General features: G+C 63.2%; 99 protein-coding genes, 1 tRNA gene and 1 other RNA gene. 49 read left to right on the top strand and 52 right to left on the bottom strand.

What is annotated here, in order from left to right; translation table 11 throughout:
- Positions 1–869 (top strand): ACP S-malonyltransferase (gene fabD, locus ACY3GB_RS02275; RefSeq protein ID WP_463087294.1); only part of this gene is annotated, 869 nt, incomplete at its 5' end.
- A 664-nt stretch (positions 870–1533) separates the two neighbouring features.
- Here fabD and ACY3GB_RS02270 read toward each other — a convergent pair.
- Positions 1534–2619: a response regulator gene (locus ACY3GB_RS02270; RefSeq protein WP_463087293.1), complete on the bottom strand. Its 1086-nt coding sequence runs from the start codon at positions 2617–2619 to the stop codon at positions 1534–1536.
- A gap of 172 nt (positions 2620–2791) precedes the next feature.
- Here ACY3GB_RS02270 and ACY3GB_RS02265 point away from each other — a divergent pair, with 172 nt between their 5' ends.
- The 4 genes from ACY3GB_RS02265 (at position 2792) to ACY3GB_RS02250 (ending at position 7474) form a co-directional block, all read left to right on the top strand.
- Positions 2792–3556, top strand: coding sequence for a response regulator (locus ACY3GB_RS02265; protein ID WP_463087292.1), 765 nt, complete (start codon positions 2792–2794; stop codon positions 3554–3556).
- Positions 3557–4209: 653 nt separating this feature from the next.
- Entirely contained in the window at positions 4210–5007 is a 798-nt protein-coding gene (gene map, locus ACY3GB_RS02260) for a type I methionyl aminopeptidase (RefSeq protein WP_463087291.1), read from the top strand.
- Between the two features lie 41 nt (positions 5008–5048).
- On the top strand, positions 5049–6137 hold the full coding sequence (locus ACY3GB_RS02255) for a tyrosine-type recombinase/integrase (RefSeq protein WP_463087290.1): 1089 nt from the start codon (positions 5049–5051) through the stop codon (positions 6135–6137).
- A gap of 71 nt (positions 6138–6208) precedes the next feature.
- Complete coding sequence (locus tag ACY3GB_RS02250; RefSeq protein ID WP_463087289.1) at positions 6209–7474, top strand: Hsp70 family protein; 1266 nt, start codon at positions 6209–6211, stop codon at positions 7472–7474.
- A 64-nt stretch (positions 7475–7538) separates the two neighbouring features.
- Here the strand turns inward: ACY3GB_RS02250 and ACY3GB_RS02245 are convergent, their stop codons facing one another.
- From ACY3GB_RS02245 to ACY3GB_RS02205, 9 genes are all read right to left on the bottom strand, one after another.
- Positions 7539–10448: a DNA translocase FtsK gene (locus ACY3GB_RS02245; RefSeq protein ID WP_463087288.1), complete on the bottom strand. Its 2910-nt coding sequence runs from the start codon at positions 10446–10448 to the stop codon at positions 7539–7541.
- Between the two features lie 132 nt (positions 10449–10580).
- On the bottom strand, positions 10581–11087 hold the full coding sequence (locus tag ACY3GB_RS02240; RefSeq protein WP_463087287.1) for a phosphatidylglycerophosphatase A family protein: 507 nt from the start codon (positions 11085–11087) through the stop codon (positions 10581–10583).
- Positions 11071–12018 carry a thiamine-phosphate kinase gene (gene thiL, locus ACY3GB_RS02235; protein WP_463087286.1) on the bottom strand — a complete coding sequence of 316 codons (948 nt, stop codon included), beginning with the start codon at positions 12016–12018 and terminating at the stop codon, positions 11071–11073. The genes ACY3GB_RS02240 and thiL overlap by 17 nt, the downstream gene beginning before the upstream one ends.
- Before the next feature lie 70 nt (positions 12019–12088).
- Entirely contained in the window at positions 12089–12538 is a 450-nt protein-coding gene (nusB, locus tag ACY3GB_RS02230) for a transcription antitermination factor NusB (protein WP_463087285.1), read from the bottom strand.
- A 76-nt stretch (positions 12539–12614) separates the two neighbouring features.
- Positions 12615–13082: a 6,7-dimethyl-8-ribityllumazine synthase gene (gene ribH / locus ACY3GB_RS02225; protein ID WP_463087284.1), complete on the bottom strand. Its 468-nt coding sequence runs from the start codon at positions 13080–13082 to the stop codon at positions 12615–12617.
- Positions 13083–13142: 60 nt separating this feature from the next.
- Positions 13143–14267 (bottom strand): bifunctional 3,4-dihydroxy-2-butanone-4-phosphate synthase/GTP cyclohydrolase II, encoded by a 1125-nt coding sequence (ribBA, locus tag ACY3GB_RS02220; protein WP_463087283.1) that lies wholly within the window; start codon positions 14265–14267, stop codon positions 13143–13145.
- A 29-nt stretch (positions 14268–14296) separates the two neighbouring features.
- Positions 14297–14959, bottom strand: coding sequence for a Dph6-related ATP pyrophosphatase (locus ACY3GB_RS02215; RefSeq protein WP_463087282.1), 663 nt, complete (start codon positions 14957–14959; stop codon positions 14297–14299).
- Entirely contained in the window at positions 14956–15570 is a 615-nt protein-coding gene (locus tag ACY3GB_RS02210) for a riboflavin synthase subunit alpha (protein ID WP_463087281.1), read from the bottom strand. Before ACY3GB_RS02210 ends, ACY3GB_RS02215 begins: the two co-directional genes overlap by 4 nt.
- A 123-nt stretch (positions 15571–15693) precedes the next feature.
- Positions 15694–17919: a TonB-dependent receptor domain-containing protein gene (locus tag ACY3GB_RS02205; protein ID WP_463087280.1), complete on the bottom strand. Its 2226-nt coding sequence runs from the start codon at positions 17917–17919 to the stop codon at positions 15694–15696.
- Between the two features lie 109 nt (positions 17920–18028).
- On the opposite strand from ACY3GB_RS02205, the gene ACY3GB_RS02200 reads away from it, so the two are divergent.
- The 3 genes from ACY3GB_RS02200 (at position 18029) to ACY3GB_RS02190 (ending at position 21206) form a co-directional block, all read left to right on the top strand.
- On the top strand, positions 18029–19639 hold the full coding sequence (locus ACY3GB_RS02200) for a peptide chain release factor 3 (protein WP_046166663.1): 1611 nt from the start codon (positions 18029–18031) through the stop codon (positions 19637–19639).
- Positions 19640–19646: 7 nt separating this feature from the next.
- Positions 19647–20495 carry a mechanosensitive ion channel domain-containing protein gene (locus ACY3GB_RS02195; RefSeq protein ID WP_463087279.1) on the top strand — a complete coding sequence of 283 codons (849 nt, stop codon included), beginning with the start codon at positions 19647–19649 and terminating at the stop codon, positions 20493–20495.
- 66 nt (positions 20496–20561) lie between these two features.
- The gene (locus tag ACY3GB_RS02190; RefSeq protein ID WP_021476213.1) at positions 20562–21206 is read left to right on the top strand and encodes a TetR/AcrR family transcriptional regulator; all 645 of its coding nucleotides are present in this window, start codon (positions 20562–20564) and stop codon (positions 21204–21206) included.
- A 70-nt stretch (positions 21207–21276) separates the two neighbouring features.
- On the opposite strand, the gene ACY3GB_RS02185 is transcribed toward ACY3GB_RS02190, so the two are convergent.
- Positions 21277–21630: a hypothetical protein gene (locus ACY3GB_RS02185; protein ID WP_463087278.1), complete on the bottom strand. Its 354-nt coding sequence runs from the start codon at positions 21628–21630 to the stop codon at positions 21277–21279.
- Positions 21631–21976: 346 nt separating this feature from the next.
- The gene (locus ACY3GB_RS02180) at positions 21977–23185 is read right to left on the bottom strand and encodes an amino acid aminotransferase (RefSeq protein WP_463087277.1); all 1209 of its coding nucleotides are present in this window, start codon (positions 23183–23185) and stop codon (positions 21977–21979) included.
- Between the two features lie 245 nt (positions 23186–23430).
- Between ACY3GB_RS02180 and ACY3GB_RS02175 the strand changes: the two genes are divergently transcribed.
- Positions 23431–23709, top strand: a complete 279-nt coding sequence (locus ACY3GB_RS02175; RefSeq protein WP_021476216.1) for a hypothetical protein — start codon at positions 23431–23433, stop codon at positions 23707–23709.
- A gap of 50 nt (positions 23710–23759) precedes the next feature.
- On the opposite strand, the gene ACY3GB_RS02170 is transcribed toward ACY3GB_RS02175, so the two are convergent.
- Entirely contained in the window at positions 23760–25142 is a 1383-nt protein-coding gene (locus ACY3GB_RS02170) for a sodium-dependent transporter (protein ID WP_463087276.1), read from the bottom strand.
- 123 nt (positions 25143–25265) lie between these two features.
- The gene (gene argE, locus ACY3GB_RS02165) at positions 25266–26429 is read right to left on the bottom strand and encodes an acetylornithine deacetylase (RefSeq protein ID WP_463087275.1); all 1164 of its coding nucleotides are present in this window, start codon (positions 26427–26429) and stop codon (positions 25266–25268) included.
- A gap of 164 nt (positions 26430–26593) precedes the next feature.
- Here argE and ffs point away from each other — a divergent pair.
- Together ffs and ACY3GB_RS02155 are read left to right on the top strand one after the other, a co-directional pair.
- Positions 26594–26692, top strand: an RNA gene (ffs, locus tag ACY3GB_RS02160) — signal recognition particle sRNA small type.
- A gap of 264 nt (positions 26693–26956) precedes the next feature.
- Complete coding sequence (locus ACY3GB_RS02155; RefSeq protein ID WP_021476219.1) at positions 26957–27280, top strand: helix-turn-helix domain-containing protein; 324 nt, start codon at positions 26957–26959, stop codon at positions 27278–27280.
- A gap of 110 nt (positions 27281–27390) precedes the next feature.
- On the opposite strand, the gene ACY3GB_RS02150 is transcribed toward ACY3GB_RS02155, so the two are convergent.
- Positions 27391–27840 (bottom strand): universal stress protein, encoded by a 450-nt coding sequence (locus ACY3GB_RS02150; protein WP_463087274.1) that lies wholly within the window; start codon positions 27838–27840, stop codon positions 27391–27393.
- A gap of 129 nt (positions 27841–27969) precedes the next feature.
- Between ACY3GB_RS02150 and ACY3GB_RS02145 the strand changes: the two genes are divergently transcribed.
- The 4 genes from ACY3GB_RS02145 to xerC all read left to right on the top strand — a co-directional run bounded on the left by ACY3GB_RS02145 (position 27970) and on the right by xerC (position 30645).
- Positions 27970–28398, top strand: coding sequence for a thioesterase family protein (locus ACY3GB_RS02145; protein WP_463087273.1), 429 nt, complete (start codon positions 27970–27972; stop codon positions 28396–28398).
- Positions 28399–28416: 18 nt separating this feature from the next.
- Entirely contained in the window at positions 28417–28830 is a 414-nt protein-coding gene (locus ACY3GB_RS02140; RefSeq protein WP_463087272.1) for a TerB family tellurite resistance protein, read from the top strand.
- Positions 28831–28892: 62 nt separating this feature from the next.
- A complete protein-coding gene (locus ACY3GB_RS02135) occupies positions 28893–29744 on the top strand; it encodes an AAA family ATPase (RefSeq protein ID WP_463087271.1) in 852 nt (283 codons plus the stop codon).
- A 1-nt stretch (position 29745) separates the two neighbouring features.
- On the top strand, positions 29746–30645 hold the full coding sequence (xerC, locus tag ACY3GB_RS02130) for a tyrosine recombinase XerC (protein ID WP_463087270.1): 900 nt from the start codon (positions 29746–29748) through the stop codon (positions 30643–30645).
- Positions 30646–30668: 23 nt separating this feature from the next.
- Here xerC and ACY3GB_RS02125 read toward each other — a convergent pair whose 3' ends face one another.
- The 4 genes from ACY3GB_RS02125 to orn all read right to left on the bottom strand — a co-directional run bounded on the left by ACY3GB_RS02125 (position 30669) and on the right by orn (position 34189).
- Complete coding sequence (locus ACY3GB_RS02125) at positions 30669–31400, bottom strand: sterol desaturase family protein (protein ID WP_463087269.1); 732 nt, start codon at positions 31398–31400, stop codon at positions 30669–30671.
- Between the two features lie 28 nt (positions 31401–31428).
- A complete protein-coding gene (locus ACY3GB_RS02120) occupies positions 31429–31929 on the bottom strand; it encodes a CinA family protein (RefSeq protein ID WP_463087268.1) in 501 nt (166 codons plus the stop codon).
- Positions 31919–33571, bottom strand: coding sequence for a glucose-6-phosphate isomerase (gene pgi, locus ACY3GB_RS02115; protein WP_463087267.1), 1653 nt, complete (start codon positions 33569–33571; stop codon positions 31919–31921). Before pgi ends, ACY3GB_RS02120 begins: the two co-directional genes overlap by 11 nt.
- A 72-nt stretch (positions 33572–33643) precedes the next feature.
- Positions 33644–34189, bottom strand: coding sequence for an oligoribonuclease (gene orn / locus ACY3GB_RS02110; RefSeq protein WP_463087266.1), 546 nt, complete (start codon positions 34187–34189; stop codon positions 33644–33646).
- Positions 34190–34262: 73 nt separating this feature from the next.
- On the opposite strand from orn, the gene ACY3GB_RS02105 reads away from it, so the two are divergent.
- The 5 genes from ACY3GB_RS02105 (at position 34263) to ACY3GB_RS02085 (ending at position 38168) form a co-directional block, all read left to right on the top strand.
- Complete coding sequence (locus tag ACY3GB_RS02105; RefSeq protein WP_463087265.1) at positions 34263–35510, top strand: M48 family metallopeptidase; 1248 nt, start codon at positions 34263–34265, stop codon at positions 35508–35510.
- Complete coding sequence (locus ACY3GB_RS02100) at positions 35507–35833, top strand: 4a-hydroxytetrahydrobiopterin dehydratase (RefSeq protein WP_011135913.1); 327 nt, start codon at positions 35507–35509, stop codon at positions 35831–35833. The genes ACY3GB_RS02105 and ACY3GB_RS02100 overlap by 4 nt, the downstream gene beginning before the upstream one ends.
- Positions 35830–36693, top strand: coding sequence for a ribosome small subunit-dependent GTPase A (gene rsgA / locus ACY3GB_RS02095; RefSeq protein ID WP_463087264.1), 864 nt, complete (start codon positions 35830–35832; stop codon positions 36691–36693). The genes ACY3GB_RS02100 and rsgA overlap by 4 nt, the downstream gene beginning before the upstream one ends.
- A gap of 124 nt (positions 36694–36817) precedes the next feature.
- Positions 36818–37558, top strand: a complete 741-nt coding sequence (gene phbB, locus ACY3GB_RS02090; RefSeq protein WP_463087263.1) for an acetoacetyl-CoA reductase — start codon at positions 36818–36820, stop codon at positions 37556–37558.
- Positions 37559–37673: 115 nt separating this feature from the next.
- Positions 37674–38168, top strand: coding sequence for a GAF domain-containing protein (locus tag ACY3GB_RS02085; RefSeq protein ID WP_463087262.1), 495 nt, complete (start codon positions 37674–37676; stop codon positions 38166–38168).
- A 65-nt stretch (positions 38169–38233) separates the two neighbouring features.
- Here ACY3GB_RS02085 and ACY3GB_RS02080 read toward each other — a convergent pair whose 3' ends face one another.
- From ACY3GB_RS02080 to ACY3GB_RS02040, 9 genes are all read right to left on the bottom strand, one after another.
- Positions 38234–38641 (bottom strand): FKBP-type peptidyl-prolyl cis-trans isomerase, encoded by a 408-nt coding sequence (locus ACY3GB_RS02080; RefSeq protein ID WP_463087261.1) that lies wholly within the window; start codon positions 38639–38641, stop codon positions 38234–38236.
- 46 nt (positions 38642–38687) lie between these two features.
- The gene (gene folE / locus ACY3GB_RS02075; protein WP_463087260.1) at positions 38688–39386 is read right to left on the bottom strand and encodes a GTP cyclohydrolase I; all 699 of its coding nucleotides are present in this window, start codon (positions 39384–39386) and stop codon (positions 38688–38690) included.
- A gap of 309 nt (positions 39387–39695) precedes the next feature.
- Entirely contained in the window at positions 39696–40964 is a 1269-nt protein-coding gene (locus ACY3GB_RS02070; protein WP_463087259.1) for a nitronate monooxygenase, read from the bottom strand.
- A 102-nt stretch (positions 40965–41066) separates the two neighbouring features.
- On the bottom strand, positions 41067–41648 hold the full coding sequence (locus ACY3GB_RS02065; RefSeq protein WP_463087258.1) for a uracil-DNA glycosylase family protein: 582 nt from the start codon (positions 41646–41648) through the stop codon (positions 41067–41069).
- A complete protein-coding gene (locus ACY3GB_RS02060) occupies positions 41645–42592 on the bottom strand; it encodes a 3-deoxy-7-phosphoheptulonate synthase (protein ID WP_463087257.1) in 948 nt (315 codons plus the stop codon). The genes ACY3GB_RS02065 and ACY3GB_RS02060 overlap by 4 nt, the downstream gene beginning before the upstream one ends.
- Positions 42589–43191 (bottom strand): hypothetical protein, encoded by a 603-nt coding sequence (locus ACY3GB_RS02055; protein ID WP_463087256.1) that lies wholly within the window; start codon positions 43189–43191, stop codon positions 42589–42591. Before ACY3GB_RS02055 ends, ACY3GB_RS02060 begins: the two co-directional genes overlap by 4 nt.
- 9 nt (positions 43192–43200) lie before the next feature.
- Positions 43201–43782, bottom strand: a complete 582-nt coding sequence (locus tag ACY3GB_RS02050; RefSeq protein ID WP_463087255.1) for an LOG family protein — start codon at positions 43780–43782, stop codon at positions 43201–43203.
- Positions 43783–43850: 68 nt separating this feature from the next.
- Positions 43851–44924, bottom strand: a complete 1074-nt coding sequence (gene pheA / locus ACY3GB_RS02045; RefSeq protein WP_463087254.1) for a prephenate dehydratase — start codon at positions 44922–44924, stop codon at positions 43851–43853.
- Positions 44925–45058: 134 nt separating this feature from the next.
- Positions 45059–45862, bottom strand: a complete 804-nt coding sequence (locus ACY3GB_RS02040) for an alpha/beta fold hydrolase (protein ID WP_463087253.1) — start codon at positions 45860–45862, stop codon at positions 45059–45061.
- A gap of 221 nt (positions 45863–46083) precedes the next feature.
- Between ACY3GB_RS02040 and ACY3GB_RS02035 the strand changes: the two genes are divergently transcribed.
- A complete protein-coding gene (locus tag ACY3GB_RS02035) occupies positions 46084–47874 on the top strand; it encodes a protein-disulfide reductase DsbD (protein WP_463087252.1) in 1791 nt (596 codons plus the stop codon).
- A 63-nt stretch (positions 47875–47937) separates the two neighbouring features.
- A complete protein-coding gene (locus ACY3GB_RS02030) occupies positions 47938–49032 on the top strand; it encodes an AI-2E family transporter (RefSeq protein ID WP_011135899.1) in 1095 nt (364 codons plus the stop codon).
- Between the two features lie 65 nt (positions 49033–49097).
- Here the strand turns inward: ACY3GB_RS02030 and ACY3GB_RS02025 are convergent, their stop codons facing one another.
- From ACY3GB_RS02025 to ACY3GB_RS01995, 7 genes are all read right to left on the bottom strand, one after another.
- The gene (locus ACY3GB_RS02025; RefSeq protein ID WP_463087251.1) at positions 49098–49472 is read right to left on the bottom strand and encodes a hypothetical protein; all 375 of its coding nucleotides are present in this window, start codon (positions 49470–49472) and stop codon (positions 49098–49100) included.
- Positions 49473–49520: 48 nt separating this feature from the next.
- Positions 49521–49859 carry a 2Fe-2S iron-sulfur cluster-binding protein gene (locus ACY3GB_RS02020; protein WP_463087250.1) on the bottom strand — a complete coding sequence of 113 codons (339 nt, stop codon included), beginning with the start codon at positions 49857–49859 and terminating at the stop codon, positions 49521–49523.
- Positions 49856–51031, bottom strand: a complete 1176-nt coding sequence (locus ACY3GB_RS02015; protein ID WP_463087249.1) for a molybdopterin molybdotransferase MoeA — start codon at positions 51029–51031, stop codon at positions 49856–49858. Before ACY3GB_RS02015 ends, ACY3GB_RS02020 begins: the two co-directional genes overlap by 4 nt.
- Positions 51032–51160: 129 nt before the next feature.
- Positions 51161–52126, bottom strand: coding sequence for an ABC transporter permease (locus ACY3GB_RS02010; protein ID WP_021476816.1), 966 nt, complete (start codon positions 52124–52126; stop codon positions 51161–51163).
- A gap of 1 nt (position 52127) precedes the next feature.
- Complete coding sequence (locus ACY3GB_RS02005; protein WP_463087248.1) at positions 52128–53219, bottom strand: ABC transporter permease; 1092 nt, start codon at positions 53217–53219, stop codon at positions 52128–52130.
- Positions 53216–54745: an ABC transporter ATP-binding protein gene (locus ACY3GB_RS02000; RefSeq protein ID WP_463087247.1), complete on the bottom strand. Its 1530-nt coding sequence runs from the start codon at positions 54743–54745 to the stop codon at positions 53216–53218. The genes ACY3GB_RS02005 and ACY3GB_RS02000 overlap by 4 nt, the downstream gene beginning before the upstream one ends.
- A 112-nt stretch (positions 54746–54857) precedes the next feature.
- Positions 54858–55862, bottom strand: coding sequence for a BMP family lipoprotein (locus ACY3GB_RS01995; protein WP_021476813.1), 1005 nt, complete (start codon positions 55860–55862; stop codon positions 54858–54860).
- 466 nt (positions 55863–56328) lie between these two features.
- On the opposite strand from ACY3GB_RS01995, the gene ACY3GB_RS01990 reads away from it, so the two are divergent.
- From ACY3GB_RS01990 to ACY3GB_RS01980, 3 genes are all read left to right on the top strand, one after another.
- Positions 56329–57078, top strand: coding sequence for a tRNA pseudouridine(65) synthase TruC (locus tag ACY3GB_RS01990; protein WP_463087246.1), 750 nt, complete (start codon positions 56329–56331; stop codon positions 57076–57078).
- A gap of 12 nt (positions 57079–57090) precedes the next feature.
- Positions 57091–57939: a 23S rRNA (adenine(2030)-N(6))-methyltransferase RlmJ gene (locus ACY3GB_RS01985; protein WP_463087245.1), complete on the top strand. Its 849-nt coding sequence runs from the start codon at positions 57091–57093 to the stop codon at positions 57937–57939.
- A 316-nt stretch (positions 57940–58255) separates the two neighbouring features.
- A complete protein-coding gene (locus ACY3GB_RS01980; RefSeq protein ID WP_463087244.1) occupies positions 58256–58945 on the top strand; it encodes a nitroreductase family protein in 690 nt (229 codons plus the stop codon).
- Between the two features lie 65 nt (positions 58946–59010).
- On the opposite strand, the gene ACY3GB_RS01975 is transcribed toward ACY3GB_RS01980, so the two are convergent.
- Positions 59011–60039 (bottom strand): dienelactone hydrolase family protein, encoded by a 1029-nt coding sequence (locus ACY3GB_RS01975; protein WP_463087243.1) that lies wholly within the window; start codon positions 60037–60039, stop codon positions 59011–59013.
- 256 nt (positions 60040–60295) lie between these two features.
- On the opposite strand from ACY3GB_RS01975, the gene ACY3GB_RS01970 reads away from it, so the two are divergent.
- On the top strand, positions 60296–60850 hold the full coding sequence (locus ACY3GB_RS01970) for a thymidine kinase (RefSeq protein WP_463087242.1): 555 nt from the start codon (positions 60296–60298) through the stop codon (positions 60848–60850).
- Positions 60851–60898: 48 nt separating this feature from the next.
- Here ACY3GB_RS01970 and ACY3GB_RS01965 read toward each other — a convergent pair whose 3' ends face one another.
- Entirely contained in the window at positions 60899–61267 is a 369-nt protein-coding gene (locus tag ACY3GB_RS01965; RefSeq protein WP_463087241.1) for a VOC family protein, read from the bottom strand.
- A 520-nt stretch (positions 61268–61787) separates the two neighbouring features.
- On the opposite strand from ACY3GB_RS01965, the gene ACY3GB_RS01960 reads away from it, so the two are divergent.
- The 4 genes from ACY3GB_RS01960 (at position 61788) to ACY3GB_RS01945 (ending at position 63868) form a co-directional block, all read left to right on the top strand.
- Positions 61788–62156 (top strand): GNAT family N-acetyltransferase, encoded by a 369-nt coding sequence (locus ACY3GB_RS01960; RefSeq protein WP_463087240.1) that lies wholly within the window; start codon positions 61788–61790, stop codon positions 62154–62156.
- Between the two features lie 9 nt (positions 62157–62165).
- A complete protein-coding gene (locus tag ACY3GB_RS01955) occupies positions 62166–62591 on the top strand; it encodes a GNAT family N-acetyltransferase (protein WP_463087239.1) in 426 nt (141 codons plus the stop codon).
- Positions 62584–63147, top strand: a complete 564-nt coding sequence (locus tag ACY3GB_RS01950) for a GrpB family protein (protein WP_463087238.1) — start codon at positions 62584–62586, stop codon at positions 63145–63147. Before ACY3GB_RS01955 ends, ACY3GB_RS01950 begins: the two co-directional genes overlap by 8 nt.
- Before the next feature lie 151 nt (positions 63148–63298).
- The gene (locus tag ACY3GB_RS01945) at positions 63299–63868 is read left to right on the top strand and encodes a type 1 glutamine amidotransferase family protein (RefSeq protein WP_463087237.1); all 570 of its coding nucleotides are present in this window, start codon (positions 63299–63301) and stop codon (positions 63866–63868) included.
- 10 nt (positions 63869–63878) lie between these two features.
- On the opposite strand, the gene ACY3GB_RS01940 is transcribed toward ACY3GB_RS01945, so the two are convergent.
- From ACY3GB_RS01940 to ACY3GB_RS01930, 3 genes are read right to left on the bottom strand one after another with little or no spacing between them, the layout of a single operon-like run.
- Positions 63879–64571, bottom strand: a complete 693-nt coding sequence (locus ACY3GB_RS01940) for a helix-turn-helix transcriptional regulator (RefSeq protein WP_463087236.1) — start codon at positions 64569–64571, stop codon at positions 63879–63881.
- 3 nt (positions 64572–64574) lie between these two features.
- Positions 64575–65366 (bottom strand): type I methionyl aminopeptidase, encoded by a 792-nt coding sequence (map, locus tag ACY3GB_RS01935; RefSeq protein WP_463087235.1) that lies wholly within the window; start codon positions 65364–65366, stop codon positions 64575–64577.
- Entirely contained in the window at positions 65363–65587 is a 225-nt protein-coding gene (locus ACY3GB_RS01930) for a ParD-like family protein (RefSeq protein ID WP_463087234.1), read from the bottom strand. Before ACY3GB_RS01930 ends, map (ACY3GB_RS01935) begins: the two co-directional genes overlap by 4 nt.
- Positions 65588–65856: 269 nt before the next feature.
- Here ACY3GB_RS01930 and ACY3GB_RS01925 point away from each other — a divergent pair, with 269 nt between their 5' ends.
- Both ACY3GB_RS01925 and ACY3GB_RS01920 read left to right on the top strand, forming a co-directional pair.
- The gene (locus ACY3GB_RS01925) at positions 65857–66453 is read left to right on the top strand and encodes a LexA family protein (RefSeq protein WP_463087233.1); all 597 of its coding nucleotides are present in this window, start codon (positions 65857–65859) and stop codon (positions 66451–66453) included.
- A gap of 16 nt (positions 66454–66469) precedes the next feature.
- Positions 66470–66616 carry a hypothetical protein gene (locus tag ACY3GB_RS01920; RefSeq protein WP_463087232.1) on the top strand — a complete coding sequence of 49 codons (147 nt, stop codon included), beginning with the start codon at positions 66470–66472 and terminating at the stop codon, positions 66614–66616.
- Positions 66617–66841: 225 nt separating this feature from the next.
- On the opposite strand, the gene ACY3GB_RS01915 is transcribed toward ACY3GB_RS01920, so the two are convergent.
- Together ACY3GB_RS01915 and ACY3GB_RS01910 are read right to left on the bottom strand one after the other, a co-directional pair.
- Positions 66842–68236, bottom strand: a complete 1395-nt coding sequence (locus ACY3GB_RS01915) for a cyclic nucleotide-binding domain-containing protein (RefSeq protein ID WP_463087231.1) — start codon at positions 68234–68236, stop codon at positions 66842–66844.
- 341 nt (positions 68237–68577) lie between these two features.
- Positions 68578–69525, bottom strand: a complete 948-nt coding sequence (locus ACY3GB_RS01910) for a tRNA dihydrouridine synthase (RefSeq protein ID WP_463087230.1) — start codon at positions 69523–69525, stop codon at positions 68578–68580.
- Between the two features lie 66 nt (positions 69526–69591).
- On the opposite strand from ACY3GB_RS01910, the gene ACY3GB_RS01905 reads away from it, so the two are divergent.
- The 11 genes from ACY3GB_RS01905 (at position 69592) to ACY3GB_RS01855 (ending at position 80541) form a co-directional block, all read left to right on the top strand.
- Positions 69592–70047: an N-acetyltransferase family protein gene (locus tag ACY3GB_RS01905; protein ID WP_463087229.1), complete on the top strand. Its 456-nt coding sequence runs from the start codon at positions 69592–69594 to the stop codon at positions 70045–70047.
- 61 nt (positions 70048–70108) lie between these two features.
- Positions 70109–70324, top strand: a complete 216-nt coding sequence (locus tag ACY3GB_RS01900; protein WP_021476789.1) for a DUF1653 domain-containing protein — start codon at positions 70109–70111, stop codon at positions 70322–70324.
- 9 nt (positions 70325–70333) lie between these two features.
- A complete protein-coding gene (locus ACY3GB_RS01895; protein WP_463087228.1) occupies positions 70334–71242 on the top strand; it encodes a histone deacetylase family protein in 909 nt (302 codons plus the stop codon).
- A 101-nt stretch (positions 71243–71343) separates the two neighbouring features.
- Complete coding sequence (gene msrA, locus ACY3GB_RS01890; protein ID WP_463087227.1) at positions 71344–71874, top strand: peptide-methionine (S)-S-oxide reductase MsrA; 531 nt, start codon at positions 71344–71346, stop codon at positions 71872–71874.
- 83 nt (positions 71875–71957) lie between these two features.
- Positions 71958–74246, top strand: a complete 2289-nt coding sequence (locus tag ACY3GB_RS01885) for an ATP-binding protein (RefSeq protein ID WP_463087226.1) — start codon at positions 71958–71960, stop codon at positions 74244–74246.
- Positions 74246–74920 carry a response regulator transcription factor gene (locus tag ACY3GB_RS01880; protein WP_046156464.1) on the top strand — a complete coding sequence of 225 codons (675 nt, stop codon included), beginning with the start codon at positions 74246–74248 and terminating at the stop codon, positions 74918–74920. The genes ACY3GB_RS01885 and ACY3GB_RS01880 overlap by 1 nt, the downstream gene beginning before the upstream one ends.
- A gap of 9 nt (positions 74921–74929) precedes the next feature.
- Entirely contained in the window at positions 74930–75805 is an 876-nt protein-coding gene (locus ACY3GB_RS01875) for an NAD kinase (protein ID WP_463087225.1), read from the top strand.
- A gap of 19 nt (positions 75806–75824) precedes the next feature.
- Complete coding sequence (recN, locus tag ACY3GB_RS01870) at positions 75825–77495, top strand: DNA repair protein RecN (protein WP_463087224.1); 1671 nt, start codon at positions 75825–75827, stop codon at positions 77493–77495.
- 46 nt (positions 77496–77541) lie between these two features.
- Positions 77542–77631 (top strand) — tRNA-Ser (locus tag ACY3GB_RS01865).
- Positions 77632–77795: 164 nt separating this feature from the next.
- Positions 77796–78149: a hypothetical protein gene (locus tag ACY3GB_RS01860; protein ID WP_463087223.1), complete on the top strand. Its 354-nt coding sequence runs from the start codon at positions 77796–77798 to the stop codon at positions 78147–78149.
- Positions 78150–78420: 271 nt separating this feature from the next.
- Complete coding sequence (locus ACY3GB_RS01855; protein ID WP_463087222.1) at positions 78421–80541, top strand: putative bifunctional diguanylate cyclase/phosphodiesterase; 2121 nt, start codon at positions 78421–78423, stop codon at positions 80539–80541.
- A gap of 61 nt (positions 80542–80602) precedes the next feature.
- On the opposite strand, the gene cysN is transcribed toward ACY3GB_RS01855, so the two are convergent.
- Together cysN and cysD are read right to left on the bottom strand one after the other, a co-directional pair.
- A complete protein-coding gene (cysN, locus tag ACY3GB_RS01850) occupies positions 80603–82036 on the bottom strand; it encodes a sulfate adenylyltransferase subunit CysN (protein WP_463087221.1) in 1434 nt (477 codons plus the stop codon).
- On the bottom strand, positions 82036–82962 hold the full coding sequence (cysD, locus tag ACY3GB_RS01845; RefSeq protein WP_463087220.1) for a sulfate adenylyltransferase subunit CysD: 927 nt from the start codon (positions 82960–82962) through the stop codon (positions 82036–82038). The genes cysN and cysD overlap by 1 nt, the downstream gene beginning before the upstream one ends.
- 339 nt (positions 82963–83301) lie before the next feature.
- On the opposite strand from cysD, the gene fliD reads away from it, so the two are divergent.
- The 4 genes from fliD (at position 83302) to ACY3GB_RS01825 (ending at position 89145) form a co-directional block, all read left to right on the top strand.
- Positions 83302–84684 (top strand): flagellar filament capping protein FliD, encoded by a 1383-nt coding sequence (fliD, locus tag ACY3GB_RS01840; protein ID WP_463087219.1) that lies wholly within the window; start codon positions 83302–83304, stop codon positions 84682–84684.
- A gap of 127 nt (positions 84685–84811) precedes the next feature.
- A complete protein-coding gene (locus tag ACY3GB_RS01835) occupies positions 84812–85885 on the top strand; it encodes an LD-carboxypeptidase (RefSeq protein ID WP_463087218.1) in 1074 nt (357 codons plus the stop codon).
- A gap of 86 nt (positions 85886–85971) precedes the next feature.
- The gene (locus ACY3GB_RS01830) at positions 85972–88416 is read left to right on the top strand and encodes a S9 family peptidase (protein ID WP_463087217.1); all 2445 of its coding nucleotides are present in this window, start codon (positions 85972–85974) and stop codon (positions 88414–88416) included.
- A 321-nt stretch (positions 88417–88737) separates the two neighbouring features.
- Entirely contained in the window at positions 88738–89145 is a 408-nt protein-coding gene (locus ACY3GB_RS01825; RefSeq protein WP_463087216.1) for a hypothetical protein, read from the top strand.
- A gap of 219 nt (positions 89146–89364) precedes the next feature.
- Here ACY3GB_RS01825 and serC read toward each other — a convergent pair whose 3' ends face one another.
- The 8 genes from serC to ACY3GB_RS01785 all read right to left on the bottom strand — a co-directional run bounded on the left by serC (position 89365) and on the right by ACY3GB_RS01785 (position 97687).
- Entirely contained in the window at positions 89365–90453 is a 1089-nt protein-coding gene (gene serC / locus ACY3GB_RS01820) for a 3-phosphoserine/phosphohydroxythreonine transaminase (RefSeq protein ID WP_463087215.1), read from the bottom strand.
- A gap of 130 nt (positions 90454–90583) precedes the next feature.
- Complete coding sequence (locus ACY3GB_RS01815) at positions 90584–91024, bottom strand: PaaI family thioesterase (RefSeq protein ID WP_463087214.1); 441 nt, start codon at positions 91022–91024, stop codon at positions 90584–90586.
- Entirely contained in the window at positions 91021–91488 is a 468-nt protein-coding gene (locus ACY3GB_RS01810) for a PaaI family thioesterase (RefSeq protein ID WP_463087213.1), read from the bottom strand. The genes ACY3GB_RS01815 and ACY3GB_RS01810 overlap by 4 nt, the downstream gene beginning before the upstream one ends.
- Positions 91488–94094 carry a DNA gyrase subunit A gene (gene gyrA, locus ACY3GB_RS01805; RefSeq protein WP_463087212.1) on the bottom strand — a complete coding sequence of 869 codons (2607 nt, stop codon included), beginning with the start codon at positions 94092–94094 and terminating at the stop codon, positions 91488–91490. Before gyrA ends, ACY3GB_RS01810 begins: the two co-directional genes overlap by 1 nt.
- Before the next feature lie 278 nt (positions 94095–94372).
- Positions 94373–95182 (bottom strand): MetQ/NlpA family ABC transporter substrate-binding protein, encoded by an 810-nt coding sequence (locus ACY3GB_RS01800; RefSeq protein WP_463087211.1) that lies wholly within the window; start codon positions 95180–95182, stop codon positions 94373–94375.
- 24 nt (positions 95183–95206) lie between these two features.
- A complete protein-coding gene (locus tag ACY3GB_RS01795; protein WP_463087210.1) occupies positions 95207–95893 on the bottom strand; it encodes a methionine ABC transporter permease in 687 nt (228 codons plus the stop codon).
- Entirely contained in the window at positions 95894–96631 is a 738-nt protein-coding gene (locus ACY3GB_RS01790) for a methionine ABC transporter ATP-binding protein (protein WP_463087209.1), read from the bottom strand.
- 306 nt (positions 96632–96937) lie between these two features.
- Complete coding sequence (locus tag ACY3GB_RS01785; RefSeq protein ID WP_463087208.1) at positions 96938–97687, bottom strand: endonuclease/exonuclease/phosphatase family protein; 750 nt, start codon at positions 97685–97687, stop codon at positions 96938–96940.
- Between the two features lie 319 nt (positions 97688–98006).
- On the opposite strand from ACY3GB_RS01785, the gene ACY3GB_RS01780 reads away from it, so the two are divergent.
- Both ACY3GB_RS01780 and ACY3GB_RS01775 read left to right on the top strand, forming a co-directional pair.
- Positions 98007–98432 carry a LexA family protein gene (locus tag ACY3GB_RS01780; RefSeq protein ID WP_463087207.1) on the top strand — a complete coding sequence of 142 codons (426 nt, stop codon included), beginning with the start codon at positions 98007–98009 and terminating at the stop codon, positions 98430–98432.
- Complete coding sequence (locus ACY3GB_RS01775; protein ID WP_463087206.1) at positions 98429–99691, top strand: Y-family DNA polymerase; 1263 nt, start codon at positions 98429–98431, stop codon at positions 99689–99691. The genes ACY3GB_RS01780 and ACY3GB_RS01775 overlap by 4 nt, the downstream gene beginning before the upstream one ends.
- Positions 99692–99776 lie beyond the last annotated feature (85 nt).

Here is a 99776-nt window from a genome sequence, read left to right as displayed (position 1 = left end):
CCCCCATGCCCACCCGCTCCGGTCCCATGCACGTCTGCCTGTTTCCCGGCCAGGGCTCGCAGCGCGTGGGCATGGGGGAGCATGTGTTCGACCGCTTCCCGGAGCATCTGGCCCAGGCCGACGCAATTCTCGGCTATTCGCTGAAAACACTGTGCCTGGAGGATCCCGACCGGCAGTTATCCGATACCCGCTACACTCAGCCAGCGCTCTACACGGTCGGCGCATTGACCTTCCTGGATCGGCAACGACGGGACGCCCGGCCTCCAGACTTCGTCGCCGGCCATAGCTTGGGTGAGTACTGCGCGCTGTTCGCCGCCGGTGCCTTTTCTTTCGAGACCGGCCTCAAGCTGGTCAAAAAGCGCGGCGAACTGATGGCTCGTTCCAGCGGCGGCGGCATGGCGGCCGTCCTAGGCCACAATCCGGATGAAATCCGCTCGCTGCTGTCCCGGCACGGGCTGGAGGCACTGGACGTCGCCAACTACAACTCGCACATCCAGACCGTGCTCTCCGGCCCGACAGCAACGCTCAGCGATGCCAGAGAAATCTTTCTGCAACAGGGCATCACCTTCATTCCGCTGCCTGTCAGCGCGCCTTTCCATTCCCGCTACATGGGGGACGCGATGAAAGAATTCGGGGATTACCTCCGGCAGTTCGACTACTCCCCGCTGCGCATCCCGGTCATATCCAACGTTCATGCCGAGCCCTACCGCGACGAGCAGTTGATCGACAATCTCTCCCGCCAGATCTGCGGTTCGGTGCATTGGCTGGACACGGTTCGCTACCTGATGCGCCAGGGCGCATTCGAGTATGAAGAACTCGGTCCGGGCAATGTGCTAAGCAAACTTGTCGACAGCATTCTAAATGCATGAAATGTCGTACCACTGTTGAAGTGGCGTACTGCGAGCTACTGCAATGCCAAGTAACGATTGTTATGGGTGATATACGGTTGCGCATCTGCGGCAGAGGTTACCATTCCCACAGTGGTTGCCTTTGATTGATCAACTAGGTAGTGTTGTTCTCAGGTACCTAGCCAACTATTGACCATGATGTACAAACTCATGTAAACCCATGAGTGTTCTAGATTAGATGTCGGTTTTCATGAGGAGATGCAGTATGCCCTCATGAACGCATAATATTCAAAATGAATATTTGTATAGCTATATTCTTAGCTATGTGTCTGGGGAACCGGGGGGACGTCGATCAAGTTGTAAAATGTGAGAAAATTACTTCTGCGCGCTACCACTAGCAGGCGGCTGGTTTTTTTTGGGGGGGCACATATGCAGACTGACCAAGCCGGCTCCGGCAATTGCGAGACCGGCCTTCTCGAAGCCCTGCGGCAACCAATCTGAAGCCCGTTTGCAATTGGGCTGTAGCGCCACCCATACGGAGTGGAGGTCTTGCCAGACAGGTGCAGCCAAAAAAACTATACGCCGCCGCGCCGCGCAACGTGCTGCGCCGGCGGTTTTTGACTCGGACGCGCAAAGGGAGGGAGGACGGCGGCGGCGTGGGCAGGCTGCGCAGGAAATCCAAGCGCTACTCTCGCAGCGCGACACCTCGCAGCCGCCGCCCAAGCGACTCGAGCTCTCTCATTTGCCGGAGCTGAAGCTTGCCCAGCGAGTCTTGCGCCTCGTCCACCAAACTCAACAAAAGCGCCGCCCGAGGCTCGCCGCCCAGCATGTCTTCCATGCGGGCTCGCATCGCATCCAGCAGCGCGCGCGCATCGGCCTGCCCCGCGCGTTGACTTTCCATCATGGCGGCCAGCGCGGCGCCCGCCTGATCCTGTCCGGCCTCGGCGCTGTCCTGAATCATGACTTCCGCCCGCTCCGCGGCGCCCTCCGCCATCAACGCCAGATAATCCTTAAGCTTGCCGCAGCGCTCAATGTCGTCCACCGGCATGTTGTTGACCAGCAAGGACACCGGTCCGTAGTTGAATGCGCAACGGCTGTCGTAGCAGACGATGCGCTGCCGCTCCGCCGACAGATCCTGCAGCAATAGCGATTCCAGCTGGCTGCTGCCTGATTCGGAGCTCAGGGTTTTCACCTCGCCGTTGTCGCGGAACTGCACCGATGCGGCCAGCCCGAACTCCCCCAGCGCGTCCAGCGTGGCGCGCATCAACTGGCTGGAGTCGACTACCTGGAATAGCCGGCGGAAATACTGCAGGCAAACGCCCAAAGCGCTGCTGTCGGTCATCGCCGACATGGCGACCGACATCGCGCCCCGGGCCTGGCTTTTCAGTTCGTGTATCTCGCGTCGGTAGCGCAAAGCTTGCTCCACCTTGCGGACCAGCTCTTCAGGTTGCAGCGGTTTGCTGACGAAATCTTCGCCGCCGACGCTGTATGCGGCCAGCCGCTTCACCGGATCGCTATGCGCCGACACGAATATGACGTAAGGCTGAAACGGCAGGTTCAGCTGGCGGATGCGCCGGCAGGCCTCATATCCATCCATGCCTTCCATTTCGATATCCAGCAGCACGATCTCCGGCTTTTCTTCCACCACAGCCTCCAAGCCTTCTTCGCCGGTTACTTTGCAGGTCAGTTGCAGCTCCGACTCGAACAGCATCCGCATGACTTGGCTCACGATGGGGTCGTCATCGACCACCAGCATTCTGTGTTTTTCCATTTCGCCCGCCCTTTCGCTTGTCTAAGCTTTAACTGATCGCGTTCACGGCTCCCGGCCGCTGCTTTATCCCGGTATTACAGCTATAGCTCTTCCTCTGGCTTGTGGCACCGGCGTCTGAATGATGCGGACGGCATTTCATCGAAAATGTAGCGCACACTCCCCTGGAGGGTTTATGGAACAAGAGCATTCCGCTGGCGCCGAACTCGCCAAGCTGCATGTTCTGCTGGTGGATGACAGTCAGATCAACCAGCTGTTCGTTTCCAGCCTGGCTGAGGATTTGGGCATTTCGCTCGATTGCGCGAACAATGGCGCCGAAGCCCTGCAGCGGCTCCGTGAGGGCAGCCGGCGTTACCAACTGGTGCTGATGGACTTGCAGATGCCCGTGCTGGATGGATTGGGAGCAACCCGCGCGATCCGCGAGGAGCTGAAGCTGAAGCTGCCCATCATCGCGTTGACCGCCAGCGCCGAGCCGGATCATCAGGAGAGTTGCCGCCTGGCCGGCATGAATGGCTTCCTGCGCAAGCCGGTGGATGGAGAGGCCCTGCTGCGGTTGATTAACCACTATCGCGTTCGCAGCCGAGCCGGCGAAGAATACGGCAAGCTGAAACTGGATACGTTGAAGTTGCTGCACCGCGCTTCGGCGATCCGGCTGCGCAGCACGCTGCAGGAAGCCATCGACACCTGCCGGCGGGATTTTGATCAGGCTTGCCTGCAATGGCGGCAGGGCGACTCCGAGACCGCCGCGCGGCTGATACACCGTTACCGCGGCTCTCTGGGCACGTTTGCCTACGAAGATTTCGTGCGGCTGACGCTGGATCTGGAGCATGCCGTTCGCGGGGGAGAAGAGAATCTAGAGCCTCGCCTCGATGTTTTTCGCGCGGAGTTGGACGAACTACTCTGTCAGCTTCAGCGGTGGATGGAAAACCACGGAAACTGATGGCGTCTCCCGCGACAGTCAATCGCTTCCTTCGATCTGAAACGCTGGGCTGAAGAAAGAATTATGCGGGGCTGCGCGGATTGCCCAAACCGGAGCGCTCACGTGCGTGGACGCCCATCCCAGTCATCGTCGGCCTTCGTCTTTAATGCGATGCCGGCGCACAATACGGTCAGCCCCGTCAGCATGCCGCCAAAGCCTGTCGCGAAAGCGACATAATCGAGCGTCCCCATCATCAGGACTGTATGGACGGCGCCCCAGATGAATGTGGGATGCCGCTGTCGGCAGAGCCATGCCTGCGATCCGGAACGGGCAGTAGCTGACGCCATCATTCTCGGTCAGGCAGTCCTTGAGGCATTTCGTCAGGATGGCCTGCGGCATCGCACAGCCTCTTTGCCGAGGTGTCTTCGACGCAGGCGGCGAACTCGTGGAATCAGGAACGAGTCGTCATCGCGGCCGTGAAATTCGACGCGCCGCCAGGCCCGATGCGCAGAAGTTGGGGCGGCTCATTGGGTCGGGCGCTGGACAACTAGTGTAGAATGGAAGAATACCAATCATTAGCAATCAGGGCTGGCTTGAAAGTTGTTGGATTTTTTCTGGAAATCGCAAGCCGGACTGATGTAAACAACTAAAAATAAATAGGCTTCATAAAGAAAATGGCTATTCAGATCAAAGACGCGCAAGATATCGAGAAAATGCGCATCGCCGGCCGCCTGGCGTCGGAAGTTTTGGATTTCATCACCCCGCACATCAAGCCCGGCATCACCACCGAGGCCATCGACAAGCTGTGCCACGACTACATGGTCAATGAGCAGGGCACCATCCCCGCCCCGCTGAACTACGCGCCGGATGGCCACAATCCTTACCCCAAGTCGGTTTGCACTTCGGTCAACCATGTGATCTGCCACGGCATCCCCAATGACAAGCCGCTGAAAAACGGCGACATCATGAATCTGGACATCACCGTGATCAAGGATGGCTACCATGGCGATACCAGCCGCATGTTCTTCGTCGGCGACGTGAGCCCGCATGCCAAGCGCCTGAGCAAGATCACCTATGAAGCCATGTGGAAAGGTATCGAGAAAGTGAAGCCGGGCGCCACGCTGGGCGACATCGGCTACGCGGTGCAAAGCTACGCCGAAAGCGCCGGCTACAGCGTGGTGCAGGAGTTCTGCGGGCACGGCATCGGCAAGAGGTTCCACGAAGAGCCGCAGATCCTGCACTACGGCCGTCCGGGCACCGGGCTGGAGATCCAGGCCGGCATGATCTTCACCATCGAGCCGATGATCAACCAGGGCAAGCGCCACCTGCGCATGCTGGCCGACGGCTGGACCGTGGTCACCAAGGACCGCAGCCTGTCCGCCCAGTGGGAGCACACGGTGCTGGTCACCGAAACCGGCTACGAAATCCTCACCCAGTCCGCCGGCACCCCGGCCAAGCCCAGCTTCAAGTAATCGCAGAAGGCCGTCCGCTCCCGCGGCGGCCCTTTCCCGCCATGCTGCCAGATGTCTTCCGCGCCGACCCCGGCTCCCACTCGCTGATACAGGCGCAGTCCGACGCCCAGGCGGTGCTGACCTGGCTGGCGGAGCACGCCGATCGCCCGGCCACGCTGACCGCTTATCGCAAGGAGGCCGAGCGGCTGCTGCTATGGCTGGACGGCCGCGGGCAGACGCTGGCCCGGGTCAAGCGCGAGGATGTGCTGGATTACCGCCGCTTCCTCGCCTCGCCCCATCCGGCGGAGCAATGGCTGGGGCCGGCGCGGCCGCGCAGCCATCCGGACTGGAAGCCGTTCAGCAAGCCGCTGTCTCCCGCCAGCGTCGAACACAGCCTGACCGTGCTGGGCGCCTTGTTCGCCTATCTCAACGACGCCGGCTACCTGAACGGCAACCCGTTCAAATTGTTGCGCCGGCGCGGCGCCAGAAAAACCTCGCAGGAAATCGAGCGCTTCCTCGACGCCGATTGCTGGGGCCACCTCCAAGCGACGCTGCACAATCTGCCGCGCGATACCGGCAGGGAGATCTGCCATGCCGAACGCGCGCTGTGGCTGTTCACCCTGCTCTACCTGACCGGCGCGCGCCGCGGCGAGGTTGCCGCCGCCCGCGCCGGCGATCTGGTCCGCCGCAACGGCAACTGGTGGTGGCATGTGGTCGGCAAGGGCGGCGTTTCCGCTCGCATTCCGCTGTCGGACGAGCTGATGGACGCCATGGCCCGTTACCGGCTTAGCCTGGGCCTGCCCCCGCAGCCATCCGTCGGCGAGGACACGCCGCTGGTTTGCCGCGTGGGCGGCAAGAGACAGGCCACACCGCTGTCCGACAAGGCGATCTATCTGATCTGCAAGGAAGTGTTCGGCCGGGCGCAGGCAGACGCGCCCAGCGACGAAGTCCGCGCCAAGCTGCGCGCGGCCAGCACGCACTGGCTGCGCCATACTGCCGCCAGCCACCAGCTGGAAGCGGGCGTGCCCTTGCTGCTGGTCAGCCAGAACCTGCGCCATGCCAGCATCCAGACCACGCGCCGCTATCTGCACAGCGAGGAAGACGCCCGCCACGAAGCCAGCCGCCTGCACAAGCTGAAACGCGACGCCTGAGCGTTTCGCCCTTCCCTTTCCGCGCCATTCCGCGTACCATCGCGCCTCTTTTATTTTCAAGGAGATGCTAAGTGACTGATCAAACTGCCGCCCGCGCCTGCGGCATAGACTTTGGCACCTCCAACTCCACCGTGGGCTGGCTGCGTCCTGGCCATGACACCTTGCTGCAGCTGGAAGACGGCAAGATCACCCTGCCCTCGGTGGTGTTCTTCAATTACGAGGAAGACCATTCCCGCTTCGGCCGCGCCGCGCTAGCCGAATACATAGACGGCTTCGAGGGCCGGCTGATGCGCTCGCTGAAAAGCCTGCTGGGTTCCAGCCTGATCGACAGCCAAACCGAAGTCCAGGGCAAGGCGCTGCCTTTCCGCCATTTGCTGAAGCTGTTCATCCAGGAGCTGAAGCTGCGCGCCGAGGCCAACGCCGGCCGCGAGTTCGAGCAAGTGGTGCTGGGCCGCCCGGTCTACTTTGTCGACGACAATCCGCAGGCCGACAAGCTGGCGCAAGACACGCTGGCCGATATCGCCCGCCAGGTGGGTTTCAAGGATATCTCCTTCCAGCTGGAGCCGATCGCCGCGGCGTTCGACTACGAATCCAACATCCAGAAGGAAGAGCTGGTGCTGATCGTCGACATCGGCGGCGGCACCTCTGACTTCACGCTGATCCGCCTGTCGCCGGAACGCCGCAGTCATGCCGAGCGCCGCGACGACATCCTGGCTACCGGCGGCGTGCACATCGGCGGCACCGATTTCGACCGCCAGCTGAGCCTGCACGGCGTGATGCCCTTGTTCGGCTTCAAGACCCGGCTGCGCAACAACGCCGAGATGCCGTCCAGCCAGTATTTCAACCTGGCCACCTGGCACACCATCAACTTCGCCTACACCCGCAAGGCCTGGATGGACCTGCAGGACGTGCACCGCGACGCCGCCGAGCCGGAAAAGCTGGACCGCCTGTTCAAGCTGATCCAGGAGCGAGCCGGACACTGGCTGGCGATGGAAGTGGAAGCCGCCAAGATCGCGCTGTCCGACCGCGACAGCCACCGCCTGGCGCTGGACGCCATCGAGCGCGGCCTGCGCTGCGATCTGAGCCGCGCCGATTTCGAGACCAGCATCAGCGCGCTGCTGGACCGCGTCGGCGGCACCGTCGGCAAGCTGCTGGCCGATTCCGGCCTCAAGGCCCAGGATGTGGACACGGTATTCTTCACCGGCGGCTCCAGCGGCGTGCCGGCGCTGCGCGACGGCATCCGCGCCTTGCTGCCCAATGCCCGCCACGTGGAAGGCAATCTGTTCGGCAGCATCGGCAGCGGCCTGGCCATCGAGGCGAAGAAGCGCTACGGCTGAACCGGCCAAGCTTGCAATGAAAAACGCCGCGAATCGTCGCGGCGTTTTTCATGCCTGAGGCGGATCAGAAATCCCGCTGCGGCACCAGCACCGTGCGGTTGCCGTTGCTCTCCATCGCGCTGACGATGCCCGCGGCCTCCATCTCCTCGATCAACCGCGCGGCGCGATTGTAGCCGATGCGCAGATGGCGCTGCACCCCGGAGATGGACGGCTTGCGGGTGCGCAGCACGATCTCCACCGCCTCATCGTACAAGGGGTCGGTTTCCGTCGCCGCCTGCGCCTTGGCCGCGGCGTCCGCCGAGGCCTCGTCGGCCTCGCTCTCGCCGGTCAGCAGGCCCTCCACGTAATCCGGCTCGCCGAACTGCTTCAGATGCTCGACCACCGCGTGCACCTCATCGTCGGTGACGAAGGCTCCGTGCACGCGTTGCGGATAGCCGGTGCCCGGCGGCAGATACAGCATGTCGCCCTGGCCCAGCAGGCTTTCCGCGCCCATCTGATCCAGAATCGTGCGGCTGTCGATTTTGCTGGATACCTGGAAGGCGATCCGCGTCGGGATGTTGGCCTTGATCAGGCCGGTGATCACGTCCACCGATGGCCGCTGGGTGGCCAGAATCAAGTGGATGCCGGCGGCGCGTGCCTTTTGCGCCAGGCGAGCGATCAATTCTTCGATCTTCTTGCCGGCCACCATCATCAGGTCGGCGAACTCGTCCACCACCACCACGATGAAGGGCAGCTTGTCCAAGGGCTCCGGCGTTTCCGGCGTCAGGCTGAACGGATTGGCGATGCGCTGGCCGCGCTCGGCCGCCTCGCGCACCTTCTGGTTGTAGCCGGCCAGGTTGCGCACGCCCAGCGCGCTCATCAGCCGGTAGCGGCGCTCCATCTCGCCCACGCACCAGTTGAGCGCGTTGGCGGCCAGCTTCATGTCGGTGACCACCGGGGCCAGCAAGTGCGGAATGTCGTTGTAAACCGACAATTCCAGCATCTTGGGGTCGATCATGATGAAGCGGACCTCTTCCGGCGTTGCCTTGTACAGCAAGGACAGGATCATCGCGTTGACGCCCACCGACTTGCCGGAGCCGGTGGTGCCGGCCACCAGCAGGTGCGGCGCCTTGGCCAGGTCGGTGACCACCGGCTCGCCGGTGATGTCCTTGCCCAGCGCCATCGTCAGCCGCGACGCGGAATGCTGGAACACGTCGGCGGAGAAGATTTCCGACAGCCGTATCATCTGCCGCTTGGGATTGGGCAGCTCCAGGCCCATGCAGGTCTTGCCCGGAATGGTTTCCACCACGCGGATGGAGGCCAGGCCCAGCGCGCGCGACAGATCCTTCATCAGGTTCACCACCTGGTTGCCGCGCACGCCCACCGCCGGCTCCACCTCGTAACGGGTGATCACCGGACCGGCGTAAGCATCCACCACGCTGACCTTGACCTTGAACTCGGCGCACTTCTCCTCGATCACGATGCCGCGCTCGATCAACTCGTCCTGATTGCAGGTTTCCTGGGCCGCATCGGCCGGGTTCAGCAGCCCCAGGCCGGGCAGCATGGAGTCATCGTAACTGTGCCGCGGCAGGGGCTCCTCTTCCGCCGGCGCGGAGGCTGCCGCTGGCGCGAGGGCTGGCGGCGCCTCGACGGCGGGCTCGGCGGCCTGAACCGCCGGCTTTTCGTCCAACAAGATCCAGGGCATGGGATTGGCCGCCAGCGTGGCCGCGGTGGCCGATAGCGACGGCGCGGCCGGCTCCGGCAGCACCGTCTGCTGCACGATGGCCGGCGCCTCATCCACCTGCTGCACCAGCACTTCGCGCGTCTGCGGCCAGCGCCACGGCGTGCGCAGCGCAGGCGCGGCATCGGCAATGCTCGCCTCTTCTGCGTTTGGCGGCATGGGCGCGGACAGCTCGGCCCCAAGCAGCTCGGACGGAGTCACTGGCGCGGCAGGCTCGTCCACTTCTACAGCGGCGGGCTCGGGCTGGGACTGGGGCTCGGCGATCGGCTGCGCCGCGAACTCCGCTTCGAGCTCGCGGATTTCGGGCCAGGGCTGGGTTGCGGATTCCGCGGTGCCGGAAAATGCGGCGCCCTCATCCCGCTCGGCGGGCATCGCCTCAGCTTCGGCGGAAACGGGATGCGGAGGCTGCGCCGGCGGCAAGACGCTAGCCGCCGGCGCCGGCTGGACCGCGGGCTTGATGGCCGGCGCAGCCTCAGGCTTGCGCAACGGCTCCAGGATCACTAGCGGCTTCTCCGGCTCCGGCTTGATTTCGGGCTTTTCGCGCGGAATGGGCGCCAGCTCCACCCGCGGCAGCGGCGCGGCCGGCGGCGGATTGCGGCGGTGCGCATGCAAATTGGCCACCGCGGCGCGCACTTCGCCGCTGCCGATCACGGGCAGCGTCCCCTCCTTGCGCGCATCGGGCTCGATGCCGCGCACGCGCCGCCGCCGCAGGTAGTCCTGCTGCATATTGCTCTGCATCTCGGACAGGCCGATCACCGGCAAGTCGTCCGCTTCCGACGGCTGCTGCGGCTGGCGGTTCTTGCGGCGGTACTCGCGCGACAATTCCAGCACCGGCAACTCGACCGGCGGCTCCTGGCTGGCCGTCGGGACGCGCTTGGGCAGCACGATGGTTTCGCGTGGCGGCTTGTCTGCCGCAGCCGGCTCAGCCGGCCTGGCCCGCAGGCCCGGCGGCGAAGTGCGAACAAACTGGGCCGGCTCTTCGCGTCGAGGAAGCACTTGCCGACGGGCGGCCGGCAGAGGCTCAGGCTCCGCGTCCGGCCGCGCATCGGCCTGGGCTGGGAGAGACGCGTCCTCATCCGGCGCCTCCGGCCGCCGCGGCGGCTCGGAGAAGTAATCGGGCTCGTAGCGTTCGCCGCGCCCCTCCACCCCAAGCAGGGCATCCAGCTTGCGCATCAACTGCGGCATCTTGCCGCTTTTTACCAGCCAGCCGGCCGCGGCCAGCGCGGACAGCAATAGTACGACGACAACCCACACGGTCGAGAACCCCGAAATTTAGCTGCCCACGGCGAGCGCGGGCGTGTTTTTCATGGCAGCGCGCTGGACTGAGTCAAGCGTCAAACTGTCTGTCACTTTAAGATCTGATTGTAACTGTTTTGTGCGACCGTATCACAGCCAATGCCAGATCAAGGCTTGCGCGGCCAACGCGAACAGCGCGGCGATCACATCGTCCACCATCACGCCGAATCCGCCGCCGACGCGCTGATCGAACCAGCGTATCGGCCAGGGCTTGACGATGTCGAACAGGCGGAACAGCGCGAAGGCCAGAATCCAGCCGGCCCAGCTCGCCGGCGCGAAGGCCAGCACCATCAGCATGCCCACCACTTCGTCCCAGACGATGCCGCCGTAATCATGCACGCCCAGCGCCTTGCCAGTGACGCCGCAGACGTAAACGCCGATCAGGAACAGCGGCAGGCACAGCGCCATCAGCATCCAGCCGTTGACGCCCAGCGCCAGCAAGGGAAAGAAGATGGGATAGGCAACCAGCGTGCCCCAGGTGCCGGGGGCCTTTTTCATCAGGCCGCTGCCGAAACCGAAAGACAGCAGGTGAATCGGATGGCTCAGCAAAAAACGCCAGTTGGGGGTGATTTTGGGAGTGTCAGCCAAAATGGTCATAACCTTTCTTGTCCAGCGCCACGGCCTGTCCGGCGGCGTTCAGCAGCCTGCCATCCCGCCCTTCCCGCACGCGGCCGATGCGGGTGACGCGGCAGATTCCCGCCGCGGCGGCCTCGATGGCCGCGCGCCGCGCCGGCGGCGCAGTGAAAACCAGTTCGTAATCGTCCCCGCCGGCCGCCAGGCAGGCGAGGTATTCTTCGCGGCGCGCTTCCAGCGCGGGATGGGACGGCAAGGCGTCGGCCCACACTTCGCCCGCCACACCGGATGCCGCCAGAATGTGGCCAAGGTCGGCCATCAGCCCATCGGACACGTCGGCGGCGGCATGCGCCAGCGGCAACAGCGCGGCACCCAGCGCCAGCCTCGGCTCCGGGCATTCCAGTTTGTGCGTCGCCGCGGCCAGCAGTTCCATATCGTTTACATTCAGCCAGCCCAGCCGATGGCGCACCGCCAACGCTCCCAGGCCCAATTCGCCGGACACCCAGATGTCGTCGCCCGGCTTGGCTCCATCGCGGCGCAAGGCCTGCCCGGCCGGCGTCTCGCCCATGATCGTCACCGACAGCGTCAGCGGGCCGCCGGTGGTGTCGCCGCCTATCAGCTCCACGCCGTGCGCATCCGCCAGCGCGAAGAAACCGGCGGCGAATTCAGCCACCCAGGCTTCGTCGGCGCGCGGCAGCGCGATGGAAAGCAGCGCCCAGCGCGGACGGGCGCCCATCGCCGCCATGTCGGACAGGTTGACCGCCAGCGTCTTGTGGCCCAGCGCGCGCGGCGACACGTCGGCGAAGAAGTGGCGCCCTTCCACCAGCATGTCTGCCGACAGGTGCAGCTCATAGCCAGGCGTCGGACGGACGATGGCGGCGTCGTCGCCTACGCCCAGCACCGCGGATGGCGTGGGCCGCTTGAAATAGCGGCCTATCAGTTCGAATTCGTTCATGGCACCTCACGCAAAAACACCCGCCGGCGGCGGGTGTCGTCGACAGCGGCACGCCAAAGGCGTGACCGGCTCAGTCCTGCTTGCGGCGCTGTTTCTGCGCCAGCACTTCGTCGCCGCGCACTTCGGCGGCCAGCTTGTCCAGCACGCCATTGACGAATTTGTGGCCATCGGTGCCGCCGAAAGTCTTGGTGATTTCGATGGCTTCGTTGATGATCACCGGGTACGGGGTTTCCGGGCTTTGCGTCAGCTCCAGCGCGGCCATCAGCAGCACGGCGCGCTCCACCGGGCTGACCTCGTCTTCGGCGCGCTCGTAGTAACGGCCAACCTGGCCGGACAGCAGCTCCACATCTTTCAGCACGCCGTACAGGATGCTGCGGAACAGCGCCTCGTCGGCTTTGGCGAAGTATTCATTCTCGCGCAGGTGTTTTTCAATCAGCGAAGCCGGACGGTCCGGGTTCAGTTCCCATTCGTAAATGCCTTGCACGGCGAATTCACGGGCGCGGCGGCGGGCGGTTTTCATGGTGGCGATTCCTTGAAAGAGCAAGGGAAGCGGCGCGATGGCCCGCTTCCCGTTGAATGGCTGGGCGGCGGACAGCTCAGCCGCGCAGCGTCTTGTGCAGATTGGCCATCTCGACCGCGACGCGGGCGGCGTCGCCGCCCTTTTCCTGCATGCGGACCTCCGCCTGCTCGTCGTTCTCGGTGGTCAGGATGGCGTTGGCTACCGGAATGTCGAAGTCCAGGCCGACGCGGGTGACGCCGGCGCCGGATTCGTTGGATACCAGCTCGAAATGATAGGTTTCGCCGCGGATCACCGCGCCCAGCGCCACCAGCGCGTCGAAACGACCGCTCTTGGCCATGGTTTGCAGCACCAGCGGAACTTCCAGCGCGCCAGGCACCGTGGCCAGGGTGATGTCGCCGGCGGCGACGCCCAGTTTTTCCAGCTCGGCGAGACACGCGTCGCGCAGGCCGTTGCATACCGGCGTGTTGAAACGCGCCATGACGATGCCGATTTTCAGGCCCTTGCCGGAAAAATTGGGTTCAATACACTGGATGGCGTCAAGCATGTTGGGTCCTCGCGGCGAAAACACTAAGGAAAGCCTGCAATTGTAACGCAATCGCGGCGATTAGGCCACGCCCGGGCCGTTCCCGGCATCCACGTGGAAGTGACCCGGCTGGCAGAATCCGGTGACTTCCAGCTCGAAGCCGGCCATCGACGGCAGGCTGACCGGGCTCGACATCAGCTTCATCTTGCCGACGCCCAGCGCTTTCAGCATTTGCGCGCCGACGCCGAAGGTCTTGCTGTCCCATTTCTGCCGCGGCGGCTCCTGGTCCAGCGCCCGCTGCGCCAGATCGGCGCCGGTTTCGTCGCGGTACAAGAGCACCATCACGCCGCTGCCCTCCTCTTCCATGGTTTCCAGCGCGTTGGGCAGCGTCCAGGAGTGATGGCTGCACAGCGGCGCCAGCATGTCGATCACCGACAACGGCTCATGCACCCGCACCAGGATTTCCTTGTCCGGACGGATCTTGCCCTTGCTCAGCGCCAGATGGGTGGCCGAGGTGGTGATGTCGCGGAACACGTGCAGGTCGAAGCTGCCGAACGGCGTCTCCACCGGACGCTCGCCCACTTTTTCCACCAGGGATTCGGTGCGGCTGCGGTACTGGATCAGGTCGGAAATGGTGCCGATCTTCAGGCCGTGCGTCTTGGCGAACTCCAGCAGCTCCGGCAGGCGCGCCATGGTGCCGTCGTCGTTCATGATCTCGCAGATCACGCCGGCGGGTTCCACGCCGGCCAGCATGGCCAGGTCGCAGCCGGCCTCGGTATGGCCGGCGCGGATCAGCACGCCGCCATTCTGCGCCTTGAGCGGAAACACGTGGCCGGGCTGCACCAGGTCGCTGGCCTTGGCCAGCCGCGCCACGGCGGTCTTGATGGTGTGGGCGCGGTCGGCTGCGGAGATGCCGGTGGTCACGCCCTCGGCGGCCTCCACCGACACGGTGAAGTTGGTGCCGAAGCTGGTGCCGTTGTTGGTCGCCATCATCGGCAGATTCAGCAGCTTGCAGCGCTCTTCGGACAGGGTCAGGCAGATCAGGCCGCGGCCGTGCTTGGCCATGAAGTTGATCGCTTCCGGCGTGACGAACTCTGCCGCCATCACCAGGTCGCCTTCGTTCTCGCGGTCTTCGGCGTCCATCAGCACCACCATCTTGCCGGCCTTGATGTCAGCGATGATGTCTTGAATCGGGGATATGCTCATTGCTCTATTCCTTTGTCGGTACGCCCGTTCTACGCGGGCAGCAGGTCCAGCGCCCGGTATTCGCCGAGCTCCGCCGTTTCGCCGTCGCGCAGCGCCAGCGGCTTGTTGAACAAGGGGCCGTCCACCACCAGCGTGTGGAACTCGCCCGCCTCGCCGCAGGGATCCACGCCCTCGGCCAGCATGTCTTCAATCAGCTGCCGGTTGAAAGTCCGGCCCAGCCACTTTTCATCCACCAGCGCAGTATTGACCATCACGATGCGGGCGACGAATCCGGCGTCGACGAATTCGCGCACCAGATCGGCGCGGGACTGCCGCCACAAGGGCAGGATCGCGCCGAGACCGGCCTCGGCGCAGACGTCTTCTTCCCATGCGCGGTGCGCGTCCAGATCGATATCGCCGAACACCGCCGCCCGGATGCCGTCCGCCGCCGCCGCGCGCAACTGTTCAATGAAGACCTCGCGGTAATCACTCCAGCTTGCCTTTCCCAAGCGCTGCGGCAGCCCCAAGGCCTGAGCCTGGAGCGCCAGCACTTCGGGCCGCACGCCGTGCGAGCGGGATCGATCACCCGCCTCGTCCAGCATGGTCAGCAGCGCCTGCGGCTTGGCGCCGGCCTGAACGGCGCGCCACAACGCGAGGCAGCTGTCCTTGCCGCCGCTCCACGACGCCAGCACCGGCAGATCGCGCAAGATCACGCCTGGCCGCGCTGCGCCAGCACGCGCTCGACCGTGTCGACGATGGCCTGGGTCTGCGAGTCGATCTCGATGTTGATCTTGTCGCCCGGCTTGCGGCCGGCGATATTGGTTCGGCTCAGCGTTTCCGGAATCAGGTGCACGCAGAAGCGGCGGCCTTCGACCGCGCCTACGGTGAGGCTGATGCCATCTATGCCGATATAGCCCTTGGTGAACACGTATTTTTCCAGACCGGCAGGCAATTCGAACCAGACGGTGTGGTTGTTCGGGGATTCGATGACTTCGGAGACCGCGGCGAGACCCATGATGTGGCCGGACATTGCGTGGCCGCCGATGTCGTCGCCGAAGCGCGCTGCGCGCTCCACGTTCACGCTGTCGCCGGCCTTGAGCGCGCCCAGATTGGTGACCCGCAGCGTTTCCTGCATCAGATCGAAATGAGCCAGGTCGCCGTCGACGCGGGTGACAGTGAGGCAGCAACCGTTATGGGCCACCGAGGCGCCGAGTTGCAGGCCGGGCAGCATCTCCTGGGGCAGACGGACGATATGGGTGCGGAAATCCTGTTTTTCTTCGATGGCGACCACTTCGGCCACGCCCTGGACGATACCGGTGAACACGGCAAGCCTCCTTGGTTTGAATTGTCGTTTGGACGATATTGTAGCCGAATGATCGTTTTCCAATCCGCCGGCGTCATAAAAAAACCGGCCCGGGGCCGGTTTCAGGATATTTGGCGCGAGGAATCAGAAGCGCCACGACACGCTGGTGCGGACTGAGCGGCCCATGCCTTGGATGCCCTCCGTCAGATAAGGGCTGTAACCTCTATTGAACAGATTATCTATCGACACGCGCGCCTCCAGATGTTTGAAAGCGCCGCTCTGCGGCTGCCACACCGTGAATAGATTGATCAGAACATATCCTTTGCTGGGCGGCATGGAATAGGCGGTGCGCGTTCCCTCGAAATACGGTATTCGGTCCTGGGTGCGGACGAATTTGCCCTGCCCGCCGAATGTCAGCCCCAGCCGAGCCACACGGTAACCGGTGGTCAAGACGGCTTTGCGCGGCGGAATGTCCACCACCGGCTCTGAGTTGCCCCACGGATCGCGAAGGCTGTTGCGATGGTCGCCGCTGGTCGCGGAGAGCGCTGCAGACGCGAACCAGCCGCGCAGCTGGTAATCCAGCGTCAGGTCATAGCCATGGATTTCGTAGCCGCTCAAATTACGGTAGAAACCGGTGCCGGCGGGCGGCGTCTGGCCCGGCGCGTCGCCGGTATTGCCAGTCCCGAGGCGCATGTAGATGTTGTCGCGCACCAGCTGCCGGTACGCGAGCAGAGACATGCTCAGCCTGTCGCCGGCCGACAATGCGCCGCTACGCTCGAAATCCAGGCCATAGTAAAACCCGCGCAATTTTTCCGGCTTCAGATACCGGCTGGTGCCGGACAAATTGGATAGCGGGGTTTGCGCGGCATATACCTCGTCCACCGTCGGCGCGCGCCAGGTATCGACATAGCTGAAGCTGGCATTCCAGCCCGGCGAGAAGCGCCAGCCTATGGCCAGGCGCGGCGACCAGCCGGTGAAGCTCACCGGACGATAGTCGTGGCCGGCGCTGGCGACGTTGTAGATGGGCGCGAGATTGGGCTTGCCGTACAAGGCCACCTGGTCGTAACGCAGCGAGGGCGTGATTTTCCAGTTGGGCAGCGGCTTCCACTCATGGATCAGATAAGCCGAGCGCATGGTTTCCTCGCCGCGATTGCCGCCGTAGGCGTTTATCCAGCCGTAGTTGTAATCCGGGTCTTTGGCCTTGGTGGCCAGAAATGACCGCGGGTCCCAGTCCTGCTTGCTCCAGGCCAAGCCCGTTGTGAAACTATTGGCATCGCTCAGCCTGGCGACGTTGCGGATATCCAGCGAGCGGCTGTTCTGGGTCACCCAGCTCTCGTGGCCGTAGGATGAGCGGTAATCCACCTTCCAGGCGGACTCCGGCCGCTTGTCGTGCTGATAGCGGCGGGATTGCGCATAGTTGACGCTGAGGTCCAGCCAGGCATTGTCGGGGCTGGCGTAGCGCCATTCGCCATTGAGGGAATCAATTTTCTGATCCCGCATCACGGTTTTTCTCAGCCAAGCCTCCGCCTCGCCATAGCGCTTGATGTCAGAACTGGAAGGCGCCTCGACCAGCCCGCTGCGCGCCGCCCAAGGCGTGCGCATCTCCGACTCCTGCCTGACCATGCCCAACCGAAACTGATGGCCGCCCCAGGGTCGGAATGCCAGCTTCAACATGCCGGCTTTCTGCTCTCCGCCCGAAAACAGATAAGTGAGGTCATCGCCGGTCTTGCCGTCGCCCGAGCGGGACTGGGATATGTAGCCGAGGATGTCCGCAGAGTGTTCGCTGCCGCCAGCGTAAGCGGCTACGCTCTTGCTGATCTGGCCGCCATTGCTCTGGCGGCCGATCTTGGCGAAGCCACCGACTGACTGGCCCGGCATCAACAGCTCATCCACCGACTTGGTTTCCGCCCGGATCACGGCGCCGAAGCCGCCATTGCCGTACAGGGCCGACTGCGCGCCCTTGATCACTTCCACCTTGCCCAGCAATTCCGGCTCTATGAAGCTGGTGCCTTGCTGGTATTTCGAGAACGCCTGGTTGGCGCCGTCCAGCTGGACCTGTACCTGCTCCACCGAGCGGTAGCCCCAGACATTGATCACCTGCCCGCCGGGACGCGGCGAGCCGCCGGCGTTCACGCCGGGCAGGACGTCCAGCACTTCGGCCAGGGAGCGCGCCTGGGGCCTGGCGATCTCCTCCGCGCCCAGTTTGTCGACGCCGGGCTGCTTCTGTATGGCGGTGGATAGAACCTTGATGGTTTGCAGCTGTTGATCCTGGGCCGAGACCGAAAAATGGACCAGGCTCAATGCGAGAACGGAAAGGCAAAACGGAAAGGCCGCTGCTTGCGCGCGGCCGTTTTTTGGTTGTTGTTGCATCACGGAACTACTTATTATTGATAATCATTATCAATTGTAACATGGAATTTCCTGAAACCCGTAACTCCGGTAAAATGCTCGGCTTTATTGAATTTCAAGCAAGCCATCCATGTCCGCCGACCTCGCCCGCATCGCAGAAGAAGTTTCGCACCGCCGCACCTTCGCCATCATCTCCCACCCCGACGCGGGCAAAACCACGCTGACGGAAAAGCTGCTGCTGTTCTCCGGCGCCATTCAGATGGCGGGCACGGTGAAGGGCAAAAAAGGCGGCAAGTTCGCCACGTCGGACTGGATGGAAATCGAAAAGCAGCGCGGCATTTCGGTCGCCTCGTCAGTGATGCAGTTCGACTATCGCGACCATACCGTCAACCTGCTGGACACCCCAGGCCACCAGGACTTCTCCGAGGACACCTACCGCGTGCTGACCGCGGTCGACAGCGCGCTGATGGTGATCGACGCCGCCAAGGGCGTGGAAGAGCAGACCATCAAGCTGCTCAATGTCTGCCGCCTGCGCAGCACGCCCATCGTCACCTTCATGAACAAGTGCGACCGCGAAGTCCGCGACAGCCTGGAGCTGCTGGACGAAGTGGAAAACGTGCTCAAGATCCGCTGCTCGCCGATCACCTGGCCGATCGGCATGGGCAAGACCTTCCGCGGCGTGTACAGCCTGCTGAACGACGCGGTGATCCTGTTCGAGGCCGGCACGGAAAAGCTGGTCTCCGACATCGAAGTGATCCAAGGCATAGACAACCCGCGTCTGGATGAGCTGTTCCCGCTGGAAATGGAACAGCTGCGGATGGAGATCGAGCTGGTCAAGGGCGCGTCCAACGAGTGGAACCTGGAAGAATTCCTGGCTGGCGAGCTGACCCCGGTGTTCTTCGGCTCCGCCATCAACAACTTCGGCGTGCGCGAAATCCTCAACGCGCTGATCGACTGGGCCCCGGCGCCGCAGGAGCGCGACGCCACCGTGCGCAGCGTGGCGCCGACCGAAGGAAAGTTCTCCGGCTTCGTATTCAAGATCCAGGCCAATATGGATCCCAAGCACCGCGACCGCATCGCCTTCTTGCGCGTGTGCTCCGGCAAGTTTGAGCGCGGCATGAAAATGAAGCACCTGCGCTTGAATCGCGACATTTCCGCCTCCAGCGTGGTGACCTTCATGTCGCATGACCGCGAGATCGTCGAGGAGGCGTTCGCCGGCGACATCATCGGCGTGCCCAATCACGGCAATATCCAGATCGGCGACAGCTTCTCCGAAGGCGAGGATCTGTCCTTCACCGGCATTCCCTTCTTCGCGCCGGAACTGTTCCGCTCAGTGCGCATCAAAAACCCGCTGAAGCTGAAGCAGCTGCAAAAAGGCCTGCAGCAACTGGGCGAGGAAGGCGCGGTGCAGGTGTTCAAGCCGCACAGCGGCGGCGATCTGATCCTGGGCGCCGTGGGCGTGCTGCAGTTCGAGGTGGTGGCCAGCCGCCTGGCCGCCGAATACGGCGTCGACGCCATCTTCGAATCCGCCAGCATCTGGTCCGCCCGCTGGTTCAGCTGCGACGACCGCAAGAAGCTGGACGAATTCATCAAGACGCTGCAGATGAATATCGCGACGGACGCCGGCGGCAACCTCGCCTATCTGGCGCCGAACCGCGTCAACCTGCAGCTGACCCAGGAGCGCTGGCCGGACATCGTCTTCCACGAAACCCGCGAGCACGCGGTGAAGCTGAACGACTGAGGAGCCCATGCACACCCTGCTCGACCTGATCGCCTTTCTGCGGGAGAACTACGCCCACGAGATCACCCGCTCGCTGCTGCTGGTCCTGACGCTGCTGATCATCCGCGTCGCGGTGGACCGGCTGCTGGCGGCCAACAGCGGCGTGCCGGTCGAGGAGCGGCGCCGCTGGTCGGTCAACACCCGCAACGGCCTGTTTCTCGCCGGCCTGGCGGGCATAGGCCTGATCTGGGCCAACGAGCTGCAAACGCTGGCCGTATCGATGCTGGCCTTCGCCGCCGCGCTGATCCTGGCCACCAAAGAACTGATCATGTGCCTGTCCGGCGGCGTGGTGCGGCAGATGTCCAACAGCTACGGCCTGGGCGATCATATCGAGCTGGGCGCGGTGCGCGGCCGGGTGGTGGACATCGGCCTCTTGTCCACCACCGTGATGGAAATCGGCCCCAATCACAGCTCGCACCAGATGACCGGACGCGCCCTCACCTTTCCCAACAGCCTGCTGCTGTCCACGCCGGTGATCCGGGAAAATTACATGGGCGAGTACGTGATGCACATCATCAATGTGCCGCTCGCCTACACCGTTCCGCCCGTCCAGGCCGAACGCCTGCTGATGGCGGCCGCCGAGGAGGCCTGCGACTGCCATGTGGAGGTGGCCCGGCGCCATATGGAAGACATGGCCAAGCGCTATCTGGTGGACATCCCGTCGGTGGAGCCTCGAATTTCCATTCAGCCTATCGATGAAAAACGCTATCAGTTGATCCTGCGCATCGCGATACCGGCCAGGGAGAGGCAACGTATCGAGCAAGCCATCCTGCATAAATTCATGTCGGATTGCTACCCCATTATTGAAGCGCAATAAATAGAGCAAGAACTCCAAACATCGTATACAATTGCGCTATGCGAAGTCACTACCAGCCGGTGCTACATGAGTAAAACCAGAATCAAGACCTACGACCGCATCATTCAAGAAAGCCTCAAGCTTTTCAACGAACAAGGCGAGCGCAGCATCACCACCAACCACATCGCCGCGCATCTGGGCATCAGCCCCGGCAATCTCTACTACCACTTCCGCAACAAGGAAGAGATCGTCTACCAGATCTTCCTGATGTACCGCGAGTTCATCAATCAGCGCCTAGCGGTGCCGGAAGACCGCAAGATGACGGTGGACGATCTGGTCAACTATCTGGATACCGCCTTCCTGGCCATGTGGCAGTTCCGTTTCATGTTCTACGATCTGCCCGGCCTGCTGGCGCGAAACCCGCAGATGCAGTCCGAGTACCATCAGTTTGTGAATACCGAGCTGAAAAACATCCTGGGCGAGCACTTCCGCGAATTCATCCGTCTGGGGCTGCTGCAGATGGACGAAGAAGACATCGAGGCGGTCAGCATCAACATCTGGCTGGTGGTGAAATTCTGGTTCGCCTTCGAGCAGACTTCGCGCCCGAAGGCGCCGATCACCGAAGAGTCAGGCCATCGCGGCGTGCTGCAGGTGCTGGCCTTGCTCAAGCCCTATGTGCAGCCGGAGTATCGCCACGCCTTCCACTCGCTGTACGAGCGGCACGGCGGCTAGTCGATTTTCTCCTGCCCAAAACAGAAAGGCCACTGCGATGCAGTGGCCTTTTCGCTTTCCCAGGATTGGCTTACGCCGCCTCGGCAAGGTTTTGCGTCAGATAACCGTGCAATTCGCCATTGGCGAGCATCTTGCGCAGATGGCTGCCCGGCGCATTTCCTACGTATTCCACCTGACCAAGCTTGCAATGCGCAACCTTGGCTTCGGCGCATATTTCCATTTCGGCCTCCAGCGTCCACTGCGTGGGCTGCGGATCCGAACCGACGGGCTCCATCGATACCGTCAGATGATAGCGGCCGTCGCGCGAATACACGTCCAGCAGGCCGAGCAGGCCCAGGTTGTTGCGGACATCGGCGTCGTCCGCGTCGAAAGCACCCGCAGAAATGGCCTGCGGAACCAACACTTCAGGAAAAGTCGCAGTCATGGCATCTACCCCGAGGGTTCCCCCTCAAAAAACGAATTATTGGATTTTGTCATCGCGCGCCATCGAAACGGTTTGCGATCAGACATTCATTGATGTCTGGTCCAATCATGGAGATGTTTGCCGGACCGGACAATGCCGAAATGGGAAAAAACACGGAGCGGTGAAGAAACCTGTACTTTTGGACACTCAACCGGTGGCGGAGCCATCACAAACGCAAGGTGAAAATGATGAATAAATTTAGCATTCTATTGAATGCTTTATTTGACCAAGCTCATGACATGATTTTTTCTCATCAAATAAAACGCCCCGGTCATGCCGGGGCGCTTTCATGTCCAAATTGGGCTCGTCAGGCTTGAATCACCTTGGCGATGGCCGCGGCGACATAATCGACGTTCTTGCTGTTCAGCGCGGCCAGGCAGATGCGGCCGGTGGAAACCGCGTAAATGCCGAACTCCTCGCGCAGGCGGTCCACCTGCGCAGCGCTCAAGCCGGTATAGGAGAACATGCCACGCTGGGCGGTGATGAAGGAAAAGTCAGCGTCGACGCCATGCGCCTTGATGGCGTCCAGCAGCGCCAGCCGCATATTGCGGATGCGGTCGCGCATGCCGGCCAGCTCATCCTCCCACTGCTGGCGCAGCTCGGCGCTGGACAGCACTGCGGCGACGATGGCCGCGCCGTGGATCGGCGGATTGGAGTAGTTGGTGCGAATCACGCGCTTCAGCTGGGACAGCACCCGAACCGATTCATCCTTGGCGGCGGTGACGATGGACAGCGCGCCGACGCGCTCGCCGTACAGCGAGAAGCTCTTGGAGAAAGAACTGGCGACGAAGAACTGCAAGCCTGAAGCCGCGAACAGGCGCACGGCCAGCGCATCGGCGTCGATGCCGTCGGCGAAACCCTGGTAAGCCATGTCCAGGAACGGCACCAGGCCGCGCTCGCGGCAGACCGAGACCACTTCTTCCCACTGCGCCGCGGACAGGTCGGCGCCGGTGGGGTTGTGACAGCAGGCGTGCAGCACGATGATGGCGCCCGAGTCGAGCGAAGACAGATGCGCCTTCATCGCAGCAAAATCCACGCCGCGGCTGGCTGCATGGTAGTACGGGTAGTTTTCCACCTCGAAACCGGCGGACTCGAACAGCGCGCGATGGTTTTCCCAGGACGGATCGCTGATATACACCTTGGAAGCCGGATTCAGCCGTTTCAGGAAGTCCGCGCCGATCTTCAGCGCGCCAGTGCCGCCAAGCGCCTGGGCAGTCACCACCCTGCCGGCGGCCAGCAGCTCGCTGCCTTCGCCGAACAGCAGCTTCTGCACCGCGGAATCGTAAGCCGCCGGACCTTCGATAGGTTGGTAGCCGCGCGCCGGCAGCGCCTCCAGGCGGGCTTTTTCAGCGGCTTGCACCGCGGCCAGCAACGGAATCTTGCCGTTGTCGTCGGAGTAAACGCCCACGCCAAGGTTGACCTTGGTGCTGCGGGAATCAGCGTTGAACGCTTCGTTGAGTCCGAGGATGGGGTCGCGCGGCGCCAGTTCCACACCGGCGAAGATCGAAGAGGTCATACCAGGCTCCATTAGCTTTGCAAATGAACCGGCCAGGCGGCCGATCAAAAAATCTTGATGCTGTTTGTTGCCTTCCGAATGAAGGCTGTTCGCTGTCGAACATAGTCTAACATGTATCCACTGGCCCCACAGGCAGGATGTTGCGGCCAGCCATCGACAAATCCGTCCTCATGGCGTAATCAGAAGCATGCGCGTCCCGCCAGGGGATTTTTTGCCCGTGCTTTTATTCTAAAACGGAGGCATCCATGAAAAAGGGAATTCTGTTGCTTTGGCCGTCCTTCATGATCGCCATGATCGCGACCGCCGTGTTTTTCTCAATCTTCGAACCGGCCGAACTCAAGCTTCACGGCAATCCACTGTTCGCCGACAAGTTGAGCGCCTATTCGGTGTTCTTCCTGGTCAGTTGGGCATTCGGCGCGCTGAATACTTCCATCGTACTGCTGCTGGAGAAGAGCGCCAGGGACATCAACGGCTTCACGCCACCGCCGGTCGTGGCGCCCGATGAAGACACGCCGCTTCCCTGACTTATTTTACGGGACAAAAAAAAGCCGGACTGCGCGTCCGGCTTTTTGCCTCAGATAACCTTCAAACCCTTCAGCATCACATACAGGATCAATACCGGCGACACATAGCGCAATACGAAGAACAAAGGCTTCAACAAGCGCTCATTGCTCAACGCGCCCTCATTGCTCAATGCCGCGCGGAACCGGTCGTAGCCCCACACCCAGGCGGTGAACAGGCATAGGCAGATGCCTCCCAGCGGCATCAACACGTTGGAAGTAACGAAGTCGAACAGGTCGAACATCGTCATGCCGAAGATCTTGAAATCAGCCGTCAAGCTATTGGACAGCGCGCAGGCGGAACCCACCAGCGCCAGCAGCAGCAGATTGATCACCGTCGACTTGACGCGGCTGACGCCAAAACGCTCGCTCAGCACCGACACCGGCACCTCCAGGATGGACAACATGGCGCCGGTGGCGGCGATGGCGGTCAGAACGAAGAACACCACCATGAAGAAATGTCCCAGCGGCATGCTGGCGAAGACGGCGGGAATGGTGATGAACAGCAGCGACGGGCCGGCGGCAGGCTGGAAGCCGAAGGCGAATACCGCCGGGAAGATGGCGATGCCGGCCAGCAGCGACACGAACAGGTCGGCGCACATAACGCGGAAGGTGGTCAGCGGAATGTTCTGATCATCGCGAAAATAGCTGCCGTAAGTGATCATGGTGCCCATGCCGATGGACAGCTTGAAGAAAGCCAGACCCATCGCGGTCAGCACCACGGCGGCGCTGATCTTGGAAAAATCAGGCGCAAACAGGAAGGCGAGGCCTTGGCCGGCGCCCGGCAGCATCAGGCTGCGCGCGCCGATCACCACCAGCAGCACGAACAACAGCGGCATCAATTTCTTGGTCACCGCCTCGATGCCCTTGGACACGCCCAGCAGGAGGATGCCGCCGATCAGCGCCAGCACCAACCACTGCCACAGCAAGGACTGCACCGGATCGGAAATCAGCGCGGCGAAGGCGTCTGATGTCACCTTGGGGTCGCGCGACAGAATCTCGCCGCCGATGGCCTTGAAGATGTAGGCGAACACCCAAGCCGCCACTTCGGAATAGAAAGCCATGATCAGGAACGCGGCAAGCACGCCGAAAGCGCCCACCAGCCACCAGGGCTGCCCGGCCGGCGCCAATTTGACCAGAGAGGTCACGGCATCGCGCTTGGCTTTCCGGCCCAGCATGATTTCCGAAATCATCACCGGCAACCCCACCACCAGGGTGGCCAGCACGTAAACCACCAGAAAACCGGCGCCGCCGTTGGTGCCGGTCAGATAGGGGAATTTCCAGATATTGCCCAGGCCGACCGCCGATCCCAGCGTCGCCGCCAATACGCCAAAGCTGGAGGTGAAACCGTCCCGCGTCTTGAGCGCCCCACCCGTTTCCGACTTGTTCTGACTCATTGTTTTTTTGAATCCCAATAAAACGAGCCCGCGCGGAGGTCCGGGGCGGGCTCAATTGACCTTCGTTGTTAAGGGCCAGGATTTTGAAGCCTAATGCTTATGGATGCAAAGCATTTCTGACAGTTATTTGATTAAGTTGTTAGTCAGCCGTCCCAGCCAATCGTAGCAAGCCTGCAGTTGGCCGGCCTCGATGAATTCGTCCGGCCGATGGGCCTGCTCGATCGACCCCGGCCCCAGCACCACGCAGGGTATTCCAGCCTCGCTGAACAAGCCCGCCTCCGTAGTGTAGGCGACCCCTTCGCCAGCGCAACGGCAAAGGCTGTGAACGTAGCGGCTGATATCCGAGTCTGGCTCCGCCTCGAACGCGGGGCTGTACACCACGCGCTCGATCTCTATCTCCGCCTCCTCGGCCACCGCTCGCATCTCCTGCAGCAGGCTCGCGGCGTAATCGGCCACCGAGGCGACCAAGCGCTGCGGATCATCTCCTGGCAGCCAACGGCACTCGAACATGAACTCGCAGTCCGCCGGCACGATATTGCATGCCACTCCGCCGCGGATCAGCCCGGTCTGCATGGTGGTGAACGGCACATCATATAGCGGCTGGCGATGGCCGAACGAAGCCTCGGCGTCCGCCAGCTTGCGAATGTGGGTAATCAGCCTGGCCGCATACTCGATGGCGTTGACGCCATGAGGCGTCAGCGAGGAATGGGCCGCCCTGCCCTTGACCCGGCAACGGTAATGAGCGATTCCCTTGTGCGCCACCACCGGGCGCATCGACGTAGGCTCGCCGACCAGGCATCCCGCCACCGTGGCGCCCTGAGCCGCCAGATCGTCAATCAGCCTGCCCACGCCCAGGCAACCCACCTCTTCGTCGTAGGACAGCGCGATGCCTACGCCCTGCTTCAGCGCGCCGGCCTTGGCCAGTTCGATAAAGTCCGGAACTCTGGCCAGCACGCAGGCGATGAAACCTTTCATATCGGCGCTGCCCCTTCCGTACAGCCGCCCGTCGCCGCCGTCGGTCAGCTCGAACGCGGGATAGGACCAGTCCTGCCCGTCAATCGGCACCACATCGGTATGGCCGGACAATACGATCAACGGCAGTCCATCGTCGCCGATGCGGCAAAACAGATTGGCTTTGCTGCCGTCGTCATTGTGGGTCAGCCGGCTAGCCAGGCCGTGCCCGGCCAAGTAGCGCTGGATCCACTCTATCAATTGCAGGTTGGAGTTTCGGCTGGTGGTGTCGAAGCCGATCAGCTCGGCCAGCAAGGTCGCGGGTGTGGTATTCATGGCGCTTGGCATAAGTAGGAGGCTGGTTGTCGAGTCTGCACCGCCTCCCATTCGCAATCAATAGTCACTGGCCATGCAGATGGCGCCCCTGGCGGCTGCCCGACAAAAAATCATAAAAATGCTTGTCAAATAGATGGGCATTGGATACAATCCGTTTTCTCTATGGCGGGCCTCCCCGCATTGCACGATAGCGAACCTGGTCAGGTCCGGAAGGAAGCAGCCACAGTTATTTAGTGCAAGTGCCGGGGGTTGGGCTCGCCACCCCTCCCCTTCTATGCATTCCGCAAGGACAATTGCAATTTTGCGACACTTTTGCGTCTATGCACAGTCTCGCATGCTGATAACATTGTTCTGCACGATAAGAATCCGCTAACATTAGCAAAGTTGAATTTTCAAATTCATGGAACTTCACTAAATTCCCTGCATCAAAAATATTCCTGTTGAATTTTTTTTGCTATTTTTAGTAGGCAGGGCGAAGTCCTAAAAAAATACTAGAACCATTTGTTTCAGATACGAGAGGAACACTCATGAAACTGTTTGAAAAGATCCCGAATCCCCGGGAAATCCGTCGCAAGCTGGGCCTGAACCAACAAGAGTTCTGGAGCCGCATCGGCGTTACTCAATCCGGCGGCTCCCGCTACGAAAGCGGCCGCAACATGCCGAAACCCGTTCGCGAATTGCTGCGCCTGGTTCACGTCGAGCAGATCGATCTGTCCAAAGTGCGCCGCGAAGATTTCGAGATCGTCGAATACCTGAAGGAAACCCACCCCGATCTGTACAAGAGCCTGCGCAAGGCCGTACGCACCAAGATCGAGGCACAGGAAGGCGGCGCAGAAGCCGCTGCCAGCTGATTGTCAGCTCCTCGAAAAAGCCAGCCGCGGCATGCCCGGCTGGCTTTTTTCATTCAGGCGCGGCGGCGCGCTCCCGGCCTTGCGGCCGGATGACAAAACCATCTCGCGGTTCAATCGCCGGGGTTGCGCACCAATAGCACAGGCATATCCGCCACCTTCAGCACGCCCTCAGCCACGCTGCCCATCAGCAAGTGCATCAGCCCGCCCAGGCCATGGGTGCCCATCACGATCAAGTCCGCTCCCCAAGTGCTGGCCTCGTCGGACAAGACGGCCGCGATCTTGTCTCCCCAACTCTCCAGTATCTTGCATTCCGGCGTGACGCCCTGCGTCCGGACGCGGTCTCCCGCCAGCCCCAGCACCTGCTCGCCGGCCTGCTTGATCGATTTCTGCAGCTCGGTGGCATCCAGAAACTCGGTGCCGCCCCAGCCGAACTGGGCCAGATCCACCACATGCACCAGCCGCAGGGTGGAGCCGAACGCCTTGGCCAGCTTGCACGCCTCATCCAGCGCCATATTGGACGTGTCGCTGTCGTCCACCGGTACGAATATCCTTTGATACATGACGTTCAGCTCCTCTATGATCTTGGCTTGCGCCACCAGTCTATCAAAATCGCCGCACCCGCATTTGACACAGCTTAGGCAGTTTTGACATAAAGGCCATATCGTCATTCCCTTCTGCCAGTATACGCCATGGCCAGGATTCGAATCGAAGCGCCCCAACCCATCGTCTACGACACGCTTCTGGATGTCAGGATAGGCGATATCAACTACGCCAATCACCTATCCAACGACGCGCTGCTGCGAATGGCCCAGGAAGTCCGGCTTCGCCTGCTGCGGCACTGGGGCCATGCCGATGAGCTGCATATCGGCGATGTGGGGATCGTGGTGGCGGACGCGGCCGTTTCCTATCTGTCGGAGGCCTTTCATGGGGATGTCCTGCGCTTCCTTGTCGGCATTGCCGATGTCCATGGCAAGGGGCTGGATTTCATTTATCAAGTGATCAATGACAACAGCGGCAGAGAAGTGGCAAGATTGAAAACGGGCATCGTGTTCTTTGATTACCACGCGCGCCAAGTCGCCCCCATGCCGGAATCGTTTTCGGCACGGCTAGGTCAATAAGCAAGAAGGAATCGCGCCATGAGAAACTACTCGCCAAACAGTCCGGAGGCGATTGCCAGACTCCTCGCCATATTCATGATCGCGGACGGCAATATGGACCCTCGAGAGCTGGAGCTGCTTGAAAAGCTGCACGTCTACCACCTGATCAGCCTGCCGAGAAAGCAGTTCGCCCAGGTTCTGCGCGACGTCTGCGACGATATTTCCGACGAAGCGGCCGACGATGGCTCGATCCAGCTGCTTGAGCGCGAGCGCATCGACAATCTGCTTGCCGACGTCACCGATCGCCGCAAGCGCATCCTGACTTGCGTGCTGGCCATGGACATCAGCAAGTCGGACGGTACAATCAGCGACAGCGAAATGGCCTTGCTCAGCCACATGATGAAGAGCTGGGACATTTCGCTGGAAGACCTGGAAAGAGAATTCGCCCGATGACCGGCTCCGGCCGCTGGTACGGCGGCCCGACACCTCCCAAGCAACCATACTTGCAATAAATAATGAACACTCGCTTTACTGGAACCGAACGCTATATCGCCACCGACGACCTGATGATGGCCGTCAATGCCTCCATTACGCTCCAGCGCCCGCTGCTGATCAAGGGCGAGCCCGGCACCGGCAAGACCATGCTGGCCGAAGAGGTCGCGGCCAGCCTGGGCCGGGAGCTGATCGTCTGGCCGATCAAGTCCACCACCAAGGCCCAGCACGGCCTGTACGAATACGACGCGGTATCCCGGCTGCGGGATTCCCAGCTGGGCGGCGACAAGGTGCACGACATCGCCAACTACATCGTCAAGGGCAAGCTATGGCAGGCATTCGAGGCCGAGCAAGCCCCGGTGCTGCTGATCGACGAGATAGACAAAGCCGACATCGAGTTCCCCAATGACCTGTTGCGCGAACTGGACCAGATGGAATTCTTCGTCCACGAAACCCAGCAGTTCGTGCGCGCCCGCCAGCGGCCCATCATCATCATCACGTCCAACAACGAGAAGGAATTGCCGGACGCTTTCCTGCGCCGCTGCTTCTTCCATTACATCCGCTTTCCCGACGCGGAAACGATGCAGAGCATCATCGATGTCCACTTCCCGGACATCCGTCAACAGCTGGTGAGCCAGGCTTTGGAAGTGTTCTTCTCGATCCGGGAGCTGCCCGGGCTGAAGAAGAAACCCACCACATCCGAATTGCTGGACTGGCTGAAGTTGCTGTCCGGCGAAAATATCGGCGCCAACGAGCTTGCGGATGTTCATCAACGCAACGCGCCGCCGCCGCTGGCCGGCGCGCTGCTGAAGAACGAACAGGACTTGCAGCTGTTCGAGCGGCTGATGCAGATGGCGCGCCTGCGCCGCAACTGATATGGAAGAGCTGATCCGCCGCTTCATCGACCACTTGGCCGTCGCCGGCCGCAGTCCGCACACGCTCGCCGCCTACCAGGCTGATATCGAGCTGCTGCAGAAAACGATGCAGGCGAAGCCGGCGCACGAGGCATCTCCGACGGATCTGCGCAAGGCGCTGGCCAAACTGCATGCGCAGGGGTTGAGCGGCCGCAGCCTGGCCAGGCGGCTATCCTCCTGGCGGCAGTTCTACCACTGGTTGCAGTTGAATGGCGGGCGGGAAGACAATCCCGCCGCCGGACTGCGCGCGCCCAAGCGGGAAAAACTGCTGCCCAAGGCCTTGCCCGTGGACGGTGCCGCGGCGCTGCTGGACAGGATAGACGGCGATGACAGCTTGGACGCCCGCGACCGCGCGATTTTCGAGCTGGTCTACAGCTGCGGCCTGCGCTTGTCGGAAACGGTGGCGTTGAATCTGGATGACGTGGACTTTTCCGACCAGCTGCTGCGGATACGCGGCAAGGGCGGGAAGGAAAGGCTGGCGCCGATCGGCGCCGAGGCCATGAGCCGGCTACGGGCCTGGCTGAGCGAGCGCGCCGCGGGAGAAGGCGAACCCGCCCTGTTTCTTGGCCGACATGGCCGGCGGCTGGGCGGCCGCCAGGTTGAGAAGCGGCTGCGCGACTGGGCGGTCAAGACCGGAGCCGGCCAGCACGTCCATCCGCACATGCTGCGGCACTCGTTCGCCTCCCACCTGCTGCAGTCATCCGGCGATCTGCGCGCGGTGCAGGAATTGCTGGGCCATGCCAATCTGTCCAGCACCCAGATTTATACGGCGCTGGATTTCCAGCATCTGGCCAAGGTGTACGACGGCGCGCATCCGCGCGCGCGCAAGCGCGGCAAAACGGACGACGGCGAACCGTCCTAGCCGTTGCGGGAATGGTCCTCGGACTAACCTCCCTTGTGCACATCCCGGCATAGCAACATGGCCTGGATGTCGTCAGCCTTGTCCTCGTCAAAGCCGAGCCGCTCCACTCTTCTCTCCGGATTGCTCCAGGTGCCGAACATCAAGTCCCATAGCGGCAGGCCGTAATTCTGCGCATGGTGGCCGTGAGCGTGGTGAACGGTGTGCATCTCCGGACGCTGAAAAAAATAGCCGAGCCAGCGCGGCGTATTCATGTCGCCGTGCAGAAACAGATCGAAAGCGCTGGTGAAGAACAACGCCCAGGCTGCGGCGATGGGCGAGGCTCCCAGCGCCAAATAGCTGGAAAATGCGCTGATCAGCACGGCTGCGGCCGAGTCCAGCGGGTGGGCGTAAAACGCGGTCAGCGCCTCCACGCGGCTCGGGCTGTGGTGAAGCTGGTGAAACACGCGCCAAAGCCAATCCAAAGCATGCGTCGCGCGATGCCACCAATAAAAGACGAAGCTGGTCAGCAGGAAGCTGGCGGCGCCCACCGAGATATCCGGCCAGTCGCGCGCGGCCGGAATCAGCGCTGCCCTGCCGATCTGGGCGGAAAACAAATAGCCCAGCGCAAGCGTCACCGCCGCCGTGCACGCGCCCAACGCGCCGGCCATCAACAGCCAGCGCCGGTCGCAACGATTTTTCGACGCCGGCGCGATCACTTCGCGGGTAAAGATGCCGACGAACAAAATCGCCAGCGCGGGAAAAGCGTATAACTCCATATGTCTCCAGCGGCAGGGCTATCCAGACTCAGGCTTGGGACGCGCCGGCATGGACGCGATCCAGCAGCCGAGCCAGCGCGTCCTCCGTCGTTTGCTGGCGCACCGCCTGGCGGTCGCCGGCGAAATGCCGGCTCCAGGCTTCGGTTTGCCCGCCCGGATGCGCGATGGCCAGCCACACCAAGCCAACCGGCTTGTCCGGCGAACCGCCGTCCGGCCCGGCGATGCCAGATACCGCCACCGCCCAATCGGCGTTGGCCAGGGCCTGCGCGCCGGCGGCCATCTCCCTGACCACCCGCTCGCTGACCGCGCCGTGATCCATCAGCGACGAGGCCTGCACTTTCAACAACTGCTGCTTGGCCTGGTTGCCATAACTGACCACGCCATGGCTGAACCAGCCGGAGCTGCCTGGAATATCGGTGATGGCGGCCGCTATCATGCCGCCGGTGCAGGACTCCGCGGTAGAGACGGTCTCGCCCCGCGCCAGCAAGGCGGCGCCGAGGTCGGCGGCCAGTTGTCTGCTATTTGCCATGGTGTTCCCTGTAATGTCGGATCAGGCCGTTGGTTGAACTGTCGTGCCCCAGCGCGCCGGTATCGCCGGACAGCTCCGGCAGAATGCGCCTCGCCAGCTGCTTGCCGTACTCGACGCCCCATTGATCGAAGGAGTTGATGCCCCAGATCACTCCCTGCACGAACACCTTGTGCTCGTAAAGCGCCATCAGCATGCCCATGCTGTACGGCGTGACCCTGTCCAGCGCCAGCGTGTTGGACGGCTGATTGCCGGGAAACAGCTTCTGCGGCAGCAGCATGTCCAATTGCTCGCCGGACAAGTGGCCCAGCTCCTGCATCGCTTCGGTCTCGTTCTTGCCTCGCATCAGCGCCTCGGTCTGAGCCAGGCAGTTGGCGACCAGCACATCGTGCTGATTGCCCAGCGGATAGTGGCTGTTCAGCGGCAGGATGAAATCGCACGGCACCAACCGGGTGCCCTGGTGCAGCAGCTGGAAGAACGCATGCTGGCTGTTGGCGCCCTCCTCACCCCAGATCACCGGGCCGGTGTCAAAATCCAGAGCCTCGCCCAGACGGCCCACCCGCTTGCCGTTGGACTCCATGTCCAGTTGCTGGATATGAGCCGGCAGGCGGCGCAGGCCATGATCGTAGGGCATGATGGCATGAGTATGCGCCCGGTAGAAGGTGTTGTACCAGATGCCGATCAGCGCCAGCAGCACCGGCATATTGGTCTCGAACGGCGATTCGAAGAAATGCCGGTCCATCGCGTGGCCGCCGTCCAAAAAGGCTCGGAAATTGTCATAGCCGATGGATAGCATCACCGGCAGGCCTATCGCCGACCAGACCGAGTAGCGGCCGCCGACCCAGTCCCAGAAACCGAACATGTGTTGCGGATCGATGCCGAAGGCCCGTACCGCCGGCTCGTTGGTGGAAACCGCGACGAAGTGCCTGGCGATTTCCTGCTCGGTTCCCGCCTGCAGAAACCAGGCGCGCGCGGCCTGGGCGTTGAGCAGGGTTTCCGGCGTGGTGAAGGACTTGGAGGCGATGATAAACAGCGTGGAGGCGGGATCGAGCGTCTGCAGCGTTCGCGCCAGATGCTGGCCGTCGACGTTAGACACGAAGTGTACCTTGAGCTCCGGATGGGCATACGCGGCCAGCGCGTCCGCCGTCACCAGCGGCCCCAAATCCGAACCGCCGATGCCAAGATTGACCACGTCGCGAATCCGCTGGCCAGCAAACCCCAGCCAGCGGCCGTCTCTTACCTGTTCGCTGAAATCCTTGAGCCTCGCCAGCACCTGCTGCACATCGGCCGCCACGTCGCGCCCATCCACGCTCAGCTGCGCGCCGGCGGGCAGACGCAAGGCGGTATGCAATACCGATCGATCTTCGCTGACATTGATGCGCTCGCCGTGGCGCATCCGGTCCATCCAGGTCCGCAGATCTGCCTTGTTCGCCAGTTCGAACAACAGCTCCAGCGTGCGTTCCGTGATGCGGTTCTTCGAATAATCCAGCAGCAAGCCGTCCAGTTCCAGCGAAAAGCGCTGGAACCGCTGCGGGTCCAGTTCGAACAGCTCGCGCATATGCATGTGGCGCGTCGCGCGCTGATGCTGATGCAGCCTGGCCCAGACCTGGGTGGAGTTAATGTCGATGTGGCGATGTGCGGCCATGTTTCCTGCCAATGGAATACGAGGTGAGTGTGAAAAAGCCGGCCCATTGGAGCCGGCTCGTCGCGGCGGCGCTTATACCTTGAGGAAGTGCTCGCGGTAGTAGCGCATTTCCTCGATCGACTCCAGGATGTCGGCCAGCGCTTCATGCTTGCCGCGCTTGACCACGCCCTTGGCGAGTTCCGGACGCCAGCGCTTGCAGAGCTCCTTCAGGGTGGATACGTCCAGGTTGCGGTAATGGAAGTAAGCCTCCAGCCGCGGCATCCAGCGCGCCATGAAGCGGCGATCCTGATGGATGGTGTTGCCGCACATCGGCGTCACGCGCTCCGGGATGTACTGCGCCATGAAATCCAGCAGCAGCTGCTCGGCTTCCGCCTCGTTGATCGTGGAGTTCTTCACTTTCTCGATCAGACCGCTCTTGCCGTGGGTATTCTTGTTCCAGTCATCCATGCCGTCCAGGATGGCGTCCGGCTGGTGAATCACCAGTACCGGGGATTCGGCCAGGACGTTCAGATTGCTGTCGGTTACGATCATCGCCACTTCGATGATGCGGTCCTGATCCGGATTCAGGCCCGTCATCTCCATGTCGAGCCAGATGAGGTTATTGGTATCTTGTGCCATACTAGCCAATCTTTAGAAAACCCTGCCATTTTCCTTCATTGCCGCGCCGTCGGCAAACCCCATACGGACATCCATGACCGACGCCTTTTCCCTGCTGTTCGCCGCCGCGCTGACGTTGACCCTCTGCCTGAAACTGTGGCTAGGCTGGCGCCACATTCGCCATGTATCGCGCCACCGCGCCCAGGTCCCGGCCGCCTTCCGCGACAGCATCACGCCGGAGCGGCATCGCCACGCCGCCGACTACACCGTCGCCAAGACCCGGCTCGGCCTGCTGTCCGCCTGGGTGGATACCGCGCTGATCGCGGCGTTCACTTTCGGCGGCGGACTGCAATGGCTGGCCGTCCGCTGCATGGAATGGTTCGCCAATCCCCTGCTGTCCGGCATGGCGCTGATCGTGGCCGTCGCCGTGATCAGCAGCGCGGTCTCGCTGCCGTTCACCCTGTACGGCACCTTCGGGATCGAAAGCCGGTACGGCTTCAACAAGACCACCTTCGCGCTGTTCGCGACTGACATGATCAAGGGCACCCTAATCGGCGCCGCGATCGGTCTGCCGCTGCTGGCGCTGGTGCTGTGGCTGATGGAGATTTCCGGACCCTTGTGGTGGCTGTGGGTATGGCTGGTCTGGTCCGGCTTCCAACTCCTGATGGTGGCGCTGTATCCGACGCTGATCGCGCCGCTGTTCAATAAATTCAAGCCGCTTGACGACGAGGCGCTCAAGGCGCGGATCGAGGCGCTGCTGCAGCGCGCCGGCTTCAAGAGCCAAGGCGTGTTCGTGATGGACGGATCGCGCCGCTCCAATCACGGCAACGCCTATTTCACTGGCTTCGGCGCCGCCAAGCGCATTGTATTCTTCGATACCTTGCTGACCCAGCTCAGCCACGCCGAAATCGAAGCCGTGCTGGCCCATGAGCTCGGCCATTTCAAGCGCCGCCACATCGTCAAGCGCATCGCCATGGCGTTCGCGCTGTCGCTGGCCTTGCTGTGGCTGCTGGGCCAACTGCTGCACGCGCCCTGGTTCTACGCCGGCCTCGGCGTCGCCGCGCCCAGCACCGCGATGGCCCTGATCCTGTTCTTCACCGCCACGCCGGCCTTCACCTTCCCGCTGACGCCGCTGTCCAGCCGGATGTCGCGCGTGCACGAATACGAGGCCGACGATTTCGCGTCGGAACAAACCCGGGCGGAGTATCTGGTCAGCGCGCTGGTCAAACTGTACCGCGACAACGCGTCCACGCTGACGCCGGACCCCGTCCATTCCGCCTTCTACGATTCGCACCCGCCCGCGGCGCTGCGCATTCAACATCTGAAAGGAAATCAGGCATGAACCTGCTGGAACTCTCCTGCACCCCGCAACACGGCCAAAGTCCGCTGGCTGACAATACCGTCAAGCAGCTGCTGTCCACGCTGCCGGACTGGGAAATCGTCGGCATCGAGCTGCGCAAGACTTACCGCTTCGCCAACTACCATGAAACCATGGCCTTCGTGAACGCTCTGGCGTGGATCGCCAATCAGGAAGACCATCATCCGGACATGTCGGTCCACTACAATCGCGCGGTGGTGAATTTCAGCACCCACGACGCCGGCGGCCTGACCCTCAACGACTTCATCTGCGCGGCCAAGACCGAAGCCCTGTTCCGCCGCCCATGACAGCCAGCACCGGACAAATCATACGCAGCCACGGCCGGCGCTTCATCGTCGAGGCGGACGGCCAGACTTTCGATTGCACCACCCGCGGCAAGCGCGTCGACTACGCTTGCGGCGACATCGTCGACATCCTGATCCAGAACCGCGAGCAGGCGGTGATCGAGCGCGCGCACGACCGCCGCAGCCTGCTCTATCGCCAGGACGACTGGAAAGCCAAGAAGATCGCGGCCAACGTCACGCGCATCCTGTTCGTGATCGCCGCCGTGCCCACGCCCAATGAGGAACTGCTGGGGCGCTGCCTGATCGCGGCGGAGGCCGGCGACATCGACCCCATCATCGTGGTCAACAAGAGCGACCTGCCGGAAACCGCGGCGCTGCTGGGAAAATTGCAACTCTATGTGAACCTGGGTTACAAGCTGGTCACATTGTCGGCCAAGCAGGACTTTTCACCGCTGAAACCCTTGCTCAGCGGCCATACCAGCGTATTGGTCGGCCAGTCGGGCATGGGGAAATCCACGCTGACCAATGCGCTGCTGCCCGAGGCCAATGCCCGCATCGGCGACATCTCGGAGGCGCTGGATTCCGGCCGGCACACCACCACCCACGCGGCCTTGTACCATCTTGACGAAAACAGTCATCTAATCGACTCTCCGGGCCTGCAAGAATTTGGCTTGAAACATCTGAAATCCACAGATTTAATTCACTATTTCCCCGAAATGCGCAGGTATATTGGCCAGTGTCGGTTCCATAACTGTTCGCATTGCGTCGAGCCCAATTGTGCAATCATTACAGCTGCAGAACAGGGCGCGATTTCTAAGCATAGACTGGATTTGCTGCAAAGGCTCAGCCGGGAACTAGGCTAAAGCATTGTAAATAAAGTAGCACATGCTATTTATTTACTTTTTATGGCGTCCTGCATATTCTGTAACAAAAGGAAGTAAAGATAATTCAAGCATAGATTCCAAACCCGACAGAGGAGCCAGCATCATGACGAAAAGGATTGCATTAGTCACCGGAGGCATGGGAGGCATCGGAACCTCCATCTGCAAAGCCTTGGCTGAAGCGGGATATGCCGTGGTGACCACCTACAGCAAGCCGGGCCGGGAGTCCGCCTGGCATGCCGACATGAAGGGGCTGGGTTTCAGCGACATCCACAGCTACCAGTGCGACGTTACCGACTTCGCAGCCTGCCAGGAAGTGATTGCGCGGATCACGAAGGATGTTGGCCAGGTCAGCATCCTGGTCAACAACGCCGGCATCACCCGCGACGCCAGTTTCAAAAAGCAGAACAAGGATGACTGGGACGCCGTGATCCGCACCAACCTGGATTCGGTGTTCAACATGACCAAGCCGGTGCTGGACAATATGCTGGAGGCGGGCTTCGGCCGCATCATCAACATTTCGTCCATCAACGGCCAAAAGGGTCAGTTTGGCCAGACCAACTACTCCGCGGCCAAGGCCGGCATGCATGGCTTCACGATGGCGCTGGCCCAGGAAGTGGCCAAAAAAGGCGTGACAGTCAACACCATCTCTCCCGGCTATATCGCCACCGAAATGGTGATGGCGGTGCCGGAAGATGTCCGCAACAAGATCGTGGCCCAGATTCCGGTCGGCCGCCTTGGCCGTCCCGAAGAGATCGCCGCCCTGGTCACCTTCCTCTGCTCCGACAACGCCGGCTTCATCACCGGCAGCAATATCGCAATGAATGGCGGGCAGCACATGATGTAACCCGCGCCATGGCTCCGTAATACTGTTCACGCCGCCCGTCCGGGCGGCGTTTTCTTTTCATGCCCGGCATGGTGTATGCTGTCCAGTCCGCATTTACTCCCAAGCAATACCCGCCATGGCAGAAAATCTCATCATCGAAGGCGATAGCAAGGAAGAAAAGTATCAGGCCTTGCTGCCGCAAGCTCATGCGCTGATCATCGGCGAAACCGACATCGTCGCCGCGCTGGCGAACCTGTCCGCCGCGCTGGCCTCGACTTTCGGCTGGCTATGGACCGGCTTCTATCTGGTCAAGGGCGAGCAGCTGGTTCTGGGGCCGTTCCAGGGGCCCATCGCCTGCACCCGCATACCGCGCGGCCGCGGCGTCTGCGGCAGCGCCTGGGCGCAGAACCGCACGCTGCTGGTCGATGACGTCGACGCCTTTCCCGGACACATCGCCTGCTCGTCGAGCGCCCGCTCCGAAGTGGTGGTGCCCATCCGCGACTCCGCAGGCGCCGTCATGGCGGTGCTGGATGTCGACTCCGTCCAACTGAGCGGTTTCGACCAAACCGATGCGCGCTATCTGGAGCGCATCATCGAGCCGCTTGCCAAACTGTTCGACCAGGCCAGCTGAAAGCTTGGCCGGATTCAAAAAAACAGGCCCGGAATTCCGGGCCTGTTTTCATATGCGACTGTCGATCACTTCTGAATGGAAAGCAGCTCCACTTCAAAATACAGCGGCGCGTTCGGCGGAATCACGCCCGGCACGCCTCGGCTGCCGTATGCGGTATTCGCCGGGCAAAACAGCTTGGCCTTGCTGCCCACCGTCAGCGCGCTGACGCCCTGGGTCCAGCAGGGAATCACGCGACTCAACGGGAAGCTGATCGGACCGCCGTTCTTGTAGGAGCTGTCAAACTCCTTGCCATCTTTGAATGTGCCGCGATAGTTCACTTTGACGGTGTCGCTGCTTGAAGGCTTGGCGCCCTTCCCAGGCACCAATACCTCGACCTTCACGCCGGAAGGCAAGGTTTGCGAAGCCGGTTCGGCCATTGCCGCCGCCGCGCATACGGATAAGACCAAGGCAGGAATCATTCGATAAGGGAACATAGGCTCTTTCATCGTAAATACGCGGGACACGGCTGCGCCGATATCCTCACTTTTGCATCAGGGAAAGGAATTCCTTGCGCAGATCCGGGTTGGTCAGGAAGGCGCCGCGCATCACGCTATTGGTCATCTTGCTGTTGCTATCCTTCACGCCGCGCCAATGCATGCAGAAATGATCGGCTTCCATCACGATGGCCAAACCGTCCGGCTGCAGCTTTCTCATCAGCAGTTCGGCGATCTGCGAAACCGCCTCTTCCTGTATCTGCGGCCGGGTCATGACCCAATCGATCAGGCGAACGTACTTGGACAAGCCGATCAGATTCGAGTGCTCATTGGGCAGCACGCCCACCCATACTCTGCCGATGATGGGGCACAGATGGTGCGAGCAGGCGCTGCGCACCGTGATCGGGCCGATGATCATCAATTCGTTCAGGTGCTCGACATTCGGAAACTCGGTGCTGGCCGGCATGGCGACGTAACGGCCGCGGAACACCTCGCGCACGAACATCTTCGCCACCCGCTTGGCGGTGTCTTGAGTATTGTGATCATTCGCGGTATCGATCACCAGGCTTTCCAGCACGCCTCTCAACTTGGCCTGCACCTCTTCCTGCAACTCGTCCAGCTCGCCCTCCTCGATGAAGGCCGAAATATTGTCGTTGGCGTGGAAGCGCGCTCCCGCCTTTTGCAGACGATAGCGAATGCGCTGCGACACGGCTTCCCGCTGGCCCTGCTTGTCGGTTTTGCTCATTGTTGATTACTTGTTCGCAAGAAAATGGAAATCATTCCGAAATATACAGCAACTTGCGCAATCCCAGGCCGGACGAGCGGCGAATAAACCTGTCCGCGGCGCTATCCGCGCGGGCCGATCAGCCTTCGCGTCATGATCGTCCAGAAAGGGAATGGCATTGAGGGAAAAAGATATCAATGCTATATAAATGGCCGCCGAACATCAACACCCGAGCCAAAACCTTTTCTACGAGAAGTGCCAAATGACAAAAGGCAGTCGAAGCGAAAAGCTCGACTGCCCATTTGCAAAGCGCGAAAGCGGGAACGCGCGTCAGCCCGCCTTCAGGCATTCCTCCCGCCGCGGCAGGGCGATCTTGTTATCCTTGCTGTGCTGATAATCCAGGAACACATGCTCGGCGCTCAATAACTGATAACTGCCATCGCCGCGAAGATGGGTCGTATCCTTCAGGCGATACGCGTAATGGCCGCAGGTCCAGCAATCGAAATTGCGCATATGGGTGCACAGACAGGTCTTTTCCCAAACCGGCACGCGGCGCTGGCCCGGATTTTCCGCATGCGCCTTGTGATAGGCGTCGATGTAGGAGCAGCCGCCCTTGGCATCCAGCAGATAGCCATAGGCTTCGCAATTCGGACGGATGCTGTCGCCGATCGCCGGGCAATGCTTGATCATCCGCATCGGATAGCCGGTCGGAGACAACTGGTTGACCTCGATATCCTCTTCGCTGGACTTGAAATACTCCTGCTGCACCTTTTCCGGCAGTCCGCACTCGCGGGCTACGGTGAAGCGGGTGGCGACCTGCACCGCGCCGGCGCCCGCCTCCAGGAAGCCGGCCGCGTCGCTGCCGGTGAAGATGCCGCCGGCAGGAATCAGCGGGATGTCCAATTGCTCGGCCCGCAGCCAATCGCGAATCTCGGTGAAAATGCTGGCCAGGTCGTACTCGGCCCAGTCCATGCCGAAGCCCAGATGGCCGCCGGCCAGCGGCCCTTCCACCACGACGTAATCCGGCATGCGCCCGCAGCGGCCGTTTTTCTTCAGGAACAGCTGCAGCGCGCGCAGCGAGGAAACGATGATGCCAAGCTTGACGTCGCGGAAACGCGGGTGGTCTTCGATCAGGGCGAAAGAACCCAGATGCAGGCCCGCTGCCAGCGTGATGCCATCGATGCCGGCATCCAGCGCCGCGCGCATCCGCACTCGCAGGGTTTCCTTGGGCGCGTTCATCGTCAGCTTTTCCATGCAGTTGATGAACACCAGGCCGCTGCCCTGCTTTTGCTGCATGGTATTGCCCACATGCAGGCGGGTGGCCTCTTCCAGCATGCCCAGATCGAAGCGGACGACCGACTTGTCCGGATTTTCTACGTTGAATTTATACTGGGCCAGCTTGTTCTTGACGAATTTGGTATTGAAACGGCGGTCCGTCACGGTCGGCACCATCGCGTCGGAAATATGGCCGACGCCGCCTAGCCGCGCAGCCTCCAGCGCCAGCTGGGCGGTGGAAATATCGACGCCCATGCCTCCAATGACGATTGGCACCAATTCGTGTTTGCCCAACTGCAGGCGAAAATCATCAACACACTTCATCGTGACGGGTCTCTCCATAGAACTGGACAAATTATCACCCGCGAAACGATGGAAATCCACATTTTTAGAGTTTTTGCTCATTCACAAGCAAGGCACTCCCATCTATCGCCCCAGCACTTCCGCCACTCGCCGCCGCAACGCCGGCAGCAACTCGGTTTCGAACCATCGATTGCGCGCCAGCCACATCCGATTGCGCGGACTGGGGTGCGGCAATGGAATCACGCCTGGATAATACTCGCGCCAGGCCGCAACCGTTTCGGTCAGCGTGCGCTTGCGCGAAGACAGATGATAAGCCTGCGCGTAGCTGCCCACCGCCAACACCAACTCCACCCGGCCAAGCAGGGGCAGCAGGCGCGGGTGCCAGAGCTTGCTGCACTCCGGACGCGGCGGCAAATCGCCATTATGCCCCGTGCCTGGATAACAGAACCCCATGGGCACGATCGCGAAGCGATCCGGATCGTAAAACACATCCTCCCCCACGCCCAGCCACTCTCTCAAGCGCTTGCCGCTGGCGTCATCCCAGGGTATTCCGCTCTCGTGCACCTTGCGGCCCGGAGCCTGGCCGGCCAGCAGGATGCGTGAGCCTTCGGCGGCCCGCAGCACCGGCCTGGGCCCGCAAGGCAACGACGCTTCGCACGCCCGGCAAGCCGCGATATCCGACAGCAAGCCCGCCAGCGCGCTCACGCCACTGCACCCGCCAGCAACCCGCGCCATCCCGCGGCTTCATCATCAGGCCAGGCCGCGCAGTCCAGCATCAGGCCGCAAGCGCCGGCAATCAGCGCCGCGCGAGCCAGCGACAAGGCCGAAGCCTGGCCGCCGGTCTGCGGAGCTGAGACGATAAGCGGCAGATGAGTCCGCCGGCGCAGGCTGGCCAACTCCCCGACATCCAGGCTGACCGACTGGCCATCGCCGCCGCATTCGCACAGCACGATCTGGTGATTGCCGCCGAGCGCGACATGCTCGGCCGCGGTCAGCCACTCGTCCAGCGTCTGGCGATTGTCCCGCTGCAAGATGACAGCTTTATTGATGCGGCCGACTTCCCGCAGCAACTCGATATTGTTCAGCGATGGCGGCGGCAGCAGCAAGGCTTCCGTTTGCAACTCCAGATGCGCGTCCAGCAGGCGGACGTCGCGCAGCTCGGCCACCGCGCCCAGCCCGGACTCGCCCGCCACGTCGCAGAGACGCTCCAGATCGGCCACGCCCAAGGCCTGATAATGGTAAGGACTTACGTGGCTGCGGCCGCCGCCCGCATACAGCAGGCATCCGCCAGCGGCCGCCACGTTGCGCGCGGCGGCGCGCAGCGCGTCTTCGCTCCAGTCCTGCGCGCGGCCGCCCAGCCAGGCCGCGCCGCTCGCGCCGAACACTGCCCTCCCCACCCTCACCTTTGAATCCGCCGGCTGGGCCTCCCGCGACACGATGCGGTAGTCGCCGACGACTCTGAGCGCGCGCTCGACGCCGGCCATCGCCTCGAATGCGCCGGCCTCCAGCCCCCGTTCCTCGCCCACCGCGCCGATCACCGTGCGCTCCATGCCTCGGGATACGTGCGCGGCCAAGCCGGCGCTTTCTATCCTGGCCACCACGCTCCGCACTTCAGCCTCGCTCGCGCGGGCGCTCATCACGATAATCATCCGTCCATCCTCTTGTCTTCTTTCGCCGAAGAGGCCTCGCGGCGCCAACGACCGGCCAGCCGCCGCGCGAGGCGCGCCAGCGGCGACGGCCGCGCCCAGAACCGCCGCGCGCGCGCCTTCGCCAGCCTGGCCCAGCGCCACGGCAAGGAGACTCGCAGCCTCTCGAACACCCATGCGCGAAGCCGCTCGAAGCGCTGGTGCCAGCGCACGAACCACGGCACCGACATCAATGCCGGCCGCGTCAGCGTGAACAGCCAGGCCACCAGCGCGGTGCCGCCGAGCTTGGCCAGCAGGATCACGGTCAGACCCAGCAGCGCATGGCCTTGCTCGATCAGGAACAGCGCCGCCAGCTTGACCGGCAGCAAGGCCAGCGCCGGGGCCAGAAACAGCGCCAAGGCAACCTTGGGGGAACGTCCCGCCACCCAGCGTTCCAGCGCTGCGAACGGCGGCCAGCGGCCGAGCCGGGCAAGCGCCGCGGCCAGTTCGTCCCAGGCGAGCTCTTCGAAAACGATGATCGCCGCCAGCAGCAGCGCCAACGGCCAGGCCATCGCCCGCCGCGAGCGCAGCCATGGCGACGCTTGCGTATCCCGCTTTCCCATGCGGACCGCTCAGGTGCGGGCCAGATCCAGCCACTTGGCGACGTGGCGGGGCTGGTATTGCCGCATCCAGCCAAGCAAGGTCGGCAGATCGCGCTCGATGCGGAACAAGTCCAGATTGCCCTTGGGCACGAAGCCTTCGCCCACCGCATGCTCGACCAAGGCCTTCAGCGGCTGGTAGAAGCCGCCGGCGTCCAGCACGCCCACCGGCTTGTTGTGCACCGACAGCTGCGCCCAGGTCAGGATCTCGAACAATTCGTCGAAGGTGCCGAATCCGCCGGGCAGCGCGATGAAGCCATCGGACAGCCGCGCCATCAGGGCCTTGCGCTGATGCATGGTCTCGGTGACGTGCAGCTCGGTCAGGCCCATGTGCGCCACTTCCTTGGCCTTCAGGAATTCCGGAATCACGCCGATCACCTTGCCGCCCGCCTCAAGCGCGGCGTCCGCCGCCACGCCCATCAGCCCCACGTTGCCGGCACCGTACACCAGGGTGATGTTCTGCTCGGCCAGCGCGCGGCCGAATGCGCGGGCCGCGTCCTCGTATTCAGGGTTGCCGCCTTTGTTGGAGCCGCAGAACAAGCAGATCGATTTCATTTTCTTCATCCATTTCTTGCAAAAAAACAAGGGCCGGAAGATTCCGGCCCCGGGTCATTCCAAGCGGCTCACAACACCGCCATCGGGTAGGAGCCCAGCACCTTGACGAAGGACGTGCGCTCGCCCAGGCCGGCCAGCGCCTTCAGCACCCGCTCATCCTGGCGGTGGCCTTCCAGGTCGATGAAGAACACGTAATCCCACAGGCCGGCGCGCGAAGGACGCGACTCGAACTTGCTCATCGACACGCCGTTGGAGGCCACCGGCTCCAGTAACTGGTGCACCGCGCCCGGCCGGTTGGGGGCGGAGACCACGATGGAGGTCTTGTCCTGCCCGCTGGGGCCGACATCCTGCAGGCCCAGCACCAGGAAGCGGGTGGTGTTGTTGGGCTCGTCTTCCACGTTCTCCGCCAGCTTGAACAAGGCGTAGCGTTCGGCCGCAGCTTGTCCGGCGATGGCGGCGGCGGTTTCGTCCTCGGCCGCCAGACGCGCGGCTTCGGCGTTGCTGGCCACCGACACGCGCTCCACGTCGGCCGGCAGATTCTTGTTCAGCCATTCGTGGCATTGCGCCAGCGCCTGGGCGTGGGCGTAGACGCGGCGGATGCCGTCCAGCCCCTCGGCCTTGCGCAGCAGGTGGTGATGGATGCGCAGCACCACCTCGCCGCAAATCTTCAGCGGCGAGGTGACCATCAGGTCCAGCGTGCGCCCCACCGCGCCTTCGGTCGAATTTTCCACCGGCGCCACCACGTAGTCCAGCGCGCGCGACTCCACCAGCCGGAACGCCTCGTCTATCGAGCTACAGGCGATGGTGCGGGCCGCATGGCCGAAGTGCTTGATCGTGGCCAGCTGGCTGAAGGTGCCTTCCGGCCCCAGGTAGGCGATGGACAGCGGCTTTTCCAGCGCCAGGCATTCCGACATCACTTCGCGGAACAACCGGGCGACGGACTCGCTGGGCAGCGGGCCGGGATTCAGATCCTTCAAGCGGCGGAGCACCTGGGCTTCCCGCTCCGGGCGGTAGATGACGCCGCCGCCCTTGATTTCTCCGATCTCGCGGGCATGGCTGGCGCGCTGGTTCAGCAGCTTGAGGACTTCGACGTCGATGGCGTCGATGGCGTTGCGGTGTTGCTTGAGACGTTCTTCAGACACTGGTTTCGGGCTCTCTGACGATGGCGAACTGGCTTTCTCGATATCTTACAGTTTCCGCGAGATAGCCGCCGCTCGCAAGCGCCATGCGCCGGATGCGGACTAAATGCCGAGCCGGCCAGGCGCGCCAGACATCCTCAATTCCAGCCGCCCTGATCCAGCCCGGCCAGCAATTGTTCGATGCGTTCCGCCGTTTCCAGCGGTTTTTCCAGCGGAAACAAGTGGCTGCCCGGCTGCTTGCCCACCATGACGGAGAAATGCTTGCGCATGAAAGCCAGGTCGCTGTCGCGCAGCACATCCGATGCCGAGCCGGCCAGCAAAGCCGCCGGCACCTTCAGCCGTCCGCGGTGCCGGGGAAAGTCGTGCGGCAGCGTCGCGTAGATGTCGTGCTCCACCTGCGGGCGGAACTTGAGCCGGCGGCCGCCCTTGCCGTCGTCCTGCGTGCCGTGCAGGGCGTAATCGGCGAGACAGTCGGGATCGAAGCGGGCAAACTTGGGCTTGCGCGCGAAATAATCGTGCGCCATCTCCACCGTCGCCCAACTGTCGCGGCGCGCCAGCGTATTGCCGCCAGGCGTCACGCGCTGGATGAAGCCCAGCCGCTTGGCCAGCCAGATGCCGAGGGAGCGGGACGGCCCCATCAGCGGCGAGTCCAGAATGATGATGGCGCGGAACAAATCCGGCCGCTTCAGCGCCGCGTAGAACATCAGGAAGCCACCGAGCGAATGGCCGACGCCCACCACGGGGCTGCGGTAGCGGGACTCGATGAAACGGATGCTCTCGTCCACCAGATGCGGCCAGCAATCGGTGATGGGGAAATCCGGATTGTGGCCTATCGTATCCAGATAGCCGACATCGCGGCTTCCGGCCAGCTTGCCCAGCATCTTGCCGTACACCGACGCGGGAAAGCTGTTTGCATGAGCGAAATGAATGGCTTCTCGCATAACCCCTCTTGATATCCTCGTTCTTATTTTTCATAAGCGGAACGCTGCCTGCGCTCCGCCTGCCCAGCTATACTAGCCGCTTTCCCGACATCAGGGACGCGGCGGCCTCCGTTTGCCCGGCGATGCGATTTGATGCATATTGCATCACGCATCGTAAAAACGGAACCGCAAACCGTTTACATCGTCACAGTTCCATCGCCAACCGCAAAAAGAGTCTGCACGTGCAAGCATACCTCCATTCCTTTTATCGATCGGCCTGGCTATGGCTGGCGTCCGCGATCGCCTGCCTGGGCCTCGCCCTGCCCGCCCACGCGGTCAACCAGGAAGACCTGCTCCCGCCGGAGCAGGCCTTCGCCGCCCAGGTCAGCCGCAGCGGCGATCAGCTGCAACTGACGCTGGATGTCGCGCCCGGCTACTACCTGTACCGCGACCGCATCAGCATCAGCACCACGCCGGCCGACCTGGCCGGCAAGCCGACACTGCCCGCAGCCCAGGAAAAGAACGATCCTTACTTCGGCAAGCAACAGATTTACCACGGCAAGCAGCTGATCACCATCCCGCTGGCCGCCGGCGCGCCGGCGGACTTCCAGCTGAACGTCAAGCTGCAGGGCTGCGCGGAAGCCGGCGTCTGCTATCCGCCCTACACCCACAAGCTGAAGGTGGGCCAGGCGGGCGGCTCGAGCAACAAGCTAAGCGCCTGGACGGAGGTCGGCCCGTCGGGAAAAGCGTCGGCCGGTAACAGCGAGTTGGCCGCCCAGGGTTGGCTGGCCACACTGGGCACCTTTCTGCTGGCGGGTCTAGGCATGGCGTTCACCGCCTGCATGTATCCGCTGCTGCCCATCGTTTCATCGCTGATTGCCGGCCAAGGCGCAACCCTCAGCCGCAGCCGCGGCTTCCTGCTGTCCCTGCTCTACGTGCAAGGCCTGGCGCTCACCTATACCGCGGTCGGCGTCGTCGCCGGGCTGACCGGCTCGCTGCTGACCGTGTGGCTGCAGCAGCCGGCGGTGGTGCTCACGGCCAGCGCGTTGATGGTGGTGTTCGCGCTGTCGATGTTCGACCTGTTCTCCATCCAGCTGCCGAACGCGCTGCAATCCCGGCTGGCCGACACCTCCAACCGGCTCTCCGGCGGCAAGGCTGTCACCGTGTTCCTGATGGGCGCGCTGTCGGCGCTGATCATCGGCCCCTGCGTGGCGCCGCCGCTGGCGCTGGCGCTGGGCTATATCGGCAGCACCGGCGACGCCGTCCTAGGCGGCGCGGCGCTGTACGCGATGGCCATGGGCCTGGGCCTGCCGCTGATCGCCATCGGCACCTTCGGCGGCCATGTGCTGCCGCGCGCCGGCAACTGGATGAAGGCGGTCAAATCGGCGTTCGGGGTGGTGATGCTGGGCCTGGCCATCTGGCTGGCCACGCCCTTCCTGCCGGCGGCACTGGTGATGCTGCTGTGGGCGGCGCTGCTGATCGGCGCGGCGGTGTTCGTGGGCGCTTTCGACAGCCTGTCCACCGCTACCAAAGCCAGCGCGCGCCTGGGCAAGGCGCTGGGCCTGCTGCTGTTCCTGCTGGGCGGCGCCCAGCTGGTCGGCCTGCTGTCCGGCGCCGACAATCCGCGCTATCCGCTGAAGCTGATCGCCGCCAGCAGCGCCGAGGGCGCCACACGGCAGCATTTCCTGCCGATAAGCACGAACGCGGAGCTGGATGCCAAGCTGGCCGAGGCCAAGACCGCCGGCAAGCCGCTGCTGCTGGACTTCTATGCCGACTGGTGCGTGGCCTGCAAGGAAATGGAGGCCGACGTCTTCCCGCAACCTCAGGCGGCGGCGCAAATGCAGCGCTTCGTATTGCTGCGCGCCGACGTCACCGCCAACAATCCGGAGCACCAGGCGCTGCTCAAGCGCTTCGGCCTGTTCGGCCCCCCGGGCATCATCCTGTTCGACAGCCAGTCCCGCGAGAGCAACCGCGTCGTCGGCTACACCCCCGCCGACGCATTTGCCCGCGAACTGGGCAAGGTGGCAAACTAGCGCCGTATCCGGCCGGCGCCATCGCGCCGGCCGTCATTTCCGCCACCTAGAACGGATGCCTTCATGCCTCCCCTGCCTAACGCTTTTCCCAACGTCAGCATCCTCGGCGCGTTCCGCGTCGCCATATTGGCGTTGCTGGTGGTTGCCTGCCTGAAAGTGCTGCAACCCTTCCTCGGCGCGCTGACCTGGGCCGCCATCATCGCCATTTCCGCCTGGCCGCTCTACAGCCGGCTCAAGTTGCGGCTGCGCGGCCGCCACAAGCTGGCGGCGCTGCTGATCGTGCTGGCGCTGTCCGCGGCGCTGGCCATTCCCATCGGCCTGATGGCGCTGACGCTGGCCGACACGCTGCCGCATCTGGCCAATCTGGCCCATGATCTGACCAGCTTCCGGCTGCCCGACGCGCCGGCCTGGCTGACCAATCTGCCGGTCGTCGGCGACAGCCTGCAGAAACTATGGCAAAGCACCCAGGCAGACCTGCCCGGCTTCTTCGAGAAAGTCCGCCCCGCGATCAACCAGGCGGCGCTGTGGCTGCTGTCCGGCGGCGCCAACCTGGGCCTGAGCCTGCTGGAAATCGTGCTGGCCATCGCCGTCGCGGGTCTGCTGCTGATCAACGGCGACAAGCTGTGGGATCTGGTGGAGCGCATCGTGGTCAAGCTGGGCGGCGAAACCGCCGGCGACCTGCCCGAGGTGATCGCCCGCACCATACGCAGCGTCACCACCGGCGTGGTCGGCACCGCGCTGGCGCAGACCATACTGTGCGTGATCGGCCTGTTGATCGCTGGCGTGCCCGGCGCGCTGGTGCTGGGCTTTTTGTGCTTCATCGTCGCGGTGGCGCAGATGCCGACGCTGGTCGTCTGGCTGCCGGCCGCCGCCTGGGTGTTCTACACCGGCCACACCGGGCTGGGCGTGTTCCTGCTGATCTGGGGTTTCCTGCTGATCAACACCATAGACAACATTCTGAAGCCGTTGTTGATCAGCCAGGGCGCGCAGATGCCGCTGTCGGTGATCTTCCTCGGCGTGATCGGCGGCCTGATCGCCTGGGGGGTGATCGGCCTGTTCATCGGCCCCACCCTGCTGGCGGTAGGCCTGACCATGCTGCGCCACTGGCTGCAGCGCGAGGACAACGAGGAGCTGGCCTGCGAGGGCGAGCAGGGCTGATCTCTTGGCAAAACGACAAGGGCGCGCCGGTTGACGGCGCGCCCTTTTTTACTCTCTTCAGCCTGCTATGGGCAGGGCGTGGTGGCTGGAGGAAGCTTGGACTCGGCATTGGCGCGGATTTTCTGGTTCTGCTGCGTTTCGCTGCCGTAGTTGCCGCTGCACGCCAACTCGCCCCTCACCTCCCGCTTGCCGGCCTCCTTGCCGTCGCACATCTCTTTGAATGTCCAACGCACTTTCGCCTGATTGCCTAATGCCGCCGCGCAGTTGTGACAGTACTGAATCTGCTTCACCGTGCCGCCGCTCAGGCATACATAATCGGTCTGGGGGCCGAGCGTCCATTTAGCCGCCGCCGCGTATCCGCAGGACAAGGTCAGCGCGAAGCCGAAACCAATCGACAAGCTTTTCATGAGATTACTCCCGTGGTCCGAAAACAGCTTCATGCTAGCCCTCCGGTCGTACTCTGCATGCCATCCTTTCCGCCAGGCGCGCTAGAAAGCCGGACAAACCACCAGCCAGTCTACCGCCTCTTCCACCTCCAGGTGGCAAGCCAGCCGCCACGGTTCCGCTTCATTCCATTCCTCGCATGCCGCCAGTTCCGCGCCGATCGCGCCGGCCCGCTGCAGCACATTGCGCTCCTTGCGGCCCAGCCGCTGCGGCGCGGCCATGCCGGCGATACGGACCTTGCAGGTGCCGCAGGTGCCTTGGCCGCAGCGCCAGTGCAGCGGCACGTCGGCCAGGCGGGCGACGTCCAGCAGATTGTCTCCCGGCATCGCTTCCGACTCGTTCAGCAAGGCCCCGCTGTCGCTGACGAAGCGTATCCGGCTCATGTCAGTTCCAGATAGGCCAATTCGTCGCCCGGCTTCACCCGCTGGCCCGGCTGCAGCCAGACCAGGCCATCGGCCCAGGCGCAGGACATCAGCACGCCGGAGCCCTGCTGCGGATACAGCTGCAGCTGGCCCGCCGCCTTGCGCACGCGCAGGAACTCGCTGCGACGCGTGTCCGGCTTGTCCCAGGCGAAGGCGGCCGGCAGCCGCTGCGCCTCCGGCGGCGGCACCTCCAGACCCATGCGTTTCTGCAGGAAAGGCTTGATCAGCGTTTGCAGCGTCACGTAGCCGGACACCGGATTGCCCGGCAGGCCGATGAAGTCCGCCTCGCCCAGCCTGCCGTAGGCCAACGGCTTGCCCGGCTTGATCGCCACCTTCCACAGCGTGAGCTCGCCCTCGGCTTCGACCGCGGCCTTGACGTGGTCCTCCTCGCCGACCGACACGCCGCCGCAGGTGATCACCACGTCGGCCACCGCCGCCGCGTCGCGCAGCAACTGCCGGGTGGGCGCCAGCGCGTCGCCGACATGGCCCAGGTCTATCACTTCGCAGCCCAGTTGCTGCAAGGCCGGCAGCAGCCAGTAGCGGTTGGAGTTGTAGATCTGCCCCTCGCCCAGCGGCTGGCCCGGCTCCACCAGCTCGTCGCCGGTGAAGAAGGCCGCCACCCTCAGCCGCGGCAGCACCGGCAACCGCGCCAGGCCGATGGAGGCCGCCAGCCCCAGATCGGCGGCGGACAGCTTGCGGCCGGCCTCCAGAATGCGCTGGCCTGCGGCGATGTCCTCGCCGCGGCGGCGGATGTTCTGTCCCAGGCCAGGCTCGGCGCTGAAGCTCACGCGGCCCTCCCCGTCCACCTCCGCCTGTTCCTGCATGATCACCGCGTCCGCTCCCGGCGGAATCGGCGCGCCGGTGAAGATGCGCGCCGCGGTGCCTGCCGCAAGAGGCTCCGGCACGCTGCCGGCGGGCACCCGCTGCGACACCGCCATCGCCGGCGCCAGATCGGCGCAGCGCAGCGCGTAGCCGTCCATCGCGCTGTTGTCATGCGGCGGCACGTCCACGCCGGCCGCCACCGGCTCGGCCAGCACGCGGCCCAGCGCTTGCATCAGCGGCAATTCTTGATGGGTGTTCAGCGGCTTGGCGCGCTCCAGCAGCCAATCCCGCGCCTGTTGATAGCTCAGCATGCGATATTCCAATCCTGTCTTGCGATGGGCCGGGCCCATCCGTCACAAGCCCCCATCATAGCACGCGCCATCCATGCAAAAAGCCCGCCGGCGTTGAGCGGGCGGGCTTGGAGCGAAGCGGAAAACGTATCAGCGCGACTTGACGAACGGCACGCCGATCGCCTTCGGCGCCAGCGCGCGGCCGACGAAGCCGGCCAGCAGCAGCACGGTCAGCACATAGGGGATCACGGCGATCGCCTGCGACGGGATCTGGCCCACCACCGGCAGCGCCACGCCTTCCAGGCGGATCTGGATCGCGTCGGCGAAGGCGAACAACAGGCAGCCGATCACCGCCGGCACCGGACGCCACTTGCCGAAGATCAGCGCCGCCAGCGCCAGGAAGCCCTTGCCGGCGGTCATCTCCTTGATGAAGCTGCCGGTCTGGTAGACGGACAAGTAAGTGCCGGCCATGCCGCACAGCATGCCGCCCCAGAACAGCGCGGTGTAGCGCACCTTGGCCACCGAGATGCCGGCGGTGTCGGCGGCGTGCGGGTTCTCGCCCACCGCGCGCAGGCGCAGGCCGAAGCGGGTCTTGTACAGCACCCAGGTCACCAGCGGGATGACGATGAACACCGTCAGGTACACCAGAATGCTGTGGCCGGAAATCAGCTTGCTGTACACCAGGCCCACTACCGGCACGTCGCGCAAGGCGTCGGCGAACGGCAGCGCGATCTCGTGGAAGCGGCCGTCGTCCGGCAGCTGCGGCGAGTTGCCGCCCTGCTGGAACCAGGCCAGCGCCAGCACCGGCGTGATACCGGAAGCGATGGTGTTGATCGCCATGCCGGAGATCAGCTGGTTGCCGTTGTAGGTGACGGAGACGAAGGCGTGCACCATGGCCAGCGACACGGCCGCCATCATGCCGGCCAACAGGCCGATCCATGGATTGTGGGTGACGTAGGCGGCGGCGGCGGAGGCGAAGGCCGCCGCCAGCATCTTGCCTTCCAGGCTGATGTCCACCACGCCGGAGCGCTCGGAGAACATGCCGGCCAAGGCGGCCAGCACCAGCGGGGTGGCCACGCGCACGGTGGAGTCGAGGAGACTGAAGAACATTTCCATATTACTTGTCCTTGCGCTTGAACAGGCCGGCGATGAACGGCTCGAACAGGTTTTCCAGCGCGCCGCAGAACAGGATGATCAGGCCCTGGATGAACAGGATCATCTCGCGGGTGATCATCGGTTTTTCAAACGACAGGTCGGAACCGCCCTGGGTCAGCGCGCCGAACAGCAGCGCGGACAGGACGATGCCCACCGGATGGTTGCGGCCCATCAGCGCCACGGCGATGCCGACGAAGCCGACGCCGTTGGTGAACAGCACGTTCATCCGGTGCGAGGAGCCCAGCAGATCATTGACCGAGGCCAGGCCCACCAGCGCGCCGGACACGCACATCGCCACGATGATGGTGCGGCTGACGCTCATGCCGGCGTAGCCGGCGGCGTGCTCGTTGGTGCCGACGGTGCGCAGCGTGAAGCCCCAGCGGCTGTGCCAGACGATCAGGTAGAACAGGCCGGCGGCCAGCAGCGCGAAGGCGAAGGACAGGTTCAGCGGCGAATTCGGCAGGAAGGCGAACAGCTCGTGCATCTGCGGAATCCAGCCGCTCTCGGCGAACAAACGGGTGGTCGGGTTCTGCGAGCCGGCTTCGATCAGCTGGTGGCTGATCAGGTACAACATCAGCGAATAGGCGATGAAGTTGAACATGATCGTGGTCACCACGATGTGGCTGCCGCGCTTAGCCTGCAGATAGGCCGGGATGTAGGCCCAGGCCGCGCCGAAGCCCATCGCCGCCAGCATGGCCAGCGGAATCAGCACATACGGCGGCAGCGTGTGGTCGAAGCCCAGCATCACCAGCGTCACGCCCAGGCCGGCCAGATAGGCTTGGCCTTCGCCGCCGATGTTGAACAGGCCGGCGTGGAAGGCGGTGGCCACCGACAGGCCGGCGAAGATGAAGCTGGTGGTGTAGAACAGCGTGTAGCCTATGCCCTCGCCGTAGCCGAAGGCGCCGTGGATCAGCAGCTGCAGGCATTCCCAGGGGTTTTCGCCAATCATCCAGGTGACGAGGCCCGTCACCAGCAAGGCGGCCAGCAGGTTGAGCGCCGGCAGGATGGTCAGCTGCGCCCAACGCGGCAAGGTGGATGGTTGTCCGAATTTCAATGCTTGTGCCCCCCCATGAGCAAGCCGAGGGAAATGGTGTCGGCGTCCTTGGCCGCCACTTCGCCGGTGATCTGGCCGCCGGCCATCACCAGGATGCGGTCGGACAAGGCCAGGATTTCTTCAAGTTCCACCGAGACCAGCAAGATGGCCTTGCCTTCGTCGCGCAGCTCGATCAGCCGCTTGTGGATGAATTCGATCGCGCCGATGTCGACGCCGCGCGTCGGCTGGCCGATCAACAGCAGGTCCGGATTGGCGTGGATCTCGCGCGCCAGCACCACTTTCTGCTGATTGCCGCCGGAGAGCAGGCCCACGCGCAGCAGCGGATTGCCCGGACGGATGTCGAACTGGGCGATGAAGTCGCGGGTGCGCTCCACCAGTTTCTTGCGGGAATACAGCGGGCCGCTGTTGAGCGTCTTGTCGTCGTGATAGCCGAGGATGGCGTTCTCGTAGGTGGAGAAAGCCTTGACCAGGCCCTCGCGCGAGCGGTCTTCCGGAATATGGCCGATGCCGCGCTGGCGGTAGACGGCGGAGCGCGGCTTGCGGCGGCACGGCAGCTTCAGCAGATCCTCGCCCTTGTAGACGACGGCGCCGGCGCTCGGATCGCGCATGCCGGCCAGCACTTCCAGCAGCTCGGACTGGCCGTTTCCGGACACGCCGGCCACGCCGACGATCTCGCCTGCCCTGACCTGGAAGCTCAAGTTGTCCAGCAGCTTGACCTGGCGCTCGTCGATCAGGGTCAGGCCCTTGACGTCCAGCACGGCCGCGCCGGCCTGGCAGTCAGCCTTGTCCACCTTCAGCGACACCTTGCGGCCCACCATCAGGTCGGCCAGCTTTTCCTTGTCCACGTCGCAGGTGCGCACGTTGTCCACCACGGTGCCGGCGCGCATCACGCTGACGTTGTCGGTGATGTCCATCACCTCGCGCAGCTTGTGGGTGATCAGGATCACCGTCTTGCCCTGCTCTTTCAGCGAACGCAGGATGTGGAACAGGTGGTCGGCCTCTTGCGGGGTCAGCACCGCGGTCGGCTCGTCCAGGATCAGCACGTCGGCGCCGCGGTACAGCGCCTTCAGGATTTCCACCCGCTGCTGCAGGCCGACGCCCAGGTCGCCGACCAGCGCGTCAGGGTCCACTTCCAGCGAGTAGTTCTTGTTCAGTTCCTTCAGGTGCTCGCGGGCCTCGTCCATGCCGCCTTTGAGCAGCCGGCCGCCTTCGGCGCCCAGCACAATGTTTTCCAGCACAGTGAAGGTTTCCACCAGCATGAAGTGCTGGTGGACCATGCCGATTCCCAGCCGGATGGCTTCCTGGCTGTTGCGGATGCGGACATCCTTGCCGTTCACGCGGATGGTGCCGCTGTCGGCGTGGTAATAGCCGTACAGAATGCTCATCAGCGTGGACTTGCCGGCGCCGTTCTCGCCGATGATGCCGTGGATGCTGGCCTTCGGCACGCTCATCGTCACGTCGCGATTGGCCTTGACGGCACCAAAGCTCTTGTTGATGCCTGTCAGTTCAATGGCAAACTCGGTCATGCTTGATATGTTCCCGATTCTTCGATTCTTGTTTCCCCGGCGGCACGAACAAACAGCCGCGATGATGAATCACCGCGGCTGCGCCCCGCTTTCGGGGAAGTCGCTGCCTTCGTTATTGCGCCGGGCAGCTGTTGTTGGCGCGGTAATCGACCACCTTGATCTTGCCGCTGATGATCTCGGCCTTGGCGGCGGCGATCTTCTTTTCCATGTCCGGCGTGATCTGCGGACGGTTGTTCTTGTCCAGCGCCCAATCCACGGCTTGCTCCTTCAGGCCCAGCACTTTCACGCCGGACTTCCAGGAGCCGTCCTTGGCTTCCTTGAAGGTGTTGTAGACGGCGACGTCCACTTTTTTAACCATGGAAGTCAGCACCGAGCCCGGGAACAGGTAGTTCTGGTTGCTATCGACGCCGATGGAGAACTTGCCGGCGTTCTTGGCGGCCTGCAGCACGCCCATGCCGGTGCCGCCGGCGGCGACAAAGATCACGTCCGCGCCGCGGTCGAATTGGCTCTTGGCCAGCTCGGTGCCGCGCGCCGGGTCATTGAAAGCCTGCGGCGTGGTGCCGGTCATGTTCTGCAGCACGGTCACGTTCTTGTTGGCGTACTTGGCGCCTTGCGCATAGCCGCAGCCGAAGGCGCGGATCATCGGGATGTCCATGCCACCGATGTAGCCGACCTTGCCGGTCTTGGATTTCAGCGCGGCGGCCATGCCCACCAGGAAGGAGCCTTCCTGTTCCTTGAACACGATGCTCTGCACGTTCGGGCCCTTGGCCACGGCGTCGATCAGGGCGAACTTGACCTTGGGGAATTCCTTGGCCACGGTTTCCACGGCTTGGGAGAAGTTGAAGCCGACGGCGACCACGATGTCGGTGTCGCGGCTGGCCATCTTGCGCAGCAGCTGTTCCTTCTGCGCGTCGGAGGAAATCTGGCCTTCGCGGTAGTTGACCTTGAAGTCCTTCTTGAAACGTTCCGCGCCGTTGTAGGCGGCTTCGCTGAAGCTCTTGTCGAACTTGCCGGCCGAATCGTAGATCACGGCGGGAGTGAAGTCTTTGGCGCACGCGGCAGCGGACAGAACTGCGGCGGCGACAGCGAAGCTGATACGTTTCAGTTGGATGGTCATCTCTATAACTCTTGGATTGAGTTGGTCAACGCGCCTTGGCCCCAGGCAGACGCGGCGAGTGCAACAGTGCTTGGACGTGATATGGAGGCAACCAAACTTGCAACCGGCATGTAACCGGCGAACTACAACCCTGGCTGTGGCGAAGCCGCCCGTGCCCCTCTCGCGCAAGGCGCGAAAGCCGGCTACGGACACCACCATGTCGTTCTTCTGAGCGCGGCGAATTGTAATGAGCGTTCACGGGGCTGTAAACATTTTCCTCTCGACTTTGAAATACTGCGTCGCAAACATTTCTTCACCTGAAAATATTGACTTGGCTGTAAGCCGCGCCAGCCCTGCATTACGCCGACGGCATGCCACGTTTGTCATGACTGTCTTTAATTGGATTGATCCAACACAAAACTTAACGGCTATATCCAAAGCAGCGTGCAAGCCCTACAATTCCGCCCTGCCCAAAACCTTTGTATCCATGCTGCAAATACTGTATCGGGACGATCTGCTGATCGCCATCCACAAGCCATCCAACCTGCTGGTGCATCGCACCGAGCTGGACCGCCACGAAACCCGTTTCGCCATCCAGATGCTGCGCGACCAGATCGGCCGGCGCGTCTACCCGGTCCACCGGCTGGACAAAGGCACCTCGGGGGCGCTGTTGTTCGCGCTGGACAAGGACGTCGGCCGCGAGCTGTCCTGGCAATTCGAACGCCAGCAGGTGCACAAGCGCTACCTCGCCGTGGTTCGCGGCCATGCCGACGACGCGGGACATATCGACCATCCGCTCAGCCGCCGCCCGGACGACCTGGAGTGGATAGGCGAGAAGGTGGAAACCGCGCCGCAGCCGGCCGTCACCGATTACCGCACGCTGGCGCGCGTCGAGCTGCCCATCATGGTGGAACGCTACCTCACCAGCCGCTACAGCCTGCTGGAACTGGAACCTCAGACCGGCCGCCGCCACCAGCTGCGCCGCCATCTGAAGCACATCGCCCATCCCATCATCGGCGATTCCACCTACGGCAAGGGCCGCCACAACCGGATGTTCGCCGACGAGCTGGACTGCCGCCGCATGCTGCTGGCCTGCGTGGAAATGCGGCTGACCCACCCCGTCACCGGCCAGCCGCTGCGGCTGGGCTGCCCGCTGGAAGAGAACTTCTCCGCGCTGCTGACGCGCCTGGGCTGGGCCGACGCCGCGCGCGCCGCCGGCATCGAACTAACCATCTGAAAGACAACAATAATGCTCAGCTACCGCCACGCCTTCCACGCCGGCAACCACGCCGACGTGCTCAAGCATCTGATCGAGATCGAGCTGCTGAATTACCTGGGCCAGAAGGACAAGCCCTACTGGTACATCGACACCCACGCCGGCGCCGGCGCCTACTCGCTGACCGAGGGTTACGCCACCAAGAACGCCGAGTTCGAAACCGGCATCGCCCGCCTGTGGCAGCGCGACGATCTGCCCGAAGCCGTGCGCAACTACGTGGACGTGGTCAAGCGGATCAACCCAGATGGCGAGCTGAAGTTCTACCCCGGCTCGCCTTGGTGCGCCGCCGACGTGATGCCGGAAAGCGACAAGCTGCGCCTGTTCGAGCTGCATCCCAGCGACGCCCAGATCCTGCAGGAGAATTTTTCCGGCAGCGGCCGCCGGGTGCAGATCCAGCAGGCCAACGGCTTTGACGGCATCAAGGCCGTGCTGCCGCCGCCGCCGCGCCGGGCGCTGGTGCTGATCGATCCGCCGTATGAGGACAAGCGCGACTACCACAACGTGGTCGCCGGCTTGAAAGAAGGCCTGAAGCGCTTCGCCACTGGCGTCTACGCGGTGTGGTACCCCTGCCTGCAACGCGCGGAAATGAAAGAGATGATTCCCGAGCTGAAGAAGCTGCCGGCCAAGAGCTGGCTGCGGGCGGAGCTGCACGTGCAAGGCCCGTCGGCGGACGGTTTCGGCATGCACGGCAGCGGCATGTTCATCCTGAATGCGCCGTGGACCCTGCCCAAGACCCTGAACGAGACGCTGCCCTACCTGGTTCAGCGCCTGGGTCTGGACGCCAAGGCCGGCTTCATCCTGGAAACCGGCGGCGATCTGTAAAGCGCCCCGCCGTGCCGCGACAAGCGCCCTTTCCGGGCGCTTTTTTTACGTCCGGCGCCGGCCCCTGCCTGACCATCATCGCCCAACCAAATATAACTCCATGCAAAGCATCTTTATTTGAAATAAAACTACATGACAATCGGCTTTTCAAATGCATAATGCCGATTGCATTTCAATAAAAACCACTGCCATGATGCATGCCGAAGGCGGTGAAATCGTTCGTATGCCGATTAGGCTGTCGCGTGGAAAACCGCCCCGCCAAGCTGGCCGCCGCTTGGATGTGCCCGCAATGCCACGCCCACCCACAGGAGCCGTCATGAGCAAATTGCCGTTCAACCAGGGCCAGCCGGCCTTCGTCCCGCTAAGCACCTACCAACGCTACCCGGAAGCGGAGATGGTAGAGCGCTCGCGCGCTTTCTACGCCGATATCCGCCGCCGCAAGACGGTGCGCGAATTCACCGGCCAGCCCGTTCCACGCGAAGTGATAGAGAATGCGCTGCGCGCCGCCGGCACCGCGCCGTCCGGCGCCAACCACCAGCCCTGGCATTTCGCCGTCGTCGAAGTTCCGGAACTGAAGCGCAAGATACGGGAAGGCGCAGAAGCCGAGGAGCGCGAATTCTATACACACCGCGCGCCGCAGGAATGGAAGGACGCGCTGGCGCCGCTGGGCACCGACGCCGACAAGCCGTTTCTGGAAACCGCGCCTTATCTGATCGCCATCTTCGGCCAGAAAAAGACCGTGCTGGAAGACGGCGGCGAGATCAAGAACTACTACGTGCCGGAGTCGGTATCGATCGCCGCCGGCTTTTTGATCGCCGCGCTGCACCACGCCGGCCTCGCCACCCTCACCCATACGCCCAGCCCGATGAACTTCCTCAACCAACTGCTGAACCGCCCGTCCCACGAGAAGCCCTACATCCTGCTGGTGGCCGGTTATCCGGCGGACGGCTGCATGGTGCCCAATATCGGCAAGAAGCCTTTGGGCGAAATCGCCAGTTTCTTTTAAGGCGCATGGGCAAAAATCCGACTGACGGCCGCCCGCAGCGCCTCCAGTCGGCCAGAATGCGGCCCCTATCGCTCTGCCGCAAACGCCGATTGCAGGAAGCTTGCGACCAGCGCCGGCGATTGCTCGCGCCCGACAGGGTCCCCGCCTATGGTGACGCCCCTGCTCAGGCATGCCTGCGCGGCGATCTTCGCCTCGCCTCCAGGCACGATGCCAGCGCCGCTCGCCATGGTGAACCGTCCCGAGTCCAGATCGTACTCTCCATGGCACAGCCTGGCGCTGGTCGCGCTCGGAACGGCGCGCAGCGGCGTGAACCGGTCGAAAGCATGATAGGCGTCGGAATAGATCTTCACCGTCACCCGCGCGCCCTTGGCCTTCAGATCATCGGCATAGGCCATGCAAGGCGCGGCGGGCGTGTAGTCGTCCTTGCCGCCCAACAGCATCAGGACGGGCGCTCCATCCAGGCGATCAGAGACATAGTGGATGCCGCAGCTGGGGTAGAACGCGACATGCGCGGCGAAACGCAGATCATCATCGATGACGCCCTTTCGGAATGGCTCCAACGAGGAATAGAGCGCGGCGACGCCGCCGCGCGAAAACCCCATCACTGCGATCCGCCTGGGGTCGATCTCCGGATGAGTCGCCAGCAGCCGCAGGGCCGAATAGCCGTCCGCGATATCCGCCGCCATCGACAGCCGCGTCTGGTCTTTTTCGGTCTCTGCGATATTCCGCCCCGAGAAACTGTCGACGACGAAGCTGGCGTATCCCAGCGCGTTCATCCGCTGGGCCCACATCCACTCTCCCGGATTGATGCCGAGGCTGCCGTGGAGAATCACGACGGCGGGAACCGGGCCTTGCGCCTGTTGCGGCAATGACAGCATGCCCGTCACCACCGCCTTCTCCGCAGGCGCGCGCTTCACGAAATCCATGATCTGCCGCGGCGTGACGGATTCGAACGCGAAGGCGCCGACGCGGCCATCGGCCAGGCTAGCAACTGGCGCGGCGCTTACCGTGATTGCGGAGGCGCCGGCATCGCCGCTCCCGGCGAAGCAGGCGATCAATCCAATGAAGCAAACACGACTCAAGATGACGGGCACTGCCGATCCCCCTTGTTCCGTAAACGCCGAATTGAAAAACACGCGTTGACCGCACGATGCGGCGCGCCAAGCGTCCAGTTTTGCCGAATCATATTGCGGTCTTTCCGTTGCGGATGGGCAGCGCTGAAGCAAAGATTCGTCAACAAAAGCAAAGCGCAAAACAAGGGACACGCCTGCCCGCCGCCTTGCAGGGCCTCACAAGCCGGACGCGCCATGGTATGCTGCGCGCCCCGGCACCCGTTTCCATACCTCTCGCATGGCCAAACTGTTTTTCCGATACGCCGCGATGAACAGCGGCAAGAGCACGCAGCTGCTGCAAATCGCCAACAACTACGAATCGATGGACAAAAAAGTGGCGCTGTACACCAGCGCCATCGACGACCGCTACGGCGTGGGCATGATCACCTCGCGGCTGAACATCCAGCGGGAATCCAACACCTTCGACGCCGGCTTCGATTTCCTGGCCCACGATTATGGCGACACCGCCTGCGTTCTGGTGGACGAAGCCCAGTTCATGACGCCTGAACAGGCCCAGCAGCTGCACCGGCTGGCCCACAACCGCAACATTCCGGTGATCTGTTTCGGCCTGCGCACCGACTTCCAGGGCCATCCTTTCCCCGGCTCCGCCTGGCTGCTGTCGCTGGCCGACGACGTGGAAGAGATCAAGACCATCTGCCACTGCGGCCGCAAGGCGACGATGCATATCCGCATCGATGGAGCAGGCCAACGGGTGAAGGAAGGCCCGCAAGTGGAAATCGGCGGCGAGGCGCGCTACCGCGCCGTATGCGGCCGCTGTTTCCACACCGACTGAGCCATCGCGGCGGCCAACATTCCAGAGCCGGCCAAGACCGGCTCGTTTTCATTCCGTGCGCACATAGGCTCGCAAGCGGTGCCCATCCGGGTCCAGCGCGACGAAGGTGCGGCCAAAGTCCATATCCGTGATCGGCTGCGCGATGGGCAGGCCTTGCGCCTGCCAGCTGGCGAAACATGCGTCCAGGGCGGCGAAATCCTCCACCTGCACAACCAACTCTCCGCTGCTGCCGGAAACCTCGGCAGCCGGCTCTGCCGTGTGGCGCGACCACAAGCCCAGCCGCATGCCAGACGCGAACTTGAACATCGCGAAGGTAGGCGATGACTGGATGGGCTGCAGATCAAACAGGCGCGAATAAAAGTCCGCGCTGCGGGTCGGCTGATCCACGTACAAAATCACGAAGTCAGGGTGTTGCATGACGATTCTCCTGGTTGGCGCCGATTAGTTTCGGCATGTAGTCATGCTAACCCGCAATACTGTCAGTTTTTGTCAGTAGTGAACACTCCGCAATTATGACAATATGATCATCACGACTGCAAAAGACAGTCAACTTGCAGACTACTTATTCCCCAATCGTTATATCTCCGCGCCAAGCCTGCATGGCTTGGCTTGGCTTGGCATAGGATGAATAGCAGCCATCCACCGAAACCGCTCAAGGAAACTGCTTGCCTGCGACTGAAGCTTCCATTGCCATGCATGCCGATTACGAAAATGCATCCGCAATCCATATCCGCCGCGGCCATGAAAATGATTTGCCCCTCACCACAGCAGGCAAAATACATGTTGCTCACTGAAATGCCGGCATTGGACCACCCTGATGCCATCCTGCGCCCACTGTATCCGGACGATATCCTGGCTTGGTACGACTACCTGACCCTGCCGCAGGTGTTCGAGCACACCAGTTGGAACGTGCAGGCTCAATCCGAGCTGGAGCACTATGCCAGAGCAGTTCACCGAGGTCAGCGCGCTGCGCTTCGCCATCGCCGGCCGCGACAGCGACCGTCTGCTTGGGACCATAGGCTTTCATACCGTTTCCTCGGTCAATGCCAGCGCGGAAATGGCGTATGATCTGTCTCCCTCCGCCTGGGGCCGCGGCATCGCCACGGCTGCTTGCGCCAGCCTGCTGGAGTGGGGACACGGCCATATCGGCCTGGCCCGCATCCAGGCGACGGCCCTGTCGGAAAACGCGCGCGCCATCCGCGTGCATGAACGTGTCGGCTTTCAGCGCGAAGGTTTGCTGCGTAGCTACCGCAAGGTATGCAGCCCCTCGCGGGATTTTTGGATGTACAGCCATATCGAAGAATAGGAAGTCCAGATGATCCAACTTGCCCTGCAAGATCAAGACATAGAGGGCTGCTTCGCCGTGATGCGGCAATTGCGGCCGCATTTGCAAGCCGGAGTTTTCGTCGAGACTGTGCGCGCCCAAATGGCCGAAGGCTATCAACTGGCCTATCTGCGGGATGGCGACGCCATCGCCTGCGTGGCCGGTTTCCGCATCCAGCGCACGCTGGTCGCCGGCAAGAGCTTGTATATCGACGACCTCGCCACCGATGAAAACATACGTTCACGCGGCCACGGCGCGGCAATGATGGATTGGCTGCGCCAGCTGGCCGTGTCCGAAGGCTGCGGCGAAATCCACCTGGACTCCGGCGTGCGGCGCCACCGCGCCCACCGTTTCTACCTGAACCGCAATATGGACATCGTCGCCCATCACTTCTCTGAATTGCTCAAACATGACTGAAACGGTAACCATCATCGCGCATCAAGCCCGCTGGGCGGACGAGTTCGAAGCCATCGCGGCGCGGCTGCGCGCCGCGCTGGGAGGCCTGGCCCTGCGCATCGACCACATCGGCTCCACCTCCGTGCCCGGTCTGGCGGCAAAGGATGTGATCGACGTTCAGATCACGGTGGCGGAACTGGACGAGAGCGTGCCCCAAAGCCTGAGCGACGCCGGCTTTGCCCTTAAGCCATTCAACCGCGACCACTTGCCGCCCGGATTCGACGATGTCGGAGAGCAATGGCGCAAGTTCTTCTTCCGTGAGCCGGAGGGCGAACGCCGCGCCCACATCCATGTGCGGCGGGTGGGCGCGGCCAATCAGCGCTACGCCCTGTTGTTCCGCGACTATCTGCGCGCCCATCCGGCCATGTCGGCAGCCTACGGCGAACTGAAACGGCGGCTGGCGGCCGGACTTGCCGATTCAGACAGTTATCCGGACGTGAAGGACCCCGCGGTGGACCTGATCTACCTCGCGGCCGAGCAATGGGCGGCTCAGACCGGCTGGCAGCCTGCCGCGTAGCCTGAAAATACCCGCGCAGCCGCTATTCCAGGGCCGCCAGTCGGGCGGAAAAGACTGCTGACAGGAACTGGCAACGGCATCGATTACCTTTGGGCCACCCGCAAGACCCGCTGGGTCCGGGATTCGTTTCCAAACCTACCAAGGCAATCCGATGAAACGCGCCATCACCATCATCACGGACAATTTTTCCGACTGGGAAACCGCACTGATCAATTCCTCAGCCCGCGGCTATTACGGTTTCGACGTCAGCTTCGCCTCCCCCCGCGGCAGGCCGGTCATTTCCTCTGGCGGCCTGATGGTCACGCCCCATCTGGCGGTGGAGGCCATCCAGCTTGAGCGGCTGGACCTGCTGATCGTTTGCGGCGGCGCCATCTGGCAAACCCCGCAGGCGCCGGATATCGCCGGCCTGGTCGCCGCCGCCCGCGTCCAAGGCGCCGTCGTCGCCGGCATCTGCGACGGCACCCGCGCACTGGCCCGGGCCGGCGTGCTGAACAATGCGCGCCATACCTCCAATTCGGCCGACAATCTGGCGCTGCCCGGCTATGCCGGCGCCAGCCTCTACCAGGATGTGCCCCATGCCGTCGGAGACCAGGGCGTCGTCACCGCGCCCGGCACCGCCCCGGTCAGCTTCATGGCGGAAATCCTGGCGGCTCTGGACATAGGCGGCGCCGATCTGGACGCCTATTTGGCGCAGCACGCGGCCGAGCACCGCCGGCGCTGAGCGCCTGGCGTCAAGACGCGTCGACGGCAATGCCCAGCTGCAGCCGCCACTCCTTCAGCAGAACCTGGCGGCGTTTCGGGTAGCGATCCTCCGCGCTTTCGCAGCGCAGAATCCTGTCGCAACGGAAATGGCGGAAATCCTGGCGCAACTCGCACCAGGCCGCCAATACCTGCACCTTCTCGAAAAAGCCCAGCGCGAACGGCCACACCACGCGCCGGCTGTCGCCGCCGTTGACGTCGCGGTAAGACAACACTAGCTTGCGCTGCTGGCGGATGGCGTCGCGCAGCGCGGCCATGTCCACCGTGATGCCAGGCGACTCGGTCGACCCCACCAGCAGCGTCTCATCCTCCAGCCGCCGCCGCAAATCCTCCGGCAGCACGGCGGCCACCTTGGCCAGCGCGTTGCCGGCGGCGCGGGCCAGCCGGGAGTCGGCCCGCTTTTCCACCCAGCGCATGCCCAGCACCAGCGCCTCGATCTCTTCTTCGGCGAACATCAGGGGCGGCAGCAGGAAGCCCGGCCGCAGCAGATAGCCGATTCCCGGCTCGCCGGCGATGTCCGCGCCCTGCATTTGCAGGCTGGCGATATCCCGGTAAACGGTGCGCACGCTGATGCCCAGCTCTTCGGCCAGCGTCTGCGCCGTCACCGGCCGGCGATGGCGGCGCAGCAGCTGCAGCAATTCCAGCAAGCGTTCCGAGCGCGCCATGGATCAGGCTATCGCCGGATAATCGCCCAGGCCGTCCGGCCACGGCGTCAGCACTTCAAAGCCATGATCAGTCACCGCCACCATGTGCTCCCACTGCGCCGACCAGGACCCGTCCTGCGTCACCACGGTCCAGCCGTCGCCCAATTGGCGGGTGCCGGCCTTGCCGGCGTTGATCATCGGCTCGATGGTGAACACCATCCCCGGCCTCAGTTTCAGTCCCGCCCCGGGCCTGCCGTAGTGCAGCACCTCGGGCTCTTCGTGGTAGACCTTGCCTATGCCGTGGCCGCAATACTCGCGCACCACGCTGAAGCCTGCCGCCTCGGTGAGGGTCTGGATCGCATGGCCGACGTCGCCCAGCGTGGCGCCGGGTCGCACCGCGCGGATGCCGGCGCGGGTGGCGTCGTAGCAGACGTCCACCAAGCGCTTCGCCTCGGGCGATGGCGCGCCGACGAAATACATCCGGCTGCTGTCGCCATGCCAGCCGTTCTTGATCACCGCCACGTCGATGTTGACGATGTCGCCGTCGCGCAGAATCTGCTTATCCGACGGAATGCCGTGGCACACCACCTGATTGACCGATGAGCAGATGGTCTTGGGATAGCCGTAATAGCCGACATTCGCCGGCTTGGCCTTCTGCACCTTGACGATGTATTCGTGGCAGCGCGCGTCCAGTTCCTCGGTGCTGACCCCGGGCTTCACATGCTCGCCTATCATCGCCAGCAACTCCGCCACCAGCTTGCCGGCTTCGCGCGCCTTGGCCACTTCGGCCGCGGATTTGATCGTCACCTTGCTCATCGCGCCGCCTCCGCATGCCGGCGCAAATCCAGGCCGCCGCCATCCGGCCCCGCCTGCAGCAGCAACTGGCAGATCTCGCTGTAGCGCAGATCCGGGTTCAGTTCCGCCAGCATGCCGATGCGCAGCCAGTGCTCGGCCTGGGAGTTGATCGAGCGGCTCAGCGCCTCGCTCGCGGTGCGCAGATTGTCGTGCATCCGCTCTGAAATCTTGACGATGCCCATGGCCTCCTCCGATAAGCGATTTATATATGAAACGTATATTAATGGATGACCACGCGTCGACGCAAACATATCGCTGCGATAACCGGTCCGTCGCCGCTGCCCGACACTCCAAGCGCGCGGCCCAGGCCATTCAACTTTGCCCACTCTCTTCCAACTGTGGCTGGAATCAGACAGTCCGGCATCCTGTATTTTCAGGCGTGGCGGCATATACCCGTGGCGGCGGCTTCTGAATTCTTGCAATTCAAATTGAAATTGTACAGAATCAAATTATGGATACCGACAAGCCCAAACAGCGCGGCGGCAAACGCTCAGGCGCCGGCCGCAAGTCCGTCTTCGGCGGCGACAAGACCGTCGCCCTTCGCGTCCCGGAGCCGCTCAAGCCCATCCTGCAGCAATGGCTGGACGATTATCGCAGCTGGCGCACCGCCAACAGCGCGCAGGCATTCGACTTTCGCACTCTGGGCGCGCAGCTGAGCGAACTGTCTTTGCCGCTGTTCGCCGGCAGCGTGCCCGCCGGCTCTCCGGTAGCGACTGACGACCTGAAAGAAGCCGACATCGACCTCAACACCCATCTGGTCAGCCGTCCCGGCGACACCTTCATGGTCAAGGTCAAAGGCGACTCCATGCAGGGCGCGGGCATACACGACGGCGACCTGCTGCTGGTGGAGCGCGGCCGCGAGCCGCGCAACGGCAAGGTGGTGGTGGCAGTGCTGTACGGCGAGTTGACGGTGAAGCGCCTGGAGCGCGGCACCGGTGGCATCCGCCTGCTGCCGGAAAACCCGGCCTACCAACCGATAAACGTGCCGGAAGACGCATCGTTTCATATCTGGGGCGTGGTGACCAATGTCATCCACAAAGTGGACTAGCGCGAAGGAGACCGCAATGGCAAAGCTCAACGACAGCATCAAGATGAAATTCAACGACTGGAAGCGCCTGCCCCGCCCTTACCGCGCGATGATCGCCGGCCAGCCTCAGGTACTGATCAGCCGCACCGGGCGGGATTTCTTCGTGCCAGTTCAGTTTGTCTGACCGCACGTCTCATCGCATCCTTCGCCTGGCGGCAGCGCGCCGCTGGGCGCCATGCGCCGATCCGAGCGCTTGGGCTGCGTGGCGCGAACTCTGGGCGCGCCGCGCAAGGCCGCCCACCTGACCGTCGACAAGCCTTTTCGCGATAGTTGCCGGCGCGGATGGAGCCATCCGCGCCGCACGCCGACGAAACTGCGCGGACCGACTCTTTGCCTGCCGCGGCGCGCCTCAATGCTTGTTCAGTCCAAAGAAGCTGCGAATGCGATCCACCAGCTCGGCCCGCCTCGGCGCATCGCCTTCCGCGTCCAGCGCCGAGTCCGGCGCGCGGTTGCGCTGCTCTTCCAGCCGTTGCGCCAGGATGGCGGAGATGGTTTCCGCCAGCTCCTTGCGCGACACCAGAATGGACTGGAACGCGTCCTTGTCCAGCCTCAGGCATTCGACATTGGAACGCGCGATCACCGTGCTGGAGCGCGACTCGCCGGTCATCAACCCCATCTCGCCGAAAAAACTGCCCGATTTCAACACATCCACCAGCTTGCGGCCGCCGTCCGGCAATTCCACCCACACCTCGACCTCGCCCGACAGCATGATGTAAAGCCAGTGCGCCACCGCCCCCTGGTGCATGATGATGTCGCCGGTGACGAAGGGGGTGAATTTCAGCTGGTCGGCCAGCACCACCATTTCCTCGTCGTTCAGGCTAGACAGCAGCTCCACTTTTCTCAGCGCCAGCACCCGCTCCTCCAGGTGCCGCTTCATCCGCGCCTCGATGTATTTCTCGTTTTCCTTGATGGTCAGCACATTGTAGTAAGGCGAGGCCATCCGCAGATTATGGCGCCGCAGCGCGGCGTCGATATGGGTGCGGACAATGGAGTCGGTATAGTCGTCGGCGGCAAGATCGGTCAGCCAGTAGCGCACCGCGTAGCGGGTATAGCCGTTTTCGAAACCCATCAGTATGCAATTGGGCGCGGGCGTGGCCGCCACGCCGGGCAATTGCGCCTCGCGCAGCGATTTCTCCACCACGCCGATGATCTGCGTCGGCAGGGTGTCCCAATTGATATTGAACCAGACCCAGCGCCTCCACTGCTGCGGATTGCCGCGCCGCTTGCCCAGGATGGAGAAGTGGTTCTTCATCAGCACGCTATTGGGAACCACCACCGTCTCCCAATTGCGCGTTTCCACGGAAGTGGCGCGCCAATTGATCTCCACCACCCTGCCCACCAGGTCTCCGCTCTTGATCCAGTCGCCGATCTCCACTGAATTGTCCACTTGCAGGGACAGCCCCGCCAGGATGTTGCCCAATGTGTCCTGCATCGCGAAAGCCAGCACCGCGGTGATGACGGCGGATGTCGTGACGATGTGGCTCAAATCCAGGCCCGCAAGCCGCAGCAACACCAAACCCCAGGCGATATAGCCTAGCACCACCAGAATTTCCTCGAGAATGCGGGGAGGATTGATACGCAGCACCGGCAACAGCAGCCGGAACAACAGCATCGCCCACAGGCGGATCATGGCCAGGCCCAGCACGATCACAGCGGCCTGCCTCACCCACTGTCCGGACTCGGTCGGAGGGCTGACATTGACCACCAGCAAGCCGATCAGCGCGATCAGCAATGTGCTCCGCACGCGTTTTCGGCTGTCTGCATGGGTTATGTACAACAAAATGGAGAGGGCCGCGGCAATCGCGACAAAGACCGTCAAAGAACCGTACCAGACAGCGGGGATCAGCTTTTCCAGCCAGCTGACAGCGGGTGGGGTGTCCATGCTTGTTCCGACATGATTTTTTCTAATTATTAGTTCATGATTGCGGATAAAAAAAATCCCTCCCGTGAGGGAGGGGTGCAAGGTATCGGGGAAGTGTAAGATCTGCAGCCAGGCAGGCCGGCAGATGTTACAGCGCGCTGCTTTACCAAAGCAGCACGCGTTTTGATGTTAGCAACTGTTTCCGAATTGCGGTATGAGTATATTTACTTAACTTGCCTTGCAATCAGAATATTCTCAATCTTTTCAGACTCTTGCTCGCGCCTTACCGCCGCAAACAACTGCTCGGCCTCCGGCCAGGTGCGCTTGAGCAAACCCAGCCATTGCTTGAGCCTGGCCGCCGGATAACGCTCTTCCCCGGACTTTTGCCTGCACATCCGGAAGAATTCCAATACCCACGGCATCATCTCGCTCCAAAGCATCGGTTCGGCCGGCCCGCCAGCCGAGATGCGCCGCGCCAAATCCGGACAGGCCACCAATCCGCGCCCTATCATCACCGTGTCGCAACCGCTCTCCTCCCGGATCGCGCGGTAATCCGCCATCGTCCAGACTTCGCCATTGGCGGTCACCGGGATATCTACGCTTTCGCGTATGCGCGCGATCCAGTCCCAGTGGGCCGGAGGCTTATAGCCTTCCACCTTGGTGCGGCCGTGGACGGTCAATTCGTCGGCGCCGGCGCTGGCTATCGCCTGCGCGCACTCCAGCGCCAGGCTCTTGTCCTCGAATCCCAGCCGCATCTTGGCCGTCACCGGCACCTCCGGCGGCACCGCGCGGCGAACCGCGGCGACAATCTGGTGCAGCAGCTCCGGCTCCTTGAGCAAAACCGCCCCGCCGCGGTGGCGGTTGACTGTGGGCGCAGGACAGCCGAAATTCAGGTCTACGCCGGGCGCCCCCAGGCTTGCCGCCTTTGCGCCGTTCTCGGCCAGGCAAGAAACGTCGGAGCCCAGCAACTGTACCCGCACCGGCACGCCGGCCCGGGTATTGCCCTGATTGTCGAGCTCCGGCGCCAGGCGCATGAAGGTGCGCGTGGGCAGCAAGACGGAGGTGACGCGCACGAATTCGGTCACACATAGATCGATGCCGCCCACGCGAGTCAGCACGTCGCGCATCACATCGTCAACCAGGCCCTCCATCGGGGCAAGCACCAGCTTCATTGTCTAACCTGCTGAAAAAGGGCGCTATTGTACCCCAGCGCCGCCATGCCATCACGGAGATTGTAGATGGACATACAATTGAGCATCGCCACCCCGGAGTCGGTTTCCGAATGGCTGCCGCTGTTCACCGCCTATCTGGATTTCTACCGCGTCCATCCATCGCCAGGGCCATGCCGGGAATACCTGAGCGAACGGCTGCGCCGCCGCCAGGCCGTGGCCTTCCTGGCCAAACGCGATGGCGCCGCCCTGGGTTTTGCGCTGATGTATGCCGGATTTTCCTCGTTGTCGCTGCGCCCCTGCTGGATGCTGCACGATCTCTATGTCGCCGCCAGCGCGCGCCGGCACGGCGTCGGCAAGCTGCTGATCCTGCGTTGCCAGCAATACGCGCGGGACATGGGCGGCGGCGAAATCATGCTCCAGACCGCGCATGACAATCTGGGTGCGCAGCGCTTGTATGAAAGCCTGGGCTTCGCTCTGGACAACGACTTTCGCGTGTACGGCTGGCGCAGCGGCGATTCTTGACGCCCCGGCCGCGCTGCGGCATCCTCGCCCACCCGCCGGCCAATACACAGGAGAAGTCCGCATGACAGCGCCAGGAATCTATCAGCATTATCGCAACCGCCAGCTCTATCAGGTTCTCGGCACCGCCGAACACTCGGAAACCCGGGAGCCGCTGGTGATGTACCGCGCGCTGTACGGCGACTACGGTCTGTGGGCCCGCCCCGCCGGGATGTTTGAGGAAATGGTGGAGCATGAAGGCCGCCAGATGCCCCGTTTCAGCCTGGTAAAGGCGCTGTAGGCCGGCGCGATGCGCATCTATCGGACCGACCAGTTTGCGCTGCCCCTGCCGCCGGGCCACCGTTTTCCCGTGGAGAAATACCGGCTGCTGGCCGAGCGGGTATCGGCCTTCGCCGCGGACAGGATGGAAACCGCGCCGGCTGCGACCCGCGGCGAGCTGCTGCACGCTCACCATCCGGACTATGTCGACGCAGTGCTGAACGGCACGCTGGACACGACCGGCCAACGGGAAATCGGACTGCCCTGGTCGCCGGAGCTGGTCGAACGCAGCCGCCGCTCGGTCGGCGCCACCGTGGCCGCCAGCCGCGCGGCGCTGCTGGAAGGCTGCGGCGTCAACCTGGCCGGCGGCACCCACCATGCCGGCCCGGATCGCGGCAGCGGTTTTTGCGTATTCAACGACATCGCCGTGGCGTCGATGCTGATGCTGGCGGAAGGCCGCGTCCGCCGCGTCCTGATCCTGGATCTTGACGTCCACCAGGGCGACGGCACCGCAGCCATCGCGGCCGGCGAGCCCCGCATCTTCACTTTTTCCATGCATGGCGCGCGCAACTTTCCCTTCCGCCGCGTCGACAGCGACTGGGACATCGACCTGCCCGACGGCACCGAAGACGCCGCCTATCTGGACGCGCTGGACGGCGCGCTGCCAGCGCTGTTCACCCGCGCCCGCCCCGACCTGGTGTGCTACCTGGCCGGCGCCGACCCCTACCGCGGCGACCGCCTGGGCCGACTGGCGCTGAGCCCGCAAGGCCTGGCCGAGCGCGATCGCATGGTGATGGACGCCTGCCGCCGCCGCGACGCGGCGCTGGTCGTGACCATGGCTGGAGGCTATGCGGTTCCGATCACGGACACCGTGACAATACAGACCGAAACGGTCAGACTCGCGTGTGATATTTTCGGCGCTAAGCCGACCAACCGCTGAGCGCCGCTGATCATGCTGCCAGCCCAGAGCCGTTTCGGATCACGTGGCAGACCGTCGTCAGCCGCGCCGCGTTCCCAACCCAGTTGACACAGGAGTTCATCATGGAAAAAGCAATTCTGGGCGGCGGCTGCTTCTGGTGCCTGGAGGCGGCCTTCTCCCGGCTGAAAGGCGTGGAGCGGGTGGTTTCCGGCTACTGCGGCGGCCACACCGACAATCCGGACTATCGCCAGGTCTGCTCCGGAGCTTCCGGCCACGTGGAAGTGGTGGAAATCGATTACGATCCCTCCCGCATCGATTACGCCACATTGCTGCAGGTGTTTTTCGCCGTGCACGATCCCACTACGCTGAACCGCCAGGGCCACGATGTCGGCACCCAGTACGCGTCGGCGATCTTCTACCGGAGCGACGCCCAGCGGGAATGCGCGGAGCGCGTCATCGGCGAGTTGGTCCGCGAACAGGTGTTCGATGCCCCCATCGTCACCCGGCTGGAGCCCGCTCCCCGTTTCCACCCGGCAGAGGACTACCACCAGAATTACTATGCGCAGAACCAGCAGCAGACTTACTGCCAACTGGTGATTTCTCCCAAACTGGCAAAAATCCGTAGTCGATTCTCTCATTTACTGCAAAACTAACGGGCAGATTCGGGGCGCGGCCGGTATAATGGCACGCGCCCCGCGGCACGTGTACCAACCTTGCATCCACCAAAGTCCGAAGCATGTCCGATGTCGAAGTGCCACGCCCCTCCTCGTTCAACGCGCTCCGTACCCATCTGCATCTGTTGCGCCATGCCTCCGCCCGCAGCAAGGGGCTGAGCGTGCTTTGCCTGCTGCTCGCCTTCAGCCTGCTGATGGCGCACGCGCTGCTATTGGATATCCGCCAGCAGCGCCACGAATTTCGCCAGACGGTGGAGCTGCTGCTGCAGAACGTCAACAGCCGCTTGCGCAGCAGCGAGTTGCTGCAGGACGAAGTGGGCGACATCGCCTCCAACGATGCCCCGGGCGGACGGGCGCGGATACGGGAGTTGGTGCAGATCGCCACGCAAACCCAGCCTCAGCTGTACTTCATCGGCTACCAGCCGCTGGTGGAACAGGCAGAGCGAGCCCGCTTCGAACGCGAGCAGGCGCAACGGCTGGGCCAGCCTTATGCGATTCGCGATTACTTGCACAACCAGCTCAATACCTGGCGCGATCGGGCGGCCTGGCGCGCCGCGCCGCAGCGGTCGCGCTATCTGCCGCTCAGCATGGCCGAGCCGGGGCTCGCCTCGCCGGACTGGCGGGAAATGGGATTGGATCTGCTGGACGACTCCGTGCTGTCCTCGGCGGTCAACCGCGCGCTGGGGCACCTGCAGGCTTCGTCGCCAACGCTGCTGCTGCGCAACGGCGAGTGGGGATTGGCCCTGTTCCAGACCGTCTACCGCATCGCTCCGCCCTCGCCCGTTCCCATGGTGCGCATCGAGCAAGCCGCCGGCGTGGTGATGCAAGTGCTGTGCCTGCGGCCGCTGCTGGCCCTGCCGCCCTCCCTCGAGGGCCGCTACACATTGCAGCTGCTGCGCCGCGACAATGCAAACGACCCCGGCATCATTCAATTGCAGAACCAGAAATCAGACCGGGCGGATTCTCGGCTGGACTGGCTGCTGCCCCAGCTCAGCTACCGGGCCAATCTCAACTTGTCCGCCCTGCCTTACGACATGAGGCTCAGCCGCCAGCTGCGGCTGGAGCGCACCACGGCGGCGGAGGTCGCGCTATGCCTGCTGATCGCGCTGCTGCCCTCCTATCTACTCTGGGTGGTGCTGGCGCTGCTGGAGCACAACCGCCAGTCGCGGGAACAGATCCAGGATGACATTTTCCGCGAGCGCGAATACGCCAGCGTCGCCCTGCGCGGCATCAGCGACGCGGTGATCAGCATAGACACCGAGCAGGTGATCCAATATCTGAACCCGGCAGCGGAAACCTTGCTGGGCCTGCCCGCCACCCAACTGCTGCAGCGGCGGCTGAAGCAGGTGGCGCCGCTGCATTACGAGTTTTCCCGCCAGCCGGTGCTGGATCCGATAGAACAGGCTGTGTCGACGCTGCAAGTGGTTCATCTGGCGCAAAACTGCTATCTGAAGCGGCACAGCGGCGAAAAGCTGCTGGTGGAGGGGGCCGTGGCGGCGTTGCTCGGGCGCAACGGCCAGTTGATCGGCAGCGTGCTGACCTTCCGCGACACCGCGCCCATCCGCCGCCGCATGCTGGCGGCGCTGGAAGCCAGCGAAAGCCGGCTGCGCCAGCACGAACTGGAGCTGGCCCGCGTCACCCGCATCAACACCATGGGCGAAATGGCCTCCGGCATCGCCCATGAGATCAATCAGCCGCTATCGGCCATCATGAGCTACTGCCAGGCCGGCCTCAGCCTGCTGGAGGACGATGAGCAGGACATCGCCATGCTGCGCCGCGCGCTGACTTCATCGGTCAACCAGGCCGACCGCGCCGGCCGCATCATCCGCCGGCTGCGGGAATTCGTCACCCAAAAGAACCAGCAACTGACGCCAGTACAGTTGAATCAGGCTGTGCATAACGCCTTGTCGCTGCTGGATTACGAATTGCACGATCACGACATTCACATCGAGCAAAACTTCGCGCCTGAGTTGCCGTTGGTATACGCTGACACTATCCAGTTGGAACAGGTGGTGCTGAACTTGGCGCGCAACGCGGTGGAAGCCATGGAGCAAACCCGGCCCTGGGGACGCCTGAGCATCACCACCCGCCGCCAGGGCGAGCGCGTGCAGCTCATCATCAGCGACAACGGCTGCGGCATCCCCTCGGACAAGCTGGACCGGATTTTCGACCCTTTCTTCAGCACCAAGCCCAATGGCATGGGGCTGGGGCTGGCCATCTGCCAGACCGCGGTCGAAGCCTTCGGCGGCAAGTTGATAGCCGGCAACAAGCCCGGCTCGGGAGCGGAGTTCATCATTGACCTGCCATGCGCCCCGCGCGACATGGCCGTAACATCCGGAGCGGAAGCCTGATGCAAAACACGACCCCTACCGTATTCATCGTCGACGATGACCCGGCCGTACTCGACTCTCTGGCCATGCTGATCACCGCCCAGGGCATGAAAACAGTCGCTTTCCCCAATGCGATGGAGTTTCTGGACGGCTATCAGGGCAACCAGATCTGCTGCCTGGTGCTGGACATCCGCATGCCGCAGATCACCGGCCTCGCGCTGCAACAGCAATTGATGGAGCGCGACATCAACATCCCCATCGTGTTCATCACCGGCCATGGCGACATCGAGCAGTGCCGACGCGCGTTCCAGACCGGCGCCATCGATTTTCTGACCAAGCCGATAGATCAGAACCGCCTGATCGCCAGCCTGCGCCGCGGCATACGCATCAGCATCCAGCAGCACCAGCAGGAAGAGGAAACGCAGGAGGTGATGAGCCAGCTGGCCCGCATCAGCGGGCGCGAGCGCGAAGTGCTGGAGCTGGTGGCCGACGGCCTGTCCAGCAAGGAAATCGCGCGCGAACTGGACCTGTCGCCGCGCACCATCGAAGTCCACCGCGCCAATCTGTTCAGCAAACTGGGAGTGGACTCGCTGGCCGATCTGGTGCGCTTCTATCTGAAGGCGCTGGAAGCCACCGGCAAGAAACAACGGATAGACGAAGAGATTTTGCTCAACGAATTCCCGCCAAACCAGTAGAATCGCCGCATGGAAAGATTGTTCAAACACATCTGCCTGGTGGCGCGCCACAGCAAGCCCGGCATCGCTCCCGCGCTGATGCAGCTGGCCGATCACCTGGCCGCTGGCGGCGCCACGGTGCTGATCGACAAGGAAAGCATCGCGCCGGCCGAAGCCAACGGCCACGCGCTGATAGACCGCACCGACATGGGCAAGCTGGCGGATCTCTGCATCGTGCTGGGCGGCGACGGCACCATGCTCTCCATCGCCCGCCTGCTGGCTCCGTACCGGGTGCCGCTGGTCGGCATCAACCAGGGCCGGCTGGGCTTCATGACCGACATCCCGCTGCACGAGATGCTGGATTCAGTGGACGCCATCCTGCACGGCAAATTCGTGCCGGAAGACCGCATCCTGCTGCAAGCCTCCGTCGTGCGCGAAGACGCCGAAGTAGCCGGCGCGCTGGCCTTCAACGACGTGGTGTTCAGCCGCGGCGCGGTGGGCTCGATGATCGAATTCGAAATCTTCATCGACAACCAGTTCGTCTACAGCCAGCGCTCGGACGGCCTGATCGTGTCCACCCCTACCGGCTCCACCGCCTACTCGCTGGCCTCCGGCGGCCCCATCCTGCACCCCACGCTGCAGGCCATCGCCCTAGTGCCGATCTGCCCACAGTCGCTGTCCAACCGGCCGATTGCCGTCAACGACTCCTGCGAGGTGGAATTCATGCTGACCCGCGGGCTGGACGCGCGCGTGCACTTCGACGGCCAGCTGCACTGCGACCTGATGGAAATGGACCGGGTGCTGATCCGCCGCTACCGCAACCCGCTGCGCATCCTGCACCCGGAAGGCTACAACTACTACGACATGCTGCGCCACAAGCTGCACTGGGGCGAGCGCCTGATCTAACCGGAAACGACCACACACCATGCTTCTCTCGCTGACCGTCAAAGATTTCGTCATCGTCGACAGCATCGCGCTGGACTTTTCCGACGGTTTCACCGTGCTCACCGGCGAGACCGGCGCCGGCAAATCCATCATGCTGGACGCGCTGGGGCTGCTGCTCGGCGACCGCGCCGACGGCGCCCAGGTGCGCGAAGGCGCCGAGCGCGCCGAGATCACTGCAGAGTTCTCCACCGCCAACCGCCCCGAAGTGGACGCCTGGCTGGCCGACAACGAGCTGTCCGGCGATGAAGGCGTGCTGCTGCTGCGCCGGTTGATAGACCGCGGCGGCCGCTCCAAAAGCTTCGTCAACGGCCAGGCCGCCACGCTGGCCCAGCTGAAATCGCTGGGCGAATTCCTGGTGGACATCCACGGCCAGCACGCGCACCAATCGCTGATGAAGAGCGAGACCCAGCGCCAGCTGCTGGACGCCTACGCCGGCTCCACCACGCTGGCTCGCGACGCCAACAAGGCCTGGCAGGAATGGCAAGCCGCCCGTCAGGCGCGGCAGGACGCCGAGCGGATGTCTCGCGAATCCGAAGTGGAGCGCGAACGGCTCACCTGGCAGATCGGCGAATTGACCGAACTCAATCTGCTGCCCGACGAATGGACCACGCTGAGCCAGAGCCACACCCGGCTGGCCAACTCCGCCGAACTGGTGCAGAGCGCGCAGCAGGCGGTGGATGTGCTGTCCGAGAACGACGACAGCTGCCTGTCCCAGCTCGCCCACGTGCAAACCCGGCTGTCCAAGCTGTCCAACCTGGATCCGCGCCTGTCCGACACCCTGTCGCTGCTGGACTCGGTGGACGCCGAGCTGCGCGAGGTGGTGTACAGCCTGCGCGACTACGCCAGCGACATCGATCAGGACGCCAACCAGCTAGTGGAAATGGAGCGCCGGCTGGACCTCTTGATGAGCACCGCGCGCAAATATCGCGTGCAGCCGGCCGATCTGGCCGACAAGCTGGCCGACTGGCAGCAGCAACTGGCCGCGCTGGAAGCCAGCGTGGACGTGGAAGCGCTGAGCGTGGCCGAAGCCGCCAGCCTGGCCCGCTACCGCGCGCTGGCGGAAGCTCTGTCCGGCAAGCGCCGCCAGGCCGCCAGCGAGCTGTCCGAGCGCATCTCCGGCGAAATGGGCCGCCTGGCGATGGGCGGCGCCCGCTTCGCCATCGAACTGTCCGCGCTGGCCGAACCCGGCGCGCACGGCATGGAATCGATCGAATACTTGGTGGCCGCCAACGCCGGCACCAGCCTGCGTCCGCTGGCCAAGGTGGCCTCCGGCGGCGAGCTGTCACGCATCAGCCTGGCGATGCAGGTGGTGATCAGCCAGGTGGCCAGCGTGCCCACGCTGATCTTCGACGAAGTGGACGTGGGCATAGGCGGCCGCGTGGCCGAAGTGATCGGCCACATGCTGCGCGACCTGGGCCAGCGCTACCAGGTGCTGTGCATCACCCACCTGCCCCAGGTGGCGTCCTGCGGCAAGCACCACTGGCAAGTCAGCAAGCGCGAGCGCAAGGGCCAGGTGCTCAGCAGCATCGCGCCGCTGGACGCCGAGCAGCGGGTGCTGGAAATCGCCCGCATGCTGGGCGGCGTCGAACTCACCCAGACCACGCGCGAGCACGCGGCGGAAATGTTGGCCTCCAACGCCGCCGCCCTCTAGCCAAGCGCGGCGATTCCCGCTAGAATTGCCGCCTCATACCGAATACGGAAGCGTGGCAGAGCGGTTTAATGCAACGGTCTTGAAAACCGTCGTGGGTGCGAGCCCACCGTGAGTTCGAATCTCACCGCTTCCGCCAGTATATAAAGGCCAGGATAAATAATCCGGGCCTTTGTTTTTCGTGCTGTAAAGAAGTGTTAACTTTTTACACCGCCACCGTCTCCCCACATCCGGATACATACTCCCCATGTCGATGCTTCAGCCTTATTCTCTCCAAGGCTGCCCGATGCGAAGGATTGCTGAGTGCTTGCAGCGCTATTCTTGGCTTTAATGTTGGCCATTCCGATCTTTTGGCAAATACTCGAAGCCAAACGATGGCAGAGCGGACCTAAATTGGGCAACCCGCTAACCGTCAGAGCACTACGATGCCAATTTATTATTCCCTTGGCCTATCTTGGCCTTGCGATCGCGCTGGACCCAGATGGCGCACAGCTATTGCAAACAAGCATGGGAAAATGGATTGATGCGCTTATCGGCCTTGCGGTTTACGGCTTGGGCTGCGTATCCGCTTTCATTGGTCTGGCATCGATAGCGCTGATCTTGCTTAAAAGAAACCAGGCGCTGACTGCCATGGCGAAAAACGACGGCAGGCCTTAGCACCCTCTGACCGTCGCTTGATGGGCCGTCTAGTATCCACGCTCAATTTCGCCGCCTCCCCCAAGCCCGGGACGCGACTATGCGAGGAGAGGCCACGGCAGACGCGCCTAGCCGATGTAGCCCGTGGCTCGCCGCGACAGGATTACAGCGACATCGCCAACATCCGCTCCCCTCTCCAAGACTCCTTTCACACACGCATGCAAACCGGCCTCGGAATCGGGATTCGGAGTTCTAGACTGAATAAGCTCCACACCCCAAAAGAGCCCGCGCCATGCGCAACCTGTTCACATCCGGCCGGCCGTTCCGGCTGGTGCCCTACTTCTTCCTGTTGTCGCTGCTGCTGATGGCGGGAGCGACCGTCCTGATGGCTGGCTACCTGCGCCACTACTCCAGCGAGCAGCTGCTCAAGCTGGAGAAAAGCCGCGCCGCGTCGCTGGTGCAGATTTTCGAGAACTCGCTGTGGGCCGACTTTCGCCCGCTGCTGCCCTTGGCGCGCGATCCAGCCAAGCTGAAGCAGGTGGCCAATCAGCCGCGTTTGCGCGAAGCCGTGATACGGCTGATGCGCGGCACGGACGTGATCCGGGTCAAGATGTACGCGCTCAACGGCGTCACCCTGTTTTCCACCGACCCCAAACAGATAGGCGAGGACGAAAACGACGATGAAGGCTACCGCTACGCCTCCGCCGGCGCTCCCGCCAGCGAACTGGTGCACAGCCACAGCATCGATGCCTTCGAACGCACGCTGACCGACCGCGACATCATCTCCACCTACGTGCCGGTGCACGATCCGGCCGGCAAGATAGAAGGCGTGCTGGAGATCTACCTGGACGCCACGCCCTTCGTCGTCGACAGCGACCGCCAGCTGCGCTGGGTGACGCTGGCCATTTGCGCATTGATGGCGGTGCTGTTCCTCGCCCAGATGCTGGTGGTGCGCTTGGCCGGCCGCATAATAGACCGCCAGGCAGCGGCCTTGTCCGAAACCAATCGCGAGTTGGACAGCCGCGTGGCGGCCCGCACCTGGGAGCTGGCCAACGCCAATACCCGCCTGGAGGATGAAATCCAGGAACGCCGCCGCGCCGAGGAAAGACTGGACCACCTGGCCCACCACGACCCTCTGACCGGCCTGCCCAACCGGCTGCTGTTCCAGAAACGGCTGAGCCGCTCGCTGAGTGCTCCCGACCTGCCTCCCTATCAGCTCGCGATGTTGTTCATCGACTTGGACCGCTTCAAAGACGTCAACGACACGCTGGGTCACTACATCGGCGACCAGTTGCTGAACGCGGTGGCCGCTCGGCTGGCCGACGGCATGCGCGCCGAAGACATGCTGGCCCGCCTGGGCGGGGATGAATTCATCTGCGTGCTGGAAAACATCGCGAACCGCGACATGGCCTCTGATGTGGCCGGCAAGCTGCTGGCGTTGTTCCAGCAACCGTTTTGCATCAACGGCAACGATCTTTATCTGTCGGCGAGCATAGGCATCAGCTTCGCCAGCCACGACGGCTCCGATGTGGACACCCTGCTGCGCCATGCCGACATCGCGATGTACGCGGCGAAGAACGCCGGCCGCAACCGCTGCCAGCATTACACCCCGCAAATGTCGGCCGACGCCGAACAACGGGTGGTGCTGGAACGGCAGCTGCGCCAGGCGCTGGAAAACAACGAGATCACGGCCCACTACCAGCCCCAGGTGGACGCGGCCACGGGGAAGCTGGTCGGCGCCGAGGCGCTGGCGCGCTGGCGGCATCCCGCCCAGGGCATGGTGCCGCCATCGCGCTTCATTCCCATCGCCGAGGAATGCGGCCTCATCGTGTCCCTGGGCGATCAAATCCTGGAGAAATCGCTGCGCCAGTTGGCGAACTGGCGCCGGGATGGCTTCGAACTGCCATCCATTTCCGTCAACTTGTCGACCCGGCAGCTGGAGCGGCAAGACTTTCCCCAGCATGTCGCCAGGCTGCTGCAGCGTTATCAGCTGCTGCCCGATCATCTTGAGCTGGAAATCACGGAAAGCGTGATCATGGAGGCGGACAACGCGGTCAAAGCCCTGGCAGAGCTGCGCGCGCTGGGCATCCGCCTGTCCATCGACGATTTCGGCACCGGCTACTCCTCGCTCTCCTATCTGCGGCAATTGCCGGTGCAAGCGCTGAAAATAGACCGCAGCTTCATTCTCGGCATCGGCAAAGGGGGAGAAGCCATCGTTCACGCCATCCTGGCGCTGTCTTCCAATCTGGGGCTGGAAACCGTGGCGGAAGGCGTGGAAGAGCCGCATCAGCTCGAATTCCTGCGCGCCGCCGGCTGCCATGTGATCCAGGGCTTCCTCTACTCACGGCCCTTGCCCGAAGAGGCATTCGCCTCGGACTGGCGCGAGCGGCTCCACACGCCCGCCCATCCCTAGCCGCCCGCTCCAAAAAAAACCGCCCCGAACCGGGGCGGTTTTTCATTGGATCAAGAAAAGATCAGAGTCCGTCCTGCAAACGCCGCGCCAGCTCGGCGCGCGTCATCTGCGGGAAGTGGCGCTGCAGCAGCTGGTCCAGCTCCTGCTCGAACAGCTCCCACTGCGACGGCGCGGCGGGAGACGATTCCTCGCTGCGGGCGACGATCATGCCGGCGGCCACCGTGCCGTTGCTGAGCCTGTCGATCAGGATCAGGCTGCCGCTGCCGCGGCAATCGCGGTACGGGTCGAACGCCGCCGGGCTGTTGAGGGAAATCCGGCACAGGCCGATCTCGTTGAGCGTCAGCGCGACGGCCGGACTATCCTGCAGCGTATTGACGTCTGTGCGATGCAGGATGGCTTCGATGCGGCCGGTCACGTACTTGCCGGCCAGCTTGAAACCATATTCCTTGCCAGGCCGCAGCGGCTGCTCCCCCATCGCCACCAGATGGGCGTCGAAGCTGCGCGACACCTGCGGCCGCGCCTCGTCGGCGCGCACCAGCATGTCGCCGCGGGAAATGTCGATCTCGTCCTCCAGCGTCAGCGTCACCGCCTGGCCGGCGCAGGCTCGGGACAAGCGGCCGTCGAAGGTGACGATGTCCTTGACCCGGCTTTCCTTGCCGGAAGGCAGCGCCACCACCGCGTCGCCCGGATGCACGGCGCCGCTGGCGATGGTGCCGCAGAAGCCGCGGAAGTCCAGGTTGGGCCGGTTCACGTACTGCACCGGCAGACGGAAGGCGGACAGCGGGGCGTCGTGGACGATCTGTATCGTTTCCAGCAGATGCATCAGCGTCGCGCCCTGGTACCACGGCGCGGCCTCGGTGCGGCTGACCACATTGTCGCCGCGCAACGCGGAGATCGGCACGAAATGGATGTCCGGGATGTCCAGATGCTCGGCGAAGGTCAGGTATTCGTCGCGGATGCGGTTGTAGACGTCCTCGCTGTAATCCACCAGGTCCATCTTGTTGACCGCGACGATCACGTGGCGGATGCCCAGCAGGCTGACGATGTGGCTATGGCGGCGGGTCTGCGTCTGCACGCCGCGCCGCGCGTCGATCAAGATGATGGCCAGGTTGCTGGTGGACGCGCCGGTGGCCATGTTGCGGGTGTACTGCTCGTGGCCCGGGCAATCGGCGATGATGAACTTGCGCTTCTCCGTGCTGAAGTAGCGGTAAGCGACATCGATGGTGATGCCCTGCTCCCGCTCAGCCTGCAGGCCATCCACCAGCAACGCCAGGTCGATCTCCTGGTCGGTGGTGTTGTACTTTTTCGAGTCGCGCTCGATCGCCGCCAGCTGGTCCTCGAAGATCAGCTTGGAATCGTGCAGCAGCCGGCCGATCAGCGTGGACTTGCCGTCGTCCACGCTGCCACAGGTGATGAAGCGCAGCATGTCCTTGTTCTCATGCTGGCTCAGGTATTCCAGGATATCCCCGGCGATCAGTTCGGATTGGTGAGACATCAGAAATACCCTTCCATTTTCTTCTTTTCCATCGAGCCGGCGCTGTCATGGTCGATCAGCCGGCCCTGCCGCTCGGAGGTCTTGGTCAGCAGCATTTCCTGGATGATCTCGGGCAGCGTGGCGGCCTCGGACTCCACCGCGCCGGTCAACGGGTAGCAGCCCAGCGTGCGGAAGCGCACCTTGCGCGTCTGGATGCTGGCCTTTTCCGCCGGCGTCAGGTATTCGAGGATGCGATCGTCGTCGATCATGATCAGCATGCCGTCGCGCTCCACCACCGGACGCTCGGCGGCGAAATACAGCGGCACGATTTCGATGCCTTCCAGATAGATGTATTGCCAGATGTCCAGCTCGGTCCAGTTGGACAAGGGGAACACGCGGATGCTCTCACCCTTGTCTATCTTGCCGTTGTAAATGTTCCACAGCTCCGGACGCTGGCTTTTCGGGTCCCAGCGGTGGTTCTTGTCGCGGAACGAGTACACGCGCTCCTTGGCGCGGCTTTTCTCCTCGTCGCGGCGCGCGCCGCCGAAGGCCGCGTCGAATTTGTGCTTGTTCAGCGCCTGCTTCAGGCCCTCGGTCTTCATCACATCGGTATGCTTGGCGCTGCCGGCGGTGAAGGGATTGATGCCGGCGTCCACGCCGTCCTGATTGACATGGACGATCAGGTTCCAGCCGTTTTCCTTGGCCTGCTTGTCGCGCAGCGCGATCATTTCGCGGAATTTCCAGGTGGTGTCGACATGCATCAAGGGGAACGGCGGCTTGCCGGGATAGAACGCCTTTTTCGCCAGGTGCAGCATCACCGCGGAGTCTTTGCCGATGGAGTACAGCATCACCGGGTTCTCGAATTCCGCCGCCACCTCGCGGATGATGTGGATGGACTCCGCCTCCAGTTGCTGGAGGTGGGTCAGCCTTGCTTGATCGATATCCATGCTTGCAGCCTGTTCTATGGTTGCAGCCAATCTACCGGAAATATTCGCAAGCGTTCAAAACCGATTGGATATATCAATATAAGCTTAGCAAATCTTAAAAACATCAAAGCTGGAATATGGATTTCATGCCAGCCCGCGCTCGCGCAACGGTGTAAGATCAATGCAAACAGGCATTAAAGTTTCGGCCGGACAGGCCGATATGAACTTGAAACGCGGCACGTGCCTGCAAAAAAAAACTATAACGCGGCGCCAGACCGCAACCGTGATGACCATTGAACCGCCCTAACAGCAACACGCGCGCCTGACTGCAGAACAGGCGCGCTCCAGGGAGCCGACGTCATGTCATCCGCATCCATCAGCGCCAACGCAGGTCCTCTGGACGTGCAATCCATTGTCAGCCAACTGATTCAGGCTGACTCCCAGCCTATGAGCCAGAGCAAGCAGCGCTCCTCCACTTATCAGTCCGAGTTGAGCACCATAGGACAGGTCAGCTCAGCGCTCTCCGCGTTGCAAACCGCGGCGTCCACGCTTCAATCCGGCACCTTCCTGCAACAATTCAGCGCCACTTCGTCCGACAGCACGATCGCGAGCGTCTCCACCTCGTCCGGCGGCGCAGCCGGCACATACGTGCTCAACGTGTCGCAATTGGCCAAGCCTCGCCAGCTGGTGTTCGACCAGAACCCTGACGGATCGGCGATCACCAACCAGAATGCGGCCATCGCCGGCGCCCCCGGATCGCTGACTTTCAGTGTTGGCGGCACCAGTTCTACCGTGCAGCTGGGCAGCAACGCTACGCTCGCCTCCATGGCAAACAGCATCAATAGCGCGGGCATAGGCGTCAACGCCTCCATCGTGCAATACAACAACACCTATTCCTTGGTGCTCAACTCGACCCAAGCCGGCCCCAGCAACGCCTTCAGCGTCACCGCCGGCGGCACCGACAGCGGCAACACCTCCGGCAACACGCTGGCGGGACTGAAGCAAAGCGCCACGGCAACCAGCGAATCGGCGAATGCCCAAAGCGCCTTGATGACGGTGAACGGCGTAAACGTGTCATCGGACAGCAATAGCGTAGCCAACGTCGTGTCCGGCGCCACCATCAATCTGGAAAAAGCGGGCCAAGTCACCATCAACATGGCGCAAAGCACCACCAACATCACCAATACGCTGCAAAGCTTCATCACGGCCTACAACCAGGTGATTTCCACCACCGGGTCGGCGATCCAGAGCAATACCCGAGTTGGCAGCACGCCAGCAAACACCGACATCAGCGGCGATCTCACCACACTGCAAGAGCAAATGGCGAATATTCTCGGCACCCCTGTGCCCGGCGTGAATGCAACCTCGTCCTACGCCTACTTGGCGCAGGTGGGCATCACGCAAAAAGCGGATGGCACGCTGGCCCTGGACTCGGCCGCGTTCAACTCGGCGCTTACCGCCAATCCCTCCGCTGTAGCCAATCTGTTCGGCAACGCCCAGAATACCGGCGTGGCCAATGTGTTCAACAGCACGATCAACTCCCTGCTGGGGCCAAACGGGCTGATCACATCGAATCAAGCCAGCCTGAACAGCAAGATCAATACCGAGCAACAGCTGCAGCAACAGTTGCAGAATCAGCTGGATACCGAGCAGTCCAACCTGCTTACCGAATACTCCAACCTCAATAGCGAGCTGGCGCAAATGCAGCAAGCCTCAACCAGCATGGCCAACTTGATAGCCTGATCCTTTCCAGGACTCTCGCAGGCGGCTCCGTTGTGGAGGCCGCCTTTTCTTTTGGCGTATACTCGTGCGAGCCGTGCCGCCTTGGGCGGCATCCGGAACTTGAACCCCGCCAATCCGTCCGATTTCCATGACTCCTGATATCAATCCATCCCGCCGCCAGCTGCTGCAGATGCTCGCCCTCGGCGCCGGCGCCGGCATATTGCAAGGATGCAGCTCCATGTCCTCCCCAGCGCAGCCCTCCCCGGCCAGCCTCCGCCTCTACCTGACCGCCTGCTCCGGCATCGTGCCGGAGAAGCAACGCCAGCTGGCATTGCCGCGGCTGGCGCACGCCGGCTTCTCCCTGGAAAACGCCGCCGCGCTGAACCGCGCCTATCAGCGCTTTTCCGGCACCGACGCCGAGCGGCTGTCCGACCTGCAGGCGTTGCTGGATCAGCCGCAATGGCCGCAGCTGATCATGGCCGGCCGCGGCGGCTACGGCGCGATGCGCCTGCTGCCTCGGCTGGACCTGGCGCGGCTGGGCGCGCGGCTCAAGGAGTCCCGCTCGCTGCTGATAGGCTACAGCGACTTCTGCGCGATCCAGCTGGCGCTGCTGGCCAAGAGCGGCGCCGGCAGCTTCGCCGGGCCGATGCTGGGCGATTTCGGCAGCGCCGCGCCCAACGCCTACGCGATCAACGAATTCATCGCCGGCATCTCCACGCCGCAGCGCAGCCTCCGCATCGCAGGCTCGCAGCCGCAGGCCCGCGGCGAGGGCATTTTCTGGGGCGGCAACCTCAGCGTGCTCTCCAGCCTGGCCGGCACCCCCTACCTGCCCGACATCAAGGGCGGCCTGCTGTTCCTGGAGGACGTGGGCGAACAGCCGTACCGTATCGAACGGATGCTGCAGCAGCTGCATCTGGCCGGCGTGCTTGCCAAGCAAAAGGCCATCTTCCTTGGCGATTTCTCGATGCAGCGGCATGTCGACGTCTACGACCCGCACTACAACTTCGATGCCGTGGTGGCCGAGTTGCGGCGCATCAGCGGCGTGCCGGTGTTCACCGGCCTGCCCTTCGGGCACATCGCCGCCAAGACCACGATGCCGCTGGGTTTCCCGGCCCGCTTCCAGGCCGAGGGCGACGGCGTGACGCTGCAGTTCCTCGACTATCCGACGGTGGACGTCTCCGCCATCCAGGTTCCGGCATTGCTGGCCGAGCGCCCGGCCTGAAAATGCCATCCGCTTGACCGGACGGCCTGGCTGGTGCAATTTGGCTGTCCGCGTCCCGCCCATCGCATGAACGATCAGGAAACCGCATGATCCGCAGCCATACTCTCCTGGCCGGCCCCTTGCTGGCCGGCTTGCTTGTCCCGCTCACCGCGCTGGCCGAAGGCTATCAGACCCCGCCGCCCGAATTGGCGGCGCTGGTAGACGCCCCGCGCACGCCGCTGCAGTCGCTGAGCCCCCGCAACGATACCGTGCTGCAGACGCATCGTCCCGGCCTGCCCGGCATCGCCGACGTCGCCCAGCCGGAGCTGAAGCTGGCCGGGCTGAGGCTGAACCCCAAGATGCGCGCGGCCAGCCGCTTCGATTTCGGCAACGCGCTGTCGCTGCTAGACGTCCCCAGCGGCAAAAGCCGCGCCGTATCGGGCCTGCCGGCCAAGCCCCGCATCGCCGATAGCGCCTGGTCGCCGGACGGCAAGCAGGTGGCGCTGAGCCTGTGGGGCGAGCGCGGCGTGGAGCTATGGCTGCTGGACGCGGCCAGCGCCCGCGCGCGCCGGCTGGGCGATTTCCATCTGAACGCCACCAGCGGCCGCGGCTTCGCCTGGGTGGGCCGACAGCTGCTGGTCAAGCGGCTCCCCGCCGGACAAGGCCCGGCGCCGGAAAAGCCTGCCGCGCCGGCCGGCCCCAATATCCAGCAGAGCGCCGGCGGCGCGCTGTCGCAAACCCGGACATATCCCGACCTGTTGAAAACGCCTTACGACGCCGATCTGCTCGACTTCGAGCTCAACAGCCAACTGGCGCTGGTGGATATGAGCGGCAAAGAGAAGCTGATCGGCAAGCCTGACCGCTACCTGTCGGTGCAGGCGTCGCCCGACCGCCAGTACCTGCTGGCGACCCGCTTGCTGCGCCCCTATTCCACGCTGGTGCCGATCAGCCGCTTTCCGCGGCTGGTCGAGGTGATCGACCTGCAGGGCCGCAGCGTGCGCCAGGTGGCCAAACGCCCGCTGCTGGAACGGATGCCGTCCGGCAACGACGCAGTGGCTACCGGCCCGCGCGAAATCGGCTGGCGCGCCGACGCGCCCGCCACGCTGTTCTGGGCCGAAGCGCAGGACGGCGGCGATCCATCAGTCGACGCCAAGGTGCGCGACGCCTTGTTCCTGCAGCCGGCGCCGTTCAAGCAAGCGCCGTTCAAGCTGCAGGAGCTGGCCAGCCGCTTCGCCGACGTGCAGTGGGGCCGGGGCGATCTGGCCTTGGTCAGCGAGTATTGGTGGAAAACGCGCGATCTGAAAGTCTGGCGCGTGCGCCCCGCCGAGCCGGGGCAGCCGCCGGCGCTGCTGAACCAGCGCAGCTCCGAAGACCGCTACGCCGACCCCGGCAGCCCGGCCATGGTCAGCAATGCCGACGGCCTGCCGGTGCTGCAGACCAGCCCGGATGGCGACAGCCTGTACCTGCTGGGAGACGGCGCAAGCCCGGAAGGCGACCGGCCCTTCATCGACCGTCTGAGCCTCGCCGACAACAAGACCATCCGGCTATGGCGCTCGCAAGCGCCATGGTATGAAGCCCCGGTGGCGGTGCTGAACGGCGGCGAGCGCGCGCTGCTCAGCCGCGAGCAGGCCGATGCGCCGCCCAATCTGTACCTGAAAGCCCTGGATCGCGACGGCGGCTTGAGACAACTGACCTTCTTCGCCCATCCGATGCCCCAGCTCAAGAATGTGCAGAAGCGGCAGCTGCGCTACAAGCGCGCGGATGGCATCGACCTGACCGCCACCCTGTATTTGCCGCCCGGCCACAACCCCAAGCGCGACGGCCCGCTGCCGATGCTGATGTGGGCCTATCCCACCGAGTTCAAGAGCGCAGACGCCGCCAGCCAGGTCACAGACTCGCCGTATCGCTTCAACCGCGTCGGCTACTGGGGGCCGGAAGCGTTGCTGGCGCGCGGCTACGCGGTGCTGGACAATCCATCCATGCCCATCGTCGGCGCCGGCAAACAGGAACCCAACGACAGCTACCTGCCGCAGTTGAAAATGGACGCGCAGGCGGCGGTGGACGAAGTGGTGCGGCTGGGCGTGGCCGACCGCGACCGCATCGCCATCGGCGGCCACTCGTACGGCGCCTTCATGACCGTCAACCTGCTGGCCCACACCCGGCTGTTCCGTGCCGGCATCGCCCGCTCCGGGGCCTACAACCGCACGCTGACGCCATTCGGCTTCCAGTCCGAGGAGCGTGATTTCTGGCAGGCCAAAGACGTCTATCAGACCATGTCGCCGTTCAACTACGCCGAGCAGATCAAGGATGCGCTGTTGCTGATCCACGGCGAGGCGGACAACAACCCCGGCACCTTCCCGATTCAGAGCGAGCGGATGTACCAGGCGCTGCAAGGCCTGGGCGCGACGGTGCGGCTGGCGATGCTGCCCGCGGAAAGCCACGGCTACCGCGCCCGGGAATCCATTCTTCACATGCTGTGGGAAGAAGACCGCTGGCTGGATCAATATGTCAAGCATGCGAAACCGGGGGCCAAGGAAGCCGGGCCGCAGTAAATCATAACCAGCGCCAGCGTCGGCGAGTTTTAACCGGCTTGGCTTGCGAGAAGGAAAAACGCCCGAAGCCCGGCCCTGCCGGGCTTTATGATTTTCCACAAGAAAACCGGCTGTTTGCTCAAGGGCCGGCGGTCTTTTTCCTCGCCCTCCTATTCCCTCTCCTTGGAAAAACCGGAAAGGCTGCGAAAGGCCGTCCCCCCCTCGTTTTGCCCTGCCGCGCGCGCATATTTCGGCTTGCGCTTTGATTCTGTGTGTACAAAATTGATTATGGCAAGCACTGAAATGCTTTAATAACGCTCGCCGGCAAAAGCGGAACATCCCATGCACAAAGACAGCGGCCACCGCCTTCGCATCGAACAGCCAGGCCGACCCAGGCTGTATCAATTCGATGACCTGAATGGCTACGAAGTGGTAGGTGTGATCACCCTCGCCGGTCGAAGCGGCGCCTTGGTGAGAAAATACAGCAACGGCATCTACAGCATGGCCAACTCAGGCATATTGCGGCCATTGGATCAGCGGCGGGTGAAAATGGCGCTGGGCATCGGCAGCAATGCCGGCGCGCCTGTCAAAATGCAGGGCGGCGCGCGCCATAATGTTTATCTCGACGCCGAAAGCATCGATATCGCAATGGAACTGGGGGGCGGAAACATCAGCAAAGGCATTCGGCTAGCGCTGAGAATCCGCGCCGACGCCGACTGCGACACACTGCCCAAGCCGGCGGCGGCCTAAGAGCGGCTAACAAAAATCAGTTTCACGACTGAGGCAAGGCGCGCCGACGCAGGCAGTACTAGAGTACGGCAAGTCGGCGCAACGCAGCATCAGGAATTTTGTTAGCCACTCTAAGCAAGCCCCGGCGACTCGCGACGGGCGCTTGACCAGCCCCTTCTTCGCAGGCGAAAAAAACGGGAGCCCGGCCAAGCCAGAGCTCCCGTCCTCGGCGATGCCGGATCAGCCGTATTGGCGCGCGAAATCCTGCATGAAGTTGACCAGCGACTTCACACCCTCGATCGGCATCGCGTTGTAGATCGACGCGCGCATGCCGCCCACCGCGCGGTGGCCCTTCAGCTGCGCCAGGCCGTTCTTGCGCGCCTCCAGCAGGAAAATCTCGTCCAGCGCCTCGTCCTTCAGCTTGAACACCACATTCATCTTGGAGCGGAACGGTTGCTCGATATGGGTGGAGTAGAACCCGCCGCTGCTGTCGATCACGTGGTACAGCAGGCCGGCTTTTTCCTCGTTGCGGGTGGCGATGCCCTTGACGCCCCCCTGCTCCTTCAGCCACTTGAACACCAGGCCGGCGATGTAGATCGGATAGGTGCCCGGCGTGTTGTACATCGAATCGGCGTCGGCGTGGACCTGGTAGTTGAGCATGGTCGGGATATCGGCGCGCGCCTTGCCCAGCAAATCCTCGCGGATCACCAGCACGGTCAGGCCGGACGGCCCGATGTTTTTCTGCGCGCCGGCGTAGATCATGCCGAAGCGGCTGACATCGATCTCCCGCGACAGAAAGTCGGACGACATGTCGCAGACCAGCGGCACGCCGTGCTGCTCGGCCGGGATGTACGGAAACTGCAGGCCGCCTATGGTCTCGTTGGAGGTGTAATGCAGATAGGCCGCGTCCGGGTCGCGCTGCCAGGCCGCCTCTTCCGGGATGTAACAGAAGTTGCGGTCCTCGCTGCTGGCCGCGACATTCACCTTGGCGTAACGCTTCGCCTCCTTGATCGCCAGCTTGGACCAGTGGCCGGTATTGACGATGTCGATGCTGTCCTTGTCGCCCAGCAGGTTCAGCGGCGCCATCGCGAACTGCAGCGACGCGCCGCCCTGCAGGAACAGCACCTTGTAACCGGCCGGAATGCCCATCAGCTGGCGCAAATCCTGTTCGGCGTCATGGATGATCTCCATGAACTCCTTGCCGCGATGGCTCATCTCCATCACGCTCATGCCGGAGCCGTGCCAATCCAGCAACTCGCTTTGCGCCTCGGCCAGCACCTGGTGCGGCAATACGGCGGGACCAGCGGAAAAGTTGTACACCTTGGCCATGTCTATCCTCTGTTTCTTTGCGTGTGTCGGGTCAGCCTGCTCCGGGCTGCGTTGCTACGAGTGTATAAAAAAACCGGCGTCTCCCGCCAGGGATGCGCCGGTTTGTCTGCGGACAGTACGAACAAACTGTTCAATTGGTCAGCAGGAAATGGGCTCGCGCCACCGCCACCGGCTTGGAGCGGTCGTCCTGCCAGGCCTCGATCAGCACATGAGCCACTCGCTTGCCCTGCTTGGTGATCTCGCACTGGGCGAACAGCGTCTGCGGCCGGCCGGGCCGCAGATAGTCCAGCGAGAAGTCGACGATCTTCGGCGCTTCCAGCGATTCGCGGTTCCACATCAGGTGTATCATCGCCGCGCTTTCCATGAAGCCGCCGATCAGCCCCCCATGCAGCGCCGGCAGCGTGGTGTTGCCGACATTCCGCGGCAGGAACGGCAGCTCGAAGCGCAGCTCGCCCTGCTCGTCCTCGGCCATCACCGTGCCCATCAGCTTGACGTAAGGCAGCGCGTCCACGATCTCCGCGTAGGCCTTGCGGTCGCGCCACTCCCCGAAGCGTTGCATGAATTCGCTCATTGCCCGCCCTCCTGCAGCATGGGCGTGCGGCTGGACTCGCGCATGAACGTTGCCACTCCGTGCGCGATCGGATCGGCCGGATCGTCGTGATAGCACACCGCGCGGGTGAAGGCGATCTGGCTGGCCAGCCGGTAGCACTCGGCGGTGCAGTGGATGGCCTTGCCCGGCGTCGCGGACTTCAGGTAGTCGATGCGCAGATCCAGCGTGGCGATGGTTTCCACCTCAGCCAGCTGCGCGGTGACCGCGATGGCGCTGCAAGTGTCCACCAGCGAAGTGATCACCCCGCCGTGCAGAATGCCGGTCGCCGGATTGCCGACCAAGTCCTCGCGCCACGCCAGCTTCAGCGTGGGCTTGCGGCCGTCGGTGCCGACGTATTCGAAACCCAGGGTCGCGCAGTGCGGGAAGGAGACGAAGAGCTGGCTCATCATCTCCAGCACCCGGGGATTGGCCGGAGTCGGAATCATCACGCCTCGCCCTGCTCCGGCGCGGCGTCACCATCCACTTCGCCTTCGCCTTCCGCGCATTCCGCTTCGGATTCGGCCACGATCTCCAGGCCGATCAGCTTCTCGCCTTCGTCCAGGTTGATCAGGCGCACGCCCTGGGCCGAACGGCCGGTTTCGCGCACTTCCGCCACCTTGGTGCGGATCAGCACGCCGCCGGTGGTGATCAGCATGATGTCGTCGGTTTCCTCCACCAGGCTGGCCGCCACCAGCTTGAGGCCGGTCTTGTCGGTCAGGTCCATCGCGATCACGCCCTGGGTGCCGCGGCTGGTGCGGCGGAAATCGCCGACGCAGGTGCGCTTGCCGTAGCCGCCGTCGCTGGCGGTCAGCACCATCTGCTGCTCGGAATTGCTGACCAAGAGCGAGATCACCTGGTGGTCGTCGCCCAGCATCATGCCGCGCACGCCGGTGGCGTTGCGGCCCATCGGGCGCACGTCGGTCTCGCTGAAGCGCACGGCCTTGCCGGCGTCGGAGAACAGCATGATCTGGTCGTCGCCGTGGGTCAGCGCCACGCCGATCAGGTTGTCGCCGTCATCCAGGTTGACGGCGATGATGCCGGCGGTGCGCGGACGGGAGAAGTCGACCAGCGGGGTCTTCTTCACCGTGCCGTTGGCGGTGCACATGAACACGAACTGGTCGTCGCGGAACTCCTTGACCGGCAGCAGCGCGTTGATCTTCTCGCCGTCTTCCAGCGGCAGCACGTTGACCATGGGCTTGCCGCGGCTCTGGCGGCCGCCCTGCGGCAGGTCGTACACCTTGCGCCAGTAGCAGCGGCCGCGGCTGGAGAAGCACAGCACGTAGTCGTGGGTGTTGGCGACGAACAGCGTCTCGATGAAGTCGTCGTCCTTGGTGGCCGCCGCCTGCTTGCCGCGGCCGCCGCGGCGCTGCGAGCTGTAGTCGTCGATCGGCTGCGCCTTGATGTAGCCGGTGTGGGAGATGGTCACCACCATGTCCTGCGGGGTGATCAGGTCTTCGATGTTGATGTCGCCGCCGTACGGCTCGATTTCGGAGCGGCGCGGATCGCCGAACTGCGCGCGGATGGCGGCCAGCTCTTCGCTGATGATCTGGCTGATGCGCTCCGGCTTGGCCAAAATGTCCAGCAGGTCCTGGATCACGTCCATGATCTCGCGGTATTCGCCGACGATCTTGTCCTGCTCCAGGCCGGTCAGGCGCTGCAGGCGCATGTCCAGAATGGCCTGGGCCTGGGTGTCGGACAGGTGGTAGCCGTCGTCCTTCATGCCGAAGGACGGATCGATGTTTTCCGGACGCGCCTTGTCGCCCTCGACGCGGGACAGCATGTCCTCCACCAGCGACGAGCGCCAGGCTCGCGCCATCAGCGCGGCCTTGGCCTGCGGCGGCGCTTCGGAGGCCTTGATCAGCGCGATGATCTCGTCGACGTTGGACAGCGCGACGGCCAGGCCCTCCAGCACGTGGCCGCGTTCGCGGGCCTTCTTCAGTTCGAAGATGGTGCGGCGGGTCACCACCTCGCGGCGGTGGCGCAGGAACTCTTCCAGGATCTGCTTCAGGTTCAGCAGGCGCGGCTGGCCGTCGACCAGCGCCACCATGTTCATGCCGAAGCTGTCCTGCAGCTGGGTCATCTTGTACAGGTGATTGAGCACCACTTCCGGCATTTCGCCGCGCTTGAGCTCGATCACCACGCGCATGCCGGATTTGTCCGACTCGTCGCGCAGGTCGGAAATGCCCTCGATCTGCTTGTCGCGCACCAGCTCGCTGATGCGCTCCAGCAGGCGGGCCTTGTTCACCTGGTACGGAATCTCGTCGACGATGATCGCTTCGCGGTCGCCCTTGCCGATGGGTTCGGTGTGGGTGCGCGCGCGCATGAACACGCGGCCGCGGCCGGTGCGGTAGCCTTCCTTGACGCCGGCGGTGCCGTAGATGATGCCGGCGGTCGGGAAGTCCGGCGCCGGGATGATGTCGATCAGCTCGTCGATGGTCAGATCGCTGTTGGCCAGCAGCGCCAGGCAGGCGTCCACCACCTCGTTCAGGTTGTGCGGCGGAATATTGGTGGCCATGCCCACGGCGATGCCGGAGGAGCCGTTGATCAGCAGATTGGGAACTTTGGCCGGCAGGATCAGCGGCTCATGCTCGGAGCCGTCGTAGTTGGGGCCGAAGTCTACGGTTTCTTTCTCGATGTCGGCCAGCAGCTCATGCGCGATGCGCGCCATGCGGATTTCGGTGTAACGCATCGCGGCGGCGTTGTCGCCGTCCACGGAGCCGAAGTTGCCCTGGCCGTCCACCAGCGGGTAGCGCAGGGAGAAGTCCTGCGCCAGGCGCACGATGGTGTCGTACACGGCGGTATCGCCGTGCGGGTGGTACTTACCGATCACATCGCCAACGATACGGGCCGATTTCTTATAGGCGCGGTTCCAGTCATTGGACAGCTCGTGCATCGCGTACAGCACGCGGCGGTGCACCGGCTTCAGGCCATCGCGCACGTCCGGCAGCGCCCGGCCCACGATCACGCTCATCGCGTAATCCAGGTAAGAACGGCGCATCTCCTCTTCGAGGCTGATGGGAAGCGTTTCCTTGGCGAACAGGTTATCGGTCATAAGTATCTTGATTCGTAAGGATGATCCGGCCAGCGGCGCGGCGGCGCGCCTCGCATGTGCGATTTCGCGCCCGCCCCGGCCTTGGCCGACGGATGTGACAATCTTGCCATTCTACCACGAAAGGCATGGCCAATGCCTGCGGCGCAAGCGCGGCGGGCCGCAGGCGGCGCGGCATCAGGCGTCATGAGGCATCGGGACGCGCGCCTTCGCGGCGGGCATAAAAAAGGAGGGCCGAAGCCCTCCGCAAGTCTTGTAGCCAGGAGTGTTACAAGAAAAACTCAGTTCCAGTTCTGCGGCAGCTTGTAGCCGGCGAACTTCTGCTTGGTGTAGGACTTGAACGCCGGCGAATTGTAGGCGGCGACCACGTCCTTGGCCCAGGGCTTGCCGGCGTCCGCCGCGCGCACCACGCCCCAGTTCACGTAGGCGTAGCTCTTTTCCTGGAAGACGGCGTCGGTCAGCTTGATGCCGGAGCTGGTGGCGTAGTTGCCGTTGATCACGGCGAAGTCCACGTCGCTGCGGGAGCGCGGCAGCTGGGCAGCCTCCAGCGGCACGATCTTCACCTTCTTGATGTTGTCGGCGATGTCGCGCTCGGAAGCGGTCAGCGGATTGATGCCCGGCTTCAGCTTCACCCAGCCCAGATCGCTCAGCATCACCAGCGCGCGGGCGAAGTTGGATGGATCGTTAGGCGCGGCGATGGTCACGCCCGGCTTCACGTCCTTCAGCGACTTCAGCTTGCCCGGATAGATGCCCAGCGGCGCGGTCGGCACCTGGAACGCCTCTTTCAGCGACAGCTTGTGCTCTTTGGCGAAGTTGTCGAGGTAGGGCTTGTGCTGGAACACGTTCACGTCCAGCGAGCCTTCCTGCAGCGCCAGGTTCGGGCGGACATAGTCGGTGAACTCCACCAGCTTCACAGTGTAGCCCTGCTTTTCCAGCTGGGGCTTGATCGACTGCTTGACCATGTCGCCGAAGTCGCCGACGGTGGTGCCGATGACGATCTGCTTCTTGGCCGGGTCGGCGGCCAGAACCTGGCCGGCCAGAGCCAGGCCCACGATGGATGCGGCAACTGCCTTGATCACGAATCTACGCATTATTCTCTCCTTGAAATTTTGAAATCAGCGTTTGTCGAGCTTTGCCGCCAGGCGGTTGCCCAGCAGCTGGATGATTTGCACCAGTACCACCAGCAGCAGCACCATGGCCACCATCACGTCGGTCTGGAAGCGGTAGTAGCCGTAGCGGATGGCGAGGTCGCCGATGCCGCCGCCGCCCACCACGCCCGCCACCGCGGTGTAGCTGAGGAAGCTGATGGTCAGGATGGTGAGGCTGGAGATCAGGCCGGAACGGGCCTCGTTCACCAGCACCTTGAAAATGATCTGGGTCGGACTGGCGCCCATCGCTTCGGCGGCCTCCACCACGCCGCGCGGAATCTCGCGCAGCGTCTGCTCCACCAGGCGGGCGAAGTACGGAATGGCGGCGAAGGACAGCGGCACCGACGCCGCCACCGGGCCGATGGTGCTGCCCACCAGCGCGCGGGTCAGCGGAATCAGCACCACCATCAGTATGATGAAGGGGAAGGAGCGCACCAGGTTCACCAGCCAGCTCAGCACGCCGTTGACGGTGCGGTTGGCGAACATCTGGCCGGGCTGGGACAGGTACAGGATGACGCCCAGCGGCCCGCCGAGCAAAATGGCGGCGGCCAGGCCCACGCCCAGCATCACGCCGGTTTCCAGAACAGCCTGCCAGATTTCCGGGCCCATCGATTGCAGGTTCTGCAGCGCTTCGTTCAGAGTTGCGGCATCCATTTACGCGGCCTCCAGCAGCGAGCGGGCCAGATCCGAATCGGCCTCCACTTCGCGATTGTTCACATCCACCACCTCCACCACGCGCCCCTGGTCCAGCACGGCGGCGCGATGGCAGATGCTGCGCACCACGTTCATTTCATGGGTGACGATGACCACGGTGACGCCGAAGCGGGCGTTGATGTCCTGCAGGCAGTCCAGGATGGATTGGGTGGTTTTCGGGTCCAGCGCCGAGGTGGGCTCGTCGGCCAGGATCACATGCGGACGCGGGGCCAGGGCGCGGGCGATGCCGACGCGCTGCTTCTGGCCGCCGGACAACTGGGCCGGATAATGGTTGGCGCGGTCTTCCAGGCCGACCACGGCCAGGCACTCGGCGACGCGCTTTTCAATATCGGCCTTGCTCCAGCCGGCGATCTCCAGCGGGAAGGCGACATTGCCGGCGACGGTGCGGTTGGCCAGCAGATTGAATTGCTGGAACACCATTCCGATGTTCTGGCGAGCCGCGCGCAACTGCTTGGGAGACAGGCTGGTCAAATCCTGGCCATCGACGATCACGGCGCCGGCGTCCGGGCGCTCCAGCAGATTGATCAGGCGCAGCAAGGTGGATTTGCCGGCGCCGGAGAAGCCGATCAGGCCGAAGACTTCGCCAGGCTTGATGGTCAACGAGGTTTCCGCGACGGCGTCGAACCAGCCGCCCTCCGGGCGACGGAACCGTTTACGGATATTTTGCAGATGAATCATTCCAAACACTCCCAAAGCATAAAGCCCGCCGATTGCTGCGGCGGGCTTTGCTGTGGAAGTCTTCGAAGTATTCCGGAAGACTTATGTAGACAGGTTTAGGTGTTGCTGGGTCTGTCTACCCACGCTTTAGCTGTTTTACGCCCGCAAGCTGTGTTCAAATCGGCGATAAATTTGATTGAGATTGAACATCTTTTTTCGCTTAGCGTCAACACCCTTTTGAAAAAATATAAGCAATCGTCTCGTTATTGCGAAAAATTCTTTGCAATATAATTGCAAGAAATTTGCATATCTCCCTTGGCTATATCACTACAACGGCCGGATCTCCGCGCACAGCGGCAAATGGTCCGACAAGCCGGACCACGGCCGTCCGCCCAGCACCCTGGCCGACTCCACCTTCAAACCACGCACGTAGATGCGGTCCAGCGCCAGCATCGGCATCCGCGCCGGGAAGCTTTGCGCATGTCGGCCATGCAGCGTCAGGAACGCCTCCTCCAGGCCCAGCTCCTGCCGCAGCAGCGCGCTGGCCTCGCCGCGCCAGTCGTTGAAGTCCCCGGCCAGGATCAGCGGCAGGTGGTCCGCAATCCCCTGCCGCACGTAATCGGCCAGCCCGCGGTATTGCCTGCGCCGATCGAAGGCCAGCAAGTTGAAATGGCCGCACAACGCCACCACCGGCTGCGGCCAGCCATCCGGCTGCAACAGGCACTGCAGCACGCCCCGGCTTTCGAAACGGTTGACCGAAATATCGCGGTTGCACCACTCGCGGACGTGAAAACGCGTCAGCAAGGCATTGCCATGATGGCCGTGCCGATAACTGGCGTTCAACCCGTACACCGCGCGATGCGCCAGCCTGCCGGCCAGATAGTGGTGTTGCGGCTGGACGGGCCAGATCTGGTGGCGCAAAGCCCGCTCCAGGTTCTTGCCCTGCACCTCCTGCAGAAACAGCATGTCCGGCGACAGATCCGCCAAAGCCTCGGCCATGCCGCCCACCTTCACATGCCGGTTCAACGGCGACATGCCCTTATGGATGTTGTAAGTGCAAACCGTTATGCTTTTCATATGGTTATCAATAACTTAAATCAAGCATCCAGAGTCAAACCCCAGCAAAGCCGCGCCCCATCGCATATGAAAAATCCAATGCTTGCGCAGCGCGCCCTGCCTGGGCATGCGAACCAGCACCCTGCATTTTACAACACGCCCCCACGTTCGATACGAGCCGTCCAGGCGCCGCCGCTGCGCGCCCGCCATTCGGAATAGACCACCTCGCCATGCCAGCTCAAACCGCGAGCGCATAAAGTCGCCGTTCATCGAATTCCGCTTGGCAAACCGTCGCCGCCTATAGTAATTTGAATTTGTACAATTTCAAAAAACAATCGCCATGGCTATTTCCCGCATGCCGACCACCCATCGCCAGCCCGCCGCCATCCCCATGGCCGGGCACCCGGTGCGCGCCGGATTCCCATCCCCGGCAAGCGACCACATGGATAACGCCATCAACCTGCACGACTACCTGGTGGCCGATCCGCTGGCCACTTTCATGGTGCGGGTTCGGGGCGACTCGATGCGCGACGCCGGCATCCTGGACAACGACATCCTGGTGGTCGACAAAGGCCTGCCGCCCCGGCATGGCGATATCGTGATCGCCGTGATGGACGGCGAGTTCACCGTCAAGCGGCTGCACCGCAAGGAGGGCCGGTGCATGCTGCTCGCCGCCAACCCGGCCTACCCCGCCATTGAGCCGGCGGATGGCCAGGAGTTGCAGATCTGGGGCGTAGTGGCCGCCTGCGTGAGGAAGTTGAAGTGAGCGTTTTCGCCCTGGTGGACGGCAATAACTTCTACGCCAGCTGCGAGAGGGTGTTCCGGCCCGATCTGGCGGACAAGCCCATCGTGGTATTGAGCAACAACGACGGCTGCGTGGTGGCCGCCAGCGCCGAGGCCAAAGCGCTGGGTTTCCAGATGTTCGGCCCTTACTTCGAAATCGCCGGCCTGTGCCGCAAACACGGCGTCACGGTGTTTTCCAGCAATTACGCGCTATACGGCGACATGAGCCGGCGCATGATGGCGATACTGGCCCAGCACGCCCCCTGCCAGGAAGTCTATTCGATAGACGAGTGCTTTCTGGACCTGGCCGGCCTGCCGGACACCGATGCGCTGGCGCGGCGGATGCGGGAAGACGTGCGGCGCCGCATCGGCATTCCGGTCAGCGTCGGCATCGGCCCCAGCAAAACGCTGGCCAAGCTGGCCAACCACGTTTCCAAGCGGGTGGAAGGCTGGGACGACGGCGTATTCGACTGGAGCTGGCTCTCCCCGGCCGAAACCGACGCGCTGATGGCGCGGCTGCCGGTCGGCAAGGTATGGGGCGTAGGCCGCAGGCTGGCTGCCAGGCTGATCGAACAACATATCGATACCGCCCTGAAGCTGAAACGCGCCGACCCGCGCTGGCTGCAGCGGAATTTCAGCGTGACGCTGGAGCGCACGGCGGCGGAGCTGAACGGCGCCAGCTGCCTCAGCCTGGAAGACGCGGAGCAGCCGCGCCAGCAGATCATCTCCAGCCGTTCCTTCGGCGAAAAAACCGCCGACCTCGCCGTGCTCACCGCCGCCGTCAGCCATCACATCGCCCGCGCCGGCGAAAAACTGCGCGAACAAGGCAGCGCGGCGCGGCTGGTCGGCGTCAGCGTGCGCACCAGCCCCTTCGGCGACGATCCCTACCACGGCTACACCGTGGTGCCGCTGGTCCACCCCAGCGACGACACCATGGCGCTGGCTGCCGCCGCGCTGGCGGGCCTGCGCGCCGTCTACCGCCGCGGCCTGCGTTACCAGAAAGCCGGCGTGGTGTTGATGGAGCTGTCCCCCCGCGAACAACGGCAAGCGGACTTGTTCGCCGCCGCGCCAGATCCGCGCCGGCAACGGCTGATGCGGACGCTGGATTCGATCAACCAAACCTACGGCCACGGTTGCGTCAAGCTAGCGTCGGAGGCGCTGACGCCCAATTGGGAAATGCGCCAGGACGTGCGGTCGCCCCGATACACCACCCAACTGAGCGAGCTATTACTCATCCGCTAGCTCGCATTTCACTGCCATCTTCGAGTGGGCTCCATTCCGGGCCCGCATCGTCGATGCCATCAATCAGACGCCTCCCCCAAGGCGG

It is taken from the genome of Chromobacterium sp. Ag138 (genome assembly GCF_055181315.1).
The sequence above is the reverse complement of the archived record's forward strand: the minus strand, read 5'-3'. Positions and strand labels throughout refer to the sequence as shown.

Excerpts from the sequence above, each read along its gene's own strand:
- ACY3GB_RS02270 (WP_463087293.1), bottom strand. The coding sequence starts at position 2,619 with ATGGAAAAACACAGAATGCTGGTGGTCGATGACGACCCCATCGTGAGC.
- ACY3GB_RS02265 (WP_463087292.1), top strand. The coding sequence starts at position 2,792 with ATGGAACAAGAGCATTCCGCTGGCGCCGAACTCGCCAAGCTGCATGTT.
- map (WP_463087291.1), top strand. The coding sequence starts at position 4,210 with ATGGCTATTCAGATCAAAGACGCGCAAGATATCGAGAAAATGCGCATC.
- ACY3GB_RS02255 (WP_463087290.1), top strand. The coding sequence starts at position 5,049 with ATGCTGCCAGATGTCTTCCGCGCCGACCCCGGCTCCCACTCGCTGATA.
- ACY3GB_RS02240 (WP_463087287.1), bottom strand. The coding sequence starts at position 11,087 with ATGACCATTTTGGCTGACACTCCCAAAATCACCCCCAACTGGCGTTTT.
- thiL (WP_463087286.1), bottom strand. The coding sequence starts at position 12,018 with ATGAACGAATTCGAACTGATAGGCCGCTATTTCAAGCGGCCCACGCCA.
- nusB (WP_463087285.1), bottom strand. The coding sequence starts at position 12,538 with ATGAAAACCGCCCGCCGCCGCGCCCGTGAATTCGCCGTGCAAGGCATT.
- ribH (WP_463087284.1), bottom strand. The coding sequence starts at position 13,082 with ATGCTTGACGCCATCCAGTGTATTGAACCCAATTTTTCCGGCAAGGGC.
- ribBA (WP_463087283.1), bottom strand. The coding sequence starts at position 14,267 with ATGAGCATATCCCCGATTCAAGACATCATCGCTGACATCAAGGCCGGC.
- ACY3GB_RS02205 (WP_463087280.1), bottom strand. The coding sequence starts at position 17,919 with ATGCAACAACAACCAAAAAACGGCCGCGCGCAAGCAGCGGCCTTTCCG.
- ACY3GB_RS02200 (WP_046166663.1), top strand. The coding sequence starts at position 18,029 with ATGTCCGCCGACCTCGCCCGCATCGCAGAAGAAGTTTCGCACCGCCGC.
- ACY3GB_RS02195 (WP_463087279.1), top strand. The coding sequence starts at position 19,647 with ATGCACACCCTGCTCGACCTGATCGCCTTTCTGCGGGAGAACTACGCC.
- ACY3GB_RS02190 (WP_021476213.1), top strand. The coding sequence starts at position 20,562 with ATGAGTAAAACCAGAATCAAGACCTACGACCGCATCATTCAAGAAAGC.
- ACY3GB_RS02185 (WP_463087278.1), bottom strand. The coding sequence starts at position 21,630 with ATGACTGCGACTTTTCCTGAAGTGTTGGTTCCGCAGGCCATTTCTGCG.
- ACY3GB_RS02180 (WP_463087277.1), bottom strand. The coding sequence starts at position 23,185 with ATGACCTCTTCGATCTTCGCCGGTGTGGAACTGGCGCCGCGCGACCCC.
- ACY3GB_RS02175 (WP_021476216.1), top strand. The coding sequence starts at position 23,431 with ATGAAAAAGGGAATTCTGTTGCTTTGGCCGTCCTTCATGATCGCCATG.
- ACY3GB_RS02170 (WP_463087276.1), bottom strand. The coding sequence starts at position 25,142 with ATGAGTCAGAACAAGTCGGAAACGGGTGGGGCGCTCAAGACGCGGGAC.
- argE (WP_463087275.1), bottom strand. The coding sequence starts at position 26,429 with ATGAATACCACACCCGCGACCTTGCTGGCCGAGCTGATCGGCTTCGAC.
- ACY3GB_RS02155 (WP_021476219.1), top strand. The coding sequence starts at position 26,957 with ATGAAACTGTTTGAAAAGATCCCGAATCCCCGGGAAATCCGTCGCAAG.
- ACY3GB_RS02150 (WP_463087274.1), bottom strand. The coding sequence starts at position 27,840 with ATGTATCAAAGGATATTCGTACCGGTGGACGACAGCGACACGTCCAAT.
- ACY3GB_RS02145 (WP_463087273.1), top strand. The coding sequence starts at position 27,970 with ATGGCCAGGATTCGAATCGAAGCGCCCCAACCCATCGTCTACGACACG.
- ACY3GB_RS02140 (WP_463087272.1), top strand. The coding sequence starts at position 28,417 with ATGAGAAACTACTCGCCAAACAGTCCGGAGGCGATTGCCAGACTCCTC.
- ACY3GB_RS02135 (WP_463087271.1), top strand. The coding sequence starts at position 28,893 with ATGAACACTCGCTTTACTGGAACCGAACGCTATATCGCCACCGACGAC.
- xerC (WP_463087270.1), top strand. The coding sequence starts at position 29,746 with ATGGAAGAGCTGATCCGCCGCTTCATCGACCACTTGGCCGTCGCCGGC.
- ACY3GB_RS02125 (WP_463087269.1), bottom strand. The coding sequence starts at position 31,400 with ATGGAGTTATACGCTTTTCCCGCGCTGGCGATTTTGTTCGTCGGCATC.
- ACY3GB_RS02120 (WP_463087268.1), bottom strand. The coding sequence starts at position 31,929 with ATGGCAAATAGCAGACAACTGGCCGCCGACCTCGGCGCCGCCTTGCTG.
- pgi (WP_463087267.1), bottom strand. The coding sequence starts at position 33,571 with ATGGCCGCACATCGCCACATCGACATTAACTCCACCCAGGTCTGGGCC.
- orn (WP_463087266.1), bottom strand. The coding sequence starts at position 34,189 with ATGGCACAAGATACCAATAACCTCATCTGGCTCGACATGGAGATGACG.
- ACY3GB_RS02105 (WP_463087265.1), top strand. The coding sequence starts at position 34,263 with ATGACCGACGCCTTTTCCCTGCTGTTCGCCGCCGCGCTGACGTTGACC.
- ACY3GB_RS02100 (WP_011135913.1), top strand. The coding sequence starts at position 35,507 with ATGAACCTGCTGGAACTCTCCTGCACCCCGCAACACGGCCAAAGTCCG.
- rsgA (WP_463087264.1), top strand. The coding sequence starts at position 35,830 with ATGACAGCCAGCACCGGACAAATCATACGCAGCCACGGCCGGCGCTTC.
- phbB (WP_463087263.1), top strand. The coding sequence starts at position 36,818 with ATGACGAAAAGGATTGCATTAGTCACCGGAGGCATGGGAGGCATCGGA.
- ACY3GB_RS02085 (WP_463087262.1), top strand. The coding sequence starts at position 37,674 with ATGGCAGAAAATCTCATCATCGAAGGCGATAGCAAGGAAGAAAAGTAT.
- ACY3GB_RS02080 (WP_463087261.1), bottom strand. The coding sequence starts at position 38,641 with ATGTTCCCTTATCGAATGATTCCTGCCTTGGTCTTATCCGTATGCGCG.
- folE (WP_463087260.1), bottom strand. The coding sequence starts at position 39,386 with ATGAGCAAAACCGACAAGCAGGGCCAGCGGGAAGCCGTGTCGCAGCGC.
- ACY3GB_RS02070 (WP_463087259.1), bottom strand. The coding sequence starts at position 40,964 with ATGAAGTGTGTTGATGATTTTCGCCTGCAGTTGGGCAAACACGAATTG.
- ACY3GB_RS02060 (WP_463087257.1), bottom strand. The coding sequence starts at position 42,592 with ATGATTATCGTGATGAGCGCCCGCGCGAGCGAGGCTGAAGTGCGGAGC.
- ACY3GB_RS02055 (WP_463087256.1), bottom strand. The coding sequence starts at position 43,191 with ATGGGAAAGCGGGATACGCAAGCGTCGCCATGGCTGCGCTCGCGGCGG.
- ACY3GB_RS02050 (WP_463087255.1), bottom strand. The coding sequence starts at position 43,782 with ATGAAATCGATCTGCTTGTTCTGCGGCTCCAACAAAGGCGGCAACCCT.
- ACY3GB_RS02040 (WP_463087253.1), bottom strand. The coding sequence starts at position 45,862 with ATGCGAGAAGCCATTCATTTCGCTCATGCAAACAGCTTTCCCGCGTCG.
- ACY3GB_RS02030 (WP_011135899.1), top strand. The coding sequence starts at position 47,938 with ATGCCTCCCCTGCCTAACGCTTTTCCCAACGTCAGCATCCTCGGCGCG.
- ACY3GB_RS02025 (WP_463087251.1), bottom strand. The coding sequence starts at position 49,472 with ATGAAGCTGTTTTCGGACCACGGGAGTAATCTCATGAAAAGCTTGTCG.
- ACY3GB_RS02020 (WP_463087250.1), bottom strand. The coding sequence starts at position 49,859 with ATGAGCCGGATACGCTTCGTCAGCGACAGCGGGGCCTTGCTGAACGAG.
- ACY3GB_RS02015 (WP_463087249.1), bottom strand. The coding sequence starts at position 51,031 with ATGCTGAGCTATCAACAGGCGCGGGATTGGCTGCTGGAGCGCGCCAAG.
- ACY3GB_RS02010 (WP_021476816.1), bottom strand. The coding sequence starts at position 52,126 with ATGGAAATGTTCTTCAGTCTCCTCGACTCCACCGTGCGCGTGGCCACC.
- ACY3GB_RS02000 (WP_463087247.1), bottom strand. The coding sequence starts at position 54,745 with ATGACCGAGTTTGCCATTGAACTGACAGGCATCAACAAGAGCTTTGGT.
- ACY3GB_RS01995 (WP_021476813.1), bottom strand. The coding sequence starts at position 55,862 with ATGACCATCCAACTGAAACGTATCAGCTTCGCTGTCGCCGCCGCAGTT.
- ACY3GB_RS01990 (WP_463087246.1), top strand. The coding sequence starts at position 56,329 with ATGCTGCAAATACTGTATCGGGACGATCTGCTGATCGCCATCCACAAG.
- ACY3GB_RS01985 (WP_463087245.1), top strand. The coding sequence starts at position 57,091 with ATGCTCAGCTACCGCCACGCCTTCCACGCCGGCAACCACGCCGACGTG.
- ACY3GB_RS01980 (WP_463087244.1), top strand. The coding sequence starts at position 58,256 with ATGAGCAAATTGCCGTTCAACCAGGGCCAGCCGGCCTTCGTCCCGCTA.
- ACY3GB_RS01970 (WP_463087242.1), top strand. The coding sequence starts at position 60,296 with ATGGCCAAACTGTTTTTCCGATACGCCGCGATGAACAGCGGCAAGAGC.
- ACY3GB_RS01965 (WP_463087241.1), bottom strand. The coding sequence starts at position 61,267 with ATGCAACACCCTGACTTCGTGATTTTGTACGTGGATCAGCCGACCCGC.
- ACY3GB_RS01960 (WP_463087240.1), top strand. The coding sequence starts at position 61,788 with ATGCCAGAGCAGTTCACCGAGGTCAGCGCGCTGCGCTTCGCCATCGCC.
- ACY3GB_RS01955 (WP_463087239.1), top strand. The coding sequence starts at position 62,166 with ATGATCCAACTTGCCCTGCAAGATCAAGACATAGAGGGCTGCTTCGCC.
- ACY3GB_RS01950 (WP_463087238.1), top strand. The coding sequence starts at position 62,584 with ATGACTGAAACGGTAACCATCATCGCGCATCAAGCCCGCTGGGCGGAC.
- ACY3GB_RS01945 (WP_463087237.1), top strand. The coding sequence starts at position 63,299 with ATGAAACGCGCCATCACCATCATCACGGACAATTTTTCCGACTGGGAA.
- ACY3GB_RS01940 (WP_463087236.1), bottom strand. The coding sequence starts at position 64,571 with ATGGCGCGCTCGGAACGCTTGCTGGAATTGCTGCAGCTGCTGCGCCGC.
- map (WP_463087235.1), bottom strand. The coding sequence starts at position 65,366 with ATGAGCAAGGTGACGATCAAATCCGCGGCCGAAGTGGCCAAGGCGCGC.
- ACY3GB_RS01930 (WP_463087234.1), bottom strand. The coding sequence starts at position 65,587 with ATGGGCATCGTCAAGATTTCAGAGCGGATGCACGACAATCTGCGCACC.
- ACY3GB_RS01925 (WP_463087233.1), top strand. The coding sequence starts at position 65,857 with ATGGATACCGACAAGCCCAAACAGCGCGGCGGCAAACGCTCAGGCGCC.
- ACY3GB_RS01920 (WP_463087232.1), top strand. The coding sequence starts at position 66,470 with ATGGCAAAGCTCAACGACAGCATCAAGATGAAATTCAACGACTGGAAG.
- ACY3GB_RS01910 (WP_463087230.1), bottom strand. The coding sequence starts at position 69,525 with ATGAAGCTGGTGCTTGCCCCGATGGAGGGCCTGGTTGACGATGTGATG.
- ACY3GB_RS01905 (WP_463087229.1), top strand. The coding sequence starts at position 69,592 with ATGGACATACAATTGAGCATCGCCACCCCGGAGTCGGTTTCCGAATGG.
- ACY3GB_RS01900 (WP_021476789.1), top strand. The coding sequence starts at position 70,109 with ATGACAGCGCCAGGAATCTATCAGCATTATCGCAACCGCCAGCTCTAT.
- ACY3GB_RS01895 (WP_463087228.1), top strand. The coding sequence starts at position 70,334 with ATGCGCATCTATCGGACCGACCAGTTTGCGCTGCCCCTGCCGCCGGGC.
- msrA (WP_463087227.1), top strand. The coding sequence starts at position 71,344 with ATGGAAAAAGCAATTCTGGGCGGCGGCTGCTTCTGGTGCCTGGAGGCG.
- ACY3GB_RS01885 (WP_463087226.1), top strand. The coding sequence starts at position 71,958 with ATGTCCGATGTCGAAGTGCCACGCCCCTCCTCGTTCAACGCGCTCCGT.
- ACY3GB_RS01880 (WP_046156464.1), top strand. The coding sequence starts at position 74,246 with ATGCAAAACACGACCCCTACCGTATTCATCGTCGACGATGACCCGGCC.
- ACY3GB_RS01875 (WP_463087225.1), top strand. The coding sequence starts at position 74,930 with ATGGAAAGATTGTTCAAACACATCTGCCTGGTGGCGCGCCACAGCAAG.
- recN (WP_463087224.1), top strand. The coding sequence starts at position 75,825 with ATGCTTCTCTCGCTGACCGTCAAAGATTTCGTCATCGTCGACAGCATC.
- ACY3GB_RS01855 (WP_463087222.1), top strand. The coding sequence starts at position 78,421 with ATGCGCAACCTGTTCACATCCGGCCGGCCGTTCCGGCTGGTGCCCTAC.
- cysN (WP_463087221.1), bottom strand. The coding sequence starts at position 82,036 with ATGTCTCACCAATCCGAACTGATCGCCGGGGATATCCTGGAATACCTG.
- cysD (WP_463087220.1), bottom strand. The coding sequence starts at position 82,962 with ATGGATATCGATCAAGCAAGGCTGACCCACCTCCAGCAACTGGAGGCG.
- fliD (WP_463087219.1), top strand. The coding sequence starts at position 83,302 with ATGTCATCCGCATCCATCAGCGCCAACGCAGGTCCTCTGGACGTGCAA.
- ACY3GB_RS01835 (WP_463087218.1), top strand. The coding sequence starts at position 84,812 with ATGACTCCTGATATCAATCCATCCCGCCGCCAGCTGCTGCAGATGCTC.
- ACY3GB_RS01830 (WP_463087217.1), top strand. The coding sequence starts at position 85,972 with ATGATCCGCAGCCATACTCTCCTGGCCGGCCCCTTGCTGGCCGGCTTG.
- ACY3GB_RS01825 (WP_463087216.1), top strand. The coding sequence starts at position 88,738 with ATGCACAAAGACAGCGGCCACCGCCTTCGCATCGAACAGCCAGGCCGA.
- serC (WP_463087215.1), bottom strand. The coding sequence starts at position 90,453 with ATGGCCAAGGTGTACAACTTTTCCGCTGGTCCCGCCGTATTGCCGCAC.
- ACY3GB_RS01815 (WP_463087214.1), bottom strand. The coding sequence starts at position 91,024 with ATGAGCGAATTCATGCAACGCTTCGGGGAGTGGCGCGACCGCAAGGCC.
- ACY3GB_RS01810 (WP_463087213.1), bottom strand. The coding sequence starts at position 91,488 with ATGATTCCGACTCCGGCCAATCCCCGGGTGCTGGAGATGATGAGCCAG.
- gyrA (WP_463087212.1), bottom strand. The coding sequence starts at position 94,094 with ATGACCGATAACCTGTTCGCCAAGGAAACGCTTCCCATCAGCCTCGAA.
- ACY3GB_RS01800 (WP_463087211.1), bottom strand. The coding sequence starts at position 95,182 with ATGCGTAGATTCGTGATCAAGGCAGTTGCCGCATCCATCGTGGGCCTG.
- ACY3GB_RS01795 (WP_463087210.1), bottom strand. The coding sequence starts at position 95,893 with ATGGATGCCGCAACTCTGAACGAAGCGCTGCAGAACCTGCAATCGATG.
- ACY3GB_RS01790 (WP_463087209.1), bottom strand. The coding sequence starts at position 96,631 with ATGATTCATCTGCAAAATATCCGTAAACGGTTCCGTCGCCCGGAGGGC.
- ACY3GB_RS01785 (WP_463087208.1), bottom strand. The coding sequence starts at position 97,687 with ATGAAAAGCATAACGGTTTGCACTTACAACATCCATAAGGGCATGTCG.
- ACY3GB_RS01780 (WP_463087207.1), top strand. The coding sequence starts at position 98,007 with ATGGCTATTTCCCGCATGCCGACCACCCATCGCCAGCCCGCCGCCATC.